Source organism: Jonquetella sp. BV3C21 (genome assembly GCF_000468895.1).
In the GTDB taxonomy this organism is placed as follows: Bacteria; Synergistota; Synergistia; order Synergistales; family Dethiosulfovibrionaceae; genus Jonquetella; species Jonquetella anthropi.
The window spans coordinates 112,430-227,772 of record NZ_AWWC01000008.1 but is presented as its reverse complement, the minus strand read 5'-3'; the positions used below and the strand labels follow the sequence as shown (position 1 = coordinate 227,772).

General features: G+C 59.9%; 98 protein-coding genes, 1 tRNA gene, 1 other RNA gene, 1 pseudogene and 1 riboswitch (2 of these 102 running past the window's edge). Of the genes and pseudogenes, 35 read left to right on the top strand and 66 right to left on the bottom strand.

Annotated elements, in window-relative coordinates:
• The 10 genes from rpsL to HMPREF1249_RS02850 all read right to left on the bottom strand — a co-directional run.
• Nucleotides 1-365, bottom strand: the 5' portion of a protein-coding gene (gene rpsL, locus HMPREF1249_RS02895; RefSeq protein ID WP_008523090.1) for a 30S ribosomal protein S12. It extends 10 nt beyond the left edge of the window; only the first 365 of its 375 coding nucleotides appear in the window; the start codon lies at nucleotides 363-365; the stop codon falls past the left edge of the window.
• Between the two features lie 404 nt (nucleotides 366-769).
• Nucleotides 770-5,824, bottom strand: a complete 5,055-nt coding sequence (gene rpoC, locus HMPREF1249_RS02890) for a DNA-directed RNA polymerase subunit beta' (protein ID WP_008523092.1) — start codon at nucleotides 5,822-5,824, stop codon at nucleotides 770-772.
• On the bottom strand, nucleotides 5,824-9,519 hold the full coding sequence (gene rpoB, locus HMPREF1249_RS02885; protein ID WP_008521547.1) for a DNA-directed RNA polymerase subunit beta: 3,696 nt from the start codon (nucleotides 9,517-9,519) through the stop codon (nucleotides 5,824-5,826). The genes rpoC and rpoB overlap by 1 nt, the downstream gene beginning before the upstream one ends.
• Before the next feature lie 124 nt (nucleotides 9,520-9,643).
• Nucleotides 9,644-9,730, bottom strand: a tRNA-Leu gene (locus HMPREF1249_RS02880).
• Between the two features lie 172 nt (nucleotides 9,731-9,902).
• Nucleotides 9,903-11,120 carry an iron-containing alcohol dehydrogenase gene (locus tag HMPREF1249_RS02875; protein WP_008521549.1) on the bottom strand — a complete coding sequence of 406 codons (1,218 nt, stop codon included), beginning with the start codon at nucleotides 11,118-11,120 and terminating at the stop codon, nucleotides 9,903-9,905.
• A 274-nt stretch (nucleotides 11,121-11,394) separates the two neighbouring features.
• Nucleotides 11,395-11,844: a redox-active protein gene (locus HMPREF1249_RS02870; RefSeq protein ID WP_008523096.1), complete on the bottom strand. Its 450-nt coding sequence runs from the start codon at nucleotides 11,842-11,844 to the stop codon at nucleotides 11,395-11,397.
• Nucleotides 11,841-12,755, bottom strand: coding sequence for an NAD(P)/FAD-dependent oxidoreductase (locus HMPREF1249_RS02865; RefSeq protein ID WP_008523098.1), 915 nt, complete (start codon nucleotides 12,753-12,755; stop codon nucleotides 11,841-11,843). The genes HMPREF1249_RS02870 and HMPREF1249_RS02865 overlap by 4 nt, the downstream gene beginning before the upstream one ends.
• A 29-nt stretch (nucleotides 12,756-12,784) precedes the next feature.
• Nucleotides 12,785-13,420: an SIMPL domain-containing protein gene (locus HMPREF1249_RS02860; RefSeq protein ID WP_021775767.1), complete on the bottom strand. Its 636-nt coding sequence runs from the start codon at nucleotides 13,418-13,420 to the stop codon at nucleotides 12,785-12,787.
• A gap of 63 nt (nucleotides 13,421-13,483) precedes the next feature.
• On the bottom strand, nucleotides 13,484-14,101 hold the full coding sequence (locus HMPREF1249_RS02855) for an ECF transporter S component (RefSeq protein WP_008521554.1): 618 nt from the start codon (nucleotides 14,099-14,101) through the stop codon (nucleotides 13,484-13,486).
• On the bottom strand, nucleotides 14,102-15,007 hold the full coding sequence (locus HMPREF1249_RS02850) for an NAD(P)-dependent oxidoreductase (protein ID WP_008523101.1): 906 nt from the start codon (nucleotides 15,005-15,007) through the stop codon (nucleotides 14,102-14,104). It abuts the gene before it with no gap.
• 146 nt (nucleotides 15,008-15,153) lie between these two features.
• On the opposite strand from HMPREF1249_RS02850, the gene HMPREF1249_RS02845 reads away from it, so the two are divergent.
• Both HMPREF1249_RS02845 and HMPREF1249_RS02840 read left to right on the top strand, forming a co-directional pair.
• Nucleotides 15,154-16,326, top strand: coding sequence for an aminotransferase-like domain-containing protein (locus HMPREF1249_RS02845; protein WP_231366871.1), 1,173 nt, complete (start codon nucleotides 15,154-15,156; stop codon nucleotides 16,324-16,326).
• A 94-nt stretch (nucleotides 16,327-16,420) separates the two neighbouring features.
• A complete protein-coding gene (locus HMPREF1249_RS02840) occupies nucleotides 16,421-17,026 on the top strand; it encodes a hypothetical protein (RefSeq protein WP_008521558.1) in 606 nt (201 codons plus the stop codon).
• A 78-nt stretch (nucleotides 17,027-17,104) separates the two neighbouring features.
• Here the strand turns inward: HMPREF1249_RS02840 and HMPREF1249_RS02835 are convergent, their stop codons facing one another.
• A complete protein-coding gene (locus HMPREF1249_RS02835; protein WP_021775806.1) occupies nucleotides 17,105-18,226 on the bottom strand; it encodes a DUF362 domain-containing protein in 1,122 nt (373 codons plus the stop codon).
• Between the two features lie 92 nt (nucleotides 18,227-18,318).
• On the opposite strand from HMPREF1249_RS02835, the gene HMPREF1249_RS02830 reads away from it, so the two are divergent.
• The 3 genes from HMPREF1249_RS02830 (at nucleotide 18,319) to HMPREF1249_RS02820 (ending at nucleotide 22,669) form a co-directional block, all read left to right on the top strand.
• Nucleotides 18,319-20,565 (top strand): mechanosensitive ion channel domain-containing protein, encoded by a 2,247-nt coding sequence (locus HMPREF1249_RS02830; RefSeq protein ID WP_008521560.1) that lies wholly within the window; start codon nucleotides 18,319-18,321, stop codon nucleotides 20,563-20,565.
• Nucleotides 20,566-20,814: 249 nt separating this feature from the next.
• The gene (locus HMPREF1249_RS02825) at nucleotides 20,815-21,975 is read left to right on the top strand and encodes a DegT/DnrJ/EryC1/StrS family aminotransferase (protein WP_008521561.1); all 1,161 of its coding nucleotides are present in this window, start codon (nucleotides 20,815-20,817) and stop codon (nucleotides 21,973-21,975) included.
• A 100-nt stretch (nucleotides 21,976-22,075) separates the two neighbouring features.
• A complete protein-coding gene (locus tag HMPREF1249_RS02820; protein ID WP_008523110.1) occupies nucleotides 22,076-22,669 on the top strand; it encodes a sugar transferase in 594 nt (197 codons plus the stop codon).
• Between the two features lie 71 nt (nucleotides 22,670-22,740).
• Here HMPREF1249_RS02820 and HMPREF1249_RS02815 read toward each other — a convergent pair whose 3' ends face one another.
• From HMPREF1249_RS02815 to HMPREF1249_RS02715, 22 genes are all read right to left on the bottom strand, one after another.
• On the bottom strand, nucleotides 22,741-23,931 hold the full coding sequence (locus HMPREF1249_RS02815; protein ID WP_008521563.1) for a phosphoglycerate kinase: 1,191 nt from the start codon (nucleotides 23,929-23,931) through the stop codon (nucleotides 22,741-22,743).
• On the bottom strand, nucleotides 23,932-24,954 hold the full coding sequence (gap, locus tag HMPREF1249_RS02810; protein ID WP_008521564.1) for a type I glyceraldehyde-3-phosphate dehydrogenase: 1,023 nt from the start codon (nucleotides 24,952-24,954) through the stop codon (nucleotides 23,932-23,934). It lies immediately after the preceding gene.
• Nucleotides 24,955-25,004: 50 nt separating this feature from the next.
• Entirely contained in the window at nucleotides 25,005-25,883 is an 879-nt protein-coding gene (whiA, locus tag HMPREF1249_RS02805; protein ID WP_008521565.1) for a DNA-binding protein WhiA, read from the bottom strand.
• Nucleotides 25,880-27,001 (bottom strand): gluconeogenesis factor YvcK family protein, encoded by a 1,122-nt coding sequence (locus HMPREF1249_RS02800; protein ID WP_008521566.1) that lies wholly within the window; start codon nucleotides 26,999-27,001, stop codon nucleotides 25,880-25,882. Before HMPREF1249_RS02800 ends, whiA begins: the two co-directional genes overlap by 4 nt.
• The gene (rapZ, locus tag HMPREF1249_RS02795; protein WP_008521567.1) at nucleotides 26,998-27,885 is read right to left on the bottom strand and encodes an RNase adapter RapZ; all 888 of its coding nucleotides are present in this window, start codon (nucleotides 27,883-27,885) and stop codon (nucleotides 26,998-27,000) included. The genes HMPREF1249_RS02800 and rapZ overlap by 4 nt, the downstream gene beginning before the upstream one ends.
• Nucleotides 27,886-27,891: 6 nt before the next feature.
• Nucleotides 27,892-28,590: an SPOR domain-containing protein gene (locus HMPREF1249_RS02790; protein WP_008523111.1), complete on the bottom strand. Its 699-nt coding sequence runs from the start codon at nucleotides 28,588-28,590 to the stop codon at nucleotides 27,892-27,894.
• Between the two features lie 64 nt (nucleotides 28,591-28,654).
• Nucleotides 28,655-29,827, bottom strand: coding sequence for a cell division protein FtsZ (ftsZ, locus tag HMPREF1249_RS02785; protein WP_021775773.1), 1,173 nt, complete (start codon nucleotides 29,825-29,827; stop codon nucleotides 28,655-28,657).
• Nucleotides 29,828-29,839: 12 nt separating this feature from the next.
• Nucleotides 29,840-31,135 (bottom strand): cell division protein FtsA, encoded by a 1,296-nt coding sequence (gene ftsA, locus HMPREF1249_RS02780; RefSeq protein ID WP_008521572.1) that lies wholly within the window; start codon nucleotides 31,133-31,135, stop codon nucleotides 29,840-29,842.
• A 25-nt stretch (nucleotides 31,136-31,160) separates the two neighbouring features.
• The gene (locus tag HMPREF1249_RS02775) at nucleotides 31,161-31,937 is read right to left on the bottom strand and encodes a hypothetical protein (protein ID WP_008521573.1); all 777 of its coding nucleotides are present in this window, start codon (nucleotides 31,935-31,937) and stop codon (nucleotides 31,161-31,163) included.
• A gap of 19 nt (nucleotides 31,938-31,956) precedes the next feature.
• Nucleotides 31,957-33,390: a UDP-N-acetylmuramate--L-alanine ligase gene (gene murC / locus HMPREF1249_RS02770; protein ID WP_008523113.1), complete on the bottom strand. Its 1,434-nt coding sequence runs from the start codon at nucleotides 33,388-33,390 to the stop codon at nucleotides 31,957-31,959.
• 4 nt (nucleotides 33,391-33,394) lie between these two features.
• Complete coding sequence (locus HMPREF1249_RS02765; RefSeq protein WP_021775753.1) at nucleotides 33,395-34,411, bottom strand: UDP-N-acetylglucosamine--N-acetylmuramyl-(pentapeptide) pyrophosphoryl-undecaprenol N-acetylglucosamine transferase; 1,017 nt, start codon at nucleotides 34,409-34,411, stop codon at nucleotides 33,395-33,397.
• An 8-nt stretch (nucleotides 34,412-34,419) separates the two neighbouring features.
• The gene (locus HMPREF1249_RS02760) at nucleotides 34,420-35,487 is read right to left on the bottom strand and encodes an FtsW/RodA/SpoVE family cell cycle protein (protein ID WP_008523115.1); all 1,068 of its coding nucleotides are present in this window, start codon (nucleotides 35,485-35,487) and stop codon (nucleotides 34,420-34,422) included.
• A gap of 1 nt (nucleotide 35,488) precedes the next feature.
• A complete protein-coding gene (gene murD, locus HMPREF1249_RS02755; protein ID WP_008521577.1) occupies nucleotides 35,489-36,805 on the bottom strand; it encodes a UDP-N-acetylmuramoyl-L-alanine--D-glutamate ligase in 1,317 nt (438 codons plus the stop codon).
• A 14-nt stretch (nucleotides 36,806-36,819) separates the two neighbouring features.
• Nucleotides 36,820-37,773, bottom strand: a complete 954-nt coding sequence (locus tag HMPREF1249_RS02750) for a phospho-N-acetylmuramoyl-pentapeptide-transferase (RefSeq protein WP_008523116.1) — start codon at nucleotides 37,771-37,773, stop codon at nucleotides 36,820-36,822.
• Nucleotides 37,770-39,149, bottom strand: a complete 1,380-nt coding sequence (locus tag HMPREF1249_RS02745) for a UDP-N-acetylmuramoyl-tripeptide--D-alanyl-D-alanine ligase (protein WP_008523118.1) — start codon at nucleotides 39,147-39,149, stop codon at nucleotides 37,770-37,772. Before HMPREF1249_RS02745 ends, HMPREF1249_RS02750 begins: the two co-directional genes overlap by 4 nt.
• On the bottom strand, nucleotides 39,143-40,636 hold the full coding sequence (locus HMPREF1249_RS02740; RefSeq protein ID WP_021775788.1) for a UDP-N-acetylmuramoyl-L-alanyl-D-glutamate--2,6-diaminopimelate ligase: 1,494 nt from the start codon (nucleotides 40,634-40,636) through the stop codon (nucleotides 39,143-39,145). Before HMPREF1249_RS02740 ends, HMPREF1249_RS02745 begins: the two co-directional genes overlap by 7 nt.
• A 46-nt stretch (nucleotides 40,637-40,682) precedes the next feature.
• Nucleotides 40,683-42,383: a peptidoglycan D,D-transpeptidase FtsI family protein gene (locus HMPREF1249_RS02735; protein WP_008523121.1), complete on the bottom strand. Its 1,701-nt coding sequence runs from the start codon at nucleotides 42,381-42,383 to the stop codon at nucleotides 40,683-40,685.
• Nucleotides 42,384-42,386: 3 nt separating this feature from the next.
• Entirely contained in the window at nucleotides 42,387-42,740 is a 354-nt protein-coding gene (locus HMPREF1249_RS02730) for a cell division protein FtsL (protein ID WP_008521582.1), read from the bottom strand.
• On the bottom strand, nucleotides 42,728-43,663 hold the full coding sequence (gene rsmH / locus HMPREF1249_RS02725) for a 16S rRNA (cytosine(1402)-N(4))-methyltransferase RsmH (RefSeq protein ID WP_008523123.1): 936 nt from the start codon (nucleotides 43,661-43,663) through the stop codon (nucleotides 42,728-42,730). Before rsmH ends, HMPREF1249_RS02730 begins: the two co-directional genes overlap by 13 nt.
• Nucleotides 43,653-44,084: a division/cell wall cluster transcriptional repressor MraZ gene (mraZ, locus tag HMPREF1249_RS02720; RefSeq protein ID WP_008521584.1), complete on the bottom strand. Its 432-nt coding sequence runs from the start codon at nucleotides 44,082-44,084 to the stop codon at nucleotides 43,653-43,655. Before mraZ ends, rsmH begins: the two co-directional genes overlap by 11 nt.
• Nucleotides 44,085-44,415: 331 nt before the next feature.
• Nucleotides 44,416-44,773: RNase P RNA component class A (rnpB, locus tag HMPREF1249_RS07785), an RNA gene on the bottom strand.
• Nucleotides 44,774-44,882: 109 nt separating this feature from the next.
• Complete coding sequence (locus tag HMPREF1249_RS02715) at nucleotides 44,883-46,142, bottom strand: serine hydroxymethyltransferase (protein ID WP_021775807.1); 1,260 nt, start codon at nucleotides 46,140-46,142, stop codon at nucleotides 44,883-44,885.
• A 352-nt stretch (nucleotides 46,143-46,494) separates the two neighbouring features.
• Here HMPREF1249_RS02715 and HMPREF1249_RS02710 point away from each other — a divergent pair, with 352 nt between their 5' ends.
• From HMPREF1249_RS02710 to HMPREF1249_RS02690, 5 genes are all read left to right on the top strand, one after another.
• Nucleotides 46,495-47,424: an ABC transporter permease gene (locus tag HMPREF1249_RS02710; protein WP_008521587.1), complete on the top strand. Its 930-nt coding sequence runs from the start codon at nucleotides 46,495-46,497 to the stop codon at nucleotides 47,422-47,424.
• A 13-nt stretch (nucleotides 47,425-47,437) separates the two neighbouring features.
• Nucleotides 47,438-48,403, top strand: a complete 966-nt coding sequence (locus HMPREF1249_RS02705; protein ID WP_231286750.1) for an ABC transporter permease — start codon at nucleotides 47,438-47,440, stop codon at nucleotides 48,401-48,403.
• Between the two features lie 13 nt (nucleotides 48,404-48,416).
• Nucleotides 48,417-49,448: an ABC transporter ATP-binding protein gene (locus HMPREF1249_RS02700; RefSeq protein WP_021775775.1), complete on the top strand. Its 1,032-nt coding sequence runs from the start codon at nucleotides 48,417-48,419 to the stop codon at nucleotides 49,446-49,448.
• Nucleotides 49,448-50,410 carry an ABC transporter ATP-binding protein gene (locus tag HMPREF1249_RS02695; RefSeq protein WP_008521590.1) on the top strand — a complete coding sequence of 321 codons (963 nt, stop codon included), beginning with the start codon at nucleotides 49,448-49,450 and terminating at the stop codon, nucleotides 50,408-50,410. The genes HMPREF1249_RS02700 and HMPREF1249_RS02695 overlap by 1 nt, the downstream gene beginning before the upstream one ends.
• 93 nt (nucleotides 50,411-50,503) lie before the next feature.
• Nucleotides 50,504-52,096 carry a peptide ABC transporter substrate-binding protein gene (locus HMPREF1249_RS02690; protein WP_008521591.1) on the top strand — a complete coding sequence of 531 codons (1,593 nt, stop codon included), beginning with the start codon at nucleotides 50,504-50,506 and terminating at the stop codon, nucleotides 52,094-52,096.
• 89 nt (nucleotides 52,097-52,185) lie between these two features.
• On the opposite strand, the gene HMPREF1249_RS02685 is transcribed toward HMPREF1249_RS02690, so the two are convergent.
• On the bottom strand, nucleotides 52,186-52,986 hold the full coding sequence (locus tag HMPREF1249_RS02685; protein ID WP_008521592.1) for a creatininase family protein: 801 nt from the start codon (nucleotides 52,984-52,986) through the stop codon (nucleotides 52,186-52,188).
• Nucleotides 52,987-53,093: 107 nt separating this feature from the next.
• Here HMPREF1249_RS02685 and HMPREF1249_RS02680 point away from each other — a divergent pair, with 107 nt between their 5' ends.
• Complete coding sequence (locus HMPREF1249_RS02680; RefSeq protein WP_021775778.1) at nucleotides 53,094-54,692, top strand: peptide ABC transporter substrate-binding protein; 1,599 nt, start codon at nucleotides 53,094-53,096, stop codon at nucleotides 54,690-54,692.
• A 98-nt stretch (nucleotides 54,693-54,790) separates the two neighbouring features.
• Here the strand turns inward: HMPREF1249_RS02680 and HMPREF1249_RS02675 are convergent, their stop codons facing one another.
• Both HMPREF1249_RS02675 and HMPREF1249_RS02670 read right to left on the bottom strand, forming a co-directional pair.
• Nucleotides 54,791-56,491, bottom strand: a complete 1,701-nt coding sequence (locus HMPREF1249_RS02675) for a DUF255 domain-containing protein (protein WP_008521594.1) — start codon at nucleotides 56,489-56,491, stop codon at nucleotides 54,791-54,793.
• Nucleotides 56,488-57,120, bottom strand: a complete 633-nt coding sequence (locus HMPREF1249_RS02670; RefSeq protein WP_008521595.1) for an HAD family hydrolase — start codon at nucleotides 57,118-57,120, stop codon at nucleotides 56,488-56,490. Before HMPREF1249_RS02670 ends, HMPREF1249_RS02675 begins: the two co-directional genes overlap by 4 nt.
• Nucleotides 57,121-57,239: 119 nt before the next feature.
• Nucleotides 57,240-57,400, top strand: a riboswitch (cobalamin riboswitch).
• A gap of 130 nt (nucleotides 57,401-57,530) precedes the next feature.
• On the opposite strand from HMPREF1249_RS02670, the gene HMPREF1249_RS02665 reads away from it, so the two are divergent.
• The gene (locus HMPREF1249_RS02665; RefSeq protein WP_008523126.1) at nucleotides 57,531-57,854 is read left to right on the top strand and encodes a hypothetical protein; all 324 of its coding nucleotides are present in this window, start codon (nucleotides 57,531-57,533) and stop codon (nucleotides 57,852-57,854) included.
• Between the two features lie 216 nt (nucleotides 57,855-58,070).
• Here the strand turns inward: HMPREF1249_RS02665 and HMPREF1249_RS02660 are convergent, their stop codons facing one another.
• The 3 genes from HMPREF1249_RS02660 to HMPREF1249_RS02650 all read right to left on the bottom strand — a co-directional run bounded on the left by HMPREF1249_RS02660 (nucleotide 58,071) and on the right by HMPREF1249_RS02650 (nucleotide 62,352).
• Nucleotides 58,071-59,708 carry a dipeptidase gene (locus HMPREF1249_RS02660; RefSeq protein WP_008521597.1) on the bottom strand — a complete coding sequence of 546 codons (1,638 nt, stop codon included), beginning with the start codon at nucleotides 59,706-59,708 and terminating at the stop codon, nucleotides 58,071-58,073.
• Nucleotides 59,709-59,851: 143 nt separating this feature from the next.
• Complete coding sequence (locus tag HMPREF1249_RS02655) at nucleotides 59,852-61,510, bottom strand: dipeptidase (RefSeq protein WP_008521598.1); 1,659 nt, start codon at nucleotides 61,508-61,510, stop codon at nucleotides 59,852-59,854.
• Between the two features lie 281 nt (nucleotides 61,511-61,791).
• The gene (locus HMPREF1249_RS02650; RefSeq protein ID WP_008523127.1) at nucleotides 61,792-62,352 is read right to left on the bottom strand and encodes a hypothetical protein; all 561 of its coding nucleotides are present in this window, start codon (nucleotides 62,350-62,352) and stop codon (nucleotides 61,792-61,794) included.
• Between the two features lie 84 nt (nucleotides 62,353-62,436).
• Here HMPREF1249_RS02650 and HMPREF1249_RS02645 point away from each other — a divergent pair, with 84 nt between their 5' ends.
• From HMPREF1249_RS02645 to HMPREF1249_RS02615, 6 genes are all read left to right on the top strand, one after another.
• Complete coding sequence (locus HMPREF1249_RS02645) at nucleotides 62,437-63,417, top strand: NAD(P)-dependent oxidoreductase (RefSeq protein WP_021775774.1); 981 nt, start codon at nucleotides 62,437-62,439, stop codon at nucleotides 63,415-63,417.
• A gap of 1 nt (nucleotide 63,418) precedes the next feature.
• The gene (gene xth / locus HMPREF1249_RS02640) at nucleotides 63,419-64,198 is read left to right on the top strand and encodes an exodeoxyribonuclease III (protein ID WP_008521601.1); all 780 of its coding nucleotides are present in this window, start codon (nucleotides 63,419-63,421) and stop codon (nucleotides 64,196-64,198) included.
• Nucleotide 64,199: 1 nt separating this feature from the next.
• On the top strand, nucleotides 64,200-65,693 hold the full coding sequence (locus HMPREF1249_RS02635; protein ID WP_021775765.1) for a YbaK/EbsC family protein: 1,494 nt from the start codon (nucleotides 64,200-64,202) through the stop codon (nucleotides 65,691-65,693).
• 119 nt (nucleotides 65,694-65,812) lie between these two features.
• Nucleotides 65,813-66,289, top strand: a complete 477-nt coding sequence (gene grdA, locus HMPREF1249_RS02625; RefSeq protein ID WP_021775812.1) for a glycine/sarcosine/betaine reductase complex selenoprotein A — start codon at nucleotides 65,813-65,815, stop codon at nucleotides 66,287-66,289.
• Nucleotides 66,290-66,408: 119 nt separating this feature from the next.
• On the top strand, nucleotides 66,409-67,254 hold the full coding sequence (locus HMPREF1249_RS02620) for a bifunctional 5,10-methylenetetrahydrofolate dehydrogenase/5,10-methenyltetrahydrofolate cyclohydrolase (protein ID WP_008521604.1): 846 nt from the start codon (nucleotides 66,409-66,411) through the stop codon (nucleotides 67,252-67,254).
• 3 nt (nucleotides 67,255-67,257) lie between these two features.
• Nucleotides 67,258-67,719, top strand: coding sequence for a hypothetical protein (locus HMPREF1249_RS02615; protein WP_008521605.1), 462 nt, complete (start codon nucleotides 67,258-67,260; stop codon nucleotides 67,717-67,719).
• 79 nt (nucleotides 67,720-67,798) lie between these two features.
• Here the strand turns inward: HMPREF1249_RS02615 and HMPREF1249_RS02610 are convergent, their stop codons facing one another.
• Entirely contained in the window at nucleotides 67,799-69,268 is a 1,470-nt protein-coding gene (locus HMPREF1249_RS02610; RefSeq protein WP_008523132.1) for an AMP-binding protein, read from the bottom strand.
• 151 nt (nucleotides 69,269-69,419) lie between these two features.
• Nucleotides 69,420-69,614 carry a FeoB-associated Cys-rich membrane protein gene (locus tag HMPREF1249_RS02605; protein ID WP_008523133.1) on the bottom strand — a complete coding sequence of 65 codons (195 nt, stop codon included), beginning with the start codon at nucleotides 69,612-69,614 and terminating at the stop codon, nucleotides 69,420-69,422.
• Between the two features lie 155 nt (nucleotides 69,615-69,769).
• On the opposite strand from HMPREF1249_RS02605, the gene HMPREF1249_RS02600 reads away from it, so the two are divergent.
• On the top strand, nucleotides 69,770-70,336 hold the full coding sequence (locus HMPREF1249_RS02600; RefSeq protein WP_021775766.1) for a hypothetical protein: 567 nt from the start codon (nucleotides 69,770-69,772) through the stop codon (nucleotides 70,334-70,336).
• A 2-nt stretch (nucleotides 70,337-70,338) separates the two neighbouring features.
• The gene (locus HMPREF1249_RS02595; RefSeq protein ID WP_021775813.1) at nucleotides 70,339-70,746 is read left to right on the top strand and encodes a GNAT family N-acetyltransferase; all 408 of its coding nucleotides are present in this window, start codon (nucleotides 70,339-70,341) and stop codon (nucleotides 70,744-70,746) included.
• 14 nt (nucleotides 70,747-70,760) lie between these two features.
• On the opposite strand, the gene HMPREF1249_RS02590 is transcribed toward HMPREF1249_RS02595, so the two are convergent.
• Complete coding sequence (locus HMPREF1249_RS02590) at nucleotides 70,761-71,384, bottom strand: hypothetical protein (RefSeq protein WP_021775770.1); 624 nt, start codon at nucleotides 71,382-71,384, stop codon at nucleotides 70,761-70,763.
• A gap of 301 nt (nucleotides 71,385-71,685) precedes the next feature.
• On the opposite strand from HMPREF1249_RS02590, the gene HMPREF1249_RS02585 reads away from it, so the two are divergent.
• The 9 genes and pseudogenes from HMPREF1249_RS02585 (at nucleotide 71,686) to HMPREF1249_RS02545 (ending at nucleotide 82,465) form a co-directional block, all read left to right on the top strand.
• The gene (locus HMPREF1249_RS02585) at nucleotides 71,686-72,702 is read left to right on the top strand and encodes an aspartate/ornithine carbamoyltransferase family protein (protein WP_039873126.1); all 1,017 of its coding nucleotides are present in this window, start codon (nucleotides 71,686-71,688) and stop codon (nucleotides 72,700-72,702) included.
• Nucleotides 72,703-72,706: 4 nt separating this feature from the next.
• The gene (locus HMPREF1249_RS02580) at nucleotides 72,707-73,675 is read left to right on the top strand and encodes an asparaginase (RefSeq protein WP_021775798.1); all 969 of its coding nucleotides are present in this window, start codon (nucleotides 72,707-72,709) and stop codon (nucleotides 73,673-73,675) included.
• 122 nt (nucleotides 73,676-73,797) lie between these two features.
• Nucleotides 73,798-74,724 carry an ABC transporter permease gene (locus tag HMPREF1249_RS02575; RefSeq protein ID WP_008523138.1) on the top strand — a complete coding sequence of 309 codons (927 nt, stop codon included), beginning with the start codon at nucleotides 73,798-73,800 and terminating at the stop codon, nucleotides 74,722-74,724.
• The gene (locus HMPREF1249_RS02570) at nucleotides 74,717-75,610 is read left to right on the top strand and encodes an ABC transporter permease (RefSeq protein WP_008521615.1); all 894 of its coding nucleotides are present in this window, start codon (nucleotides 74,717-74,719) and stop codon (nucleotides 75,608-75,610) included. The genes HMPREF1249_RS02575 and HMPREF1249_RS02570 overlap by 8 nt, the downstream gene beginning before the upstream one ends.
• An 11-nt stretch (nucleotides 75,611-75,621) precedes the next feature.
• On the top strand, nucleotides 75,622-76,614 hold the full coding sequence (locus HMPREF1249_RS02565; RefSeq protein ID WP_021775754.1) for an ABC transporter ATP-binding protein: 993 nt from the start codon (nucleotides 75,622-75,624) through the stop codon (nucleotides 76,612-76,614).
• Entirely contained in the window at nucleotides 76,611-77,588 is a 978-nt protein-coding gene (locus tag HMPREF1249_RS02560; RefSeq protein WP_008521617.1) for an ABC transporter ATP-binding protein, read from the top strand. The genes HMPREF1249_RS02565 and HMPREF1249_RS02560 overlap by 4 nt, the downstream gene beginning before the upstream one ends.
• Nucleotides 77,589-77,649: 61 nt before the next feature.
• Complete coding sequence (locus tag HMPREF1249_RS02555) at nucleotides 77,650-79,263, top strand: ABC transporter substrate-binding protein (protein ID WP_008521618.1); 1,614 nt, start codon at nucleotides 77,650-77,652, stop codon at nucleotides 79,261-79,263.
• Nucleotides 79,264-79,472: 209 nt separating this feature from the next.
• Nucleotides 79,473-80,458 (top strand): annotated as a pseudogene (locus HMPREF1249_RS02550) (TAXI family TRAP transporter solute-binding subunit).
• Between the two features lie 108 nt (nucleotides 80,459-80,566).
• Nucleotides 80,567-82,465 carry a TRAP transporter permease gene (locus HMPREF1249_RS02545; protein WP_021775762.1) on the top strand — a complete coding sequence of 633 codons (1,899 nt, stop codon included), beginning with the start codon at nucleotides 80,567-80,569 and terminating at the stop codon, nucleotides 82,463-82,465.
• Nucleotides 82,466-82,522: 57 nt separating this feature from the next.
• Here HMPREF1249_RS02545 and HMPREF1249_RS02540 read toward each other — a convergent pair whose 3' ends face one another.
• Together HMPREF1249_RS02540 and gpt are read right to left on the bottom strand one after the other, a co-directional pair.
• On the bottom strand, nucleotides 82,523-82,888 hold the full coding sequence (locus tag HMPREF1249_RS02540; RefSeq protein WP_021775794.1) for a cupin domain-containing protein: 366 nt from the start codon (nucleotides 82,886-82,888) through the stop codon (nucleotides 82,523-82,525).
• Nucleotides 82,885-83,373, bottom strand: a complete 489-nt coding sequence (gpt, locus tag HMPREF1249_RS02535) for a xanthine phosphoribosyltransferase (protein WP_021775802.1) — start codon at nucleotides 83,371-83,373, stop codon at nucleotides 82,885-82,887. The genes HMPREF1249_RS02540 and gpt overlap by 4 nt, the downstream gene beginning before the upstream one ends.
• 133 nt (nucleotides 83,374-83,506) lie before the next feature.
• On the opposite strand from gpt, the gene HMPREF1249_RS02530 reads away from it, so the two are divergent.
• The 4 genes from HMPREF1249_RS02530 (at nucleotide 83,507) to HMPREF1249_RS02515 (ending at nucleotide 88,231) form a co-directional block, all read left to right on the top strand.
• Nucleotides 83,507-84,592 (top strand): BMP family ABC transporter substrate-binding protein, encoded by a 1,086-nt coding sequence (locus tag HMPREF1249_RS02530; RefSeq protein WP_008521623.1) that lies wholly within the window; start codon nucleotides 83,507-83,509, stop codon nucleotides 84,590-84,592.
• A 115-nt stretch (nucleotides 84,593-84,707) separates the two neighbouring features.
• Nucleotides 84,708-86,255: an ABC transporter ATP-binding protein gene (locus tag HMPREF1249_RS02525; RefSeq protein WP_021775803.1), complete on the top strand. Its 1,548-nt coding sequence runs from the start codon at nucleotides 84,708-84,710 to the stop codon at nucleotides 86,253-86,255.
• Nucleotides 86,245-87,297 (top strand): ABC transporter permease, encoded by a 1,053-nt coding sequence (locus HMPREF1249_RS02520; RefSeq protein ID WP_021775772.1) that lies wholly within the window; start codon nucleotides 86,245-86,247, stop codon nucleotides 87,295-87,297. Before HMPREF1249_RS02525 ends, HMPREF1249_RS02520 begins: the two co-directional genes overlap by 11 nt.
• Nucleotides 87,298-87,301: 4 nt before the next feature.
• Entirely contained in the window at nucleotides 87,302-88,231 is a 930-nt protein-coding gene (locus HMPREF1249_RS02515; protein ID WP_008521626.1) for an ABC transporter permease, read from the top strand.
• A gap of 61 nt (nucleotides 88,232-88,292) precedes the next feature.
• Here the strand turns inward: HMPREF1249_RS02515 and aspS are convergent, their stop codons facing one another.
• From aspS to gyrB, 14 genes are all read right to left on the bottom strand, one after another.
• Nucleotides 88,293-90,092, bottom strand: coding sequence for an aspartate--tRNA ligase (gene aspS, locus HMPREF1249_RS02510; protein ID WP_039873136.1), 1,800 nt, complete (start codon nucleotides 90,090-90,092; stop codon nucleotides 88,293-88,295).
• Nucleotides 90,093-90,184: 92 nt separating this feature from the next.
• Nucleotides 90,185-91,456: a histidine--tRNA ligase gene (gene hisS / locus HMPREF1249_RS02505; RefSeq protein WP_021775790.1), complete on the bottom strand. Its 1,272-nt coding sequence runs from the start codon at nucleotides 91,454-91,456 to the stop codon at nucleotides 90,185-90,187.
• A gap of 198 nt (nucleotides 91,457-91,654) precedes the next feature.
• A complete protein-coding gene (locus tag HMPREF1249_RS02500) occupies nucleotides 91,655-92,386 on the bottom strand; it encodes a glycerophosphodiester phosphodiesterase family protein (RefSeq protein ID WP_008521629.1) in 732 nt (243 codons plus the stop codon).
• A 71-nt stretch (nucleotides 92,387-92,457) separates the two neighbouring features.
• Nucleotides 92,458-93,762, bottom strand: a complete 1,305-nt coding sequence (locus tag HMPREF1249_RS02495) for an ABC transporter substrate-binding protein (protein ID WP_008521630.1) — start codon at nucleotides 93,760-93,762, stop codon at nucleotides 92,458-92,460.
• Nucleotides 93,763-93,852: 90 nt separating this feature from the next.
• On the bottom strand, nucleotides 93,853-94,731 hold the full coding sequence (locus HMPREF1249_RS02490) for a carbohydrate ABC transporter permease (RefSeq protein ID WP_008521631.1): 879 nt from the start codon (nucleotides 94,729-94,731) through the stop codon (nucleotides 93,853-93,855).
• On the bottom strand, nucleotides 94,728-95,597 hold the full coding sequence (locus tag HMPREF1249_RS02485) for a carbohydrate ABC transporter permease (protein WP_008521632.1): 870 nt from the start codon (nucleotides 95,595-95,597) through the stop codon (nucleotides 94,728-94,730). Before HMPREF1249_RS02485 ends, HMPREF1249_RS02490 begins: the two co-directional genes overlap by 4 nt.
• Nucleotides 95,598-95,599: 2 nt before the next feature.
• Nucleotides 95,600-96,721 carry an ABC transporter ATP-binding protein gene (locus HMPREF1249_RS02480; RefSeq protein ID WP_008521633.1) on the bottom strand — a complete coding sequence of 374 codons (1,122 nt, stop codon included), beginning with the start codon at nucleotides 96,719-96,721 and terminating at the stop codon, nucleotides 95,600-95,602.
• Between the two features lie 218 nt (nucleotides 96,722-96,939).
• A complete protein-coding gene (locus tag HMPREF1249_RS02475) occupies nucleotides 96,940-97,692 on the bottom strand; it encodes a transporter substrate-binding domain-containing protein (RefSeq protein ID WP_008521635.1) in 753 nt (250 codons plus the stop codon).
• Nucleotides 97,693-97,852: 160 nt separating this feature from the next.
• Nucleotides 97,853-98,557 (bottom strand): ABC transporter ATP-binding protein, encoded by a 705-nt coding sequence (locus HMPREF1249_RS02470; protein ID WP_021775791.1) that lies wholly within the window; start codon nucleotides 98,555-98,557, stop codon nucleotides 97,853-97,855.
• Nucleotides 98,550-99,329 carry an ABC transporter ATP-binding protein gene (locus HMPREF1249_RS02465; RefSeq protein WP_008521637.1) on the bottom strand — a complete coding sequence of 260 codons (780 nt, stop codon included), beginning with the start codon at nucleotides 99,327-99,329 and terminating at the stop codon, nucleotides 98,550-98,552. The genes HMPREF1249_RS02470 and HMPREF1249_RS02465 overlap by 8 nt, the downstream gene beginning before the upstream one ends.
• Complete coding sequence (locus HMPREF1249_RS02460; protein WP_021775793.1) at nucleotides 99,326-100,381, bottom strand: branched-chain amino acid ABC transporter permease; 1,056 nt, start codon at nucleotides 100,379-100,381, stop codon at nucleotides 99,326-99,328. Before HMPREF1249_RS02460 ends, HMPREF1249_RS02465 begins: the two co-directional genes overlap by 4 nt.
• The gene (locus HMPREF1249_RS02455; RefSeq protein WP_021775810.1) at nucleotides 100,378-101,271 is read right to left on the bottom strand and encodes a branched-chain amino acid ABC transporter permease; all 894 of its coding nucleotides are present in this window, start codon (nucleotides 101,269-101,271) and stop codon (nucleotides 100,378-100,380) included. Before HMPREF1249_RS02455 ends, HMPREF1249_RS02460 begins: the two co-directional genes overlap by 4 nt.
• An 82-nt stretch (nucleotides 101,272-101,353) precedes the next feature.
• Nucleotides 101,354-102,484, bottom strand: coding sequence for an ABC transporter substrate-binding protein (locus HMPREF1249_RS02450; protein ID WP_008523159.1), 1,131 nt, complete (start codon nucleotides 102,482-102,484; stop codon nucleotides 101,354-101,356).
• Nucleotides 102,485-102,719: 235 nt separating this feature from the next.
• On the bottom strand, nucleotides 102,720-104,642 hold the full coding sequence (gyrB, locus tag HMPREF1249_RS02445; protein WP_008523161.1) for a DNA topoisomerase (ATP-hydrolyzing) subunit B: 1,923 nt from the start codon (nucleotides 104,640-104,642) through the stop codon (nucleotides 102,720-102,722).
• 154 nt (nucleotides 104,643-104,796) lie between these two features.
• On the opposite strand from gyrB, the gene HMPREF1249_RS02440 reads away from it, so the two are divergent.
• Nucleotides 104,797-105,777 carry a DUF2157 domain-containing protein gene (locus HMPREF1249_RS02440; RefSeq protein ID WP_008521642.1) on the top strand — a complete coding sequence of 327 codons (981 nt, stop codon included), beginning with the start codon at nucleotides 104,797-104,799 and terminating at the stop codon, nucleotides 105,775-105,777.
• A gap of 90 nt (nucleotides 105,778-105,867) precedes the next feature.
• Here HMPREF1249_RS02440 and HMPREF1249_RS02435 read toward each other — a convergent pair whose 3' ends face one another.
• The 8 genes from HMPREF1249_RS02435 to HMPREF1249_RS02400 form a co-directional block, all read right to left on the bottom strand.
• The gene (locus tag HMPREF1249_RS02435) at nucleotides 105,868-106,731 is read right to left on the bottom strand and encodes a hypothetical protein (protein ID WP_008521644.1); all 864 of its coding nucleotides are present in this window, start codon (nucleotides 106,729-106,731) and stop codon (nucleotides 105,868-105,870) included.
• The gene (locus tag HMPREF1249_RS02430; protein WP_021775786.1) at nucleotides 106,718-107,602 is read right to left on the bottom strand and encodes a lysophospholipid acyltransferase family protein; all 885 of its coding nucleotides are present in this window, start codon (nucleotides 107,600-107,602) and stop codon (nucleotides 106,718-106,720) included. Before HMPREF1249_RS02430 ends, HMPREF1249_RS02435 begins: the two co-directional genes overlap by 14 nt.
• A 33-nt stretch (nucleotides 107,603-107,635) precedes the next feature.
• A complete protein-coding gene (gene tyrS / locus HMPREF1249_RS02425) occupies nucleotides 107,636-108,919 on the bottom strand; it encodes a tyrosine--tRNA ligase (RefSeq protein WP_021775755.1) in 1,284 nt (427 codons plus the stop codon).
• 17 nt (nucleotides 108,920-108,936) lie between these two features.
• Nucleotides 108,937-110,799, bottom strand: coding sequence for an MBL fold metallo-hydrolase (locus HMPREF1249_RS02420; RefSeq protein WP_008523165.1), 1,863 nt, complete (start codon nucleotides 110,797-110,799; stop codon nucleotides 108,937-108,939).
• Nucleotides 110,800-110,816: 17 nt separating this feature from the next.
• Nucleotides 110,817-112,295: a sensor histidine kinase gene (locus HMPREF1249_RS02415; RefSeq protein ID WP_021775797.1), complete on the bottom strand. Its 1,479-nt coding sequence runs from the start codon at nucleotides 112,293-112,295 to the stop codon at nucleotides 110,817-110,819.
• Nucleotides 112,292-112,930: a response regulator transcription factor gene (locus HMPREF1249_RS02410; RefSeq protein ID WP_008521650.1), complete on the bottom strand. Its 639-nt coding sequence runs from the start codon at nucleotides 112,928-112,930 to the stop codon at nucleotides 112,292-112,294. Before HMPREF1249_RS02410 ends, HMPREF1249_RS02415 begins: the two co-directional genes overlap by 4 nt.
• Before the next feature lie 75 nt (nucleotides 112,931-113,005).
• Entirely contained in the window at nucleotides 113,006-113,587 is a 582-nt protein-coding gene (locus HMPREF1249_RS02405) for a hydrolase (protein ID WP_008521651.1), read from the bottom strand.
• Entirely contained in the window at nucleotides 113,571-114,113 is a 543-nt protein-coding gene (locus tag HMPREF1249_RS02400; RefSeq protein ID WP_008521653.1) for a deoxycytidylate deaminase, read from the bottom strand. Before HMPREF1249_RS02400 ends, HMPREF1249_RS02405 begins: the two co-directional genes overlap by 17 nt.
• Nucleotides 114,114-114,309: 196 nt before the next feature.
• Here HMPREF1249_RS02400 and HMPREF1249_RS02395 point away from each other — a divergent pair, with 196 nt between their 5' ends.
• On the top strand, nucleotides 114,310-115,343 hold the 5' portion of the coding sequence (locus tag HMPREF1249_RS02395) for an MFS transporter (RefSeq protein WP_008521654.1). 208 nt of this gene lie beyond the right edge of the window; the window shows 1,034 of its 1,242 coding nt (coding positions 1-1,034); the start codon lies at nucleotides 114,310-114,312; its stop codon lies off the right edge, out of view.

The window sequence follows — 115,343 nt, the reverse complement described above, 5'->3', positions numbered from 1 at the left end:
GGACGGCGAGCGCCGTACTTGGAGCGGCTTCTCTTGCGATCGGCCACGCCGCCGCAGTCTAGCGTGCCGCGAATGATATGATACCGAACGCCCGGAAGGTCCTTGATCTTCCCGCCGCGCACCAGCACGACTGAGTGCTCCTGAAGGTTGTGACCGACGCCGGGAATATAGGACGTCACTTCAATGCCGTTCGTCAGACGAACACGGGCGACCTTACGAAGAGCCGAGTTCGGCTTTTTCGGAGTGACGGTGTAAACACGAGTACAAACCCCGCGGCGCGCGGGGCACTTGTGAAGCGCCGGGGAGGCTGACTTCACGATCTTTTCGCTGCGTCCTTTGCGGACCAGCTGGTTAATTGTTGGCACACTGGTTCCTCCTTCCAGAATGTGGCAGCTCTGCCCGTCTTCCGAACGGGCAACTTTCAGCTTCGCGCAGGCCAGAACGACTCCACGGGCGCCGCTTTCACACGCCAAGAAGGAGCCTTACTCTGCCAGAGCCGTGATCTCCGCCGTAAACCCAGGACAGGACCATGTTCCGTACGGCTGCTCACGCTTCCCGGTCCCGTTTCGGTTCGCTCCCGATCCCCGGGCAACAGGCATGAGTTCTCTCCAGCACGAAAGACACTCAGGTATGATATCAACTGCTTTCGTTGAAGTCAAGACCGCGCAGATCAGCTGCAAAGGACTTTCTGCTCTCCCCGCCCGGTCAGCCGGCACGCCGGCAGGACAGAGAGAGCAGAAAGACGAAAGATACGCTTATTTACTGATTTTTAAACGTCAGTCGTCTCGCCGCACGAATCCTCGGCAGCGCAGGCCGTCTCCTCAACGGCAACCGGCTCGTCTGAGCCCTTCCGACGCTCGACGCTGACGGACTGGAACCGTTCAATGCCCGTGCCGGCCGGGATCAGGTGCCCGATGATGACGTTTTCCTTGAGACCCATCAGGTGGTCAACCTGATTGCGAACTGCGGCGCCGGCGAGAATCTGGGCTGTCTGCTGGAACGACGCGGCGCTCAGGAAGCTGTCCGTCGCCAAAGCGGCCTTGGTGACGCCGTGGATGAACGGCCGCCACTGGGGCCCAAGACGGAGCCGCCGGACAAATGAGACCCTCGAGATCAGCTGAACCGTTTCGGTCTGGTCAAGAACTGGGCGAACTGTGAGGATCGTCGGATCCGCCGCGACAATTTTGGCCAGCTGCTTCTTTCCGATTTCCTGTCCGGCCTGAAGGGCTACTGTGCCGTCGCTGTTTTTAACGTCTTCGAGCAGGACCTTCCCAGAGACGACGGAGCTCAGCGCTTCTGTCAGCTCGGTCTCGCGGGAGGTGTTCGAGTCGTCGGCAAAGACGAGCCCTTGAATCTGCCCTTCGACAATTCCCTTGACGACGCTTCCGTCGACCATGTGAACGCTACCGCTCAGAGCCTGCCCGTCAGCCCCGATTGCCAGCTTGAGCTGCCGGCCCCAGATCCGGTTGATGAGCCGCTCCTGCAACAGATCACGAACGGATATCGTATCGACGGTCTTCCAGATCTTGACCGACGGAGCGGAGCTGCGCCGGATTTGCTCGATCAGGTCTTCGGTGAGAAGCTGGTCCGCTTTCGCAAGGACGCCCGATTCGGCGATGACCGCCTCAGCAACGTACCCTTCGTCCTGCTGCTTGCGCAGCTTTTCGACGGACCGGAACATGTGAGGAACGGGCGCGCCCTGGGTGATGACGGACAGCTGAGCGACTGTGAGCGGCTCGTCGGCCGGGACCACTTTGTCGCCTTTGGTCACAGCTTCGACCAGCTCCATGCCCCGCATTTCCTTGCGGAACGCCGCCTCGCCGACCACGACCCGAAGCGGGCCTTCCTCATCGGTGAAGTACAGCTCGGTGACCGCGCCGCCGGGCGCGAGAACTTTGCGCAGGACGTCTTCCGTCACAGGCTTGTCAAACGCGCCGTCCGGCAGCAGCCCCTTGAGCGCTCCACCGCGGTCGGAAAGCTTTTTGCCCTTCAGGCTCTCTACGGCTTCGGTCAAGTTCTTTTCGTTGCTGGCCTTGATCTCTTCAATTTCTTTTTCCACGTCAGAGGTCCAGGCAAACTCGCCGGCCACAAACGAGGTGTCCCCTTCGTCGGTGATCTTGACCCGGTTAATCGGGGCGACCTTGCGGAGGATGACCTCGATGTGCTTGTTGTTGATGGAAACGCCCTGAGATTCGTAGACTTCCTGAATGCTGTCCACCAGGTACTTCTGAACCGCCTCAAGGCCCATCACTTCAAGCAGCTGCTGCGGGTCGATGTACCCGTCGGTCAGTTCGGTCTGAGCGGTCACGGTCTGCCCTTCGGTAACGCGCAGCGCTTGAGCGCCGGGGACCGTGTAGGTTTCGCGCCGGACCACGTCGCTGCCCGGCGCAGTCCCTTCGATGATGACTTTCCGCTTGCCGCCCAACTCGCGAATTTCGAGGACGACGCCGTTCAGTCCGGCTAAAACAGCGACTTTCTTGGGCCGACGCGCTTCAAACAGCTGTTCGATTCTCGGAAGACCCTGGGTGATGTCCTCACCGGTGCGCACGCCGCCGGTGTGGAACGTCCGCATCGTCAGCTGGGTGCCAGGTTCTCCGATCGACTGGGCCGCCACGATGCCGACCGCTTCGCCGATGCCAACCGTGCGCCGGGCCGACAGGTCGACGCCGTAGCACTTGCGGCAGATGCCGTTGGGCGACTCGCAGGTCATGGGGCTGCGGACCCACAGATGGTCTCTGCCCATGTCATCGAGCCGTTTGGCCTGAGCGCGGGTGATCAGCTCGTTCTTCGTCACAACCCGGCCGTTTTCGTCGTCCACATCCTCCAATGAGGTGCGGCCGGTCACTCGGTCGCTCAGCGGGATAACGATCTTGCCGTCTTTGATCAGCGGTTCGATCTTGACGCCCTTGTTCGTGTGGCAGTCCTCTTCCAGAACGATGATGTCCTGCGCGACGTCCACCAGCCGCCGGGTCAGGTACCCGGACTTGGCGGTGCGCAGTGCCGTGTCGGCCAGCCCCTTCCGCGCGCCGTGAGTCGAAATGAAGTACTCCAACATGTTCATGCCTTCGCGGAAGTTCGTGGTGATCGGGTAGTCGATGATCCGACCGGTCGGGTCGGCCATGACTCCGCGGATGCCCGCCATCTGCGCCAGCTGAGCGCGGCTTCCTCGGGCTCCCGAGTCGATCATCATTCGGATTGGGTTGTTGCGGTCCATCTGCTCCAGAATGGCGTCGCCGATTTTCTTGGCCGCGCCGCTCCAAAGTTTCTCCTTCTGGTCCAGATACTCGTCCTCGGTCAGGATGCCCATGTCGTACTCTTCGCGAATTTCCGAGTCAACTTTCTGGGACTCGTCGACGACTTTGGCCTTTTCCTTCGGAATGACGATGGCCTGCATCTGGAAGCTGATGCCGCTGACGCCGGCCCAGTGATAACCGAGGTTCTTAATAGAGTCCAGCATGTTGACCAAGTCGTTGTGGCCCACCAAGTCAAAGGCGATATCAAGCAGCCGACTCAGGTCCTTTTTGCCCATCTGAATGTTGACAAACCGAAGGGCCTTAGGAAGAAGCTGGTTGAACAGGATTCGGCCGGGCGTCGTGATGAGCCATTTACGGCCGTCGTCAAGGAACTTGTCGCCGCCGCTCAGAAGCAAGTGCCATGACTCATCCCACCGCAAGTAAATGCGGCTGTTGACGTGGACGATCTCGTGGTCCAGCGCCGCCATGACGCTGTCCATGTCGCGGAAGTAATGATCCTGTCCGGGCTTGCCTTCGATCATGTTGGTGATGTGGTACAGCCCCAGCAGGATATCCTGCGTGGGAGACACGATCGGCTTTCCGCTGGCCGGCGACAGGAGGTTGTTGCTGGAAAGCATAAGCATCCGGGCTTCGGTCTGAGCTTCGATGGACAGAGGCACGTGAACGGCCATCTGGTCGCCGTCGAAGTCGGCGTTGAAGGCGGCGCAGGCCATGGGGTGAAGCCGAATGGCCTGTCCTTCCATCAGGATCGGCTCGAACGCCTGAATCCCCAGTCGGTGAAGCGTCGGGGCCCGGTTGAGCAGGACCGGGTGGTCCTTGATGATCTCTTCCAGAATGTCCCAAATGGCGTCGTTTTTCGCCCGCTCGATGAGCTTTTTGCCGTTCTTGACGTTGGTGGCAATGCCTCGCTCCACCAGCTTCTGGACGACAAAGGGTTTGAACAGCTCAAGGGCCATACGCTTGGGCAGCCCGCACTGGTGCAGTTTGAGGAACGGCCCGATGGCGATAACGGACCGGCCGGAGTAGTCAACCCGCTTGCCCAGAAGGTTCTGGCGGAACCGGCCTTTTTTGCCCCGAAGCAGGTCGGTCAGGCTCTTGAGCGGCCGGTTGCCCGCGCCAAGGACGACTTTCCCGTTCTTGCTCTGCCGGTTGTTGTCGATCAGTGAGTCAACAGCCTCCTGCAGCATGCGTTTTTCGTTGTGCTGCATAAGCTGGGGGGCTCTCGTGTCCTTGAGCCGCAACAGCCGGTTGTTCCGGTTGATGACCCGTCTGTACAGGTCGTTCAGGTCGCTCGTAGCGAACCGACCGCCGTCCAGCTGAACCATAGGACGAAGGTCCGGCGGAATGACCGGAAGCACGTCCAACACCATGGACTCAGGGCGGCAGCCGCCCCGACGGAATTCCTCCACCACCTGCAGGCGTTTGACGATCTTGCGGCGCTTCTGTCCCTTCGCTTCGGAGAGCTCTTCTCTCAGCTCCTGAGCCAAGTGGTCAGTGTCAATGCCCTTCAAGATCTCCCGAACGCCCTCGGCGCCGTAGTTGGCCTTGAACTTTTTGTCGTATCGGCTGCAGATTCTCTGCTCGCACCCGACAATCACTTCGCCCTCGGCAAACGGCGAATCGCCGGAGGAAATAACCAAATAACAGGCGTCCTCCACCACGACACTTTCCTTCTGGGATGTGAATCTTCCGGGGTACTTGCCGCAGAACAGGTCGTGTTCGGTAGCGCTCACCACGTCGTTCTTCTTGAACGGCAGGTGATTGACCGACATGACGACAAACTGCTCGTTGTTGCCGGCTTTCGCCCGCTCGACTTCCAGCTTCACGCCGGCGCCTCTCAGCTCGGCGAGTCGGCTTTCCGACAGGATCTCGCCAACGGCAAGCCCGCTGTCGCCGGCGTCAGACACGACCCAGGCCGGCTCAACCGTGAAGGAGTCTTCGCCATACTCGCCCGCAAGCCGAGTAATCTGCGGCGTGGAGATGATGTTTCCCTCTTCAAGGTCGATGTCGTCAACGGTCAGCAGGCGGTAAGCCACTTCGGCGCGGAACTTCCGGTCGTAGTGGCTGAGGCAGCGACGCTCGCTCTCGGAGATGACCCGCCCCTTGGGCGCCACTTCGGGATATTTCCCTTCGATGACGACCAAGTACGCCTCTTCACGCCGCCGATTGGCCGCGAAGTAAATGACCTTTTCCAGATCCTTAGTTGGGGTTCCCAGTAGCAGGCTGAGCCGGCTCGGAGTGCCCCTCAGGTACCACAGGTGAACGACCGGCGCGGCCAGCTCGATGTGACCCATCCGCTCGCGGCGAACTGACTTGTCCGTCACCTCGACGCCGCAGTGGTCGCAGACGACCCCCTGAAACTTGGGGCCGCTTTTCTTGTATTTGCCGCAGGCGCACTCGTAGCTCTTCGTGGGGCCGAAAATGCGCTCGCAGAACAGTCCGTCCCTTTCTGGTTTCAGGGTCCGATAGTTAATGGTCTCCGGCTTTTTCACCTCTCCATAGGAGAGCTTGCGAATCTCGTCTGCGTCTCCCAGCTTCACGCGGACGCCGACGATTTCCCGCTTCGCCATTATTCATCTTCCCCCTTTGCGTGAACGTCTTCAGTTTCTTCTTCTAAAACTTCTTCAGGTGCCTCGTCCTCTGGAGCCTCAGCGTCGAACCCTTCGGGCAGCTCTTCCGACGAGTCGTCAGGTTCGTCGGAATATTGGGAAACCGACGAGGCCGGTCTCGCGTGAATCATGTCCCGAGCCGTGATTGCGTCGATCTGAGCCAGCCGGTGGAAGTCGTGGTCCTCGTCGTCCACCAGCGGGCCAGACGTACCGTCCGAGTAGTCAATCTGAACGGTCAGCCCCAGCCCTTCCAGCTCTTTGACCAGGACTTTGAAGCTCTCCGGCACGCCGGGCTGAGTGAGGTTCTCGCCCTTGACGATTTTCTCGTACGTCTTGAGACGACCTTTAATGTCGTCCGACTTGACGGTGAGCATTTCCTGAAGGACGTGAGCAGCCCCGTAGCCCTGAAGGGCCCAGACTTCCATTTCTCCCAACCGCTGGCCGCCGAACTGGGCCTTGCCGCCCAACGGCTGCTGAGTGATCATGCTGTAGGGGCCGACGCTGCGGGCGTGCAGCTTGTCGTCCACCAAGTGGTGCAGCTTGAGCATGTACATGACACCCACGGTGCTGGGGTACTCCATCAGGTCGCCGGTTCGTCCATCGCGGAGCCGGATGGTGGCGCCGTCGCTCATCGTGGCGTAGTCCGGGTTCGTCGACGTGATCTTGTGAACCTGCTCGTAAATTTCGTGCTCTTCCGCGCCTTCAAAAACCGGCGTGGCCACGAACCAGTCGTTCTGCACGGCCACAAAGCCGAGAATGACTTCGAGCACCTGCCCTAAGTTCATTCGGCTGGGCACGCCCAGCGGGTTCAGGCACACGTCAACAGGCGTACCGTCAGGCAGATACGGCATGTCCTCCACCGGCAGAATCCGGGAGACGACGCCCTTGTTGCCGTGGCGCCCTGACATCTTGTCGCCCACGGTGATCTTGCGCAGCTGAGCGACGTAGACCTTGATCACCTCGTCGACGCCGGGCGACAGCGACTCGGGGTTGTTTTCCCTGTTTAGCCTCTTGATGCCGACGACTTTTCCGCGCGTCCCGTGCGGAAGCCGCAGCGACGTATCGCGGACTTCTCCGGCCTTCTCGCCGAAGATGGCCCGAAGCAGTTTTTCTTGGGGCGTGTTATCCGCCTCGCCTTTGGGCGAAACCTTGCCGACCAAGATATCTCCGGCTTCGACGTCGGCGCCGATTCTCACCACGCCGTCGTCGTCGATGTTCTTCAGGGCGTCGTCGCCCACGTTGGGAATATCCCGGGTGATCTCTTCCGGCCCCAGCTTGGTGTCCCGGCTTTCGATGCTGTACTCTTCGATATGGACGGACGAGAAGTAGTCTTCCTTCACGAGCCGTTCGGACAGCAGGATAGCGTCTTCGTAGTTGTAGCCTTCCCAAGGCACGAACGCCACAAGGACGTTACGGCCGAGCGCCAGCTCGCCCTGATCGACAGCCTGCCCGTCGGCCAGCACATCGCCGGCTTTAACCGCCTCGCCTTGGCTCACCAACGGCCGCTGGTGAATGATGGTGCCTTGGTTCGACCGGCGGAACTTGAGCATCTTATAGCTCTTGATCTGGCCAGAAGCCCCGCGGACTTCGATCCGATCGGCGTCCACGTAGCTGATCACCCCGTCAATCTCCGAAAGAATACACCGGCCCGAGTCCCGGGCAATGCGACCTTCGATGCCGCTGCCGACGCGGGGAGCTTCCGGCAGCAGAAGCGGCACGGCCTGACGCTGCATGTTGCTACCCATCAGGGCCCGGTTGGCGTCGTCGTGCTCCAAGAACGGGATAAGAGCCGTCGAAGCGGAAACGACCTGCTTGGACGACACGTCCAAGTAGTTGATCTGCTCGCGCGGCACTTCGACGATCTGGCCCTGATACCGGGCGTACACCGTCGACTCCAGCAATTTGCCGGTTTTCGGATCGTGCGGCGTGTTGGCCCGGCCGACGTAGCAATTGTCCTCTTCGTCGGCGGCCAGATAGACGACCTTATCGGCGCCCAGCTCAACGTAGCCGTTTTTCACCGGCCGGCGGGGCGTCATCAGGAAGCCGTATTCGTTGACCTTGGCATAGGTCCCCAAGGACGTCACCAGACCGATGTTCGGGCCTTCCGGCGTCTCAATGGGACAAATTCGGCCGTAGTGGGTGGCGTGCACGTCTCTGGCTTCAAATCCGGCTCTGTCTCGGGTCAGCCCGCCGGGGCCCAGCGCGGAAAGGCGCCGCCGGTGCGTCAGCCCGGCCAACGGGTTGTTCTGGTCCATGTACTGGGACAGCTGTCCTGAGCCGAAGAACTCTCGGATTTCCGACGTGACAGGACGAACGTTAATCAGGTCGCGGGCCGTAGCTTTGTACAGATCCGGAACGGTGGTCATCCGTTCCTTCACGTTCCGCTCCATGCGCAGCATGCCCTTGCGGAGTTCGCTCTGAAGCAACTCCCCGACCGACCGGACGCGCCGGTTGCCGAGGTGGTCAATGTCGTCGGTGTGAGCGTCGGTTATCTCCGGGAACCACGGGTCATCCCGCTGCTCTTCTTTGTCCCGCAGGGCCACGATTCCCTTGACGATGAGAATGAGGTCTTCCAGCGTGAGCAACCGGTTTGTCTCAGGAATTTTGAGCCCCAGACGACGGTTCACCTTGTAGCGGCCGACCCGCCCCAAGGTGTAGCGGTTCGGATCGGCAAACGTCTTGTTAAAGTAGTCTCTGGCGCTTTCGATTCGAGCCGGCTCGGACGGCCGCATGAGCCGAAAGATCTCCAGCATAGCTCCTTCGATGTTGTCCGCCTGTCCCTTCTCGCGTTCCGTCGCGATGGACGCGGCGATGACCGGGCAGACGTGCCACACTTTGAGCGCCGTGCGGCCTTGATCGAACAGACGCTGGATTTTTTCCTGCGTCAGAGTTTCGCCGGACGAGATCAGCTCATTGCCTTCCGAGTCGGTGACCGTCTCGGCGGAGAGGCGTCCGGACAGCCCGTCGCCGGTCAGGGAGACCATCTCTTCCGAGCCGCCGAAGGCCTTGATCAGCGTCTCGTTGTCGCCCAGACCAAACGCCTTGAGCAGCAGCGTCGCCGGCAGCTTCTTGCGGCTGTCCACGTTGACCATCAGCTTGTCACCGGTCATGACAAACTCCAGCCAAGCCCCCCGTTCCGGGATGATTTTGGCTGAATAGTTGTCGTTGCCCGACACGCTGGACTCGATCTTGTAGTAGCAGCCGGCACTGCGGGCGAGCTGGTTGACGACCACCCGTTCGGTGCCGTTGATAATAAAGGTTCCACGAGGCGTCATGACCGGGAAGTCGCCAAGGAATACCTGCTCCACAGCGATTTCCTGCGTCTTGCGGTTCACCAGACGGACGGTCAGACGAACCGGGCGGCTCCAGTTGCTGTCGCGCCGCTCCGCTTCCTCCTCGGTCATAGACGGCTCGTCGATGTCGTATTTGACGAATTCCAGTGCGAAGGTGCCGTCGTGGTTCTCAATAGGGAAGATCTCCGTCAGAAGCTCCTGAAGCCCTGTTTTTTCCCGCTGTTCCGGGTCAACGTCCTCCTGAAAAAACGACCGGTAGGAAACTCGCTGCACATCCACCATATCGGGGATTGGAATGAGATCATGCGCCCGGCCAAATGTCAGGCGCTGCCGGTTCTTTCCGACAGGGACGAACTCCGCCATGCGTACCACACCTTTCTTGTCGCTTAATTGCCCACACTGGAGACAGTAAAAAGGGCTGCATCCTGTCGTCTGACATGATGCAGCCCTCGCGTTCGGTGACGAATTCTTCCTGATACTGGAAGAATGGTGCCCAGGAGGAGACTTGAACTCCTACAGGCTAATGCCCACTAGAACCTGAATCTAGCGCGTCTACCAATTCCGCCACCCGGGCACTTCTTAACCGCGGGGTTCATTATAATCGTCCGAGAAAAATTTTGCAACTGGGAAAAAGATATTTCTCAGCGAAAAACTTTCGTCCTGCCTCATACCTTTTCCCCATCCCACGGACAATTCGGGGATAAATAAAGCGGCCTTCGGAAACCGAAGGCCGCTTCGTGCAGCTCTTATCCGCGGCGGCGCAGCGACGTGCGGTAGATGCGCCCCACCAGCTCAGGGGTCGCCTCGACGGGCGAGAGGTCAAGCAGGCCGCCCAGCGACGGCGTCTCTCTGGTCAGGCGAACGAGCGTGTCAATGTCAGCCTCGGTGTACCCTTCGTCGATCAGCTTGTGCGTGGCGCCCATCTTGAACAGCCAAGCTTCCACGTGATCGGCCGCCTCTTTGGCCTTGGTCGGGCACGCGGGGAAGTCCGCCGGAAGCATCGGGGCCAGAACACGGCGAAGCGTCTCGGCCCGGGCAGGCCAAATTTCCTCAATGACCGACGGAAGCAGCATAGCCAGCCCCAAACCGTGGGTCAGATCGGGCTTCACTGCCGACAGCGGGTGCTCCAGCGCGTGGGTCAGGTGAAGCATGCCGTTGTCGAACGCAATGCCGGCGATCATGGACGCGTAAAGCAGGAAGTAGCGAGCCTGCAGGTCCTTCGGGTCCTTCAAGGCAACCGGCAGCCAGCGGTCTACCAGCTCGATCGTCTCGGCAGCCATCATAATGCTGTACGGGCTGCTAAAAATCTTCGTCGTCGCGGCTTCGATGACGTGGTTGCACGCGTCGATGGACACGTAGCGGGTCTGGAAGGCCGACAGGCCGGTCATCAGAGCCGGATCGTCGATGGCGAAGACAGGATAGATGCAGTCATAAGCAATGGCCGGTTTGTACTTCTTGGAAACGATCGAGGCGACGGCAAACCGATCGACTTCGGTGCCTGTGCCGTGGGTCAGGTTAATCGCCACAAGCGGCGCCGCTTTTGTCGGCGTAAAGATCAGCTCGTACAGCTCGGTCGCGTTCTTGTCCGGGTACGACAACAGGATGGCCGCGCTCTTGCCGGCGTCAATCGGGCTGCCGCCGCCGATAGCCACAACCGCCGACGCTCCCTTGGCTCGTCCCATCGCGACAGCCTCGTCGATGTCCTCAACCTTCGGGTTCGGCGTGATCTTGTCATACAGAACGTAGTCCATACCGTGAGCAGCAAACGCCTTCGTCACGTGATCCCACGCGCCAGTCGTCTTATAGGCGCCGTGACCGGTCACGCAAAGGACGTGGCGCACGCCCCGCGAAGCAAGGTCAGCGCAGATCGCGTCGATCTTCTCGATGGCGCCAACTCCCAGGTATGCCACGTTGCGAGTGCGGATCTCCTGAACGTTACGAATGTCGATTTCCTTTTCCCACATGCAAATCGTCCCCCTCTCTAATAATAACCGGCATCAGTCGGTCTCGTGCCTCATTTAGCTGAACCCGCCGCTTCCCCGCGGCGGAAGGACAGAACCCCAATTCTGCCCGCTTCAGATTGTGAAAGCGTTCTTTTTCTTTACGAATATTGTACAACCGATGGCAGGACAATTCAACGGCCTTTTCAGTCGTTTTCTCTTTTCAGTCGTTTTCTCTTCTCAGTCTTTTTCGCCGACAAAAAACGCCGGAGCTCCCGCTCCGGCGCAAAACGACTAGCTATTCCCGGCCGTCCGGCCGGCATGACAGGTCAATTCCTCCCTCTTGAAGAAGCGTCCACAGCCTTTCGACGGCCCAGAGGGAAAACGTGGGACAGACCTCCCGGCGGCGCGCGTGTTCTGCCGGGGCTAAGTCTCGGCAGTTGAGCGAGCCGAAATGGTCTTCAAATTCTTCGTACAGCGCAGCCGACAGGGCCTTGAGCCGATCGTCCCGGCTTTCGAGTTCGCCCCCTTTGCCGAGCCAGCACCCCAACGCGGCGAGACAGCCAGAAAGGACGCCGCAGGTGGCTCCGGTTCCCATGCCTCCGCAGAAGGCGTTCAGCGCCCGCAAAGTTTGAGGAACCGGACGTCCGAGCGGCGACACGGCCATTCCAAACGTCGCCGGCGCACAGCAATACCCTTGCGTCCACCACGTTCGGTTGAGTTTTGCCAGTTCCTCCGGGGAGATCACTTTAATCCCCCGTGAGCGCGAGCCCACCCGGCGGCGGCGATGCCGGCTACAGCACCGTCGCGAACCGCCCCGGCAACTTGACGCAGAGCGCCGTCTCTCATGTCTCCGGCGACGAATACGCCGGGCAGTGACGTGGCCATGTCTGGGGCGCACTTCGCCCAGCCTTCGCTCGTCTTTTCGGGAGCCAAGTCGGCCTGAGGAAGCCGGCCGGCGCAGACGAACAGCGGAATTTCGTCGTCACAGCGCAGGACGGTCTGAGCGCCGTCGTCGGACGCGATGACGACCCGCTGAACCTTTTCTCCGCCGGAGATGGAAGTCACCCGACTGGCCGGGTAGGTCCGCACGTTCGGCAGCTTCTCGATGGCGAGGCGGAACTCGCTGACGGCAGCCAGCTCTCGTTCGATGAAAACGAGGTGAACTTCTTTTGTCCGGCCGGCGAGGTGAATCGCCTCTTTCGCCGCGCCGTCGCTGCCGCCGACGACGACGATTTCCTTTGCAGACAGGTCGTCCAGCCGGTCAAGCCCCAAGCCGCAGACGCCCAGTTCATCTTCCCCCGACAGGCCAAGCCGCCGCGGTTTTGTTCCAGTGGCGAGAACTGCCGCCGACGCCTCCCACTGGCCTTTCCGTCCGGACAGGTGAATCTGACCGTTCTGAACTTCAAGGCGAAGCACTTCGTCGACTGCCGCTTCAACCCCAGCCCGCTCAAGCTGGCCGGCCATCAGTTTGGCAAACTGTGGGCCGCTCAGCCCTTCTGAGACTCCGAGAAAGTGACTGACCAGCGACACCCGGCTGATTAAGCCGCCGATGCCGTTTTTGTCCAGGACCACAATCTTCGCTCCCCGCGCCCGAGCGTACAGGGCCGCGCTGACGCCGGCCGGACCGCCGCCGACAATCGCAACGTCGTATTTCATCCACTTCACCGCCTTTGGTATAGGTCGAATCACTTCATCTGAATGGAACCGGTCACTGAAAGCTGAACTCTTGCCGTTCCGGGCTCAACGGTCTCAGGAGCGGCCAACTCCGCTGACTTCATGTTGCTGAAGTTCCGGCAGTTGGTCACCGGGGTTTCCCCGTTCATATCCACAACTGAGATCGTACCAATTGAATATGAAGAGAACCCCAGATGTTTGGCGATCATATCGGCTTTTGCTTTGAACCGATCGAGCGCGCTCTTGACCAGCTGATCTTCAATTTCCGCCAGCCGAGAGCGGGAGACCCGACACTGAATTGACTCGACGGCGGCAATTTGGGAGACGTCGGCTGTCAGCTTGGAAAGCGCGTCAAAGTCCTTGCTGGAGACGGTGAAGCGAGCCGTGTCATACCACGCCTGCTTGCCTGAAATCGAGAACGACACGCCCGGAAGAGCCTGCCAGAAGCCTTCCCGGGTCGACGTCTGAAGCTGGACTTCTTTGACCTCGCGGATCGCCTGAGCGAGCTTGTTCGCTTTTTCGGTCACTTCAGCCGCGGCTTTTTGACGGTCGGGGTCGTGAGCTGACACGACAAAATCGACTTCCATTAAGTCTCTAGCTACCAGCTGGTCGGCCGTGGCCGACAGGTTCACCACGTTTTGATCCAATTCCGCTTGGCCGCGCTGGCAAATGACGCCGCCAAAACGAAGGCCGCCAACAGTCCTTTGAGTTTACCGCTCACTCTTCTCATAGCTTTCTCTCCTTTCACAGGGACAAGTCCTGAACCGAGCGCTCAACCCGCCAATGACGAGGAATGCCAGCGCCGAATTGGACAGCGACTTTATCAGATTAAACGGTATGATTGCCGGCACGAGCATGGAGACGACCACCTGCCGGGGCACGCCGAGAAACCACACGGTCATGACGAGGTTCAGCGGAATCATCAGCAGCGTCATGACCAATGAGCCGAGAAGAAGCCCTTTAGCAAGGCTCCCGGAGCTGCACCGCCGCCGGTACAAGAACGACGGAATGGCTACGAGAGCGCTGGTCGCCACGATGTGCATGACAAGGCCGATTGGGCCTGACCCCGAGCTGACCGTCAAAGTCTGAATCAGCGAAGCAGCAACCGTGACGGCGAGGCCGGCGCCGGGACCGTACAACAGCCCGGCGAGGATCATCGGCACGTCGCCGGGCTCGTATTCAAGAAACGGCGCCTGCGGCAGGATAGGGAAACGAATCGCTAGGATGAGTATGACGCTCAGGCAGGTCAAAAAAGCGAGCCGAGTCAGCTTGTGGACGCGAAACGACGCGCCGTTTTCCTCTCTGCCCTCGGGAAGAAACGTCTTCATTCAGCTTTTCAGCCGCCGGGCGACAAGGTACCGATCGTACAGCTTGAACAGCGCCTGAGTCCCGTCGTTTTCTCCCCCGTCCTCGGCCAGCTGGCGGTACAACTTGTCGGCCAGCTCAAGCCCGGGCAGCTGGAGGTTCATCTCCCGGGCGGACTGGAGGGCGATCCCCATGTCCTTGATGAAGTGCTTGACGTAAAAGCCCGGCTTGTAGTTGCCCGAAAGCATCTGAGGCCACCGGTTGTCCAGCGTCCAACTGGCGGCAGCGCCCTTCGACACACTGGCCATGACCGACTCGGGATCAAGCCCCGCGGCCTTGGCATAACAAAGCGCTTCCGAGACGGCGACCATGCCGGAGGCGATCAGAATCTGGTTGACCATCTTCGTGTGCTGACCCATTCCCGCACCGCCTTGGCGGTGAACCTCCGTCCCCATGGCGCTCAAAAGCCCGCGCGCCTTTTCAAACGCCTCCTCCGTCCCACCGACCATAATCGACAGCGTTCCTTTGGCGGCGCCGGTGTCGCCGCCGGAGACCGGCGCGTCCAAGCAGAACAGTCCGCGCTGGGCTCCATCGTGGGCGATCTGAGCGGCCAGCGTTGGGCTGGACGTGGTCATATCCACCAAAAGCGTTCCTGGCGCGGCCGCCTCAATGAGTCCGCTGGGACCAAGGTAAATTTCCTTTACGTCGGCCGGGAAGCCGACCATCGTGATGACGGCGTCGCTGCCCTGAGCCGTTTGGGCCGGGCTGTCACACCAGACGGCGCCGCTTTCCAAGGGTTTTTTAGCGGTCTCTTTCCTGCGGGTGAAGACCCGAAGGCTGTACCCCGCTTTCAGCAAATTCGACGCCATTCCCCGTCCCATGACGCCAATACCGATGAAGCCTACTGTGCGAATTGAACTCTGTGTCAATGGAATGCCTCCCCGTCGCTGTGTATATGTTTATTATACCGAGGAACGAAAAAACCATATCGGTTCGTTGACGGCTTTAAGCTCCCCGTACCCCTAAGGTACAATATCACCGTTATGCCGAACTTTCCTGAAAGGTCGAGATGATCATGAACCGTTTTTTGAGCGCTCAAGCCAACCGACTGAGACCGACGACGATTGCCCGCTACACCGGGGGGCTATCGGCCGAGACGGGAAACTTTACGTCCGGGCAGCCGTCGCCAGAGGCCCTGCCGCTTGACGACCTCAAGCCGATTTTCGACAGTCTGCTTGAAACGGAGCCTGCCCTGTTCGGGTACGGGGTGCCACGGGGGGACTCGGAACTTCTTGCGTACTTGTCAAGTTTGGGGCCATCAATTGGCCTTTCCGGCCCGATCCCCGAACGTCAGATCATGATCACTCAGGGCGCGATGGGCGCGGCTCATATCGCCGCCGCCGGCCTGATCGACCCGGGCGACGTGGTGTTGGCCGAGGATCCGTCGTACCCGGAGACGCTCGACGCGTTCGCCAAAAGCGGCGCCCGCATCGTCGGCATCTCTTCCGACGCTGACGGCGTCAACCCAAAAGAGCTCGAACGGCTGTGCCGTCTGCTGTCGCCGAAGGTCCTCTACGTGATCCCTCATTTTCAAAACCCCCGGGGAACCTGCACGTCCCTCGAGCGTCGGCGGCTGATCGCCGAGACGGCCCGACGGTACGATCTGCTGGTCTTCGAGGACGACCCGTACCGGGATCTGTACTTCGACGAGAAGCCTCTGCCGTCGATTTTTTCGATGGCTCCCGAGCGGACGCTGTTTGCCGGCAGTTTTTCCAAGACGGTGGCGCCCGGGTTCCGCTGCGGGTGGCTCGCCGGACCGGATGAGCTGATCGAACGGTTCGTCAATATTCAGGCTCAGACGGTAGTCGCGCTGCCGACTTTTATCCATCGGGCCATTGCCCGGTTTGCCGGATCTCCCCAGTTCGCCGTCCATATGGACGCGTTTCGGTCTGACCTAGCGCGGCGCTGCAGGATCCTCTGCGACGCTCTGACCGAATGGAGCGGCCGACGGGTCATTTTCAGCGAGCCGAAGGGCGGGATGTTCTTGTGGTGCCGGCTGCCCGGTCAGGACGGCGTTCAGGTCCAAAAGCGGCTTCTTGAGCAGTTCAACCTGGCGGTCATTCCTGGGACCGCGTTCAGCTGCCAAGGCGAATGCCTCGACTGCATCCGGCTCACCTACAGCCGCCAGCCGATCGAACGGTTAAAAGCCGACGCCAAAAAACTTGCCCAAGCGCTCGGGGCATTCTGAGCGAGCGTTGCATGTGGCAGGACAGAATATTTATGATAGACTTACATTCAGGATTATCCTATTTATGACCCCACCCTGAAGGAGCTGAACTGTAATGGACGAACAGAACCTGCACGCTCACGATCACGAGAATGAAGAGCACCCCCTGGAAAGCTGCTGCTGCGAGGGCGATCAGCACGATCACGACGAAGGTTGCTGCTGCTGCGGCGACGAACACGATGATGATGGGTGCTGCTGCGACTGCGATATGCCCGCTGACGATTCTTCCTGCCGAGTCAAAAAAATCGTCGCGATTGCCGTCGGAGCGATTGTCCTCTTGGCCTTGTTCGCCGGCATTCTTATGCGCAGCGACGCCGTCCTCACCGAAGTCCGCGGACTGAGAGACGAGATCGTCAATTCCCAGAGGGACACTCAGGCCGTCGTCTCTGAAGTCGCCGCGCTTCTCGGCAAGGCGCAGGCTTCCTTGGCCGCCATCGAGAACAAGGTGAACAGCGACTCCGCTTCCAGCGAGGACGTTTCCGCCGCTTTGAACGAGATCCGCGAGATGTACAAACAGACGAACGTTTCCCTGAACCAAGCGCTGGAGTCAAAGGACAGCATGATCCGCCAGCTGATCGGCGATTTCGGGGCCAAACGTCCGAGCACGCAGCCGGTTCCTCCGGCCGCTGCGCCCGAATCAGCTCCTCAGAAAACCGAGTAATTATTCAGCTCCAACAAGACAAGAAACGGCGGCTCCCGATCGGGAGCCGCCGTTTTTGTCTTTTCAACCCGTGGAGACCTAAATCACTTCAACTTGAGCGGACAGCTTTCCCAGCCCGATGGCCTGTCCGTGGTTCAGTTGGGATTCCGGCTCCGTTTTGGGGTGAATGTGGGAGAACTTTTCGCACCCGCTTGGCAGGGCAGAGCCGACTGCCTCTGTGACCTTATCGAGACAGAACTTGTCCAGCGCGACCGGGTCAATTGACGCGGCAATCCCGATCGGCGGGACGATCGCGTTGTCGCTCCAGCCGCAGCAGTCGCACAGCGGCGTGATGTCGGTCATGACGTTGACGTAAACGACCCGGCGTTTGTCTCTCACAGCCCCAAGCGCGTACTCGGCCATGCGCTCGCCAAAGGCGCTCCGGTCCTCTTCTGATCCCCAGTCGATGGAGATAGCGCTGACCGGGCAGTGGGTCATGCACTCGCTGCAGCCGATGCACTTCGACTGGTCGATGAACGCTTTATTCGCCCCGGCGGGGTTTTTCATCGAGATGGCGCGAACAGGACAGTTGCGGGCGCACCGGCCGCAGGCGATGCACTCTTCAGGGGCCACAGACAGGTTGGCGGCGTGCTGGTCTTTTTTCCCCAACGCGCAGGCACAGCCCATGGCCAAGTTCTTCACCGCCCCGCCGAATCCGGCCCTCACGTGCCCCTTGAAGTGGCTCAGCACGACCATCGAATCGGCGTCTGCGATGCTCCCGGCAATCTTGACCTCTGAAAAGTGTTTTCCGGCAACCGCCACGGGCCGCCAGTCGTTGCTCTTCAGCCCGTCAGCGATGACGACCGGCGCGCCGGTGACCTCAGGGCCGAACCCGTGGCGAACGGCCAAGTTGAGGTGGTCAACGGCGTTGCGCCGGCAGCCCGTATAAAGGGTCGTCGAGTCGCAGAGAAACGGCTTGCCGCCGGCCTCTTTGACCGCGTCGACGATCAGACGGGCGTACTCGGGCCTCAGGTACGTGTCGTTTCCTTCCTCGCCGAAGTGGAGCTTCACCGCCACCAAGTCCCCCTCGGACACGGTCCGCTTCATCTCCACTCGGTTGAGCACGTCCCTCATTCGGTCGAACTTGCTCGTGCCGTTCGCAAACGGCGCGAACCAGATGACCGCATCTTCAACGTTTTCCCTCTTTTTACACACAGACACCTGACATTCCCCCTCCTTGAAAAATCCCCTGCGTTCATTCATTATAATAGTCGTTAACGAAGAAATTCTCTAAAAACCTTCGAGGTGATCCTATGAACTTTCGGAAGCTCGCTTTTCTTCTTGTAGCCATCGGCCTGTCCGCCGCCCCGGCGGGAGCGATCGACCTGACAAGCGTTCTGCCGGGCCTGTCGTCGGACAGTCAGCCGTCGTCGGCCGGTGACGCGGAAATTTTCAAGCCCTCTGACTCCGATCAGGCAATCAACGCCGAACGGTTGGCGTCGATTACCAAACGGTTGAACGGCTTGGCCGGTACTCCCCTAGACGAAGTCGCTGCCAGCAACGGCGTCACGGCTGACGACGTCAAGGACAGAATTTCACTGCTCAATAACTTGAAGCTGAGTTACGAGCGAATCGCGGCGACTGCGAAAAATATCCCCGGCGCCGAAGCGCAACTTCAGGCGCTCAAGAGCGTGCCGGAAGAAAACGCGCTGCCAAAGGAGAAACCGCCCTTTGACATCGCCACGTACGAGCGGGCGCTGGACGAATCAGATGACTTGGCCGTTTCCCAAGAGCTCAAGGAGGCCGACCTGCGCAACGCCAAGCTGGCGCTGAGCTACGCCCAGTCGAGCCAGCAGGCGGCAGAAAGCAGCTACCGCAGCGCCAAAAGCACGCCGGCAGCCGCGTCAAACGCGTGGAAGATGGAAAACTTAGCTCTGACTGCCGAAGCCGCCAGAGCGGACGTGCTACTCCGTCAGCTGCTCATCAAGCAATTGACCGCTGAATCCCAGTCGCTGGCAATTCAGATCAACTCGGCGAATAAAAAAACATCTTGGATTGAGTCGAACCTCAAGTTCACCGAAGAGGACTATCGGGACATCTTGAAGTCCCTCGATGCCAACGCGGCTTCGCTGCAAAACAAACTGCAGGAAGCCGAGCGCGAGGCCCCCACGGCAGCTGCCCCTCAATCCGACAGCCAGGATCCAACGATCAAAGAACTGGCCGACTCTCTGTCGTCCCAGAAGAAGAGCTTTACGATGAACCGCATTGAACGGCTTCACGCCGCACTGGCCCGCCTTGCCGCCTGCCGGCAGATGTGGGACCAGCGTTACAAGCTGTTTAACGGCGGCGTGCAGCAGGAAAACATGCCGGCTATCATTGACTCTTTGGCAAAGAATCGGAACTCGATCGAAACAGCACAGGCCTCTCAGCAAAAGCTCATGCTGGCCGTTCAAAAAAGGCTCTCCAGCCTGAACGACCAGACAGCAGGGAACCAAGGCGGAGAAGCCCAAGAACTCAAAAAACAGATGATCGCCCTGACGAACGCCGAACTGGCTGACTTGGACGCCGACGCGGCCAGCATCGCGTCATTGCTCCGCTTAACCAGCCGCACCCTGCAGGAGTACAAAGCCCGGTACAACGTCGTCCCGGTCACCGAAAAAGTGGCCGGCATGTGGAAAGTGAAGACCGCCGAAATCCTCAACACCGAACTGTGGACCAGCGGCGACTACACGGTTCACCTCAAATCCCTGCTGGGCGCTCTGGTGATCCTTCTGCTGGGCGTGTTCGGCAGCCATCGGGCGACGCGTTTCGTCATGAAGTGGGTCCGCCGCCGGGCTAAAATTGACGAGACGACCGCCGCGACCATCAGCCGGTTCGTCCTCTACCTGTTGTTCTTCATCTGCTTCCTCATCGCCCTCAAACTGGTCAGCATCCCACTCACCGCGTTCGCGTTCCTCGGCGGTGCCTTCGCCATCGCCATTGGGTTCGGCGCTCAGACGCTGTTCACCAACGTCATCTCCGGGATCATGTTGGCGGTCAACCGGCCGTTCCGACTGGGCGACACGCTAGAAATTGACGACGTCCTCGGCGAGGTGAAAGAGATCGGCACCCGAAGCACTCGGCTCAAGACGCCGGACGGACGGGACGTCGTCGTCCCCAACAGCAAGCTGCTGGACAGCCGGCTAATCAACTGGAACCTGACCGACTATTTGAACCGCCGAACGATCACCATCGGTCTGAGCTACGACAGTGACCCCAACAAGGCGATTGAGGTGATGAACCAGGTCGTCAGGACAAATCCTCAGGTGCTTCCCTACCCTGAGCCGGCCATCTACTTCAGTGCGTTCGGCGACAGCTCGCTGAACTTCACCATTTACTACTGGGTCAACCTGAGAGTCGCCTCAGGCCTGAAAGTCGACAGCGACGTCCGGCTGGCCCTGTTCAAGGCTCTTTCCGAATCCGGCTTGGCGATCCCGTTCCCGCGGGTGGACGTCAGCCTGTTGGGGGGCGCTCTTCCTCAACAGACGTCGCCTGTCGAAAACGGCCGGCCGAACAGCTAAACAACAGAAGAATCGCCCCGCCCGGGAAATCCTGGCGGGGCGATTCATTCTTTTTCCGGCGAATAGCTTAGCGAAGTAGCTCGACTTACTGCACCAAAAACGATATTGGCCAGCTATAATGTAAAAACCTTCAAATTGGGGGCGTCATCAGGGCGTGCCGGCGTGTGCATGTCAGGCGTTCGTCCTGAGCGCAGCAAGTGATGCTGCAGCAGCTTATGGACCAACTTATTACTTCAAGAGGTGACCGTTATGACTCAACGAGCGTTTCTCCCCTTTGCCCTGCCGGACATCGGACAGAGCGAGATCGACGAAGTTCTCGACTCTTTAAAATCTGGATGGCTGACAACCGGCCCAAAAACTCAGCGGTTTGAAAAGGACTTTGCCCAATACCTCGGCGGCGGCGTTCACGCGATGGCTGTCAACTCAGCGACTGCCGGGCTGCACTTGGCGCTTGAAGCCTGCGGCGTCGGCCCGGGTGATGAGGTCATCACCACGTCGTACACCTTTACGTCGTCGGCAGAAGTCGCCCGATATTTGGGCGCCGAACCGGTTCTGGTAGACGTCCTGCCGGACTCACTGGAAATTGACCTGGCGGCAATTGAGCGGGCGATCTCTCCCAAAACGAAAGTCATTATCCCGGTCCATCTGGCTGGGTTGGCCTGTGACATGAAGCCTCTCCTTGAGCTCGCCCACCGCCACGGCATCAAAGTGGTTGAAGACGCGGCTCACTGCTTCCCGGTTAAGTATCGCGGAGACTTCATCGGCACGCTCGATTCTGACTGCACGGTGTTCAGCTTCTACGCCACGAAGACCATGACGACCGGCGAAGGCGGCATGATCGTCACAAAAGATGCGGAGATTGCCAAGCGCTGCCGGTGCATGAGACTTCACGGCATCGACCGGGACGCGTTCGACCGGTACACATCCGAACGTCCTGCGTGGTACTACGAAATTGTCGCGCCGGGTTTCAAGTACAACATGACCGACATCGCCGCGTCCATCGGTATTCACCAGCTGGAGCGGGCCAAAGGGTTCATGAGCCGCCGAAGCGCCATCGCCCAAAAGTACCTCCAGGCGTTCGCCGACCTTCCCGTCCAGCTGCCGATGGGCCCTACTCCCGAAAGAGAGCACTCTTGGCACCTGTTCATGCTGCGGCTGTCCGACGACGCCCCCATCTGCCGGGACAATTTCATTCAGGAAATGTCGAACGCCAAGATAGGGTGCAGCGTTCACTACATTCCCCTTCACGCCCAGCCGTACTGGAAGCAGCGTTACAACTTGCAGCCCCAAGACTTCCCTGTGGCGGAAGACGCGTGGAAACGGGAAGTGAGTCTGCCGATTTTCACGGCCATGAAAGACAGCGACGTGGACTACGTCATCGAACAGGTGCGCCGGCTCTTGAGCCGCTGAGGCGCCTGCAACCGACAAAATTCACAGGAACATACGTCCTGTTTGGCCTGCCTCTAAAAGCTTGGCAGGTCAGCCACTCATACAAGAGAGGAATCTTCTCATGACCTCCAAGCGATTTATGGACCTGCTCTTTACAATTCCCGGCATTATCCTGCTGAGTCCCATCATGCTGGTTATCGCCGTCTGGATTAAATGCGATTCCAAAGGGCCGATCATTTACAAGCAGAAACGGGTCGGGTTGGGCGAGCGTTTGTTCAACGTGTACAAGTTCCGGTCGATGGTTACTGACGCCGACAAGGCTTCCCTGCTGACAGTCCGGGCCGACGACCGGGTAACGAGAGCCGGCCGCTTTCTTCGAAAAACCAAACTTGACGAGCTGCCCCAGCTTTTTAACGTGTTGATCGGAAACATGAGCCTTGTGGGGCCACGCCCTGAAGTCGCCAAATATGTGGCGTTTTACCCGCCCGAGGCGAAAAAGCTGATCTTTTCGGTAAAGCCCGGGATCACAGAACGGGCGTCAGTTGAGTACAAAGACGAAAACGACCTGCTGGACTGCGCCGACGATCCAGAAAAAACGTACATCGAAAAAATTTTGCCGGTGAAAATCCGCTACTCCGTCGCCTACGCTAAATCGCACACCGTTTTAGATGATCTAAAAATCATCATGGCGACAATCAAAGCGATTGTTTCGTAAGTCAAGTTCATAGTCCCCAGAACATAATGGAAGCCCCGACACCTCGCGGTGTCGGGGCTTTCGTTTGTCTTTTATCGTTTGAGAAGAGGCACGACTGCCGGCAGGTCTTTGCCCTCGCAGAACTCTAAACTGGCCCCGCCGCCCGTGGACAGGTGGCTGACCAAAGAGCCGACGCCGAACTTCTTCGCCGCGGACGCCGAATCCCCGCCGCCCACCACTGTGAACGTGCCGGTTCGGGTCGCCTCAGCCAAAGCGTTCGCCACAGCCTTCGTGCCGCTGGCAAACGCCTCGCTTTCAAACACGCCCATCGGTCCATTCCACAGAACCGTCCGAGCTCCCTTGATCGCCTCGGCAAAAAGCTTTTCCGTCCGAGGCCCAATGTCAAGCCCCATGCAATCGGAAGATATCTCCTCCGCCGGGACGACCCGCGCCGTCTCGGGCTCCTCAATCGCATGGGCCTCGACGACGTCAACCGGCAGCAGGACGCGGACGCCCCGTTCCTTTGCCCGAGCGAGCATTGACCGGGCAAAGTCAGCGTGTTCTGCGTCGTACAGCGAACGGCCGACGTTCAAGCCTTTCTCGGCCAAGAACGTGAATGCCATGCCGCCGCCGATCAGAAGGGAGTCGGCCTTCTCGATCATCCGTTCGATGACGGCGATCTTGTCGGCGACTTTTGCCCCGCCCAATACGACGACGTACGGCGGGACCGGCTCGTCGCGCACGACAGACAGCGCGTCGATTTCCTTTTGAAGAAGGAACCCCGCCGCGCTCGGCAGCGAGTCTCCGACGCCGACCGTCGAGCTGTTGGCCCGGTGCGCCGCGCTGAAGGCGTCCATCACGAACGCGTCGAACGGCTTCGCCATCAGAGCGCTAAACGCGGGATCGTTCTTTTCCTCCTCCGGGTGAAAACGGGAGTTCTCCAGCAAAAGGACTTCTCCCGCCTTTTGAGAGGAAACGGCTTTGGCGACTTCAGGGCCGACGCAGTCAGCGACGAAGCGAACAGGCACGCCGTAGATTTTTTCCACGTCCGCTCGAATTTGGCCGAGGGACAGTTCAGGCACGACCTTCCCCTTCGGCCGGCCAAAATGGGACACCAAAGTCACCAACGCGCCCTGAGCCAACAAGGCGTCGATCGTTTCTTTGTGAGCAGCGATACGGGTCGTGTCTGTGACCTTTCCGCCTTTAAACGGCACGTTGAAGTCCACCCGGACAAGGACTTTTTTGCCGGACAGATCGAGCGAATCAATGCCCCGAAGTTTCATTTAAAATCCCTTCTCGATCATGTAGTTGGCCAGATCGATGCAGCGGCACGAATAGCCCCACTCGTTGTCGTACCAAGCGAGAACTTTTGCCAAGTTGCCGATAACCATCGTCTGGGACGGCGCAAACACGGCCGAGCGGGGATCGTGAGTGAAGTCCACCGACACGCAGTCGTCGGTCTCATAGCCCAAGTAGCCTTTGAGCGTCGATTCGGAGGCTTCCTTCATGGCCTGGTTAATCGACTCGACGGTCACGGGCTTGGCCGCAACGAACGTCAGGTCGACCAGCGACACGTCCGGCGTGGGGACGCGGATTGAAAGGCCGCTCAGCTTGCCGTTCAGCTCAGGAATGACCTTGCCGACAGCCTTGGCGGCGCCAGTGGTCGTCGGAACCATGGACAGCGCGGCGGCCCGGGCGCGGAAATTGTTCTTGTGGGACTTGTCGTGAAGTCTCTGGTCGCTGGTGTAGCTGTGCTCGGTCGTCATCAAGCCTGAAACGATGCCGAACTGCTCGTGAAGGACCTTGGCCACAGGAGCGAGGCAGTTGGTCGTGCAGGAGGCGTTCGAGACGATGTGATGCGACGCCGGGTCGTACGTTTTCTCATTGACACCCATGACAAAGGTCGCGATGTCGTCGCTCTTTCCCGGAGAGGTGAGAAGGACCTTTTTTGCGCCGGCCTGAAGGTGCCAAGACGCTTTATCGCTCTTCGTGTAAGCGCCGCTCGCCTCAATGATCAAGTCGACGCCCAGTTTCTTCCACGGCAGTTCTTCGGCCGTGTCGGCGCGAAGGACTTCCATCGAGTGGCCGTCCACAATCAAGTGAGAATCGTCGTAGGAGATCTGAGCGTCGAATCTCCGATGAACCGAATCGTACTTGAGCAAATAGGCCATCTGGTCCACCGCCGCATTATGGCGCTGAAGCGCGACAACTTCCATGAGCCCTTTGGTGTCGTACTCTTTGAGTCCCCGAAGTACAAGTCTTCCGATCCGACCAAAACCGTTAATTGCCACACGAACCTTCGACATTGCCTACCTCCTCGCGTCAGACGCGCACCGTCATGAGCTGAAAGCTCCCTTTAAGCTTCCTCAAGCGGGGAAAAGCCCCGCTCTTCCGCCAGTTGCTGAAGTCTGTGCCAACGATATTTTATCGTAGACTTGCTCATCTGTGGATCCAAAAGCGTCCCTAATTCGCCCAAGCTGGCCGCCGGATAGGAGAGGCGAAGCCGGAGTACCTGAGAAAGGGCTTCGGGCAGGTCAATCTCCTGATCGAGAAAAAAACGAGCCAGCTCAACCTGCCGTCTTGCCGCCGCAACCGACCGGCGAATATTCGCCTCATCGCAGTTAGCCTGCCTGTTGGCCTGATCCCTTAAAAACCTGACAAGTCCTCTGTTCTGCAGGACCTGAACGGTCTGAGGCAGTTTGAGGTTGTGGCACAGCTGGATGATCCCGTCCAAGTCCCGCAGGATCAGCTCCGTCCGACCGCCTTTGACTCGGCTGGATGCCTTGATTCCCGCCGCCGCCAGCGAGTCCATCACCCGCCCGGCTAAAACTGGCTGTGCCAGCCGCATCAGACAATAGTACCCGCTTTTCGGAGCGTACAGGCCGCCGCAGACGCCGAACACGCCTCTCATCCACGCCCAGCGCAAAAACTCCGGGCGATCCTGCACCGCAAGAATTGCCCGATACCCCTCTGTGGGCAGCGCTAAGGCCACTTGGCCCCGCCCAAGGCAGAGCTGCTCCCCCAGAGGAAGCCCCTCACAGATCGGACACTTGGGCCAAAGGCGTCGAACCCGGCGAAATGTCCAGAACCGCCCGCAGGACAGGAGAACTTTTTCGTCCGCGGCCGCGCGAACGCCCATCGAGGAAACAAGGCCTGCAAGTTCCGACTCGGCGGAAACAGGGTCGGGTATCTCCCCGGTGAGCCACTCGTCCCAGAGTCGGTTGGATATCTTCATGACAGGGGCCGAAAATGGCGAAGCGCCCGCATAAGGACTTCTGCCAACCGCGCGCTGTGATGCCTGATGACGGTTCCGTCTTTGACTTGAAGAAGCAGTTCTCTGTAAACGTTACAGCCCAGCGAGACCAGCTCTTCTTCTTCCGCCTCAGACAGGGTCAAAGGGACTGAGCCTCTTTCCTCATACCGATCACGAAGAGCGGGAACAATCGGAGCTTGGTTGACCACGACGCCGTCAGGGAAGCGCCCCAGCGTTTTAGCAATCCACCGGACGTGATCCATCAAACTCAAAGCGCTGGTTTCACCCGGCTGGGTCATCAAGTTCGCCACGTAAATGACCGGCGCCGCTCCGTCCCTGACCGCGTCAGCAAAGCCAGGAACTAAAAGGTTGGGGATAACGCTTGTGAACAGGCTTCCAGGACCTAAAACGATCATATCCGCGCCCTCAACGGCCTGAATGGTCTCGCGTTCCGGCTCGGCGTCCTTCGGTTCAAGCCAAATTTCTTCGATTTTGTCGCCGTGTTGGGAGACTTCCAACTCTCCTCGGACAATGCCGCCGTCTTCCAGTTTGGCCGCCAAAGTGACAACCTCCGTCGTGATCGGCAGCACCCTACCTCGGACCGACAACAGGCGGTTCATCAGCTGGACACCGTTTTTAAAATCGCCGGTCTGCTCGATCGCGGCGAGAAGCATCAGATTCCCTAAGCTGTGTCCCTTCAGGTCTCCTCGGTCAAAACGGAAGTCGAGAAATGAGCTCAAGTGGCTGTCGTTTTCGCTCAGGGCAACCAAACAGTTCCGAATGTCGCCGGGCGGAAGGACGCCCCAATCCCGAATCAGCCGACCGGAACTTCCGCCTTCGTCCGTCACGGTCACAACAGCTGAAAGATTCTTCGTGTAGGCCTTCAGTCCCAGCAAAAGAGACGAAAGCCCCGTGCCGCCGCCGACAGCGACAATTGACGGCCCCATCGCCAGACGAATTTGAACCGCCGCCTGCGTCCGGGCCTCTTGACTCTTGCCCGGGAACTGGCCCCGGCCTTTCAGGCCCCGCCGTCTTCTGAAAAGAACCGCGCCAGCGCCGGACAGGACCCCAACTGCGAAGGCAGCAATCAGCCAGATCATCCTGAAATCAGCTCCGATCCGGAACCGCGCTTTAGATCCCGGTGATTGACGTTCACCGTTACGCCCGGCAGCTGAGAAAGGCGCTCGGCCAGCCACTCCGCGGCAAAGACCGAACGATGTCGGCCGCCGGTGCAGCCCAGCGCCACGTGAATATAGTTTTTCCCGCTGTTGTGACAGACGTGAAGGATCGACGCCAGCAGGTCATAGCACGAACACAAGAACTCGTTTGCCGGGCTGCGCTCGAAAATATACTGCCGAACAGGCTCGTCAAGCCCCGACTTGTCTTTGAGCTCTGGCTCGTAGTAGGGATTAGCAAGAAAACGAACGTCAAACAGAAAATCAGCGTCAGCCGGGTTGCCGTACTTGAACCCAAACGACGTGACCAACACGTCGACGCTTTCCTTCCCCTTATCGATCAGGGACAGGACGTGTCGTTTCAGCTCAGCGGCGTCAAATCTGGTGGTGTCGATGACCAAGTCCGCCAGCTGACGAACCGCATGAAGCATCTGCCGCTCGGCTCGAATACCGTCCAGCAAGGACTCTTTAAACCCAAAAGGATGCCGTCGCCTTGTAAACCGATACCGACGGATGAGCGTCTCTTCGGAAGCCTCCATAAAAAGCACCGTCAGCCGTACGCCCTGATCCCGCAAAGCCCTGATAGCGCTCGGCAGCTCGGTTAGAAGAGCTTCGCTTCTGGCGTCCACGACGGCTGCCACGTCCCGTTCCTCGCTGCTGCGCCCGCCCACAAGAGACGCAAGAGCCGGCAGCATCGGTGCAGGCAGGTTATCGACGGTAAAAAAGCCCTGATCTTCTAGGGCATCCAAGACACAGCTTTTTCCGCTCCCGGACTGGCCAGTAACGACAAAGACCCTTCCTACAGGCATGTCAGATCACTGGTTTTTCACGACTAAAACAGGGTAGCCGGCGCTTTGCAGCTTATCAGCCACAGCCTGAGCCGACTCGGCGCTCGAACCGCCGGCGACAAACACCCTGAAGAACGTCCGTCCTTTGACCTCCGCCCGCCGGACGACGGTCGCATATCCTTTCGACTTCAGCTCGGCCGATACTGTCGACGCTCCCTTGTCGTCGGTAAACGAGCCGCTCTGCACCAGGTAATTGCTCTTTTCAATCGTCGCCCCACGGTCCGGCGCTGAGACCGCCGGACGCGCGACAGGTGCGGGCGCCGCAGAAACAGCCGGGCGCACAGCAGGAGCCGGTTTAGCGGCAGGCTTTTTGGCCGGAGGGGCCGTTTTGACAGGAGCGACAGCAACCGCAGTCTGACCATTTTTGTCAGTCGCAGGTTCGGCAACTAAAGGCCTGGCATCAGCGGGAACCACGTCTGCCTGAACTGGGACAGGCTCGACAACGGCTGACCGCTGGGGAAGCTCCGAGTGAACAGGAGCCGGCTGAACCGTCCGTGCCGGGCTGTTGACGACAATCGGAGTCTTTGAGGCTTGGGCGGGAAAGAACAGCACCTTGATCCCGATGATCAAAATTGCTAAAAATACGATTCCCAGAACAGGAAGCATTAAGTCACCAAAATTCAGCGCTGGTTTCTGTTTGAATCGGTTCGTCGATCGACTGGGCATGAAAACACCTCATTTCTTGCTGCAATTTAAAAGAAAAGGGGACAGATACCTGTCCCCACATCGGTCACTTTTTTCTGGCACGGCGGCTGATAGCCGGCGTGTCATAACTGTCGTCGCCCCCAACGTTCAGGAAATCGTCCTCATCATCGGAGACCAAGTCGGCAGGGTTCAGGTTCAAGCCGCTCCGTCGCTGGCCAGCCCCCCGCGGGCTGTCAAAGTGAGTTGAGCTGACCTGACGGTTCTGCCGACGAATCGCGCCGGTTCCGTTAAAGCCAGTCGCAATAATCGTGAAACGAACCCGATCCTCCATCGCCGGATCCGGAGCCCATCCCCAAATGATGTTGGCGTTCTCCTGAGCAGCCTGAGCGATGACTTGGTTGGCCTCGTTGATCTCATGCAGTCCGACTTCCGGGCTGACCTCGATAAAATACAGCAGGCCAGTGGCACCGCTCATCGGGGCCGTCATCATCGGTCCGCTCATAGCGGCCCGGGCAGCGGCAACCGTGCGCCCCTCGCCCTTCGCTTCGCCGATACCCATGATGGCCGTTCCGGCACCTCTCATGATGGTGCAGACGTCGGCGAAGTCCACGTGAACCAGAGCTGCCTTGCGGATCATTCCGGTAACGCCGGCCACAGCCTGACGCAGCACGTCATCGGCAACTTGGAAGGCCTCAAAGAACGACGTGCCCTTGTCGCAGACTTCCAGCAGCTTATCGTTCTCGATGATGATCAGAGCGTCAACCTTGTCTCGGAGCTCGTTAACACCCCGCTGGGCGTTTTGAGCCCGCATGGGGCCTTCCCAAGAGAACGGCATGGTGACGACTGCGACCGTCAGGGCTCCCAGCTCTTTAGCGATCTCAGCGATGATCGGAGAGGCACCAGTTCCAGTCCCGCCGCCCATGCCGGCGGTGATGAACACCATGTCCGCACCCTCAAGAACCGCTTTAAGGTCTTCTGTCGACTCCTGAGCCGCCTCTTTGCCGCGGGCGGGGTCCGCTCCAGCGCCGCGTCCGCCGGTCAGCTTTGTCCCTAAGGCTATCTTCGTCGGGGCCTTGGAGAGCTCGAGGGCCACCACGTCAGTGTTGACGGCGATAAAATCTACGTCCACAACTTCGCTGGCAATGATGTTGTTCAGCGCGTTGCCGCCGCCGCCGCCAACTCCTACAACCTTGATGACCTCTCGCGGAGGCATCGCCTGCGTCGTGCTGGGCTTAAAAACTTCGTTATTCATTGTCATCCCCGTTGCCTCCTAAAAAAGCTCTTTCAGCGATTTCAGCATTTTCTTAAAAAGCCCTTCGCCTAAGCGTCGGGACGATTGAGGCGCCTGTTCCACGTCGACAGAGAAGAAGCCCGACATGATCGAATCAACAGTGGAATCAAGATACTTGTATCTGTTCCGACGTTTTTCCAGCAAGTAGAAGATAATGCCCATCAGCAGGCAGTACTGGCTCGTGTCACAGCCAGGACGAAGTTTCTGAATCGGAGCTGCCGGCGCCCGACGAACAGGCAGGTTCAAAATGGACGAGGCAAACGTCTCAATCCCGTCTGTTTGAGCGACACCGCCGGTCAGAACGACCCCGGACGGGAACTGATGCTTCGAGTTCTCCGCGATAAACGGCGCGACCTTCTCCTCCAAAAGCTCTTCAATTCGACAGGCAACTGTCTGCCGTATCAGGTCGCCGTCCAGTTTTCGGGTCTGTCCTTGAATAGAGGCCGTTACTTCTTTAGCCGGTTCAGCGCCTGAATCAAGTGAAACGGCCTTCTTAACCTCTTCGGCGGCCCCCATGGGTATCTTCAGCATCTGGGAGACGTCGCTGGTGACGTAATCCCCGCCTATCGGGAACACCGTAAACGCCACCGGCCGATCTTCGTTGAAGATCGCCACGCTGGTTGTGCCTCCGCCGAGGGAAAGAGAGACCGCGCCGACGCTTTTCTCCTCTTGGTTGAGCGACCCGAGCGCCGCCGCCAGCGGTTTGTAAACCAACCCGCGAACTTGAACCCCAGCGTGCTGAACGCAGTTAACGACGTTCTGCACAATCGAACGGGGCATGATGACTGCCTGCAGTTCGACCTCAAGGCGGATGCCGGTCATGCCGAGCGGATCGTCTATGCCGCTATTGCCGTCAATGGAGTACTTGATAGGAAGCAGGTGGACGACGCAGTGATCTGACGGAACGGACAGGCCGCTCAACGCCGACTCAATAACCCGCATCACGTCGTCGTCAGCAACTTGACGAGGCGTTCGACTAAGGGAAATCATTCCCCAGACTGATTTAGTGTACGCATCGACCCCGCTGAAAGCAACCGTCACAGCACGGATATCAAACCCCACCATGGACTCCGCGTCGGCAATAGCAGCTGCAACCGAGTCCGTGGCTCGGTCAAGGTTCACAATCAGACCCTTGCGGACTCCTCGGGAAGGAGCCTGGCCGATGCCGATGATCTGTACTTCGTCACCGGAGAACATGTCCCATTCAGCGACAACCGCTGAAATTTTCGATGTTCCGAGATAAAGACCAACGAGAATCTCGGCATCCTTTCCCATTGAAAACACTCCTTTGCTCACTACATCACTCAAACGAGCTGTCCAACTGCCTCAAGATGACTTTATCCTTGTATGTCGCGTCAAACAGGCTGTATCCCTTGGTCGCGCCGTCGAGCAAAAGCCTGTGGGCGACCGGAAGCGTCTTGTCAAGATACGGCAGACTTCCTAAAAACGAAATGGACGTTCCTTTCGTTCTGCTCGTCAAAAAGCACTGCACCACGTCTTCGCCGCCACGCCTCCGAAGCACGATGTTGCTCGCTGTCATATCTGGCATTCCGGACAGGTGGGCCAACAAATCACGCACCCACTGAGCTGACAGGTCGCTTTTTCCCATATGTTCCAAGGTCCCGTCAGTCGAAAGAACCGACACGGGGAAGCTGTCATCAATGTGGAGCGCCGGCAGTCCCTGAGGCGATCCGAGCATGTACTGGTCGGACAGCTTTTTCGTCCAGATGTGGCCGTCCTCGGCAAGGAAAAGATTCTCGCCGTGCCAAATCAGCTCAATGGCCGGACTCAAGCTTTCAACGAAGACTTCAATGCTCTGCCCCATGTGGGACGAAGAAACTGTCAGATGAACGGGCAGACCGTCTTCCCATTCCCTCATTTGGTCCCAATGGAAACACCACATCGGGCCGAAGAATGAAAAGCTCTCGCTCCACGCGTGAATCTGAGCCTCCGTGGCCGGCGTGCCATTTCTGACTATCAGACTTCTTAGACGAAACGGTTCGTACAGCTCACCGACTTTCATCAGCGCCCCTGAGCCAAGGGCCAGCAGGAGCGCCGCAACGCCCCGCCAATTCATTGTCCGCAGAAGAAGACCATTACGCGGTTGCGGAGCAGGGCGCTTTCAGGTTCTGAAGGATCAGGTCGCCGATGACGCAGACGTCCCCAGCTCCGGCCGTCAACAGCAGGTCTCCCGGCTGAAGCACCGACATGACACACGCCTCGGCGTCCACTTTATCGCGAACGAGATGACAGAGCCCCGGATGCCGCTCGTGGATCTTATCCTGAATGAGAGAACTGGACACGCCGGGAATCTGCTGTTCGTCAGCGGCGTAGATGGGTAGCAAAATCACCTGATCAGCCTGAGAAAGGACTTGGGCGAACTGCTCATACAGAGCCGCCGTGCGGGTGTATCGGTGCGGCTGAAAGACCACCACAAGCCGCCGTTTGGGGAACATCTGCCCCAAAGCGGTGAGAGTGGCCTTCAACTCGTTCGGGTGGTGGCCGTAGTCGTCATAGACAAGGATATCATCTCCGGCGTTGCCCTTCTGCTGAAGACGCCGCTTGACGCCGTGGAACTCGTTCAGCGCGGAAACCATCAGGTCAAACGAGATGCCCAAGCGGGAACCGGCCGCCAGAGCTGCCAGAGAGTTGAGCAGATTATGTGTTCCTGAAACCGTCAGCCTGACCCGGCCAACCTGACGGCCAAATCGGTTGAGGGTGTAGCTCATGCCGCCGCCGGGATACTGCTCAAGGTTTGTCGGATAGAAGTCGTTCCCCTTTTCCAGCCCGTAGGTGACCCGATTCTGACAGTTTTGGCCTTCCAGACGTCCCAACAGAGCTCTGACGCCCGGATCGTCGCCGCAGAGAACCTCGAATCCATCGCTTGGAACGTTGGCAAGGAACGAAACGAACGCGTCAACAACCGACTGCCGGGATGGGTAATAGTTCACGTGATCCCAGTCAACGTTCGTCACAACGGCTACTGAAGGCTGGAAAAACTGGAACGAGCCGTCGCTTTCGTCCAATTCAGCCACCATGACGTTGCCGTTGCCTAATTTAGCATTGCAACCGATATCGCACAGTTCGCCGCCGATGGCAACCGTAGGCTCCAGGCCGGCCCGCTCAGCTATCAAACTGATCATGGATGTGGTGGTCGTTTTCCCGTGCGTTCCAGCCACGCCGACGCCACACCGACTGTTAAAAAGAAGGCTCAAGAGTTCAGCCCGCTGTACCACAGGAATGCCGCGCTCTCTTGCCGTTACAAGCTCCGGATTGTCTGAGGGAATAGCACTGCTGTAAGCCAAGATATCCGCTTTGTGGTCGTCTAAGTGATGCGGGTCGTGCCCTAAGTACACTGGAACCCCCGCTTCTCTGACCTTGGTCGTGTAGCAGCTGTTTCCCATATCGCATCCCGTCACTTGAAAGCCGAGAGCTTTGTACAGCAGAGCCAAGCCGCTCATGCCGGCGCCGCCAACTCCCATCAGATGAATGCTTCTGACCCGTGACAGATCAAGGCTTGTCGATGCCACTGCTCTATCTCCCTTCAGCGTTAACGCTCTGCAGAGCATCCCACAGAGCCTCGGACCCGCCGGAACGACCTTCCGGCCAACGAAGTTCCCGACCGGCCGCCCGTGAAAAAGCGTCGGAGAGGCCCTCGTCTCCAGTCCAGTATGGAGTTCCCGTCTCTTTGTTGAAAAGCTGAGCGTTGGCCAACTGGTGGCCGCCGGCCGACCCTTCCCACGGGACAACCAAAGCCCGCAGCCTGAGCGCCTCAATCTCCGCCAGAGTCGCCCCTCCTGCCCGGCTGATGACCAGATCAGCCGCGGAGTAGGCCAAGGTCATGTTCCACTGAGGCTCAACGGTCAGGGCGTTATCAAATGAAACCGACCCAGATGCCGCCCCGACGAACAGGAAAAACCACGCCTTTGATTCTACCATATTCGACAGTCGTTCGAGGTCTTCTCCGATGCCTCGGCTGCCAAGAGACCCGCCGACGACAACAGCTAGTTTTTTCCCTTTTTCGAGAGGCTTTTTCAATAGAAGGCGCTGAGCTTCGGCACGGTCAGTCAGCGACATCGCACGCACCGGGATGCCAGTATATTGGAATCTGCTGATGCCCCGACATTCAGACCAGCCTGAGGCGACAGGGCAGCCGAGGCGCGCCAGCATTCTGTTCCCTCGGCCGGCGATTACGTTCTGCTCGTGGGTCATCGTCCTGATCCCAGCCTGACGAGCCGCCCAAAAGACCGGCAGCGACAAATACCCTCCGAACAGCAGACACGCCGTCGAAGCTTCTTCTCGAATAAGCTTCTTCGCGGCTCGATAAGTTCTCACCAGATCAAGAGTCCTGCCGGGCGCTTTCTTCAACCCGCCGCCCAACGGGGACCCCACGATGGGCAGATAGTGGGCATGAACCCCGTGAGCCTCGCAGATCTGCCGTTCCAGAGGCCGGGATCCTGTCGCCAAGCTCCAGCTGACGTGATGACTTGACAGCCATTGTCCGAACGCTATCGCCGGGATCAGATGACCGCCTGTTCCCCCGGCAACCAACAGGATTTTCAGGACTCGTCACCTCCCTGCGCCGACTTGCGGGCAACTCTCGCGAGAATGCCGACTCTCATCCACATAAAAAGCAGAGATGTTCCGCCGTAGCTCACAAACGGAAGAGGCATGCCGCTGAGCGGGATAAGTTTTGTCACGCCGCCGATATTGATAAACAGCGGAAGAATCACCGAAACGCAACACCCCCAAGCGAACTGCTTTGAAATCCCAACAGAGCGCCGGTACACCTGAAGGGCCACAAACGACCAAATGATGAAACACCCTAAAAGGACCATCGTCCCAATGAGGCCAAACTGCTCGCCCATGGCAGGAAAGATGAAGTCGTTGTGAACCTCGGGGAGGAAGTCTTGAGACCGGTTGACCCCGATGCCCGACAGTCCGCCGTTGGCAAACGCGATCAGCCCTTGGATTACTTGGTAGCCAGAGCCCATTGGATCGCTCCACGGATCAAGCCAAACCGCAATTCGCTCCTGCCGGTACCCTTGGTGCATGACCACCAGATACATGAGCGGCGTCAGTACTGCCAGAGCTCCAGCCGGAAGCAAAAAACCGTACCGATCGACGAGCAGAGCGCCGGACAGCGCGACGATCAGCAGGACGCTGCCGAAGTCCGGCTGCCGAAGAAGAAACACAGCGCACAGGAACACGATTCCACCGGTCACAGCCAGCGCCTTAAGCTGACGGGCGTTGCGCTGATACAGCCGAACGAGCAGCAGGAGCAGGGCAAAGCTCAGGGCTTCGGCGGGCTGAAAGCTGAACGAGCCGAAATGAATCCACCGGGACGCGCCTTTGATGGTTACCCCGATTCCCGGCGCCAAGGTGAGGCCGAGAAACAGAAACGAGGCGGCGAAAGCACCCCACGCGACGCGAGTCCAAACGGTCAGCGGAATCGACATGACGGCTAAAAAGCAGATGAACGATACAGAAAGCCACAACAGCTGCTTAAACGCCGGCGAGTGTCCGGACCAGCCGGTCATGGCAGCAATGACAACGAGCCCGCAAAATGAAAGAAGCATTGGAATTAACCAGATCAGAAGCGAGCTCAGATCTCCCTTTCGCTCCATCTCAGTCCGGCAGAGCCATGACGAGGCGCTTGAAGTGATCTCCCCGCTGTTCGTAACTCTGGTACATATCCCAGCTGGTGCATGCCGGCGAGAGAAGAACCGTGTCTCCCGGGCGGGCCAATCCGTCGGCCGTCGAAACTACTTCTTCCATGCAGCTTGTCCTGTGAATTGACTGGACTCCAGCTTCCCGAAGGGCAGCCTCAATTTTGTCCGACTCCGCGCCGATGAGAATGACGTTCCTAGCTCGAGCTTTGACGGTCTGCGCCAGCGTCTCGTACTTCTCGCCTTTGCCCTTGCCGCCGAGGATGATGATTTTCGGCCCATCGATGCCCTCAAGAGCAGTGCGGGTCGACGCTACGTTCGTACCTTTTGAGTCGTCCACCCACGTAACGCCTCGACGAACTCTCACCAGCTGACACCGATGCGGCGGCGGAAGGAAATCGGAAAGCCCCTGAAGCGGCGCGAACGATTTGTCGATCAGTGCCAGAGCCGCACCGGCCATCGCCGCGTTTTCCAAGTTGTGCTGTCCCACCAGCGACAGCTGAGACCGATCGAACAGCTTTTCCCGGCCCGAATCCCGTTCAAGCCACACGGCCTGATCGTCCCAGTAAATTCGCGTTCCTTCGGTGCCGCCCAAGGTACAGACCGATCCGCCCGACGGGACAAGGGCAGCATCCCGAGCCTGAACGATCTCCCAGTTGCCCTTTCCCGGCCGGCCGAACACTTTCAGTTTGTCGGCCACGTAGTTCTCATAGCTTCCGTGCCAGTCGATGTGATCCGGAGCCAGGTTGGTCAACAGGGCGACTTGAGGCGTAAACGACTTGTTCCAGTGCAGCTGAAAGCTGCTCAGCTCCATCACTGTGTAGTCAACCGCCGTTCCCGCCGCGTTTGCTAGAGGCTCACCAATATTGCCGACCACCGCGACGCTTTGACCGCGGCAACGGAGCAAATGCCCCAACAGCGCAGTCGTGGTCGTCTTGCCGTTCGTTCCAGTGACGGCAATCGTTTTGCCGGGAAGCCATGGGGCGAGAAATTCCAGCTCTCCGACGACGGGTATCCCCCGCCCTTCTGCCTGTTTGACAGCTTCGGAGGCAGGAGAGACGCCACTGCTGACCACCATCTGGTCACATTCACAGCAGCGCGGGGAATGGCCGCCCGTTTCCCATTCAATTCCGGCGTTTCGGAAGCCGAGGCAGATCTCCGGCGCCAGTTCCTTTTTCATATCGGTCACAAAGACGCTGGCTCCGAGTTTTTTAGCCCATAAGGCTATTGCCTGACCGCTCACGCCAGCACCGACAACTGTTATTCTCCCCGCCATGCATCTCTCCCCTTTTAGAAAAGCAGATCTCCAATGAACAGGCACCCGGCAAGTCCGATGAGGTGAACGACCATAAACCGCCACGTAATCAGATTTTCCGGCCACCCTTTCAGCTGAAAATGGTGATGGATCGGCGCCATGAGGAACACTTTTTTCCCCCTGCCGTGAATTGAAACCAGCTGAATCACCACAGAAATCATCTCAACGCCGAACAGGAACCCGACGGGAACCAATGTCAGAATCGGCATACCGGACACGAGGACGATGGACACCAGGAGCCCAGCCAGAAAATGGCTTCCTCCGTCTCCCATGAACACTTGAGCCGGATGGGCGTTATGCCACAGAAACCCCGCGCAGAGCGCCGCGCCGGCGCAGGACGCCAAAAACGGCTCAGTTCCAGGGGCTAAAAAACACAGAGCGCTGAACGAGATTAAGGACGCTCCCGCCGCCAGCCCGTCCAATCCATCGGTAACGTTCAAGGCGTTCTGAGCGCCGACCGCGAGGAAGAAGGCCAGAAGCCACCACAGCACGCCAGCCCAAATACTTGAGGACGGGGAACCGGACAGACCGTAGGCCTGCAGCTGGGCAAACCAGACGATCGTCACAGCCATCTGCACAAGAAACTTTCCCTTACTGGAAAATCCTTCGCTGGAACCGCGCCGGAACTTCAGGACGTCATCGGTCAGTCCAATCGCCCCGCAAAGTACCGGATAGACCCACAGCGCGACGGCAGTCAAATTGCGCGTCACAAGCCCGCTGATTAAAAAACCAGAGCCGATCAGCATAAACACGACGCCGCCCATTGATGGAACCTTGGCTTTGACGGCCTCGTCAACTTTGGGCCCGTAGGCTTTCTGGACCTGAGACACGCCTTTTGTCCGCATGACGCTGATCCAGCTTTGCTGCGCCAAAATCTCACCGATTGCTACCACGATAAAGGTGACCAGTCCGAGAGCGAGGAAACTCATCGCCCGCCTGCCTCCTGACCTTTCAGCTCTTTGACCAACCGCTCCAGCCCGCAGGCGTGAGACCCTTTCACCAACAGCACGTCGCCGGAGCGAAGATTCAATCCGGCGACGGCTCGCCGGACCTCTTCCCAGTCCGTCAGCAGGTTGTCAGTCGCTTTCGCGCCGCTCTGCCAGTCCGAGCCGTAGGCGCCCCACCAATCGAAGCCCTGTCCTCGGGCCACTTCCATCACCTGCTGGTGCGCGGCGCTTGCCCCGGCTCCCAATTCGCCCATAGAACCCAGCAGGGCGAACTTCCTGCCCCGGATCTGAACTTCGCCGAGGCTCTGAATTGCCGCCGTCATGGACTTGGGCGACGCGTTGTAGCTTTCGTCAATCAAAAACGCCCCGTTTTGAAGCCTGACGACTTCGCCCCGCCCCGGCAGAGACTCGAAAGAAACTGCTTCCCTGACTGCCTGCCGGAAAGGAACTCCCATCCGCACCGCTAGGGCGAGGGCACAGCACAGCGGGTACAAGCCATGTTTTCCGGACAGCCGGACGCTGACGGGAACTCGATCACCGCTGTAACAAAGCCTTGCCGACACCTTGAAGCCTTCGTCCCACTCGAGCCGATCGTCCTCAAAGGACAGGCTGCCGTCTCGGCCGAACGTGGTGACCGGCGTATTGATTTGCGACGCCAACTCAGCCAACAGCGGATTATCAGCGTTTAAGACCGCGTCCTTGAGACGGCCGCCGCCAAAAATTCCAGCCTTTTCCCTGAGGACGCCCTGAACCGAGCCGAACCCCTCCAAGTGCGCCGGAGCCACCTCCGTGATAGCCGCCGCCGTCGGCGGGAAGAAGCTTACCATCTGGGCGATTTCTCCCGGGTGGTTCGCCCCCATTTCCAGCACGAGGCACTGGACGTCAAACGGCGCCGACAGCACGGCAACCGAGCAGCCGATCAGCGTATTGTAATTGCCCGACGCGGCATGGGTCCTTTGGGACGCCGACATGATGCGGGCGAGAAAGCTCCGCGTCGTCGTCTTTCCTACGCTCCCTGTGACGGCAGCCACGTGCTTCAAGTCGGGCAAACGGACCAAGTACGCCCGCGCGAGTTCAGCCAAAGCCGTCTCGCTTCGATGGCCGAAAATGAACGTGACCTGAGGCCACTGAGCAGGAAGTTTCTCAGAGACCCGCCCCCGCTCCGCTAAGACGACGGATGCGCCGCGGGCCAAAGCCGACTCGATGTACAGGTGTCCGTCGGTTGACTCCCCCTGAAACGCCGCAAATCCGTCGCCCGGCTCAACCGCACGGCTGTCCACCCGAAAGGTCAGAGGTAGCGGCCGATCCGGCCCTGTCACGTCCAGACCGTTGGGAAGAAGATCTTTTAAGCTCAGCACTGCCCCACGCCCCTTGAAGCGCTCCACTCGCCCACGACGTCCCTGTCGCTGTACGGGTATTTGACGCCTTTAATTTCTAAATACGGCTCGGCCCCTTTGCCCGAAATAACCACCACGTCGCCGCGCTCCGCCTCGTCAAGCGCGGCAAAGACGGCGTCACGGCGGGAGAGAACCGTCGAAAACGACGCTTTTCCGCCCTCCAGCCCGGCGACTATCGCCCGGGCAATTTCGGCTGGGTCCTCGTTCCTCGGATTGTCCATCGTGACAATAACCCGATCGGCGGTCTGTCCGGCAATTTTTCCAAGCTCCGGCCGGGCGCCCGCAAACCGCTCGCCGCCATGCCCGAACACGCTGATCAGGCGCTTTGCCAGAGGGCGAAGCGTCGCCAGCAAGTTAGTCAAGGCAATTTCCGTGTGGGCGAAGTCGACGATGACCGTCACGCCGTTGGACAGGTTGATTCGCTCCATTCGGCCGGGGACCTGCGGCATCGTTTCCAACCCCTTCACAACCGCCTCGGGACTGCACCCCAAGCCGATGCAAAGAGACGCCGCACCCAGCGCGTTTTCAACGTTGAACCGCCCTGTCATGGGCAAAGCGACCCGACCGAGAAACTGGCCGTCAACCTGCAGGTCAAAGTCCGAGCCGCCGGCTTTCATCGTCAGACGGTCTGCTTTCACACGGACGTCGGCACCGTCCCCAAGCCCCCACGTCAGGCTTAACGGGAAACGGGCCGCGAGCTTTTGCCCCCACGGGTCACAGCCGTTGACCGAAATGACGGCGTTCGGCTTCAGGTGTTCGGTAAACAGCAGGGACTTGGCGGCAAAGTACTCTTCCATCGTGCCGTGGTAGTCCAAGTGCTCGGGCGAAAGGTTGGTAAACAGGGCCCCGTCGTAAGTCGAGCCGGAAATTCTGCCTTGTACCAGCCCATGCGATGAGCACTCCATCACGCAGGCACCGCACCCGTTGGCAATCATCGACTCGTACAGCCTTTGAAGGGCTGTGCTTTCAGGCGTCGTCCGATCGGCCACAGTTTCTTTGTCGCCGTCGTGGTAGACGACCGTGCCAATCAGGCCGGTTTTTATCCCGCAGGCACTCAGGACGCTTCGAATCATGTAGCTGGACGTGCTCTTGCCGTTCGTTCCGGTCACGGCGACCATCTTCAGCCGATCGCACGGAGAGCCGGCCAGTCGGGCGGCTAAAAACCCCATGGCGGCCCGCACGTCAGTGACCTGAATCCAGTTGTCCAAGCCGTCCGTCGGCCGCTCAATCATGAACCCAGCGACGCCAAGCCGCAGGCCTTCCATGATAAAACTGTGGCCGTCAAAATGACGGCCACAGACGCACGCAAAAACATCTCCCGGCTTCACTAACCGGGAATCACTGCAGAGCCGGCTCGTCTCTTTCAGGCCGTTCCAGTCTCCGCCCCAGCCCAGAAGGAAACCAGCACGTTTAAGGTCATCCAAAGCCTGAACTATCCGTCCGTCCATTCTTCTCCCGCCCTTTATTTCCGTCCGGCCCAAGGGATCTTGCGCGTCAAATTTGTCCCTTCAGCCGCATAATTTCTTCGACGATGTTTTTGAACACCGGGGCAACTATCTGTCCCCCGTAGTACCTCTGTCCCGTCACGTCGCCTAGGACGATCAGCATGGTGTACTCCGGCCGGTCAGACGGCCAGAAACCGATCATCGACGCGTTGTATCGGCCTTTGACGTATACGCCTTTGTCAGCCACCTGAGCGGTTCCCGTCTTGGCCGCGATCGGCACAAGAGAAGAGTTCGCTCCCTTTCCGGTCCCCTGGGTTACCACCTGCCGAAGGACCGTTCGGAGCCATCGGGCTGTCCGCGACGAAAGAACGCGGGTAATTTCTTGTGGTTTCTGGAGAACTACTTCGTTTCCCTGAGCGTCTACGGCCCGCTGGACGATGAAGGGCCTCATCAGAACGCCGCCATTAACGATGGCGTTGAACGCCGTAACTAACTGCAAAGGCGTCAGAGCAAATCCTTGGCCGATCGCCACGTTGGCCGGGATAACCCCGTACCACTGTTCGGGAGACCGAAGCAGCCCGGACTCCTCGCCGCTCAGCATGATGCCGGTTTGACGCTCAATCCCCCAGTTTTTCATGTCGCTGTGGGTCTTGTAGGGGTCGCACCTCATGCCGATCTGCGCCATGCCGACGTTCGATGACTTCTCAAGGATCTGATCAACCGACAGCGTGCCGTTGTCCTTCGGCGTGGCATCGCTCATCACAGCGTCGGCGATCTGTATCCGAGCCGGACAGCGAAACGCGCTGTTAGTCTTGATGGCCCCATTCTCAAGGGCAATGCCCACCATGATGGGCTTAAAGGTCGATCCCGGCTCATACACTCGGCTAATAACGTTGTTCCTGAGCGCTTCTGGGTGAAGGAACGTCGAACGAACGTTCGGGTCGAACGACGGCCAGCTGGCCATGCCGAGGACCTCACCAGTTGAGCTGTGAAGGCAGACTGCCGCCGCCCACTTGACCTTGTTCTGAACCGCCGCTTGGCCGAGGAACTCCTCAAGGGCGTACTGCACCTGTGAGTCAACGGTCAGGTACAGTCCCTGCTCTTGGGTCGGATCCTCTTCGGTGGGTTCCGACAGAGGCCGGGCACCCCGGTAGTTAACCAACGAACGTTCAGGGATATAGAGCACGTTGTTCCACGTCAGCTCAATGCCCGAAAGGCCCCAACTGTCGTTGTCGCAGAACCCCAACAGGTGGGAAAAGATCTTCCCTTTCGGATAAACCCGCTTGCGTTCCGAGCGAACGAACACGCCCTTGCCGCCGGCTTGACGGATCTCTTCCGCCTGTTCTTCCGTCAGGTAGCGTTTCAGCCAGTAGAACCGTTTCGTCAGGGGTTTGGAGAGCTGAGACAGCATCTTTTTGTCCAGAAACGGGGCCAGCTGCTTCAGCCTCGAGCCGTCCCATCCCTCGACGCCCGGATCCAGAAAAACGCTCCAAGCGGGAACCGACATGGCCAAGGGAGCACCTGACCGGTCGTACACCGCCGCCCGATCGAGGGAGCGCCGCACCGTCTGCCGGTACTGCCCTGTCAGCTGAGAGAGCGTTCGGGGATCAGGATAGAGCTGGACGTTCACGACCCGAAACACCAACAGCCCCAAAATGCCGAACAGACAGAGCCACTCAAGCCGCTGTGAAAACGTCAGCCGTTTCCCGCGCTCCGGCTCGCTGGGCAAGCCGAGACGACGAAGCTCCATTCTTTACTGGAAAACTTGAAGCGGCATTCCCGGCAGAGCGGCGGTCTGAACAGAAGACCCCGCCTCTCCGACGCGAATCGTGCCGGCCAGCGAAACCTTCTGCATCCCAAGTCCCCCAATGGCCCGAGCGTAAACTGCCGCCGGCGCGGTCAGCCCTGCGCTTTCCCGCTCTAAGCTCTGAATGGACTGTCTGGACTGGACGATTTGCCGGTCCACCTGCATTGCCTGCCGCTCCAATGCGCTCGTCTCCGCCCGCATGTTGGAGATTTTCGCAAAGCAGAATACCGAAAGGGCAGCCATTACTAAGACAAGAGGTGCAACCTTCATCGCTCCCCTGCATGCTCTCACCGCCGCCATGGTCCTAGCCTCCCCTGTTCGATCTGATAGTTGTCCCGTCGTTCAAACGCCCTAAGCCTTGCGCTTCGAGACTTAGGATTCGATAAAACCTCGTCCTCGCTGGGCGTCAGGCCTCGGCGGGAAACCGGAATCCCCAGCCACTGACCTTCCCATTCCCTCATCGCCCACTTGACCAGCCGGTCTTCCAGCGAGTGATAGGTCACCGCCACGAAAACTCCGCCGTCGGCCAACAGGCCGCAGACCTGAGACAGCAGATCCTCCAGAGCTCCAAGCTCGTCGTTCACCGCAATCCGCAGGGCCTGAAAGACCCGTCTAGCCGGGTGTCCGTTCGCTTTTCGCTGCGCCGCGGCGGGCATTCCCTCCCGAATCACTTCGACAAGCTGCCCGGTCGTCTCAATCGACGACTGGCCCCGCCGGCGGGCGATGGCCCGGGCAATTGACCGGGCAAACCGCTCTTCGCCGTAGCGGAAGAAAATCCCCGCCAGCTCGTCTTCGGTCATCTGATTGACCAGTTGGCTCGCCGTCAACCCTTCCGAAGCGTTCATCCGCATGTCAAGCGGACCGTCCTCGCGAAAAGAGAACCCTCTCTCGCCTTCGGTGATCTGCAGGTTCGACACTCCCAGATCAACCACGACGCCTGCGGCTTCCTTTTCGCCGTGACTCGCCATCAGGTCGTTGAGTCGGCGGAAGTTCCCCGGCCATACGGCAAACCGATCAGCCCATCGAGCCAGCCGCTCCTGTGCGATGGCACGAGCCTGCCCGTCCTGGTCGATTCCCGCCACCCGGCACTCGGGCCAGCGGCTTAGGAAAGCCTCGCTGTAACCGCCAAGCCCCAGCGTCGCGTCGACCACCAAACCAACCGGCGGCCGAGGGAACGAGTCCATGACCTCCTGAAGCATGACGGGGCGGTGTTCAAACGCCAAAGTCCCCGACCCCTTCAGCCAAGCTTTCGAAGTCTTTCAGGATATCGTCCCGGCCGGCGTTCCAGCGCTCGCTGTTCCACAGCTCCACGTGATCGCTGACACCGACGATCGTGACCTGCTCTCCTAATCCGGCGTAGTCCTTGAGGAAAGCTCCCACCAAAATGCGTCCCGCGCCGTCTACCGGCAGTTCGTCTGCCGAGCCGAGCACGACCCGCATAAAGCGCCGAGCGCTTTCCTTGGCAAACGGCAGCGTCTGCAGTTTTGCCAAGTACTTCTCCCACCCGTCGGTGGAATACACGGCGACGCACCGATCCAGTCCTACAGTGCATACCACTGTAGAACCCAGTTCAGATCTGAATTTGGCCGGAAGGACGAGCCGTCCCTTGCTGTCCAGTCGGTGCTCACACGTGCCCATCAACATGGTAAATTCACCCACTTAATGACACTTTATCCCACGTAGCGTTAACATTAACCTTTTTCTGCCTTCCGGTCAAGGGGGAGAAAAAAATATCTTCCTGAGCTTGAATCATCAGCTCTTCGCCGTTTATGAAACGAATCCGAAAACGCGGGAAGATACTTCACATTTAGAATTCTTGTTGACAGATTTGTCCATCTATATGAAGCTGTTTGTTATCAAAAAATCCAATCCCGCTTCAAAAACAAAAAAACGACAGCCCCACCGCGGGCTGTCGTATCTAATATTCATAATAGAGAAAAAACTATTTACTTTTTTGAAACCGATTAAAAAAGGGGAATCCAGTGGTCCATAAGCCGGGTTCTGTCGTGGGAAGTCATTTCTCTAGGAGCCGATTTGCACCGGCCCTCAAGCGACCATACCCGGAGGTCAGCGGGCAGCCTCAACCCTCCCTATTTGATCTTGCTCCAGACGGGGTTTGCCTAGCACGTTCGTCGCCGAACGCCCGGTGGGCTCTTACCCCACCCTTTCACCCTTACCGCTGCGGGGACCGCAGGCGGCGGTCTGCTCTCTGTGGCACTATCCTGTGGATCGCTCCAACTGGACGTTATCCAGCGTCTTGCCCTGTGGAGCCCGGACTTTCCTCTCCCCTGCCCGGCAAAGCCCGGCAGGGCGGCGACTTCCTGTACCGCTGAATTCCCGTCCGTCAGTATATCACACCTTGTTTTTCAACAACCTATAGCCACAAAGAAGGCCCCGGGAAGAATTGTCTTCCCGGGGCCGGATGTCTTTATTTCCTCAGACTTAGTACAGTCCAGGGTACAGCGGCTTAGCATTGCAGAGCTCGTTGATTTCGCCCCGAACCTGCTGATGAACTTTCGCGTCGTCGATGTGGCCCACGACCCGGTCAATCCAGTCGGCGATCTGGTCCATCTCGCTGAAGCCGAAGCCGCGGGTGGTCACGGCGGGGGTTCCGATACGAAGTCCGCTGGTGATCATCGGGCTGAGAGTCTCAAACGGGACGGTGTTCTTGTTGGCGGTGATGCCGGCTTCGTCCAGAGCGAGCTGAGCCTGTTTGCCGGTGACGCCCTTATTGGTCAGGTTGATCAGCATCAGGTGGTTGTCCGTTCCGCCGGAAACGAGGTGGAAGCCTCTTTCCATCAGTTTTTCGGCCAGCCGCGCGGCGTTGGCCACGATCCGCTTCTGGTAGTCGGCAAACTCAGGCTTCAGCGCCTCGCCAAAGGCGACCGCCTTGGCCGCGATGATGTGCATCAGCGGGCCGCCCTGCATGCCAGGGAAGATAGCGCTGTCAATTTTCTTCGCCCACTCTTCCTTGCACATGATCATGCCGCCGCGAGGGCCGCGCAGCGTCTTGTGGGTCGTGGTGGTGACGAAATCGCACCACGGCACAGGATCCTTGTGGAGGTGAGCCGCCACGAGCCCGGCGATGTGGGCGATGTCGAACATCAAAACCGCGCCGACTTTGTCCGCGATGGCCCGGAACTTCTCCGCGTCGATGACGCGCGGGTACGCGGACGCGCCGCAGATGATCATCTTGGGTTTGTGCTGGAGCGCCAGCCGCTCTAATTCGTCAAAGTCAATCTGCTCCGTCTTCTTGTTAACGCCGTAGGGAACGATGTTGTACAGTTTCCCGGAGAAGTTGACCGGTGAACCGTGGGTCAAGTGCCCGCCGTCGGTCAGGTTCATGGCAAGCACGGTGTCGCCGGGCTTGACGGCGGCAAAATAGCACGCCATATTCGCTTGGCTGCCGGCGTGGGGCTGAACGTTGACGTAATCGCAGCCAAACAGTTTCCTGGCCCGCTCGCGAGCCAGCTCTTCGGCCTTGTCGACCACTTCACAGCCGCCGTAGTACCGCTTTCCCGGGTACCCTTCGGCGTATTTGTTCGTCAGCACCGACCCCATGGCGGCCATCACAGCCCGAGAAGTGAAATTCTCCGACGCGATCAGTTCAATCTGATCGTTCTGACGGCGGTACTCCTCGACGATAATATCGGCGATCTCTGGATCAACTGAACGCAACAGCGAGTCTGCACAATTGCTCACGACAACTCCACCTTTCCGAGGACCGATTTTTTGTCTTTTTTATTATAGCAAAAGTTGTCCCTTTTGCGGATAAAATGCGTTCTTTTTTGCAAACCCTTTCGCTTGACAGCTTACGAAACAAAAGTCATACTAAACACAGTTCATACGTATTTTTGATTAGCCTGATCCGAAGGCTTGCGCCGCCTTTGGCACAGGGACCCTACAAACGAATGGAGCTGATGAGAGCAGCTGAAAGAACGCTTTTGACGTCCCGAGGTCGGGACTGATGAGGCGTTCTTCTTGTGGGGACGTTTCACCCAGCGTCCGGCTTGGGCCGGCGGAGCGAGGGCTTCGGCTCTTTGGAGGGGGAAGAATGGGAAAATACATCTTTCAGCGCATATGGACCAGTCTCGTCACACTTCTGGTCGTCATCACCCTGACGTTTTTCATGATGCGGGCAATTCCCGGCGGACCGTTCACCGACGAAAAGGGGATTCCGCCTCAGATTCTCGCCAAGATGATGGATCGGTATCGGCTCAACGATCCTCTGATCTCCCAGTACAGCCGTTATCTGTTCGACGTGCTGAAGTGTGACCTCGGTCCTTCGTACCGATACGAAGGCATGACAGTAAACCAGCTGATCGCTGACAGTTTCCCCGTGTCGCTGGCGGTTGGGTCTCTGGCCTTGGCGCTATCGCTGGCCATTGGGATTCCAACCGGCATCTTAAGCGCCCTGCGGCGCGGCAAGTGGCAGGACCGAGTCGCAATGGTCATCGCTACTCTGGGGATTACGATACCAAACTACGTTATCGCGACGATATTCGTTTACGTCTTCGCCTACCGTCTGGGCTGGGTAACTGTCGGCTTCTGGCAGGGGTTTTCCACGTCCATTCTGCCGGCGATCACGCTAGCTGGCTACCCGATGGCGTTTATCTCCCGGCTGACCAGAAGCAGCATGCTTGAAGTCATCCAGCAGGATTACATTCGGACCGCCTACTCAAAGGGACTGAAGGAACGGACTGTGGTCTACATCCACGGGCTTCGCAACGCGGTCATTCCCGTGCTGACCTATTTGGGACCTTTGGCGGCGGGCATTCTCACCGGCAGTTTCGTCGTCGAGCAGATTTACAGTCTTCCGGGACTGGGAACGTTCTTTGTGACCAGCATTCAGAATCGGGACTACACCACCGTTATGGGCGTGACGATTTTCTACAGCGCCCTGCTCATCTTCCTCAACTTGGCCGTGGACGTGTGCTTGGGATTCGTCGATCCGCGGATCAAGCTGGACAACAAAACCCATTGAGGAGGCAGGCATGATGAAGCAGACTTTTCCATCGACACTGTCCCCTCTGTTTCCCCAGTCCATTCCTTGGGATGACCCGGACCTGTACCGGACTGTAGACAAAGAGGAGCGTTCCCAGTCCGAGTTCGTTCGCCCGTCCATCAGCTACTGGAAGGACGCTTGGCAGCGCTTGTACCACGATAAACTGGCTATCGCCGGGCTGATCGTTGTCTTGGCGGTCTCCCTTTTGGCGATCTTCGGCCCCATGTGCTCCGAGTGGACCTACGACGCGCAGGACTTTCTGGCGGCCAACGAGCCGCCGTCGTGGGAGCACCTATTCGGCACCGATATGTTCGGCCGGGATATTTACATCCGCGTCCTGTACGGTGCCCGCATTTCCTTGGCGGTCGGTTTTGTCGCCAGTTTCATTAACCTGACGATCGGCGTCATCTACGGCGGCATCGCCGGGTTCGTCGGCGGCCAAATGGACAACCTGATGATGAGAATCGTGGACATCATTTACAGTATCCCGATGATCATTTACGTTATCCTGCTGATGGTCGTCATCGGTCCGGGGCTAAAGAGCATTTTCATCACGCTGGGCATCGCTTATTGGGCGTCAATGGCCCGTATCGTCCGAAGCGAGATCATGCGCCTCCGCAACGAAGAGTTCGTGCTGGCCGCCCGCGTGGTCGGAGCCTCTCCGCGGCGAATGTTGCTTCGGCACCTGATCCCCAACGCGATGGGGCCGATTCTCGTCACGTTGACGCTGTCGATCCCGTCGGCTATTTTCACCGAGGCGTTCTTGAGCTTCGTCGGCTTGGGCGTCAGCGCGCCGATGGCCAGCTGGGGCGTGATGAGCAACGACGCGTTAGGCACTTTGGCAATTTATCCTTGGCAGCTGTTCTTCCCTGCGGCGGCCATTTCGATCACCATCCTGGGATTCAACTTCCTCGGCGACGGGCTTCGGGACGCTCTCGACCCGCGGCTGCGCAAGTAAGGGGGCGCGGACGATGAGCGAACTTTCTCGGAAAGAGCGTCTTGCGCTCGCCGAAGACCTTCTGGTCGTCGACGACCTGCACACATCGTTTTTTACGCCAGTCGGCGAGGTCAAGGCGGTCGGCGGCGTGTCGTTCAACCTCAAGCGCGGCGAAGTCTTAGGCATTGTTGGTGAGTCGGGCAGCGGCAAGAGCGTCACGATGCTGTCGGTGCTCCGCCTGTTGGGGACGTCGGGCAAAGTCGTCTCCGGCTCGCTGAAGTTCCAAGGGCAGGAACTGACCGAGCTGACCACGTCGCAGCTGACGGATATTCGGGGCAACAAGATCTCGATGATATTCCAAGACCCGATGACCAGCCTGAACCCGGTTCTGACCGTCGGGTATCAGCTCTGCGAGCCGCTCAAACGGCACAGACACCTGTCAGACGAAGAAGCAACCCGTCAGGCCGTGTCCATGCTGCGGCGGGTCGGCATCGAGCCGGCGGAGCAGCGGATCAAGCAGTACCCTCACGAGTTCTCCGGCGGTCAGCGTCAGCGCATCATGATCGCCATGTCGCTGGTGTGCCATCCTGAGCTTCTCATCGCCGACGAGCCGACGACGGCCCTCGACGTGACGGTTCAGGCTCAGATCTTGGAGCTGATGAAGGACCTGCAAGATCAGTTCGGCACCTCAATCATCTTGATCACCCACGACTTGGGCGTCATTGCCGGCATGGCCGACCGGGTAGTCGTCATGTACGGCGGCCGCATCATGGAAGAGGGATCCCGACAGGATATTTTCTACCGGCCGGCTCACCCGTACACGAAAGGGCTGCTTCAGTCGGTGCCGAACCCGGAGTCGCTGGTAAAAACGCGGCTGATTCCTATCGAAGGCCAACCGCCTGACCTGCTGAACCCGCCGGCCGGCTGCCGGTACGCGCCCCGTTGCCCTCTGGCGAAGGGGATATGCCTGAACTATCCGCCTCGGGAAACTGTGGTCGGCGAGGGACACCGCACTTCCTGCTGGCTGGTTGACGAAGAATTTGCGGCGAAAGGGGGGAACCGCTGATGGCCGTTTCCTATGACGCTGCACCCCTTGTCCGTATCGAGCACCTGAAGAAGTACTTCCACGTGTCCCGCGGCACGGTCAAGTCGGTTGACGACGTTTCGTTCGACATTTGGCCCGGGGAGACGCTTGGGCTTGTCGGCGAGTCGGGCTGCGGCAAGACGACCACCGGCCGGACCATCGTCCGGCTCTACGAGCCCACCGAGGGGAAGATCCTGTTCGAGGGCCAAGACCTGGCTTCCATGAACCAAAGAAGCCTGCTGCCGTGGCGCAAGAAGATCCAGATGATCTTCCAAGACCCGTACGCGTCCCTGAACCCGCGCATGACCGTCGGCGACATCGTGAAGGAGCCGATGATCATTCATGGTTTTCCCAAGGACGAGTGGAGCGACCGGGTCCGCCACCTGCTGAGAACGGTGGGGCTGAACAGCGAGCACGCCAACAGGTACCCTCACGAGTTCTCAGGCGGCCAGCGCCAGAGAATCGGCATTGCCAGAAGTCTGGCAGTCGAGCCTGAGTTCATCATCTGCGATGAGCCGATTTCCGCTCTGGACGTGTCGATTCAGGCACAGATCGTCAACACCCTTGAGGACCTGCAGAAGGAACTGCAGCTCACCTACCTGTTCATCGCCCACGACCTGTCGATGGTCAAGCACATTTCCGACCGAATCGCCGTCATGTACTTGGGCGCCATCGTCGAGCTGGCAGAAAGCAACGAGTTGTACACCAACCCGCTTCACCCCTACACCCGGTCTCTGCTGTCGGCGATTCCAGTGCCGGATCCTGACAAGTCGGACGCCCGCAAGAGGATTATCCTGCAGGGCGAAATTCCCAGTCCTCTGAACCCTCCGTCCGGCTGCAAGTTCCACACCCGCTGCCCGCATGCCACCGAGCGGTGTTCTGTTGAAACCCCGGCGTTCGTCGATCGGGGCGGCGGACACTTCAGCGCGTGCCACAACATGTAGGCTTCACCGGCCGTCCGACCGGCGGCCGTGCGTCCCATAGGTAGAACCTAGGCGCTTCACGAATCGGGAATTCTCAAAAGGAGGAACAGATTCATGTCGAGTCGTAAGCTATTGGCAGCACTTGCAGCGTTGACGCTGTGCGCTTCCGGAGCCTTGGCGGGCGAGAAGATTCTCACCTACAACCTGGGCGTTGAACCCCGCACCATTGACCCGGTCCTCAACAACGCGGTTGACGGATCCACCGTTGACTACAACGTTTTCGAGGGCCTTGTCCGTCCCGACGAGAACGGCGTCATCGCCCCCGGCTGCGCTGAGAAGTGGGACGTGTCCGAAGACGGCCTGACTTGGACGTTCCATCTTCGCGACGGTCTGAAATGGTCCGACGGTTCTCCTCTGACAGCCGCCGACTTCAAGTTCGGGTTCCTGCGCATTCTAATTCCTGAGAACGCCGCCCCGTACGGCTATCTGGCCTACATGATCAAGAACGGCAAGGAGTTCTTCGAAGGCAAGTGCAAGGCTGAGGACGTGGGCATTGAGGCGCCGGACGACAAGACGCTGGTTCTGCATATGGCTGAGAAGTCCCCGCTGGTCCTTCAGTACCTGTCGTTCAACCCCTTCGTGCCGGCCAAGCGCGAGCTGGTTGAGGCCAACCCCCGCGGCTGGACCATCGCGTCCATGCCGATGCTCTCCAACGGCCCGTTCTACGTGGCGGAGTGGAAGCACAACAGCGAAATGCTGCTGAAGAAAAACCCCAACTATTGGGACGCAGCCAACGTGAAGCTTGACGGCGTCCGCCTTCTGATGATCGTCGACAGCAACACCGCTCTGGCCGCTTTCAAGGCGAAGAACGTCGACGTGAACGACCACCTGCCCCCGCTGATGGTGGCTCAGCTCATCAAGAGCGGCGAAGCCAAGGTCCTGCCCACGCTGGGCACGGCGTTCACCGTGTTCAACGTCACCAAGAAGCCCTTCGACGACCCGCGGGTCCGCAAGGCGTTCTCTCTGGCAATTGACCGCAAGGCCATCGTCGAAAAGGTCACCCAGGGCGGCCAGCACCCGGCCAACGGCTTTATCCCCGAAAAGATCCCCGGCGCCGTCGTCGGCGGACCCGACTTCCGTTCTGAGGATTCCAACGTGTACCTGACGCCCAACGCGGACGTTGAGACCGCCAAGAAACTGCTGGCCGAAGCCGGTTATCCGGACGGCAAGGGCTTCCCGTCGGTCAGCTACACCTACAACGGCAACCCGGGCAACAAGGCCATCGCCGAAGTCCTTCAGGCCATGTGGAAGAAGAACCTGGGCGTCGACGTCGAGCTGGTTCAGCAGGAGTGGAAGGTCTTCATCGACACCCGCAACCAGAAGAACTACCAGATCGCCCGTCACGCTTGGATCGCTGACTTCAACGACGCGCAGGGCATGCTCGCCCTGTGGACCAGCGACAACTTCGAGAACTGCACCGGCTGGAAGAACGCCGAGTACGACAAGCTGATCAACGCCGCTGTGACGATGACCGACATGGCCAAGCGCGCTGAGGATATGCACAAAGCCGAAAAGATCCTGATGGACGAAATGCCCGTCATGCCGATCTACTACTACGCCACCCCGTACCTGATGCAGCCCAACGTCAAGGGCGTCTATCAGTCGCCGTTCCTCTGGTTGCTGTTCAGAGACGCGGACATCGAGTAGTTCATCCCCAAGCAGATTCAAGAACGCAACAAAGCCGCCCAATCGGGCGGCTTTGTTATTTTGCGTTTGATTCTGCGTCCGTTAAACGGCTACTTCATAATGCACGATTGGTGCGCTTTTTCCAGCGACACGCGGAGGAACTCGTCCACGAAGTCAATGCAGTAGGCCGTCACGCCCTCAAAAATCTCTTTGCCCCACTGGGGATCGGCCTTCGCGCAGCTGTCATCGCCGCCGCCGAACGTGCCGGTCGCCGTGTAGGCGTCGGCCTTGCGGACGATCCGAACCGTCGCGCCCTTGAACGTCGTCGCCTCGCCGTAGGTGCTCTTGAGGGCGTCAGACAGGTGGACGATTTTTTCAGGGACAAAGTTCTTTTTCTTGTTCACCCAGTCGGGCCGAACTGCCATGCTGACCGCCGCTTCTTGGCCGCCGCCGTGGCCGCCGCCCCATTCGGGCTTCAGTTCCCGGGCAACCTTCCACCAGTCCAACATCGCGCCCAGTCCGCCAAGGTCCCATGCCTTTGCGCAGGCCCGCTCCATCGGCAGGGTGTTGCCGCCGTGTCCGTTCAGGAAGATAAACCGTTTAACGCCGTGCCGTGACAGGTCGCGGACGACGCTTGTCAGAATCGTCGCCAGCGCCTCGTCCCCGATGTCGATCGAGCCGGCGAACGACTCAAAGCTGGGGCAGACGCCGTAGGGAATCGTCGGCAGAAGGACGACTTTGTCTGGAAATTGAGCTTCTACTCTTCTGGCCATTTCGTGAGGGATGATGAAGTCGGTCCCTAATGGGCCTATCGAACCGTGCTGTTCCGTGCTCCCGAGAGGCTGGAGGGCGACAAGGTCGTCCTTCGCCGCTTCCTGAAACTCGTGCCAAGTCATGGCAGGCAAATACATGCGAACCCCTCCTCTATCCCGGGTTATCTCACCCGCTGTGTTCTGTGCTATTATATCATTACTTCATTGTCTCACATCACCACAAATTACATGGAGGGGAGATACTCATGAGAAGAACGAGACTATGGGGAGTTCTGTTTGCGGCGATCCTCTGCGCTCTGCCGTCGGTTGCACTGGCTGAAATGAAGGTGACGTACAACCTAGGCGTCGAGCCGCGCACAGTTGACCCGGCGAGGGCAAACGCCAATGACCAGCAGATCGTCATCTTCAACACCTACGAAGGCCTTGTCCGCCCGGACCAAGGCGGCGAGATGCAGCCCGGCGCAGCCGAGAAGTGGGAAGTTTCCGATGACCAGCTGACTTGGACTTTCCACTTGAGAGAAGGACTCAAGTGGTCCGACGGCAAGCCCCTGACTGCCGGCGACTTCCGCTACGGATTCATCCGCGCCATGTCCGCTGACACAGCCTGTCCGTACGCCACAACAACGTTCTTCATCAAAAACGCAGAAAAACTCTTCAAGGGCAAATGCTCTCCCGATGAGGTGGGCATCGAGGCGCCTGATGACCGGACCCTTGTGCTTCACCTGGAGTACCCGTCGCCGTTGATTCTCAACTACCTGTCGTTCATCACCTTCATGCCGTCCCGTCAGGACATCGTCGAGAAGGACCCGACCGGCTGGACGAGCGCCATGCCGATCGTCTCGAACGGACCGTTCTACGTCAGCGAGTGGCGCCACAACAGCCAGATGACGCTGAAGAAGAACCCCAACTACTGGGACGCGGCGGACGTGAAGCTGGATGAGCTGCGCTTCCTGATGATCGTCGACACCAACACGGCCCTGACGGCTTTCAAGGCCGGCGACGTGGACCTGCTTTCCACCCTGCCGGCGATGATGACTCCGTCGCTGCTGGCTTCCGGCGAGGCCAAGACCCTGCCGTCGCTGGGAACGTACTTCGTCATCTTCAACACAAAACAGGAGCCGTTCAATAACCCGAAGGTCCGTCGCGCGTTCGCTCTGGCCCTCGACCGCAAGACGTTGGTCGAGAAGGTCACCCAAGGCGGTCAGCGGCCAGCTGTAGCCTTTATTTCCGACGGCATTCCCGGCGCAGACCCAAAGGGCGCCGATTTCCGCGGAGAGGATCCGACCAAGTACCTGCCCGTCTCGGCTGACGCCGACCAGGCCAAGAAGCTCCTCGCCGAGGCAGGGTACCCGGACGGAAAGGGCTTCCCGCATGTCACGTTCATGTACAACACCAACCCGCTCAACAAGAGCTTGGCCGAGGCTTTCCAAGCCATGTGGAAGAAGAACCTGGGCATCGACGTGGAGCTGCAGAACCAAGAGTGGAAAGTCTACTTGGAGACGACCCACTCTCACCACTTCCAGATGGGACGCATGGCGTGGACGCCTGACTTCAACGACCCGACTGACATGATGGAACTCTGGACGACCCAGAACTACGAGAACACCCCGGCATGGAGCAACGCCGAGTACGACAAGGCGATGAGCGCCGCCCGGGGCGAGATGAACCGGGCAAAGCGCTTCAGTCTGCTCCACGAGGCGGAAAAGGTCCTGATGGACGAGCTGCCGATTTCGCCGGTGTACTTCTACTCGATCAACTACATGCTGAAAGACTACGTCAAGGGCGTGTACCTGTCCCCGCTGGCTTGGATCCTGTTCCGGGACGCGTACGTGGTCGAACATTAACCCCCAAAGGTACTTGCACAAAAAGCAGGTGGGCTCTCGTCACGAGAACCCGCCTGCTTTTACGTTTGATGCCGTCCTTTTATCGGACCGAATGCCAGTTACTCCCCTTTCCTGCCCTCGGCACGAGACAGCCCCTCGCCGATCAGAAACGCCCAGTTTCCCGGCGCGGCGCTCGCTTCCCCGCTGTAGCGGCGCAGGACCGCGTCGCCGACATCACCCCACTCGTCCCCACGCCCGCCGTCGGCCATTTTAAAGCAGCCACGGACGAACAGCCCCTGCGGGGACGGGCTGGACGAGTCGCCGACCTGCCAAATGCCCGGGAGCCTGTCGTCGAGCGCGGCGGCAACCATACCGGTCTCGTCGAAAAACAGCTCTTTTGCCTGGACCATCAGCTCAGCGGCCCAATCGCCCCACTCGGCCAGCCCCGCTGACGCTAAATCAAAGGCAGCCAGGGCGCAGGAACAGTAATCAGCGGCCGTTCCGCTTCCAACTGGCAGACCGTCGCAGAGCCCGTGGGACAGCTCACCGTCCCAGACGGCCGACTTGAGGGCGCTCATCAGTTCCCGAGCTGAAACAACGCTCTCGGCGCCGCTGCGGCACAGGGCAGCAGCGAAAAGCGCCGACGGTGACGTCAAAGTCCAACGGCTGACCGGCGGTTCCTCGGCGGGCTTCAGCCTGTTCAGACCGTCGGCGATGGCGCGGGCCAGTTCTTCGGCTGTGAGCCCGTGGCGTTCCGCCACCTCGCCCGGGTCGGTCAGGGTAGGCACGGACCCGCCGGTCCTGCGGCCGGTCACCGGGTCGCTGTACCAGCCTTCCGCTGAGACCGACAGACCATCGCACACCGCTTCCCCTCTGTCGGCCAGAAGACTGCAGACTTGAGCTCTCTCCAGCAGGTACTTGCTCCAGCCGCCGCGGCTGTCAAAGAGCACTCGGCCGGCTCGAGGGAGCGAGCCGCGGATCAGGTTTTGTCCGCCCAGTACGGCGTTTTTCGCGACGCTGGCCCCGAGCGAGCTTTCTTGTTCCACCGCCAGAGTCAACGACGCCTGAAGGTCAAGCGGCGCGCCGAGACGAGGCGTCAGGAACTGGCGATCTAAGCTGTAGGCGTGAAAGCCGCCCCAGAACCGATCGTTGAGCCCGCCGGTCAGCAGGGCCAGCAGCGTCCTGTCGGCCAGCTTCCGAAACGCCGGATCCCGCAGGGCCAAGCGCAGCCGCCAAGGCCACGGGAACTTATGCTCCGTTCCCCAACCGCCGAACTCCTCGTCAGCGTCCTCACTCACGGCTCGGCTGACCAACTCATTCCAGTCGGCTGGCTCGGAAGAAGCCGGCAGCGGCGCTAAGGCCCGCTTCCAGTTCGCCCAGTTTGCCAGCCCGGCCGACTCGACTTCGGCCCGCTTCATCAACCAAAGCCACTTGATTCGGGGCAGGTAGTCGGCCAACTTGGCGCCCTTGCGAGGCGGCAGCCACGAGGTGGCGAAAATCGGCCGCAGTTCGGGCGTCAAAATGAGAATCAGCGGCCACCCGGGCGCGTCAAAGAGCCGGCAGAGGGCTTGACCTGCCAGAGCAAGGGCGGGATAGGCGTTCGCGTCGGCAAAGACGGGAATGAAATCTTTTGCCAGCATACCGGCAACCTCGGAGCCGGCTAGGACGTCGGCTTCGGCCCAGCTCCACGGGCTGGTCTCGTCGTGAACGAGGACGAACAGCGGGACGTTTTTAGCCCGCGCCTCGTCCAGAGCTTGGTCGTCGAAGGCCCGCCACGAGACGGCGCGGCCGAACTCTTCCGGAACTGAGCAGCCGGTCATTCCAGCCCCGCCAACAGATCCGGCAGTTCGACGACGGAAGAAAGCACGTGCCGAGCCCCGGCCTTCTGCAAATCGGCGGCCGAGTGGTTGCCAGTCGTGACGCCGATGGGCATGCACCCGGCGTTCGCCGCCGCGATCATGTCGATGTCTGTGTCGCCCACGTAGGCCGAGCTCTGGGGATCGACGCCCAAAAGCCGAAAGGCCTCCGAGATGATGGCCCCTGACGGCTTGGACGGCAGCGTCCTGATTCCCACGATCACCGAGCAGACGGCACCCACGCCGGAAGCGTTGACGACGTCGTCGGGCGACAGGCGGTTTGTGGCCACCGCCACGCCGATTCCGCGGCTCTTTAGGGTTTTGAGCGTCTCAATGACGCCCGGCAGAGGAACGACGCCTTGGTAGTGCTGGGCGGCAAAGATCTCCCGATACCGTTCGACCCAACCGTCGCCCAAACGCCCCCAGAACCCGGCCATGGCGTCTTTGAGAGAATAGCCGATCGTCGCCTTCACCTCGTCGAGCGACGGCTTTCTCAGCCCCAGTTCGTCCGCCAAGGCGCAGATGGTCGCCCAAATGCCTTGACTGCTGTCCACCAGCGTCAAATCAAAATCAAAGGCCACAGCCTCAATCACGCCAACACACCCTTTCCCAATCAAAGAAGCGGCTTCGCTTTTGGAATTATACCCCACATCTCACGTACTTTTTGTCCTCAGCATTGACAAGTTGAGGGAATCAGAGTACCTTAACACAGTAATGTTAAACGTCTTGAGGAGCGGGGAATCCGGTTTGAATCCGGAGCGGAGCCGCCACTGTGAACCTGACGACGGGATAAAAGCCACGGCAGTCACCTGCCCGGAAGGCGTCCCGCCGGTTGAAGGAAGCCAGGATACCCACCACAAGATGAGACACACGACCGCCCGCGGGATTTCGGGAGTCCGGTGACAAGCCGCTGTAAAGCGGTCAGTTACTCGTGTTCCGCGGGAAGAGCTGAGGCTCTTCCCGCTTTTTTTGGGACACGACAAATTCAAAGGGGGTTTCCTAAATGTCGTTGGTGAACGTGTTGGAGACGGTTATGTTGATCTGTTTTGGCTGCGCCTGGCCCCTGTCCATTTACAAGAGCTGGACGTCCCGAACGGTCGGCGGCAAGAGCCTGATGTTCCTCATCGTCATCCTTGTGGGTTACGCGGCTGGCATTTCCAAGTGTCTGATGGATCCGGCCGGATACAGCGTCGCCGTCTTGACCATGTACGCGGTGAACATCATCATGGTGACCATTGACCTCGTCCTGTTCTTCCGCAACCGCCGGTTCGACCAGAAACGGCTCGCCGTCGCCGAAGAGCTTTTCGACGAAACTGACAACCTTTGAGAACTTCGGAGCGTCCGCGCTCCGGTTCAACCTTTGAATTCTTCCGCTCCGGTTCCCCCCTAAGAAATCGACGCGTTCACGCATTGCGGAAGATTCATGCTCCAGCGCAGGCCGTTCCCTTCAGCAAGGAACGGCCTGCGCTTTTTCTCACGAAAAATCAGCGGCCTGCCTTGAATAGGCAGGCCGCTGATTCGTTTTTGTGGATCGTGCGTCCCGTTACTTGCCGGGCCTCCACGTCGAGCCGAACCCGACTTCCCGCAGGTAGTCGATCGGGTAGCCCAAGTTCTCTTGGCTCACGCCTTCGGTGACTTTCATGCCGCTGTGATACTGGCCGACCAGCTGCCAGCAGAGAGCCCACCACCGGCGCGACAGGTCGCTCAGACAGGTCGAGCTGTAGCCGGTAAGGAACGTCCGCGCCGACTCAACGCTCGTCTCCGCAATTTCGGCCGCCAGACGCTCTAGGCCGGGCTGAGCGTCAAAGTACGACTGCTCGAGCTTCTGCCGAGCCTCAGTGATCTCCTTAAACATCGCATCCCACCGCAGGCACGCCCAGTTGCGGGCGAACTCAAACGCCCACCACGCGCTGTTCGGGTCAAACCGGTCTCTTGCGCCCCGGGACCACTCCTCCGGCAGGGATGTGGCGCCGCAGTAAATCGGCGCGTAGACGGTCGTGTCCGTCGCCCCAAGGCCCAGCCACAGGAGGGCCTTCAGCGGCTCGGGCAGCCAAGCCCGGCACTGAGCCACGAAACTGTACGAACAGCGGAAAATCGAAATCGGTCGCTCCCAATCGAGGCCTTTCAGGTCGTCGGGCAGGGCCTTCTGCTCCACCGTCCAACGGCTCGGGTTGCCAAACGGCCCGGCGGCCGGACCTTTGGTTAGGTCGTAGGGCGTCCCTTCCATGTGGTCCCCGTAGAGCTTCATCAGGTCCTGAACCGTCAGCTTAGCATCCGGCTTGACGAAAATAGGATAGGCAACCGCGTCGTTTTGTACCGGCCAGTTGCCCGACGGGCTGAGAATGCTCATCGCTCTCCACTCCCGCCGAGCCGAGTAGGCCTTCGGGCTGTCGGCCGGCCGGGGATCAAATGTCTTCGCAAAGCTGAACGGCTCTCTGCCGTCCCACCAGCCCTTTTCTTTCGCGTAGTCGGTCAGTCCGGAAGACGTCATGACGTTGGAGCTGTCGGAGAAGTCCACCGCGCCGATCCGCGCCCGGTTCGCGCCGACGAAGTACGCGTCGTCGGGCATCCGAACGGCCACCCAGTGAGCGCCGCTTCTGCCGCTTTCCGGCGTCCAGTCTGCGCCAGGCCCGGCGATCTCAAAAATCCAGACTTCCTGTCCGTCGCCGACGATCAGCCCTTCGCCGATGTCCCGGTACCCCCACCGCTCGGCCAGCTCGCCCATGACCTTGACGGCTTCCCGGGCCGTGCTGGCCCGCTGAAGGCCCAGCGCCTGCAGGTTGGCGATGTGCATCATTCCGGCCTTGCAGACCGCGTTCTCCCGGCCCACCCACGTGTGCTCGCCGATGACGACGCCCTTTTCGTTCATGAACGGGTACCCGACGTGAAAATATCCCCACGTCCGCTTGGCCTGAGGAATTTCTCCGAACTTCTCGTACGGCACCCCGGGCCGGGTTTGAATGCACGGGTCTCCCCAAATTTCCGTCGTCTGACCGGCCTCGAACCGACCGCCGGGGACGAACTTAACCCTGTGGTCGTACCACCCGTCAACCGAATGGCTGACGAGAACCGAACCGTCAGCCGTCGCCGCCCTTCCTACTCCGAACGACGTGCACGCCTCAGCCCTCCGGGCAAACAGAAGGGCAAGTCCCGCGACAACCGCCAACGCACAGAAAACCATGGGCCCATCACACCTTTCTCCGCTCACTTCTCTCTGAACGGACGTCTCAGCGTACCACCGACCAACGCTCGGCACAACAGAAATTTTCTAAGACACCGCAAAAAAGGCGGACGCCCTTGGGCGCCCGCCTGTGGAGACAGTTTTTACTTTTTCTTGGCGTTTTCCAGATCCCGACGGGACATGGCGCCAAATCCGACCTTGCGAAGGTACTCGGCCGGGTAACCGGGGCGGAACTTGGCTCCGTCCGGCTTAATCTGCAGGCCGTCCTGGTACCGGCCGATAAGGTACCACGCGAAGTCCCACCAGCCCTTGAACACTTCGTCCATGACCGAGTCGGTGTACTTGGTCAAGTAAGCGACTGCCTTGGCAGGACTCTGCTTGTAGAGCTTTTGGGCCTCGGCTTCAATCTTGGGCTGATCGGCGAAGAATCGATCCTCGTACTCGACCTTCTTCGCTCGAATTTCCTTGTACATGGCGTCCCAGCGAAGGTTGGCCCAGTTGTTGACTAGGTTGAACGCCCAGTAAGCGCAGGTCGGGTCATAGACGTGCCGCTTGCCGGTGCTCCACGCTTCGGGAACCTTCGTCACGCCGCAGTACACCGGGACGTACACGGTGGTGTCCGGGGCGTCTTCGCCGAACCACAGCACGCCGCCGATCGGGTCGGGCAGCCAGCTACGGCTCTGGGACACAAAGCTGTAGGAGCAGCGGTACAGGGCGATAGGACGCTCCCAGTCCTGCCCCTTCAGGTCGTCAGGCAGGTCGGCCTGTTCCTGCTGCCAGCGGTTCGGGCAGCCAAACGCGCCGGACGCTGGGTCCTTGGTCATGTCATAGTCGGTGCCTTCAAGATGGTCGCTGTAAATCAGCATGATATCGCGGGGCGTCAGCTTCTTGTCCGGCTTGATGCTGAACGGGTACGCCTCGTACCGGTCCTTCACCGGGAACTTCTCGCTGGGCTTCAGCAGCGAGAACGCCCGCCACTCGCGCCGAGACTGATAGTGCGGATAGCCGTAGGGCTCGGGGTCGAAAATTTTCGAGTAGTTGAACGGCTCGCCCTTCTTCCACCAGCCCATTTTCTCCGGCAGGTCGGTCAGGTTCGTCGACCACATGAAGTTCTCTTTGTCGTTGAAGTCGACCTCGCAGATGCGCGAACGGTTGGCACCGACGAAGATCTCGTCGTCGGGAATGCGCCGAGCTACCCAGTGAGCGCCCGGCAGACCGCTGGTCGGGGTCCAAATAGCTCCGCCGCCGCAGATCTCAAATACCCACGCCTCGTGCTTGTCGCCGACGATGAGCGTCTCGCCCCAGTCTCCGTAACCGTACTTCTCGGCCAGCTCACCCATCACCTTGATGGCTTCCCTTGCAGTCGAAGCCCGCTGAAGGCCAAAGATTTCCAAGTTGGCAATGTAAAGCATGCCGGCGGCGTTGTACACTTCGTCCCGACCGAGCCAAGTGAACTCGCCGATCATCACCTGCTTGTCGTTCATGAACGGATAGCCCACGTGGAAGTAGGTGTTCGTCTCGGGAACCTGCGGAATCGAGCCGGACTTGTAAATTTTGAGCTCCGGCCGCGTGTCGGTGCACACGTCCACGTAGACGTCCACCATCTCGCCCGGCTTGTGCTTGCCGCCCGGGACGATCTTGATCCGCTGGTCATACCAATCGTCTACCGTGTGACTGACAAGAACCGAACCGTCCGCCGTCGCCTTGCAGCCGGCTCCCATGCTGGTGCATGCAGCCGCCGAAGCAGCCATACAGGCCAGTGCACCTGCCGCAAGAAGGGTTTTGTGCAGCGCTTTCTGCATTCTCCATTGCCTCCCTTGGAATAATGTTAGAATTACTTAATTCATTCTACTCTGCAGGGCGGAGAAGTCAATTTATTCTATAAAAGTTTGGATAATTCGTCTCAAAATCTCCCTATTTTGCGCCGCTTCAAGTCGTGTGCCTCACCAGCCTATAATCCGACAGGCTCTTACGCGGGCAAAGGGCCATCGCCGCGCTGAAAACTTCTTCGGAAGAAAAAACGAGAGGGCGGCCGCCGACTTAACGTCAGCGGCCGCCCTCTCGTCGAAAGCAGCGCAGCAAATTAAACGAGCCGGCGAAGGCCGCCCAACAGACCGAACAGGCTGTCAAAGCAATCCAACGCGCGCAGAACCGCCAATGCCGAAGTGATTCCGGCGCGCGACGGGTCATCCCCAATTCGGTCCATCACCTGACAGCGAAGCCCGGCCAGGTCCTTAGCCTCGAACTTTGGGACCTTACGTTTCGGCCCCAACAGGACAGCGCCGTTCATGTCCTCTAGGAACGAGCTCAGCAGCTCGGCGAACCACAGGCGGCTCCCGTCAAACGCGCTGAGCTCACAGGCTCCCCATCGGCCTAGGTCTTCTAACGGGCTCTGGAACGCCTTTGTCAGGTCTGCCGCCGTCAGGATCTCAAGGCGGGCAGCGGCGTCCAGAGACGGCACGCCGCACACAGCTTCGCGCCGCGCCCCGTCAGCCAGCTCTCCCAAAACAGCGGCACGCCGTCCGGCCTGAAGAATTGCCCCGCGGTCGCCGCTTCGGAGGGCCGCCATCATGCCCTCGACAAGGGAACGAATCATTTCAGACAGCTGGCCGGCTATCCGCCGCATCGTCGTCTCTTTACTCATCCGCACCACCTCTGTCATAATGCTGTGTGAAAGCACAGCCCGTCTTTTTATAATCATAACATTCCCCGCAGAGGAGGACTCACTTTGGCAAAAATCTGTCTGGCCGTGAAAAGAAAACCCGAGTACGAGGCCGTCGTGAACGCGAAACTGCCCGGTCACCGGCTGACTTGGCTTGAAGATCTGTCCGAACAGGAGCGCCGTCAGGAGATTCTCGGCTGTGATGCCTTAGTGGTCACCATGCTGACCAAAGAGCTGACCTTCGACGAGAAGGGACTGCTGAACCGCGTCCCGTTCGTTCAGACCATCGCGGCCGGCGCGGACCAGTTCGACTTTTCCGCTGTGCCCCACGACGCTTTGATCTGTTCCAACATCGGCGGCTGGGCTCCCACGATGGCGGAACACGCGCTCGCGATGGCCTTTTCCTGCCTCCGCAAGCTGGGCGACCAAAAAGAAGCCATGAAGGACGGAACGTATCACCGTTTAGGCTGGGGGCTGCGGCGAATCCGGGGGAAACGAGTCCTAATCGTCGGCTACGGGGGCATCGGCAGAGCCTGCCGAGAGGTCTTCGCGGCCCAAGGTTGCTTGGTCGCGGCGGTCTCCCGCCACAAGCCGACCGATCCCCTTCTGGACGGCGGCGCTTGGGACATGAGCGGCTTTCTCCCCGCCCTGTCTCAGGCCGATATCATCATCGCCTGCCTGCCCTCCACGACCGCAACGGCCGAGCTGTTCGGCCAACCGCCCTTTCAGGCCATGAAGGAGAACGCCACGTTCATCAACTTGGCGCGCGCCGCGCTGGTCGACCGGCAAGCGCTCCTGAAAAAACTGCTCGACTGCCCGGAGTTTCACGCCGCGATCGATCCGTGGTGGGAGGAAGAACACGTCTGGGACGGCTCGGATCCGCTGATACGCCTGCCCAACGTGGTGGCGTCCTGCCACACGTCCTTTGACTCGGAAACGTCGTGGCCCGAGGCCATAGGCATGGCGCTGGACAACCTGATCAAGTACCTGAACGGCGAGCCGTATGTCGGTCGGGTCAATTTCAGCGAGTACGTCAAGGAGGCGTAAGATGACCTTTAGAGTTGGAACGTTCAACGTCAACTCGCTCCGAAGCCGCCTGCCGGTTCTGGAACGGTGGCTGCCGACAGCGGGGGTGGACGTGCTGTGCGTTCAAGAGACCAAGGTGACCGACGACCAGTTCCCAGTCGCAGAAGTCGAGGCGATGGGATATCACGCCGTCTTCGCCGGGCAGAAGTCATACAACGGCGTGGCCGTCCTCTCCCGCCGCGCGCCCGACGAGAGCGTTTCAGGGTTCAACGACTCGCAGGAGCCGAACGCCGATTCTCGGCTGCTGGCCGTCCGCTTCGGCGATCTGTGGATTTTTAACTCCTACGTCCCTCAAGGCAAGGCGATCGATCACCCAGACTACCAGTACAAAAAAGAGTTCCTTTCCCGCCTGTCGGGGCTGGTTGCCGCCCGGCTGCCCGGAAACGTCCTGTGGGTCGGCGATTTGAACGTTGCCCCCACGCCGCTGGACGTGACCAACCCGACCAACAAAAAAGATCACGTGTGTTTCATCCAAGAGCTCCGGGACCTGTACGCGCTGAAAACGTCCGCCCTCGTCGACCTGCTCCGCCGGTTCCACGACGGCGAAGAGCTGTACTCATTCTTCGATTACCGGGTCAAAAACGCGCTGGAGCGCAACATCGGCTGGAGAATCGACCACATGCTCGCCTCGCCGGCTCTCGCCGGGCTCTGCCGGAACTGCTGGATCGACAAGGAACCCAGAGGCTGGGAAAAACCGTCGGACCACACACCGATGCTAGCCGACTTCGACTTGGAGCTTTGATGTGGAATACGTCCGCTTTCTCAGCCGAGAGCTGTTCCCCCTGACCGGCAAACGCCCGGCAAAACTGCACGACCCAGACCTAGCCACGTTAGCGGCAGCGGGATTTGGCCTGTGGAACCCCAACGCGGGCGCCCTCATGCTCCTGCCCCTTGGACTTGGCGCGGCAGATGATGTTTGCCGGTCCTTTCTCCAAGGTCTTGAGCGGACCGGGCTCCAGCCCTTCCCGGTCCAGTCTTTGTCCGAACGCGGGCCGCTGGAATTTGCCGTCCGGCTGCTCAAGCGTCCGGGGGATCTTCCCCGGCTTTTTGCCGAACGGACGAACGACCGGTTGACCCTCCAAGGGTTTGCCGAGGACGCGGGAAGCGCCGCAGACATGGCGTCCTGCGCCCTGCGGGCCCTAGGTCAGACGCTTGCCGCGTGGGGAATCAACGTCCGGCGGGTTGAGCGGCTGACCGACGACGGCTTCGCCGTCGATTTAGGCGTCCCAGCCGACGCGGGCGAAGAGGACGGCTTGATCTCGCCGACCGGGAGCCTCTACGCCCCCGACAGCCCGCTGGCCGCCGAGCCGTGGCAGGAAGCGTCGGAAGAGGCCCAAGACCTCGCCACGCCGAACTGCTCGACTATCGACGAACTCGCCGCGTTCTTGTCCATCAGTCCGAAAAGGACCGTCAAGTCCATGTGCTACACCGTCGGCGGCAAGCTCGCCGTCGTCATCTGCCGGGGCGACCGGCAGATCGACGCGTCAAAGCTCAAAGCCGCCTTCGGCGGCGCGCCGTTTGCCCCGGCGTCAGACGTCGAACTGCGCGCCGCGCTGGGAGAGACGGCCGGCTACATCGGCCCAGCCGGCCTGCCGGATGCCGTTCGCCTTTTGGCCGACTTCAGCGCCTGCGAGTGCCGAAACGTCGTCATCGGCGCGAACCGAAAGGGGTATCACCGAACGGGAGCCGAGTGGGGCCGGGACTTTAAAACCGACTGGACAGCCGACGTCACATCCGTCCAAATCGGCGACGAAACACCGGACGGGCCGCTGTCGGCCTGCCGGTGGCGGCGCCTCGTCAGGGTCCGGCCGATTGACCCGGCCGCGGCGGGCGAACCGTCGCTCGTAACCAGCTCCGCTCAGGGCAAGCGGCGAATCTTTCCTTGGCGCGCCGACGTTCGTCTGATGTCAGTTTTGGCGTCGGCGGCCGCCTGCGGGAAGTTGGCCCGGTTCGTGCCGTTTGATCTAGTTCTCGTCTCGGATGACGACGTTGCCCGGACTCAATTCGTCAGCGTTCTGACCGAACAGAACGTCCGAATCCTGGAAGATGACAGGCCGTCCCCGCTGACGGCGCGAGCCGCCAGCTGCAGTCCATTAGGACTTCCGATTCTCACCGTCTCAGGCGGCGAAGCCGAACTGACCTTCCCCGACGGAACTCGCCGACCGATTGGACTGACGGAAATCAGTGATTTAGCCGACCTTCTGGCCAACTCTCGGAATCAGTTTTCGTCCCTTTAAAGGAATCTTCAACTGGCTGAGAATATTTTTTCATCCATTTGGCCTCTTTTCATAACAAAGAAAAATGTTATAATACTTCCATAGGTTCATCATTAATTGTTCAAGAGGAGGTGCAACGCATGGGGAAACTGGCTGGAAAGAAGTTAGTCTTCCTCGGCGAGCGGGACGGCGTCCCGGCCCCGGCGATGGAAGCCTGCTTCAAAAACAGCGGAGCCGAAGTGGTATTTGAAGCCACCGAGTGCTTTGTCTGAACGGCAGCTGGAGCCATGGACCTGCAGAACCAGCAGCGTGTCAAAGACGTTGCTGAGAAGTACGGTGCGGAAAACGTCGTCGTGATTTTCGGTTCTTCCGACGCAGAGGGCGCGGAGATTTACGCCGAAACCGTGACGAACGGGGATCCCACCTATGCAGGACCGCTGGCCGGCGTCCCGTTGGGACTTGCCGTTTACGATATTTTCGAAGAGGAAATTCGGGCCGAAGCTGACCCCGCAGCTTGGGAAGAGAACATTTCCATGATGGAAATGGTTCTTGATCCTGAGGCGCTTGCGGCGGCCGTCAAGGGCATTCGCGAACAGTACTCAAAGTTCACACTGTAAGCTTATAAGAGGCGTTGCCATATGGCAGCGTCTCTTTTATTTCCGAGCATTTCAGCCAGAATGTGCTACCATAAAAGAAACCGCCTCACAGGAGGCCAATTCTTTTCAGGAGGTCTTTCATGAACGCGAAAATTGTTGACGGCAAGGCGCTGGCGGCAAAACTTAAAAGTTCCTACAGCGCACAGATTGAAGACCTGAAAGCTCGCGGCGTCGAGCCGAAACTGGCAGTACTGATGGTTGGCGACGATCCCGCCTCCGAAGTCTATGCGGGACAGAAGAAGAAGAACTGCGAGAAGCTGGGCATCGCGTTTGAAATGGACCGGCTGTCCGCCTCATCGACAGAAGAACAGGTTCTTGCCGCCCTTCAAACGCTGAACGACGACCCAACGGTCACGGCCATCATGGTGGAGATGCCCCTGCCGAAAGGGCTGGACAACAACAAGGTCCAAGCGGCCATCTGCCCTGAAAAGGACATTGACGGCGCGAACCCGGTAAACCTTGGCCTGCTGGCTTCCGGCCTGCCTTGCATGAGGGCCTGCACCCCGTCCGCCGCTATCGCGCTGGCCGAAGAGGCCGGCGTGGACTTTAAGGGCAAGAAGGTGGTCGTGCTGGGCCGAAGCGTCACGGTCGGCAAGCCCGCGGCGCTGATCGCGCTGGAAAAACACGCCACCGTCACGGTCTGCCACAGCCGAACCGTCGACTTGGCAGGGGAAACCCGACAGGCCGACGTGCTCATCGCGGCCATCGGGAAGCCCAAGTTCGTCACCGCCGACATGGTCAAGCCGGGAGCCGTCGTCATCGACGTGGGCATTAACAGCACGCCTGACGGTCTTGTGGGCGACTGCGACACCGAGGCCCTGATGTCAGTGGCCAGCGCCATCACTCCCGTTCCCGGCGGCGTCGGACCAGTTACCAACGCGAAGCTGATCGGAAACATCGTCGAAGCCGCGTCCCGCAGAGGATAGACGATGTCGGAACCTCTCAGCCCGACAGATAAAGTTCGGCTCGCGAAGGAAATCAGCGACGGCGTCAAGCGGTATATCGCCATTCAAAACGGCCTGCTCAAGTTCTCGTTTGCCAAAGCCCTAGGCTTCCGCTCGTCGGACCCGACCGCCGCGGCAAACGCCGCGTCCGATCTTCGCGGCGAGCTGTCACCGCTGCTTGACCAGCTGAGAGCCCACGAGCTTTCCGACCAGTTCTCCATCACCCTTCGCGGGTACCTTCGCCAGCTGCTTCAAGCGATGGACGTTTTCTTGGCTCTGTGCGGCCGGTTGGCCGAGGCTCGGGCGGCAAAGGACAAAGCCTACTTGAGAAAGGGCGGCTTCAAGGCCGACTTGGAGAAGCTCCAAGAGGCAGAACGCGCCTATTTGGTCCTTGGCGCCAAGCTGAACGAACTCGCCGCCGCCGAAGGGCTTCGGAAGAAAAACTGACCCTGCCCGTTTGAGGCGCTGAACCAGCAAGACAAAAAAAGCCGGCCTCCGCTAACGCGGAGGCCGGCTTTTTATTTGGCTATTCCATTTCCCTGAGCTTGCGGCGCAGCACCTTGCCGGCCGGGGAAAGCGGCAGGGACTCGACGAAATCCACCTTGCGGGGAATTTTGTAGTTTGCCAGACGCCCTTTGCAGAAGCTGATCAGTTCCCGTTCGGTCAGAGAAGTTCCCTCTTTGAGGACAACGAACGCCCGAGGAATTTCCCCGTTCACCAAGTGCTTCATCGAAACGACCGCACAGCTGGCAACCGCCGGGTGCTCTGCAAGGACCCGCTCGACTTCCTGCGGGTACACGTTGTACCCGCCGACGATGATGATGTCAAGCGCCCGGTCAAGGACGGTGATGAACCCGTCCTCGTCGTACTTGACCACGTCGCCGGTATCGTACCAGCCGTCGGGCAGCAGCCTCTCAGCGGTGATCTCCGGCGACTTGTAGTACCCTTCAAAGACCGACGGACCGCGGACCCAGAGGCGCCCGGGCACTCCTGCCGGCTGGGGCTTCCTTTCTTCGTCCCGAACCTCCCAGTCGAACCCGGGCAGGATCGGCCCGATGGTCCCGAGCTTACGCCGGTCGTAGGACGGGTTGACGGCGACCACAGGGGAGCACTCGGTCGTCCCGTAGCCCTCCAGAACCGGCACGCCGAACACCGACTGGCTGGCCTGGTCCAGCATCAAGTTCAGCCGGTCGCCGCCGGTGATGACCAGTCGAACGTCCTTGGGCTTCACGTCGTTGTGAGCCGCCGACCGCTTGAAAAACTCCATCATGGCCGGCACAAGGAAAAGGACCGAACAGCGCGCCGCTTCGATGGCGCGGAGCGTCTCCAGCGGCGGCATGAAGTTCTGCACCACCGCTGTTTTAGCCCCCATGAAGTTGGGCAAAAGCATCGACAAGGTCATGCCGAACGAGTGAAAGTTCGGCAGGGCCCACAGGTACGTGTCCTTTTGATAGAACGGGACCTGCTGGGTGCAGGACCGAACGTTGCTGATCAGGTTTTCGTGGGTCAATGGAACCGATTTGGGCATGCCGGTCGTCCCGGACGTGGTGAAAAAGACCGCCCAGCTGCTCTTGCCCGGCTCTCCTGCCCGGCCGGTGAACGGCGAAAGAGAGCCTTGAAGGTCCAGCGCCACAATCGGACGGCCCTCGACGCCGAGGGCTGCCTTCTCGTCGCCCGAGGCGATGACGACGGCGAACGGGTCGATAAACTGAACCGTAGGAGCGAGAATCGACGACCCGCTCCGCTGGTTCAGCGGGACAAGCGTGCCTTTCAGCTTCCAGACCGCCAAAGCGAGGGCGAAAAGGGCCGGCGTGTTGGGCAACAGGGTGACAAGCCGCTGTCCTTCGCTGAAGCCAGCTGACTGAAGGACCCGAACGTTCTCTTCGTACCATTCCCAAACGGTCCCGCCGGTGATCCAGTGACCGGCAAACCAAAATGCCGGTTCATCCCGGCGGGCCTGTAGCCGAGGCAACAGGATGTCTTCAAGCCGCTCCATACAAAACGAACCTCCCCAAAACTAAATCGGCCAACCCTGATCGGCCGCAAATTCCGCATTTGTCTTTTATTGTACCCGGTCAGGGTTCATGCCGCAAGACAAGAGGGACCATGCAGCCTTTGGAGCCGCACGGTCCCTCTCTTCTTTTAAGTTACTTCTCTTCGTTCGTTTCCCCGCTGGCCGAGCCTTCATGCTTGTGCTTTTCGCAGCCGCAGCCGCAGCCACACCCGCAGCCGCAACCGCCGCCTTTAACCGTTTTTCTGACCTTGCGGGCCACATACCAGACGGCCAGAAGTCCGATCAGGACCACAATCACAATTTGAATCACGCTGCTGTTCTGTTCCACGTTCATACCTCCCCGGCGCCTCGAATGATGATTTAAACAGTGTAAACCTGTATTCGGCTGTTCTGTATCGCATTTTTACGGGGCGTGCCAGAGGCCGGGCAGGGTATAATGAAGCCACGAACCCCTTCCAACAGATCTCCCAAGGAGGGATATCCATGAGCGTATTTTCATTTTTTGGAGACCACCCGCTCGTTCTCGGCCTGACCATCGGGCTGTGCGGCGTCGTCTTTGTGACGATCAACGGCTGGCTGCGGCTGCATCGGCTCAAACAGTACCTGCAGACCCACCTGACGATGACGAACAAGGCGCACAGCGAGCTTCTCAAAGAAAACGAAGAGCTGAAAACCAAGTGCGCGAACCTCGAAAAATCGCTGGCCATGCTCTCGCAGAAGGCGTCGGCCGCGGAAAAGAAAACTCTTTTGGCCTACGATCAGACGCTTCACCAGCTGTTTCTTAAAATGCCTGGCTTTGCCACCGCGTGGGAAGAAGCCCTGCGGGAAACTCAGGCGGAGATGGACAAAAGCGACGCGGGGCTTAAGCCCCTGCTGACGCGAATTTTCCACCCGTCGCTGTTTGCCGCGTCCGCCGACTCCCGGCGTTCGGCAGGAGAAAGCCCAACCGACGGAACGGACCAGACGGCCGACGCCGAGGTGACAACCGAGGAGAAAAAAGAACCGGCAGACCCAGCGGGCCAGCCGGAAAGCAGTCAGGAGGAACGATAACCGTGCCAAACTTTGAACTCAAAATCGTGTCGGACGCCCCGGTTGAAGACGTGATTGAACTCTACAAGGACGCCGGCTGGTGGGAAGAAGGCTGGAGCCGGGACGCGGCAAAGGCGATGATATCCGGCTCATTCCGTTTTGCCGGACTGTTCCGAGACGGGCAGCTGGTCGGCATGGGCCGTGCCCTATCCGACGGCGTCAGCGACGCGTACATTCAGGACGTGGTCATCCGCAGCGACCTGCGGGAACAGGGATGGGGCCTTCATCTCGTCCAGCTGCTGATCACCGAACTCAAATCAGCCGGCATCGACTGGATTGGACTCATCGGCGTTCCCGGCTCGGAGAACTTCTACCGCAAGCTGGGCTTCTCGGTCATGAAAGGATTCGTCCCGATGAAGCTTCAGTGCTGAGAGGGCTGAGCGGCTTATTTCCCTTTCAACCCTTCCCTCTCCCGACCGGCCCGCTCGACCTCTTCAAGACAAATGCCCAAGGCCAGCTCGTACGTTTTCTTATCAGGACAGTACAGCCGCTGGATCGCCACCCAGCCTGAAGAAAGCGTAATGGTCCGGCACCACCGGTGAGGGACGACCGCACGCACCCGGTGCCACTCGATCCACTTTCCCTTTCCCCAGCCCGACACTGAACCTTCAGGCACCGGCCACGGCGCGGCGGAAAAGAAATGCGCCCACGTTGTGAAGCTGATCTTCGGCGACGCGCCCTTGGCGGTCTCGCAATCCGACCCGGAACCGTTCAGCACGTACCGAGCAAAAAAGCGGTTCCGCAGGAAAAAGACCCCGGCGACGAAAAAGAACCCCAAGAAGATCAGCACTATCGCCGCGATGAGTTTGAAAACCGAAAAGACGACCGCCGGGTCTGCCGGCGGCTCCAGCCAGCTGACGATGACCGAGACGAGCGTGGAAGGAAGAAACCACGCCAGCCCGGAAAAGACCAGCAGGTCGTACAGAATAAACGGATTCGTCATCAGCGGCACGCCGGCCTCCCATGTCAGGTAGTTCTCTCCGGCGTACTTGTCCGAATGATCTTTCATACTTACGGCCCCTTTCAGCAGGCGGCCTCACGTCGCCGCCGTCACAGTCATGATATCACGCGGTGGCGGGTTCTGGCTCGTCCTTTCAGAAGCTCTTCCTCGACAGCTCAGCATCTTTTCTCCGAACGAATTGAACGTCCCGGCCTTCAGGCCGGGACGTTTTTTTGCGCCGCCCTTTCGCCCGCCCTTCAAACGATTTCAAGGACTTTTATTTTTTGTAGTGCAATCGGTTGCATTTCATGTTACAATGCGTCGGTCAAAACGATTTTCGCCAAAAATCACCGGAAAGGACTTGATCGACGTGTCTGTTTCTTCTTCCTTCGCTCCTCTGTCCATTTATGATGAGCTGGCGGCTACCCAACTGAAGGGCCGCAACCTTGAGTTCCTCACCGACTTGATGAAAGACCAGTTCGAGCACCTGTTTACCGCTGCGGCCATGCTTGAACCGTTCTCCCGCGGCGGCGTCCGGCTGATGGAAGGCAAAGTCCTCTGCGCCCTGTTCTTCCAGCCGTCCACCAGGACCCGGTTCAGCACCGAGCTCGCCATGCTCCGGCTGGGAGGAACGGTCATCTCGGAGTCCAACCCCGCTGTCGCTTCGTCGGCCGCCAAGGGTGAATCCCTAGCCGACCACTTAGCCACCGCGTCGTGCTACGCCAATATCATCGGGCTGCGCCACCCTGACTACGCGACCGTCCGCGCGGCGCTGCCGTCGGCGAACGTGCCGGTCATCAGCTGCGGTTGGGGCAACGAGACTCACCCCACCCAAGGGCTGCTCGACATGTACACCGCGTGGCGGGCGTTCGGCAACCGAATGGACGGACTGAAGGTCTGTCTGGCCTCTCCTGACATGTCCCGCGGCCGGGCGGCCCACTCGTTTGCCATGGGCCTTGCCGCCATGGGAGCGCACATCACCTACGCGGCCCTTTCCGAGCACCCGATCCCGGATCTTGTGATGGATAAGCTCCGCGCGGCAGGCGCCGACCTCACCGTCGAATACGACCTGACCAACGACGAGTTCTTGAGCCTGCTGGCCGAACACGACCTGTGCTACCTGCCGGGCTGCTGCGTCCCCAAGGACAACCCGGACGCCCGCAACGACTTTATGGAAAAAATCTCCCGGTTCTATATCCGGCGGAGCGACTTGGAGAAGATCAAGTCGATAACCGGCAAAACGGTCGGCCTCATGCACGCCCTGCCGCGCAACGAGTGCGAGTTCGACCAGTCAATCGACAGCTCGGAGTTCGAGCTCTATTTCAAACAGATGCGCTTCAGCGTGCCGCTTCGCATGGCCTTAGTGGCCAGCATGGTCGGAGCTTAGCTTCATGAAACTCGTGGCGTTTGCCACCGGCGGGACGATCGCCTCAACGCGGGGAGATCACGGGCTGGCCGCCGCGCTGCCGGGAAGCGGACTGACCGCCGGCTGCGGTTTCGACGAGGTGCGCGAGGCGTTTTGCCTTCCAAGCCCGGAACTCTCGCCCGCCGACTGGCTCAGCTTGGCTCGGGAAATGGAAGGCTGTCCGGACGCCGACGGTTTCGTGGTCACCCACGGAACCGACACCATGACGTCGGCCGCAGCGACGCTCGCCTTTCTCGGCGCGGGAGGTGCCCGTCCGGTCGTGCTCACCGGCGCCATGAAAGCGCCTAGCGAACCGGGAGCCGACGGCCCAACGAACCTAAAAGACGCGGAACTGTTCGCGAGAGAGTTGGCCCGGCGAAAAATACGCGGCGTCTTTCTGGCGTTCGGCGGCTCGCTCCTCTGGGGCGCCGGACTGGTCAAGCGCCACTGGACGCGGCCCGACGGTTTTCTCACGCCCGCCTGCCCAGCGCTCGGCCGAATTGAAGGCGGCTCTGCCCGGCTCAACACGGAAGAACTCGCGTCCCACTCGCCTCGGCTCGACGTTCCACTGCCCCACGCCCTGCCGTCTGTCTTTGGGATAAAAATACACCCCGGCCTAGCGTCTGACGCGCTGCTCGCTTGGCTGCCGCTGGCCAGCGGGTTTGTCATCGAAAGCTACGGCTGCGGCTCCGGACCGATCGACGGGCCCTGCTCGATTATGCCGTTTCTGCTTCAAGCGGCCCGCGCCGGCAAGCCGGTCGTCAACGTGACCGACGCGGAGGACGGCGTCGACCTGACGCGATACCGAAACGGCCAGATAGCCGCCGAGGCCGGCATGCTGTCGGGGCGTCGGATGACCTTTCAGGCCGCCTGCGCCCGACTGTCGTGCCTGTTGGCCCGCCAAGCTGACGGGCCGTTTGCCTCCCTCTGGGAAGAAAGCATCTGCGGGGAGTAAACTTGAAAAAATAAGCAGGCGTTCGCCGACTCGGCGGACGCCTGCTCTTTTGTGCCAGAAAACGGCATTTCGGTTATGCTATAATATTTTAACATAGTAAATTATTTTAGCGGGTGATACGCATGTTTAATTACGTCGTGAGGAAGATCCTCTACACGATTCCTGTCGTCTGGGGCGTGGTGACGGCCGTGTTCATCCTCATCAACATCGTTCCGGGAGACCCGGCGATGATCATGATGGGACAACGAGGGGATCCGCAGACTTTGGAGCAGATTCGGGCCGACCTGGGGCTCAACCTGCCTCTGAAGGATCAGTACGTTCGGTTTCTGTCCCAAATCGTGAAAGGCGATTTCGGCACGTCGTATCGGACCAACGAGAAAGTCCTGACGGCTCTCGTGACCCGGTTCGGCGCGACGGCCAAGCTGGCGTTTGGCGCGCTGGCAATCGGCACGGTCATCGGGATCGCCGCCGGGATTTTATCGGCGGTGAAGCAGTACTCGGTCTTTGACTACTCGGCTATGGTGGTCTCAATTGTGGGCGTCAGCGCCCCGGTATTCTGGGTGGGACTGCTGCTTTTGATGGTCTTCGCCTACGGGCTGGGATGGGTGCCCGGAGCCGGGTTCGGCGACGGCTCGTTTAAGTACCTTGTGCTGCCGATGACAGCGCTGGGCATCAGGCCGGCAGCCCTCACGGCCCGGCTGACTCGGTCCTGTATGTTGGAAGTGCTGAGTCAGGACTACGTGCGAACGGCCCGAGCCAAGGGGCTGGGCGAGAAAGTCGTCGTGATCAAGCACACGCTGAAAAACGCCATGATTCCGGTCATCACGGTGATCGGGACTCAGATTGCTTCTCTGCTTTCCGGGGCCGTGCTGACCGAGACGATCTTCGCGTGGCCGGGCATCGGCCGGCTGTCGGTAGACGCGCTGGTCGCCCGGGATTTCCCGATGATTCGGGGGACGGTCATTTTTATGGCGCTGGTCTTCTTGGCCGCCAACCTGATCGTCGATATCTCCTACGGCCTGTTCGATCCGAGGGTCCGCTATGACTAGCCCCAAAGCTCCCGCGGAGTCGAGCAAAACTCTCTGGTCGCAGGCGTGGCTGAGGTTTAGGCGAAACAAGCTGGCGATGCTGGGGCTCTGCATGGTCGCCGTCCTTGTTTTTGCGTCCGTCTTCGCCGGCGTCCTGTCGCCGTTTGACCCGAACAAGCAGCTCATCTGGGCCGAAGGGGCCAAAGCGAAACTCGCCGGACCGTCGGCGGTTCACTGGCTCGGAACTGACCTGTACGGCCGGGACATTTTGAGCCGAGTGCTGTACGGTTCGAGAATTTCCCTGCAGATCGGCGTGTTCGCCACCGTCGTGTCGCTGCTGGTCGGCGTGCCGCTCGGGGCTCTCGCCGGGTTTTACGGCGGAATGGTGGACGACCTGATCTCTTGGCTGATCAACGTGGTGTTCGCTTTCCCGTTTTTCCTTTTCGTCCTTGCCATCGTTGCGGTTTTTAAGAATCCGGGCATGATCGTCATTTTCACGTCCATCGGCCTGGTCTCGTGGGTGTCCATCGCGCGGGTGACCCGAGCCCAGTTCATTGCGCTTCGGGAGCGGGAATACGTCGAGGCGGTCCGCGCTCTGGGGCTACCAACGCGGCGGATCATCTTCCGACATATTCTGCCCAACGCTTTGGCGCCGATCATCGTCCAAGCCACGCTCGGCATGGGCGGCGTGATCACCGTCGAAGCCGGGCTGGCGTTTTTAGGCTTCGGAGCCCAACCGCCGACGCCCAGTTGGGGGCTGATGATCTCGGAAGGCCAGCGGTATTTGGCGACCGGCCAATGGTGGTGGGCCGTGTTTCCAGGCATCGCCATCATGTTCACCGTTTTGGCCTTTAACTTCGTCGGCGACGGTTTGAGAGACGCGCTGGACGTCCGGCTGAAACGCTAGGAGGGCCGCCCATGCCGTTACTTGAGGTCAAAGACCTAAAAACCTATTTCGACACCGACGCCGGACTGATGAAAGCCGTCGACGGGGTCAGCTTCACGGCCCAGCGCGGACAGACGATCGGCCTGGTCGGCGAGTCGGGGTGCGGCAAGTCCATCACTTCGCTGTCGATCATGCGCCTTTTGCCCCGGCCGGCCGGCCGAATCGCCGGCGGCTCGGTGACGTTCGACGGACAAGATCTGCTGAAGCTGTCGGAAAAAGAAATGCAGTCCATTCGAGGCAACCGAATTTCGATGATCTTTCAAGAGCCGATGACGAGTTTGAACCCGGTTCTCACGATTGGCGACCAGATCAGCGAGCCGCTCAGGCTTCACCGAAAGATGAGCCGCGCCGACGCCCGCGACCGGGCGGCCGAGCTGTTGGAGATGGTGAGCATTCCGATGCCGCTCCAGCGGTTGAAAGAGTATCCGCACCAGCTCTCCGGCGGCATGAGGCAGCGGGCGATGATCGCCATGGCTCTGGCCTGCAACCCGTCGCTGCTGATTGCCGACGAGCCGACGACAGCGCTGGACGTGACGGTTCAGGCTCAAATTCTCGACCTGATGATCAAGCTCCAGCAAGAGATGAACTCGGCGATTCTGTTCATCACCCACGATCTGGGCGTCATCGCCCAGATGGCCCAGTCGGTCGTGGTGATGTACGCCGGCCGGGTCGTGGAACAGGCGCCGGTGACCGACCTGTTCCAAAACCCGCTGCACCCGTACACCCAAGGGCTGATGACGTCTATTCCGTCGCTTAACTCCAAGGCGCACCGGCTGTCGGTCATCCCCGGAACAGTGCCGACGCCGCTGAACGCGCCGCCGGGGTGCAAGTTCCACACCCGCTGCAGCCGTTGCTTTGACGAGTGCCGGACTCACGAGCCTCCGCTGTATCAGCTGGGGAAACGTCAGGTTCGCTGCTGGCTCATGAAAGACGGCAGCCGGCCGGCAAAGGAGGAAGGCCAATGAACGGCGGGACGCCTCTCATCGAAGCCCGGAACCTGAAAAAGTACTTCCCTATTCGCCGGGGCGTGTTCAAGAAGACCGTCGGCTACGTGAAGGCCCTAGACGGCGTATCTCTGTCAATCCGGCAGGGCGAAACTCTCGGGCTGGTCGGTGAGTCGGGGTGCGGCAAGTCGACCTTCGGCCGGACCCTCATGCACCTGCTGGAGCCGACCGGCGGCGACGTGCTTTTCAAGGGCGCAAGCCTGTCCAAGCAGCTGGCGGAAGACCCGGCAAAAGTCCGGCGGGCGATTCAGATCATCTTTCAGGATCCGTATGGGAGCCTGAACCCTCGGATGACCGTCTCTGAAATTGTCGGCGAGGCCGTCAAGTATCACCGACTGGTCACGGGCAAAGCCGAACTGGACAGCTATGTGACCCAAGTCATCGTCAAAGCCGGTCTGCTGCCCGAGCACAGGTTCCGTTACCCTCACGAGTTCTCCGGAGGCCAGAGACAGCGGATCGGCATCGCCCGAGCTCTGGCCATGAAGCCTGAGTTCATCGTCTGCGACGAGCCGGTCAGCGCTCTGGACGTGTCCATTCAGAGCCAAGTTCTCAACCAGTTTTTGGACCTGCAGGAGGAATTCGGGCTCACGTACCTGTTCATCACTCACGATTTGTCGGTCGTCAGGTTCTTGTCGGACCGAATCGCCATCATGTATTTGGGCGGTTTGGTCGAAGTGGCCGATGCTGAAGATGTGTTTTCCAACCCGCTTCACCCGTACACGCAGGCCCTTCTTTCGGCTATTCCGATGCCGGACCCGACGCAGCGGGGACAGCGGATTCTCCTGTCGGGCGACCTGCCGTCGCCGGCCAATCCGCCTGCAGGCTGCCGCTTCCACACCCGGTGCCGGTACGCCTTAAAGCGCTGTCATGAGGAAACGCCGGCCATGAAGGACGCCGGCGGCGGGCACTTGATCGCCTGTTTCCTGCACGATTAGTTTTGTGTTCCCCCCCTGTGAGGGGTTTGAAACGACATACACACAAAGGAGGCAAAAATCAATGAAATCGTTCTTTCGTCGTTCGTTAGGGATCGCCCTGCTTGCCCTCTGGGGAGCCAGCGCCGCGGCTCAGCCAGAAACCGGCGGAGTTCTCCGCTGGCGGCTCATCAACGACCCGCCGTCTCTTGACCCGGTGAACTCAAACATCACCGTGGCCACGCGCGGATCCAACCTCTACTTGGAAACTTTGGCCGAAAGCTCCGCCGACGGGAAACAGATTCTTCCCTGCCTCGCGGAGAGCTGGAAGGCCGAAAAGGACTCCACCGTCTGGACGTTCACCCTGCGCAAGGGCGTTCACTTCCAGAAGACCGTCTTAGGCGAGCCGACCGAGAACGGAGGCCGGGAAGTCAAGGCCAGCGACGTGAAGTACAGCTTTGAACGGCTCGTGAAGATGCACGCCGCCCGAGTGATGTTCGCCAACACCATCACCGGATATAAAGAGCTGAACGACGGCAAAGCGCAGGAGTGGTCGGGCATCAAGGTACTGGACGACTACACGGTTCAGTTCACCTTAGACCAGCCGTACGCGCCGTTCTTGGCCGTGATGACCTACCCGAACTTCGGCATCGTCCCGAAAGAAGACGCTGAAAAATGGGGAAAGGACTTCACGTTCCACCCAGTGGGCACCGGTCCGTTCGTCTTGGCCAAGTGGGATCACGACAACCTCGTCCGCTTTGACCGCAACCCGGACTACTGGCGCAAAGACGATGCCGGCAAACAGCTGCCCTACTTGGACGGCGTCGAGCTGGTCGTCATCCCGGACAACAGCGTGGCGTACCTAGAATTTAAGAAAGGCAATTTGGACGTTCTGCCGGACATTCCCGACGAGTACTACCAAGAAATTACGGCTCAGTACGGCGACGCGCTGCAGGAAATTGCCGGGCTGGACGTCCAGTACTACGGCATGAACGAGAAGGTCCCGCCGTTTGACGACATTCGGGTTCGGAAGGCGCTGAACTACGCGGTCAACCGGGAGGCCATCAACGATCTGGTTCTTAACGGCCGGTACGTGCTCGCCCGCGGCGTTCTTCCTCCCGGCATGCCGGCATACGATCCGGACATGCGGAGCTACTCGTACGACCCGGAGAAGGCAAAAGCCCTGCTCAAGGAAGCCGGTCTGGAGAACTTGGAGTTCACCCTTCACTACAACAATAACCCGCGCCACAAGGCCATCGGCGAGGCGATCCAGGCTCAGCTGAGCGAGCTAGGAATCACTCTGAAACTCTCGTCCTCTGAGGTCGGAGCCCACTACGACGCGGTTCGCCGCGGCGACTACGGGCTGTTCCGCGGCGGCTGGGCCGGCGACTACGTTGACCCGGACAACTTCCTTTACACCCTGTTCCACTCGAAAAACATTGGCCCGCAGGGCAACTACTCCCGCTACTCCGTCCCTGAGGTTGACAAAGAGCTCGACGCCGCCCGCCGGGAGACCGACCAAGCGAAGCGCATGGAGATGTACAAGAAGATTAACCAGAAGATCGTCGACGACGCGGTGTGGCTTTTCCTGTTCTACAGCACCAACAGTCTGGTCTCGAACCCGAACGTGCACGACATTCATCTGGCGTTTTTGGGCGACTACATGACGTCGTTAACCAGCGTGTGGCTGTCTAAGTAACCGCTCGGCGTATCCCAGCGAGTGCAGCAAGTCGTTTCTTTGCCGAGCGCGGCTCGCTCCTGTCTCAGCGTATCCCGCGCGAGTGCGGCAAGTCGGCAAAGTTTCTTTCCCGCCGCTCCGAAAAACGCTTGACGTTCCAACTGAGAATTTTTATACTTTTTTCAGGCATTGCAAAAGCAGTGTCAAATGCTCACAAGGGGGAACTTACTGTGAAAAAGTTTTTGGCTTTCTGCGCGTTAGCTTCCGTCCTCGCTGGGGGAACGGCCTTCGCCGATAAGCCGGCACAGCTTCGTTTTATGGCTGGACCTCCCGGCGGTAACTGGTTTGCCTTGGGCGGCGCTTTGGCCGACCTGTGGACGGCCAACGATCAGCCCACAACCAGCATTTCGGGCGGCGGCGTGTCGAACATCATCAACGCGGACCGGAACAAGGGGGATCTGGGCTTTTCCAACACGTCCATGGTGGCCGTGGCCCAAAAGGGCGGCTGTGCGCCGTTCAACGAGCCGGTCAAGAACGCGTCCATTCTCGCCAACCTGTACACCCAGTACACCTATTTCATCGCCCGCAAAGATTTCGCCGAGAAGAACGGCATCAAGACGGTGAACGATATCGTCGCAAAGAAGATCCCGATCCGCTTCGGTACCCTCAAGACCGGTTCCGGCTCGGAGTTTGTCGTCAACGCGGTGTTCCGCGACGGTTTCGGGATCGACTACCGCAAGGCTATCCCCGAGTGGGGCGGCTCGGTTGAGTACGCTTCCTACTCCGGCGGCGCGGACCTTCTGGCGGACAACCACCTGGACGTGTTCGCGTTCTCGGTCGGCAAGGTCGCTTCCATCGTCATGCAGATCGAGAGCCAGACCGACGTGGTCATTCTCGGCATGGAGCAGGAAACCCTTGACAAGATCGGCGCCGCGATCGGCACGACGACGTTCACCGTCGACCCGGGCATCTACAAGAGCGTCACGAAAGACCCGGTCAAGGTCGTCGGCGACTACACCTGCATTGTCGTCCGCAGCGATCTGGATGACGACGTGGTTTACAACCTGTGCAAGACCATGTACGAGGGACAGGACGTTCTGGCCAAGGCCGTTGTCGATATGAAAGAGCTGAACCCCAAGACTGCCGTTCCCCCGCCCCAATCATCACTCACCCGGGCGCGGTCAAGTACTGGCAGGAAGTTTCCGCTTCCAAATAACCGGCAGCTGAACCGTCTCTTCGACAGGAAGACAGGCCAAGATCCTGTCTTCCTGTCTATTTTTCAGGCCGTCCTTTTCGGACGTCCGAACGAAATGGGGTTTGATTGATGAGAAAATTACAGGGCCCCGTCGCGAAGGCGCTGTACTTGTACGTCTTGGCAATGGGACTTTTTCACCTGTACACCGCCGTCTTCGGCTCGTTTGAGGCATACCTCCAGCGGGCAATTCACCTGACATGGGTGCTTCCCATGGTGTTCGTGCTCTACCCGTTCGCGAAGAACAAGTCCGGCGAGCCTGAGACGTCCGTGCCGTGGTATGACTGGGTTTTGGCGGCCGCGGCTGCCGCGCCCGGCCTGTACAGCATGTTCACCTACAGCCAGATCATCATGCGAATGCAGGGCGTGGACGAGCTGACGACCGTTCAGATCGTCTTGGGCACTGTGCTGATCGTCCTGCTCTTGGAAGGCACCCGGCGCATCGTCGGCCTTCCGATCGTTCTGGTCGCTCTGGCCTTCACGGTTTACACGCTGGTCTGCGACTCTCACTGGCTGCCCTCAGTCCTGCAGGGCGTTCCTACCGAGTACAGCCGAATGGTTGAGGGCATGTACCTGACCGACGAGGGAATTTTCTCGTCGTCTCTGGGCGTTTCCGCCACGTTCGTCATGATCTTCCTGATCTTCGGCGGCTTCCTCGAAAAGAGCGGCGTGGGCGAGTACTTCATGGAGTTCGCTCAGGCGTTCACCGGCACTCAGGCCGGCGGCCCGGCGAAGATCGCCGTGCTCAGCTCCGCGCTGTTCGGCTCCATTTCCGGCTCGGCCGTGGCGAACGTGTACGGCACCGGCTCGTTCACCATTCCCTTGATGAAGCGAATCGGCTACGAACCCCACTTCGCCGGGGCCGTCGAGGCGGTTTCCAGCGCCGGAGGCCAGATCATGCCGCCGGTCATGGGCGCCGGGGCGTTCGTCATGGCCGCCCTGCTGGGCGTCCAGTTCAACAAAATCATCATCGCTGCCGTGCTGCCAGCGCTTCTCTACTACGGCGCCGTCCTGCTGATGGTCCACCTGACGGCGGTGAAAAACGGTCTGAAAGGGCTCAAAGCCTCCGAACTGCCCTCCAAGACGTCGGTCGCCAAACGACTGTACATGATGGCCCCGATCGTCCTGCTGGTCTACATGCTTCTGGCCGGCTACACGCCCATGTACGGAGCCGTCGCGGGCATCGTCACCGCGTGGGCCGTTTCTCTGCCCAACAAGGAACGGCGCATGGGGCCGGTTCGGATCCTTCAGGCCATTCATGACGGCTCGGTCGGCATTCCGATTATCTGCGTGGCCTGCGCGTCTGCCGGCCTCGTGGTGGGCAGCGTCGCCCTGTCGGGCATCGGGTTCAAGTTCGTCAGCGCCGTTCTCTCCATCGCTCAAGGGAGCCGGTTCTTCGCTCTGCTGCTGATCGCGTTAGTGTCGCTGATCCTCGGCATGGGACTTCCCACCACCAGCGCGTACATTCTTGGCGCGGCGCTGGGCGTCCCGGCGTTAGTCAAGCTCCACTTCATGCCGATTGCCGCCCACATGTTCGTGTTCTACTACGCCATCATCTCCAACATCACCCCGCCGGTCGCTCTGGCGGCCTACGCGGCGTCGTCCATCGCCGGGTCTTCGCCCAATAAGACCGGGTGGACGGCCTGCCGGCTGGGATTTTTGGCGTTCGTCATCCCGTTCGCGTTCTGTTACGATCCCGGACTGCTGTTCCAGTTGGGCTGGGGCGAGAACATCCTGTCGATCGTCAGCGGCGTGGTGACGCTGTTGGCCGTGGCGCTGGGCTTTACCGGCTACGCCCGCGGGCCGATCAACATCGTCTGGCGTGCCCTGCTTTTTGCCGGCGCGGCGGTGGCGCTTCACCCGTCCACGCTGTTGTCCTTGGCCGGCACGGCGGTCGTGATCGCGCTGATTTTCCTTTCCAATCTCCCGATGGCTAAGCCTCAGACGGCTGCCGCAACGGGAAATTCGTAAGGCAGCAAGGCAAAAAGCGAGCCGCTTCCGTTTGGAAGCGGCTCGCTTTTTGAACGGTTATCGAGCGGATTCGCCGAGGCGGGCGTGAAGAGCCAGCCAAACGGCCTGAGGCGAGACGCTCGTACGGGTCACCCAGTGGGGAACTTTTGAGGGGATCACGAGCCAGTCGCCGGGAGAAAGAGAAATCGTTTGGAACTGGCCGCTGCCCGAGTCGATTTTGAGCTGAGCGCTCCCCGCGAGGAGACAGACCCATTCGTCTTCGTCCTGAACGTACGGGCAGTCTTGAGGCGTGGTCTGCCCTGCGGAAATGATTCGCTCCAGCGTCAGGCCGGTGAAGTCTTTCAGCAGGACTTCCAGCTTCTCGCCGTTGGCCTGCGGCGCGGCGGGATCGCTGAACAGGCTGCCCCGAATGAGCGGCTTCACCGAGCGACGGCGGCGCCGATGGGATCAACGTACCCCCAGCCGGCGTCCCACGGGAAAAGGATCCAAGTGTCCTGGCTGACCGAGTCGACGCAGTCGTCCACGTAGGGATGGCCGGCCGGTTTGGCGTACACCGAGACGAAGTGGGCGCCAGGCATCATGTTTCGGACGAACGCGGCAGTCCGGCCCGTGTCAACCAAGTCGTCCACGATGAGCGTCCTGTCCGGGTCGCCCGACAGGTCGATGTTCTTCAGGACCTGCAGCTCTCCCTGCTCTCTCAAGCTGTAGCTTGAAATGCACACCGTGTCGACGAGCCGAACGTCCAGCTCCCTAGCTATGATGGCCGCCGGAACGAGCCCACCCCGAGCTATCCCGATGATCCGATCCCACGGCCGGGTGACTAAGCGGCGGGCTAAGCTGCGACAGTCCCTCTGGAGCTGCTCCCAAGAAATTTGAAACGTCTTGTGATACCGATCGGACAAAGACATCGCGTTCCCCTTCCCCTTTGCTCTTGATTTTTTTACCTTACTCTTATAAGATATTTACGTTAAATGTTAACACATTTTCAGCGGGGTCGAGCAGTAGCTATCATTTTACAACAAACGGGGAGGATGGGTTCACGTGAAAAAATCACTTTTGGCGTTTGCGGCGCTTCTGGCTCTGTCACAAGCCGCGTTGGCGTTTGACCCAGTACCGGTCAAGGACATCAAGGCCGGATTCATCTACATTGGCCCCACCAACGACGGCGGCTACACCTACATGCACGAGAAGGGCCGTCAGGAAATGCATCAGGCGTTTCCTGACATGCCGGAGAGCTCTTACGTCGAATCGGTGCCCGAGGGCCCGGACGCGGCGCGGACGATGGAACAGCTGATCCGCCGCGGCAAGTGCAACCTGATTTTCGCCAACTCGTTCGGCTATATGGACTACGTGGTTGAAGAGGCTCAGAAACACCCGGAGGTCATCTTCATGCACTGCTCCGGCTACAAGACGGCGCCCAACATGGGCACGTACTTCGGCAGAATGTACCAGACCCGCTACCTGTCCGGCATGGTGGCCGGCGCGATGGCGAAGAACGACAAGATCGGATTTGTGGCCGCGTTCCCGATTCCGGAAGTCATCCGGGCCATCAACGCGTTCACGCTTGGCGCTCAGGCGATCAATCCCAAGGTCGAAGTGAACGTGGTGTGGATCTACTCGTGGCTTGACCCGGGCAAGGAGAAGGAAGCCGCCAAGGCCCTGATCGACTCGGGCTGCTCGGTGATCGGCATGCACGCCGACAGCGGCGCGACCGCTCAGGCCTGCGAGGAAGCGGGCGTCTACGTGGTCGGCTACGACAACGACATGAGCCAGTTCGCGCCCACCAAGCAGCTGACCGCCGCCATGTGGAACTGGGGCGCCGTCTACACGGCAGTCGTGAAGGCCGTGAGCGAGGGCAAATGGACCAACGAGCCTATTTGGTGGGGCCTGAAGGACGGGGCTGTGAAGCTAGCGCCGATGTCCAAGGACGTTCCTGACGACGTGAAGGCCAAGGTCGAAGCCGCCAAGGCGAAGATCATTTCCGGCGAGTGGGACGTGTTCACCGGGCCGCTGTACGACCAGAAGGGCGAGCTGAAGCTGGCCGAAGGCGAGCGGATGAGCGACGCCGACATGCTGGCGCTTCAGTGGTTCGTCAAAGGCGTTAACGGCACGATCTCCCAGCAGTAGCCCAACGCATTGGGTGCGGCGCACCGGAAGGTGCGCCGCTTTTTTGGGGCCGGTTATTTCTGAACCGGTTCCGGTGTATGATATTTTTAGAAAAGTGCCCGGAAGGAGGCTTCTCATGAACGACACAACTTCACCTTGGCGGGTAGAACTTCTGGACATCACCAAGACCTTCGGCGGCAAAAAGGCCGTGGACAGCGTGACGCTTCGGCTGGCCAAGGGCGAGGTGCTTGCCCTGCTGGGCGAAAACGGCGCCGGCAAGTCCACTCTGATGAACGTTTTGAGCGGCATCTACTGCCCTGACGGGGGAAAGATCCTTCTGGACGGAGTTGTACAGCGCTTCCGCTCGCCCCACGACGCGATTGCCGCGGGCATTGGAATGGTTCACCAGCACTTCATGCTGGTCGAGTCCCAGACGGTTTGGGAAAACGTCGTGCTGGGAACGGCTCTGCCGACGGTGCTGCCCAAGGCGGAAATTATCCGAAAGGTGCAGCGCATTTCTGAGACATACCAGCTGGCTGTCGACCCGACGGCCCAAATCTGGCAGCTTTCCGTGGGCGAACAGCAGAGAGTCGCCATTTTGAAAGCCCTGTACCAAAACGCCAAGGTGCTGATCTTGGACGAGCCGACGGCCGTTCTGACGCCTCAGGAGGCGAACGCCCTGTTCACCACCGTGTCGCACATGACCGCCGAGGGCCGGTCGGTCATCTTCATCTCCCACAAGCTGGACGAGGTGATGGCCGTTTCCAATCGGGTAGCCGTGCTGCGCCGCGGCCAGCTGGCCGGCGTGGAGGACACAGCCGGAACGACGAAGGCCCGGATCGCCGAGCTGATGATGGGCCGCGTGGTTGACCTCGAGCTGACACGGACGAACCGCGAGCCCGGAGAAGCCCTGCTGGAGCTTCAAAACGCTTCGGCGTCGGATGACCGGGGACTCCCGGCTTTTTCAAACATCTCCCTGACCTTGCGGGAAGGGGAAATTCTCGGGCTGGCCGGCGTGTCGGGCAACGGACAGACGGCGCTGTGCCAAGCGATGGCCGGGCTGTACCCCCTTTCGGGCGGCCGCGTGCTTGTCGACGGCGCTGACTTCACCGGCGCGGACCCCCGGTCGTTCATCGACAAGGGGATTCGGTACATCCCGGCGGACCGGCGGGGCGTGGGCATGGTTGGTAACATGAACGCGATTGAGAACTCGGCCCTTCGGCGATACCGGCAGCCCACCGCGGGCAAGGGCTTCATGGGCCTGCGGATGGACTGGCACCAGATGTGGAAGCATACTCTGTCGATTATCAGAAACTTCCAAGTGGACACGCCGTCGGAACACGCGCCGGTGCGCAACCTGTCGGGCGGCAACCTGCAAAAACTCATGATGGGCCGGGAGCTGAGCGACTCCCACCGGGTTCTTCTGGCGATGAATCCCACGTGGGGCTTGGACGTGGCGGCCAGCCGGTTCGTTCGGGAACAGCTGCTGGCCGAGCGGGAGAACGGCCGGGCCATTTTCCTCGTGTCCGAGGACTTGGAGGAACTCCTCGCCCTGTGCGATCACCTGCTGGTCATCTACCGCGGACAGATTACCGGCTCGATTGAGGAGCCAACCGACGCGGACGTGGAGCGAATCGGCCTGATGATGGCTGGCGAAAGCGAGGAAGCTCATCATGCGCTTTGAACGACGGTTTGACACGCCGCTTTGGTGTTCTGTTCTCGTGCCAATTGCATCGCTGGCCGCGGCGCTGGTCGTGTCGGGCGCCTTCTTAACCGCCTTAGGCGTCAGCCCGATCGACGCGCTGAGCGAAATGTGGCTGTCCGCGTTCGGGGACGAGTACGGCCTCAGCGAAAGCCTGACGAAGGCAATTCCCCTGATGATCTCCGCCGTCGGGCTGTGTGTGTGCTACAAGATGTTGGTGTGGAACATCGGCGCTCAGGGGCAGATTATGGCCGGCGCCTTAGCCACCGTCGCGGCGGTCCGCTACCTTCCTCTGGCCTCGTCGCCCCTCCAGTTAGCCCTCATGGCTCTAGCGGCCGCCTTGGCCGGCGGGCTGTGGGCGTCGGTCGCCGGCTTCCTGCGGGCTAAATGGAACGTGAACGAGATCATCAGCACCCTGATGCTCAACTACATCGCAGTGAACCTGAAAGACTTCCTCGTGTACGGCCAGTGGCGGGATCCGTCGAGCCTCGGCTTTCCTATGACGCCGGCGTTCCCGGCCAGCGCTCAGCTCCCGCTGTTAGGGTTCGGCCGGGCCCATTCGGGACTGTGGCTTGCGGTCATCGTCGCTTTGGTGCTCTGGTGGCTTCTGACCTACTCCCGCTGGGGATACGAGATCCGCGTCATCGGCGAAAACCCTCGGGCCGCCCGATTCGCCGGCATTGACGACACTCGCATGATGGTTCGGTCCATGTTCATCGCCGGCGCCCTGTGCGGCTTGGCCGGCATGGTCCATATGGCCGGGCTGGCGCACCGGCTTCAAGGCGCGTTCAGCGCCGACTTCGGCTATACGGCCATCATCGTGGCATGGCTGGCCAACCTGAACCCGCTGGCCGCTCTGCTGGTAGCGTTTCTGATGGGCGGTCTGCTGGTGGGCGGAGAGTCCATGCAGGTGACCATGAACCTGCCCGTGGCGGGAACTCAGGTCATTCAGGGGCTGATTCTGTTCTTCGTCGTGGCGGGCGAGTTCTTTAAGAACTACCGGCTCGTCCGGTTCAGGAGGTGACGCCGTGGATATCCTCGTCGCAATTCTCGCCGCGGCCGTGCGCAGCGGCACGCCGATTCTCTACGCCACGCTGGGCGAAATCCTCACCGAGCGAAGCGGCGTGATGAACTTGGGGCTTGAGGGCCTCATGCTGGGCGGAGCTCTGGCCGGCTTTGCGGTCACAGAGACAACCGGCAGCCCGTGGCTCGGCGTCGCTACCGCGTTCGTCGTCGGGTGTCTGCTCGCTCTGCCCCACGCTTTTCTTTCGGTCACGCTGGGCGGCAATCAGGTCGTCAGCGGCCTGTCGCTCACCATGGTCGGCACGGGGCTGAGCGCCCTGCTGGGCGTGCGCTTCGTGGGCCACACGATCAAGGGCTTTTCGCCCCTGCCAATCCCGGGACTGGCAAACCTGCCGGTGGTCGGCCCGCTGCTGTTCAACCACGACCCGCTGGTCTACGTCTCCTATGTCCTGGCAGCGGCCATGTGCTTCTTCCTCTGGCGAACCCGACAGGGCATGGAACTCCGTGCGGCCGGCGACTCGCCCCGAGCCGCTGACAGCGTGGGGCTTTCGGTCGCCCGAATCCGCTACCTGTACACCTTGCTCGGCGGCGGCATCGTGGCCGTCGGCGGCGCGTACCTGTCGATCTCGTACAACCACATGTGGAGCGAGGGAATGACCGCCGGACGCGGCTGGATCGCCGTAGCGCTGGTGATTTTTGCCATCTGGCACCCGGCCAGAGCCATGCTCGGCGCGTACCTGTTCGGCGGCGTGGAGGCCTGTCAGCTGCGCATTCAGGCGGTGGGGACGAATATCCCCGCGCCGCTGCTGCTCATGCTCCCCTACGCACTGACCATCATCGTCTTAACCGCCATCACCATCAGGAAGGGCAAGGGCATTTCCCTCTCAGCCCCTGCGGCTCTGGGCCAGCCCTTCGCCCGGGAGGAACGGGACTGAATCGGACAAACAGAAGCCGCCGGCGAAACGAACGTTTCGCCGGCGGCTTCTTTATTTTTCGTTATTTTGTCTTCTGGCGGACGAACAGTCCCAGCTCGTCCAACTGGCTGTCTGCGACCGTGTCGGGCGCGTGGCTCATCAAGTCTTGAGCGCGGGCCGTCTTGGGGAAGGCGATGACGTCTCTGACCGACTTGCCGCCGGACAGGAGCATGCACACCCGGTCAAACCCGAGGGCCAACCCGCCGTGAGGCGGCGTGCCGAACTGCAGGGCCTGAAGCAGGAAGCCAAACCGATCGGACGCGGCCTCTTCGGTGAGGCCGATGGCCTTGAAGACCCTCGACTGGACGGAGCTCTCGTGGATTCGGATCGAGCCGCCACCGAGCTCCACGCCGTTCAGGACGATGTCGTACGCCCGAGCGCATACCTCGCCGGGGGCCGTCTCCAGCTTGTCCAAGTCGGATTCGCGGGGCATGGTGAACGGGTGATGCATGGCGCACCACCGGTTGTCCTCTTTGCTCCACTCGAACATCGGGAAGTCGGTGACCCAGAGGAACTTCCAGCCCTCTTCGACCAGCCCGTGAGCGCGGGCCAAGTCGAGACGGAGCTGGCCCAATACGGTGCAGACCAGCTGCCAGTCCCGGTGAGCCATCAGGAAAATCGCGTCGCCCTTGGCGGCTTTCGTCGCCTCAAGCAGCTTGGCTTGGCGCGCTTCGTCCAAGAACTTGCACAACGGGCCCTTGAGGCCGGCGTCCTTGTACTGGAACGCGGCCAGATCGGGAGCGCCCAGCGCCTTGGCGGCGGCGATGACGTCGTCGGTCCCCTTGCGGGAAAGGGACGCGCCGCCGGGAAGGGCGATCGCCTTGATCGTCCCGCCGTCGTCGATAATGGACTGGAACAGCGCAAACCCGGCGCCGTCGAAGACCTCTTTCAAGTCCTGAAGCTCGAAGGGAATCCGCATATCCGGCTTGTCGCTGCCAAACCGATTCATCGCCTCGTGCCAGGTGATCCGTTTGAGTGGAATTGGCACGTCCACGCCAAGGATCTCCTTCCACAGCCCGTTCACGTAGCCTTCCAGCAGGCTGTAAATGTCCTCCTCGGTGAGGAAGCTCATCTCAAGGTCCACCTGGGTGAACTCGGGCTGGCGGTCAGCTCTCAGATCCTCGTCCCGGTAGCACCGAGCGAGCTGGTAGTACCGATCGACGCCCGACACCATCAGAAGCTGCTTGAAAATCTGCGGCGACTGAGGAAGCGCGTAGAAATTGCCGGGCACAAGCCGGGACGGCACCAGATAGTCTCTCGCCCCTTCGGGCGTCGACTTGACCAGCGTTGGCGTTTCAACTTCCAAGAAGCCGTGGGACTCCAAATAATTGCGGGTAAAGTGCGCCGCCGCCGCGCGGGTCCGCAAGAAATGCTGCATTTTATCGCGACGCAGATCCAAGTACCGGCTGGCCAGACGAATGTTCTCGTCCACGTCGTCGGTCTCGTCGCCGATCTCAAACGGAAGCCCCTTTGACGGCGCGAGAACCAGCAGATTGTCCGCCATGACTTCCCATTTGCCCGTCGGCAGCGATTCGTTTTCAGTCCCTTGGGGCCGTACCCGCACCGTTCCGGTCACGGCGACGCAGTACTCGCTGCGCAGGTCGCCGGCCGCCTTATGAACCGATTCGGGACACTGCTCCGGGTTGAACACGGTCTGAACCAGTCCGGTGTGGTCCCACAGGTCGATGAACACCACGCCGCCCAAGTCGCGGCGCTTTCTCACCCACCCGTTGAGCACAACCCGGCTGCCCACCTGACCTTCGGTCACCCGGCCGCAGTACACGGTCCTCTGCCACTTGTTGCTGAAACGCTCCAAAGCCATCATACTCATCCTCCTAAAGGTCGGCGCGCACAAACAGTCGCACCGCCGGTTGAGAAGCCCGCCCCTTTCGGGCGGGCAGGAACGCAGTTGTGCTACTTACCCTCGTCCAGCAGGGCTGCCAAGGCGTTTTCCAGCTCGGACGACTGAACGTCCTTCTGCTCGGCGCTCCTCAGGTCCTTGAGCGCCACCACGCCCCGGGAAATCTCGTCGGCCCCTAAAATGACCGCCGCGGCCGCGCGGCCCGCCAAAGCCTGCTTGAGCTGGGACTTCATCGAACGCTTCTGGTAGTCCATATCGGCGTTGAATCCGGCCCGGCGCAGTCGGTAGAGGATCTCCAGCGCGTCCAGCTTGACAGACTCGTCCAGACAGATCACCTGAGCGTCCACCGACGGCTCAGGGCCAAACGAACAGCCCTGTTCGCCCATCACCAGCAGCATTCGGTCCAGTCCGGCGGCAAACCCGACGCCGGGGACGTGCGGCCCGCCGATGGCCTCCGACAGGTTGTCGTACCGGCCGCCGCCGCACACCGCCGACTGGGCTCCCAAGTCGCCGGACTTCACCTCAAACGCCGTCTTCGTGTAATAGTCGAGCCCGCGGACCAGTGTCTTGTCGGTGCTGTACGGCACTCCAAGCCGGGCCAGCCCTTCCTTCACGGCGGCGAAGTGGTCGGCGCACTCGCTGCACAGCGAGTCGAAAATCGCCGGAGCGCCCGCCACGACCTCGTGATCGGTCTTGCAGTCCAACACCCGAAGCGGGTTTCTCTCCATGCGGGAAAGGCAGGTCTCGCACAGCTCGCTTCGGCGGCTCTCCAAGTAGTCCAGCAGAACTTTTCTGTAGACCGGACGGCAGGCCGGACAGCCGACCGAGTTCACGACCACCTCAAGGTTTTTCATTCCCAAATCGGCGAACAGGTCCACCGCCGTCATGATCACTTCCACGTCGGTCAGAGGGCTGTCGCTCCCCAGCTGCTCAAAGTCAATCTGCCAGAACTGGCGGTAACGGCCTTTCTGCGGCCGCTCGTAGCGAAACATCGGACCGTATCCCCACAGCTTCACCGGCGACGAGCTGCTACCTAGCCCGTTCTCCACGTAGCTGCGCACCATGCCGGCGGTCAGCTCGGGTCGAAGGGTGATGCTCCGTCCGCCCTTGTCGGTGAAAGTGTACATTTCCTTTTCGACGATGTCGGTGGTATCCCCCACCCCGCGCGCAAAAAGCTCGGTATGCTCGAAGACGGGAAGATGCACCTCGCTGTAATGGAACGCTTCAGCCGTCTGCCGGGTCCGACCCAGCACGTAGGCCCATTTCCATGACTCGTCGGGAAGGATGTCCCGAACGCCGCGCGGCGCCTTGACGTTTTCTGCCATCTTCGTTCCTCCTCTTTTCTTTCCGCTTTTTGCCGAATCACAGCGGTCATGAGTGCATTATACCCCACAGGCGGCCCTTGCGGCCGCCCAGTGCGGTGAACGCGAGACAAATAATTGCATTTTATTATAGCCCTAGCAAAAGTCAGCCCCCGGCTGAGTTTTATAGCGACAGAGCCGGAGCGGAAACGTCGGCGCGCCCTATTTGCAGGGAGACGAGAGTACCCGAAGGGCCTCCGGCGCGTCGTCCACGATCAAGCAATCGACAGCTCCGTGCAGCCGCTGCCAGTCGGCAGCGGCATCAGCGCCCCAAACCCGCAGCAGCAGACCGCTTTTCCGGTACTGCTCAAAAAGGCCGGCCATTTTTGTCTGACAACAGGGAATATGCAGAGCTTCGGCGTTCAGGTTTCGGGCTTCGGCCGGCAGATCAAGCGACACGTCGGAGACGAGAAGCGCCAGACGGGCCGCGGCTGACATCCGCCGAACCGCCAACAGGCTCTGGTGGTTAAACGACGAAAAAATCACCCGATCCAGCAGGCCGAACTGCTCCGACAGCTCCAGGACGGCCCGTTCAATCCCTTCGTAGGCCACTCGAGACGTCTTGAGCTCCACGTTAATTTCCAAATTCGTAGAAGCCAGAGCCTGGTACACGTCCGCCAATTCCGGCGCGAAGTCCTGCAAAGGGACTTTGCCAGCCGCTTCTCCACTGCGGCGCAGCTCTTCAAGGGTCATCTGAGTCACCCAGCCGGGCCGGCCTGTCAGCCGAGTTAATTCCTCGTCGTGAATGACCGCCAGCCGTCCGTCACGCGTCAGCTGAACGTCCAATTCCACGCCCGAAGCGCCGCAGGACGCCGCCGCGCAAAAGCCGGATAGGCCGTTTTCACAATGCAGCGCTGGAAGGCCTCGATGCCCCCAAACGACAGTTTTTTTCATGTCACTTCCTCCCTTATGACATCATGAAAAAAGGCGGCAGGCGCTCGGCCCGCCGCCCGTAGGACGTACGGTTACTGGTTCACCAGATTATACTCTGAAATCGCCTTGTTGATGCCGGCGGCCATATCGGTCACAGCCTGTTCGGGCGTCTTTTTGCCGTTCATCGTGTTCTCCAGCTCCTTCTCCTCAATCTGACGAGCTTCGGGGAAAACGCTGAGCAGCGCTCCGGCGTACTGAGGTGCCGACGCGTGCAGCTGGTCAATGGCGGTCATAAACTGGGGGTACTTGGCCACGTTGTCCTTAAAGACCGCCTCATCGTGCGCGGCAACGGTGATCGGGAAATACCCGGTGTGAGCGTTCCAGTACGCCTGGGAAGCCGGGGAGATGAGGAACTTGATGAAGTCCCAGACCAGCGCCTGACGGCCCGCGTCGTCGCCGTCCTTTTTAATGACCCACAGGGACGCCCCCCCGATGGACACGCCGCCCTCGTCATTCGAAGCGACTTTGGGGAAAAAGGCCGTTCCCACGCGGAACTTGTCGCCGACTTCTTTAAGAATCTGTGCCAGAGAGGCAGTCGAACCGAGCGTCATCGCCGATTTTCCGGCGGAGAAGTCCGCCAAACCGGAGTCACTGCCGCTGCCGACGTTAGGCGCCCAACCCGCGTCGTGCAGTTCCTTCCACGCTTCAAGGATTTTCAGACCGGCACCGTTACCGTCGAAGGCCACAGCCGTGGCGGCGGACTGACGGCCGTTGCCGTTATTGGCGTAATCCAGTCCCTGTTTGCCAATCATCTGCTCGAAGAACCAACCGTACATTCCAAGAGAAATTGCCTCGCCGGCTCCGCCCTTCTCCACCAAGTCGCGGCCAGCTTCGCCGATGCCCTCAAGGCTGTCAGGCACCTTCGTCATGCCCGCTTTCTCGAAGATGTCCTTGTTGTAGTACATGATCGGCGTGGACGAGTTAAAGGGCATGGAATACAGCTTGCCGCCGATGGTGTAGTACGCCGCGATATTTGGCTCAACAGCTGAGACGTCATACTTGTCGGCGTCGATAAGATCCTGCATCGGGACGGCCCAGCCTGAGTCGATCATCAGCCGCGTGCCAATATCGTACACCTGAACGATGTCCGGCCCAGCGCCGCCGATCATGGCGCTCTTCAATTTGTTAATCGAGTCGTCGTAATTGCCCTGATACTGAGCCTTGACCGTGACGCCTTTGTCGTTTTTGGCGTTGTATTCTTCCACAAGGTAATTCAGCGCGTCGCCGTTGACGCCGCCCATGGAGTGCCAAAACGTAATTTCCGTCGCCGCCGCGAACCCGCTCATTCCAAAAGCGGCAGCTGCCGCCAGCGCCAAAGCGCCAAACCGAATTTTCATCTGTCGTCCTCCTTCTGATTTTCGTCTCCGATAACCCGCCATTCCCGCACCTTCGGCTCAACTTCGCCGAGCTTTTATAATTTCCAGCAGTTAGCCTTTCACAGCTCCTGCGAACATTCCCCGCACCAGCTGCTTCTCTCCCAGCGCAAATACCAGAATCGACGGCAGAATAACAATGACGACTCCGGCCATCATGAGCGTAATCGACTGGGCGTCCGGGTTGTCCAACATGCCCACGCCGATCTGAACCGTCCTCATCGCCGTATTTCCCGTCACGAGCAGTGGCCACAGGTACATGTTCCACGCGTTTAGGAACGTATAAACTGCCATGGCCCCCACGGCCGGCTTGCTCAACGGCAGCAGCAGCGAAAAGAGGAAACGCCAGTTTGAGCAGCCGCACAGCCGAGCCGACTCGTACAGCGCCATCGGGAACTGGTCGAAAAACTGCCGAAAAAGGAAAATCCCCATAGCCGACGTCAGATACGGCACGATGAGCACTTGGTACGTGTCAATCCACTGCCAGCCGCTGACCATTAAGTAATTGGAAACGATAGTTGCCTCGCCGGGGATCATCATGGTCGACATCACCAGCATGAACGCCCATTCCCGCCCGCGAAACCGAAGAAATGAAAAGGAAAACGCCGCCAAAGCACACGAGACGACCTGTCCCAGCGTAATCAGGCTGGCCACAACAAATGAATTGAACACGAACCGTCCAAGAGGAACGCTCTCCAGCGCGCTAGAGTAATTCGTCCAAGTCGGGTGGGTTGGAAACAGGTTCAGCTTCGTGGTAAACAAATCGCCCGCCGGCATAAACGCCACGGAGACGGCGTACAGAAGCGGCAGCAGAATCAGCGGCGCCGCCAGCAGGTTCAAAATCAGGTACCCGCCTTTCAGCCGCCACGCCCGAAAACGACTCTTCAGCTTCGGGACAGGCTGAGACACGCCGTAACCTTCCATATCAGTCATGGCCTCCCGCTTCGCTTCGACTTAAACATCGCCAGCGTCAGAATCATAATGATGACGAACAGGACGACCGACTGGGCAGCTGCGCTGCCGAACCTGAAATTGAAAAACGCGTCCCGGTAGATCGAGTGAACGATCACGTTCGTCGCGTCCCCAGGGCCGCCCCGTGTCAGCACCCGGACTTGGGCGAACGATTGAAACGCCATGATCACGTTGACCACGAGCGTAAAGAAAAGTATTGGCCGCAACCCCGGCAGCGTCACATAACGAAACTGCTGCCACCGGCTGGCGCCGTCACTGGACGCCCTCTCGTAAAGCGTCTGGTCAATGTTTGCTAAGCCGGCGGAAAAATACAGGAAGTTAATGCCGCTGTTGAGCCACGACGAAATAACCGCCACACAGATAAGGGCCCAAGACGGATCTGCCAGCCAGTTAATAGAAAGGCCTGTCAGCTTGTTGACAACCCCGACCGTCGGGTGAAGCACCACCTTAAAAATCATCGCCGCCGAGCTGGACGCTATCGCCATCGGCATGGCGTACATCGTCCGAAAGAGCCCGCGTCCGGGGAAAGCCGCGTTGCAGAGCAGGGCGGTGCCCAACCCCATCGCCATGCTTCCCGCCACCATTAGGACGACGAAGACCAGCGTGACGAACAGGCTGTTGTAAAATGCGGGCGACTGGAAAAGTGAAATATAATTGCCCAGCCCGACGAAAACTTTCGGCAGCCCCAAGCGGTTTGTCAGAAACAGGCTCAGATAAATCGTCTTAAAAAACGGCCAAAAAAGAAACGTCGCGAACGCTCCCAGAGCGGGCAAAAGAAAAAGCCACGGCTCAACTTTCCGAACGCCCCGAGCAGAGGAAACGATCACGGTTACTCCTCCGCGGCAAGCCGCTCTCCCGACTCGCCGTCAAACACGTGGAGCTTGTCTAGGTCGAACAGAAGGGACATCGTATCCCCCGGCACACAGGGAGTTCCCCGGTCAGCCGTCAGAGCCAAATTCCCCCGCTCGCCCCGGCAATGGAGGACCACCGAAGCGCCCAGCATTTCTCTGGCAACGACTTCCACACGTTCTCCGGATAACCACCAGTTGGCGCCAGCCGGCGGCGTTTCCCAACTGCCGTGCACGTCTTCGGGACGCAGGCCCAAAACAGCCCGACGGATCGAGCGGCGGCGAAGACTCTCAAGGTATTTGCTCGGCGCCGGCAGGAATTTTCCCGACGAGGCAAAGCCAAAAGACAGGCCGTCGGAACTCGCCAACGCGTCGAAAAGGTTCATCGCCGGCAGCCCGATGAACCGAGCCACAAACAGGTTGGCCGGGTTGTCGTACAGCGCCATCGGCGAGTCGATCTGCTGAACAACGCCGTCGTTCATCACCACAATCCGATCGCCCAGCGTCATCGCTTCCACCTGATCGTGGGTCACGTAAACAATCGTCGCTTCCAGCTGGCGGTGCAGCCGGGCCAACTCAACGCGCATGTGGTTTCGGAGCTTGGCGTCCAAGTTTGACAGCGGCTCGTCCATCAAAAACGCCTTGGGACGCCGGACGATCGCCCCGCCAATAGCCACCCGCTGCCGCTGGCCGCCGGAAATCTCGCCGGGCTTTCGAGCCAGCAGAGCTTCCAGGTTCAGCATCTTCGCGGCTTCTTTCACCCGTCTGTCGATCTCGTCCTTCGGCACGCGGCGAATCTTCATGGAAAACGCGATGTTGTCATACACCGACATGTGAGGATACAGGGCATAGTTCTGGAAGACCATTGCCATATCTCGGTTTTGGGGCTCCACGTCGTTCATTCGCCGTCCGTCCATCAGAAAGTCTCCGTCGGAAATCTCCTCCAGCCCGGCGATCATCCGAAGAACCGTCGTCTTGCCGCAGCCTGACGGACCGACGAGCACAATAAACTCCCGGTCCTGAACCGTCAGGTTAAAGTCCTTCACGGCCAGAACGCCCCGAGCGTAGCGTTTTTTCACTCCCTTTAAAACGAGCTGCGCCATACGAATCTCTCCTCTCACTGCCCCACTCTACCTGACGAGAGTTACGACTGTGTCACAAAGACGTTTCACCCGCCCTGCATCTGCACTCAAAGTTGAAATTCCGTTTTCCTGATATCTCCTCATATTCATCAGGGCAGAGCTGATCACCGAACTCAGCGCAAAAAAAGAGAAGCGGGCGCGAGCCCGCTTCTCTTTTTCTCCATCGGAAATTCATCGTTTTATTTTTTGATCCACTTGTCGCTCAGCGCCTGCAGAAAGCCCTCCTGCTTCAACTCGGCGAGCGCTTTGTTCACCGCCGAGATGAACGTCTCGTCTCCCTTGGGCATGGCGAGGGCTTGGCCTGACTCGCCGGCGGCTTGAGTGAACGCCGAAACGATTTTGCCGGCGAAGTCCGCCTGCTTCAGAAACTCGCCAGCTACCGTCTCGTCCATCATCGCCCCGTCCGCCCGGCCAAGAACGACTTCTCTCAGGCAGTCGTCGTACTTCTGGTACGCCCGAACCGACACGCCGGGCTGTCCGCGGAGGAACGTCTCCTGAATCGTCCCAAGCTGAACCGCCATCGTCTTGCCCTGCAGATCGGCCAACGACTTAATCGGCGAGCCGGCGGCGATCACCACGACGCTGGTGGCCCGGTAATACACGTCCGAGAACCCGACCCGCTTCGCCCTCTCCGGCGAGGCGCTCATCCCCGCCGCAATCAGGTCAATTTTGCCGGTCAGCAGAGATGGAATCAGGGCGTCAAAACTCATGTCGCGCCAGACAACTTTTTTGCCCAACTTCTGCCCGATCGCCTCGGCCAAGTCCACGTCGTAGCCCTGCAGTTTTCCGTCCGGGCTCAGGAACTCAAACGGCGGGAACGTGCTCTCCGTCCCGACGACGATTTCCCCTTTGTCCATGACCGATGCGCCCCAAGCCGAGCTTCCCAGCACCGCCGCAGCCAATAGAACCAATGCAGACCCAAGTTTTTTCATTGAAGTAAACCCCCGTTTCTTTTTATTTGTTGATTGAATATAAATATACTTTCGTTCGGGAGTTCTGTCAAGAGGGAACTGAAGTTTCTCTGCAGGACAAGAAAAAAGCCGGGCTTCCCTGAGGGAAGCCCGGCTTTTTTGTTCGACGTTCTGGGACGAATCAGCCGCCCAGATAGGCGCTTTTGACGCGAGGATCGGCCAGAAGCTCTTTCCCCGGCCCGGACAGGGCCATCTCGCCCACCTCGAGAACGTAGGCGTAGTCGGCCACCTTCAGGGCCTGAAGGGCGTTCTGCTCCACCAGCAGGACCGTTTTGCCCTTTTCGTTGATCTGCCGAATGACGTCAAACACTTCTTTGACGAGGATCGGAGCCAGCCCTAACGACGGTTCGTCCATCATGATCAGCTGCGGGTTGCTCATCAGCGAACGGGCCAGCGCGAGCATCTGCTGCTCGCCGCCCGACAGAGTGCCGGCCTTTTGCCATGAGCGTTCCTTCAGCCTAGGGAACAGTTCATACCCGTGCGCCAAGTCGCGCGCCACGCCTTTAGGATCCTTTCGGGTGTAGGCGCCCAGCTTGAGGTTTTCTTCAACGGTCAGCTGGGGGAAAATCCGGCGGCCTTCCGGGCACATGGCAATTCCTGAGCCCAAGACGACTTCCGGCGTCTTGCCCAACAGTTCGGTTCCGTTCCACTGAATGGAGCCGGAACAGCCTTTGAGAAGTCCGGCGATCGCGCGGAGGGTGCTGCTTTTGCCGGCGCCGTTGGCCCCGATGAGGGTGACGATCTGGCCGTCGGGGACTTCCAAGCTGATGCCCCGAACGGCCTTAATGGCGCCGTAGTGAACATGGAGGTCGGTGATTTTAAGCATCCGCGTCATCCTCCTTGCCCAAGTAGGCCTCGATGACCCGCCGGTCCTTCTGGACGTCCGCGGGGCAGCCTTCGCAGATCAGGTTGCCGTGGTCCAGCACCCGAACCCACTCGGATATTCCCATGACGACTTTCATGTCGTGTTCGATCAACAGGATCGTCAGGGAGAACTTGTCCCTGATCGCCCGGATGAAGTCCATCAGTTCCATGCTCTCCTGAGGGTTCATCCCGGCCGCCGGCTCGTCCAGCAGAAGGATCCGAGGACGAGTGGCCAGTGCCCGGGCGATTTCCAGCCGCCGCTGGGCGCCGTACGGAAGGCCAGTTGCCTCATTATCAGCCAAATCGTCCAGCTTGACGGCCCGGAGCAGGTCCATGGACCACTGGCGGATCTCCCGCTCTTCCCTAGCATGGCTCGGAAGGAGGAACGGCGCGGCCCACCACGGCGACGACTGGCGTACCCAGCAGGCGGTCATGACGTTCTGCAGCACCGACGCGCCGGTGAACAGCCGAATGTTCTGGAAGGTCCGGGCAATTCCTTCGCGGCAGATGATGTGCGGCTTAAAACCTGTAATGTCCTTGCCTGCAAAGGTCACCGTTCCTTCGGTCGGAGGATAAAACCCGGTGATGATGTTGAACGCGGTCGTTTTTCCCGCCCCGTTGGGGCCGATCAAGCTGGAGATCGTGCCCTCTTCGAGGGTCATGTTCAAGTCGCCCACGGCGGTCAGTCCGCCGAACCGAATGGTCACGTTCTTCAGTTCCAGCAGGCTGGTCATCGGTCACCGCCCCCTCTCCGAAGGAGCTTTTCCCAGCTGAATTCCCAGTTGCCCATAATGCCCTGCCGGCGGTACAGGATGATCAGCAGCAGCACGACGGAGAAGATCACCATACGCATTCCGGGAATGCCCGGAATCGTCAGCGAGCCGATTGTCATCGGATTTTCAACGAACCGAAGCCATTCAAGCAGCACGGTGATAATCGCCGCGCCGACCATGCTGCCGGTAATGCTCCCCAGCCCGCCGGCCACGACGATCATCAAGATGTTGAACGTGAGCTGGAAGTTGAACATCTTGGGGTCAATAGTGGTGATCAGGCTGCCCTGCAGCGCCCCGCCGACGCCGGCGAAGAACGCGCCGATGGCAAAGGCGATGACCCGGACTCGGAAGGTGTTGATGCCCATCGCCCTAGCGGCCACCTCGTCGTCCCGAACCGCCTTGATCGTGTTGCCGAAGTTGCTTGAAAGCAGTTTGACGATCACGTAGACGGTGATGATCATCCAAACGTAGTTCCAGAACAGGTCGGCATAGGCAGGAATGCCTTTCAGCCCCAGAGCGCCGTTGGTCACCGGCGTGATGTTGGTCAGCACGACCCGGATAATCTCGGCGAAGCCCAGGGTCGCAATGCCCAAGTAGTCGCCGCCCAGCCGGAGCACCGGCAGAGCGATAACCAAGCTGACGAGAGCGGCAATGACTCCGCCGGCAAGGACGGAGACGAAAAACGGCGCCTGCATGACGTTAAACGGCCACATCATCGGCTCCAGAATGTACATCGCGGCTTTCTGGGCCGGAGAGATGATTAAGATTGCCGAGACGTACGCGCCAATGGCCATGAACCCGGCGTGTCCGAGAGAAAACATGCCGGCAAAGCCATACACGAGGTTCAGGCTGAGAGCCAAAATCGCGTTGACGGCCACCAGATTGACGACCCGGACAACATAACGGTCCATGTTGGCATTAATCCAGTACAGCACGGCGGCGAGGAGCACCAGCGACAGAACGGTCAGAGCGCGGGAGGTCTTTTCGAGCGATCGGTTGGAGGAAGTAATCATACCTTGTCCTCCAGTTTCTCACCGAGAAGTCCGGTGGGCTTCACGAACAGGATAAGGATCAGCAGGATAAAGGCGAACGCGTCCCGATATCCAGTCAACGCCGGGAAAAACGCCACGAGAAGGATCTCCAAAAAGCCGAGGGTCAGGCCGCCGATGACGGCTCCCTGAACCGAGCCGATGCCGCCGGTGACTGCGGCGATAAACGCCTTAAATCCCGGCATGACGCCCATGAACGGGTTGATCTGCGGGTAGCGCAGCGCCCACATGATGCCGGCTGCGGCAGCCAAAGCCGAACCGATGCCGAACGTCAGGGCAATGATTCGGTCGACCCGCACGCCCATCAGGCGAGTAGTCTCAATATCCTTGGAGATGGCTCTCATGGCCAGCCCCTGAGGCGTCTTGTAAAGAATCCACAGCAGCCCGACCACCAACAGGAACGTGATGACCGGCACAACGATCGCTAACGGCGAAATACGGATATTACCGAATTTCATGACCTTAACGAGCGGCGCGAACCGGGGCATCGGCTTCGGCACGCCGGTGAATACCACAAGCGCTAAGTTCTCGATAAGGAACGACACACCGATGGCGCTGATCAGGGCAGAAATGCGCGGCGCCTCTCTCAAAGGCTTATAGGCCACCCGGTCAACCAAGATCCCGGCCACGGCCGTTCCGATAATCGCCAGAGGCACGGCGACAGCCCAAGGAAGGCTGGCCGTCCCGACGGCCCAGAACACCAGATACGCCCCAACCATGAAGATGTCCCCGTGAGCGAAGTTAATCAGCCTCAGAATGCCGTACACCATCGTGTACCCGATGGCAATCAGGGCGTACAGGCTCCCTAGGGTGAGGGCGTTGAAACAGTGCTGAATGAACATGTCCATTGTCATTGCCCGCAGTCGCCTCACTTCCGAAAAAAAGGGAAGGCAGAGCCTTCCCTTGTGTCAACAAATATTTTCCCGAACAGAGAGATTAGTCGGTGGCCTGAGTTCCAACGAAGGTGCGCTTGCCGTTGATGATCTGGACGATGCCGACGGCCTTTTCGGCGTCGTGGGTCGCGTTGATGGTAGTCAGACCAGTGGCGCAGGGCAGATCCTTAATCGTGGCAAGCCCTTCGGTGATCTTCTCGGGGTCGGTGCTGCCGGTGCGCTCGATGGCGTCCTTGATCATCAGGTAGCAGTCATATCCAAGAGCGCTCAGCGCGGAAGGCTCGTCGGTGTGGTGCTCATCCCAGTACTTGGTGAACAGCTCGGCGGACTCGGTCTTGCCGGGCATCTCGCGGGCGTACGGAACGGCCGTGAAAGTGAAGCCCTCGCAGGCGTCGCCGGCGATTTTCGCCATTTCCGGGTTGTCCATGGCGTCGCCGCCCATGATCTTGAACTCGCCGCCCAGCTCACGAGCCTGACGCATGATGATGGCGCCTTCGGCGAAGTTGATGGGGATGTACAGGACATCGGGCGAGTGACTGATGATCTCGGTCAACTGAGCGGTGAAGTCCTGGTCGCCGGTCTGGAAGTTGCTGATCGCGACGATCTTGCCGCCCTTCTTCTCGAACGCGTCTTTGAAGAACTTGGCAAGGCCGACCGAGTAGTCGTTGGAGACTTCCTGAAGGATTGCGGCCGTCTTGGCGCCCATCTTCTCGATGGCCCATCCGGCTGCGCCAGCGCCCTGATACGGATCAATGAATCCGGCTCTGAACACGTACTTCTTGCCCATCGTAACCATCGGGTTGGAGCAGGACGTGCCAACCATCGGAATGTGAGCGCTCTCGGCAACTTCTCCGCCGGCCATGGACAGGGAGGAGCCGAACGAACCGATGATCGCGACGACTTTCTCTTTGTCAACGAGCCGCTGAACTGCGTTGGCAGACTCGACCTTGTCGCTCTTGTTGTCGACGACAATCAGCTCAACCGGCCGGTTCATGATTGTCGGGAACTTTTCATGAGCGAGCTGAGCGCCTTCAAGCTCCAGCTGGCCGCCAAACGCGCTGTTCCCTGTCAGGGGAAGATACACGCCAATCTTAATGGGATCCGCAGCAAATGCCGTTCCCATCACCGCGCCAGCTGCAAAAGCCGACAGAGCCAACATCTTCATCCTATTCATCGAGCAATTCCCTCCTCAAGATAGAGTCACTGCCACTCGGTGGCACCGAACGGCTCCCGCCGTTCACTTCGACGGCCTGCCTTCGGAGCCTTTGGGCGGCGAAGGAAACCGTTGGATCAATAAAACTACGCTCTTGCTGATAATGATTTTACTTAAGCGGATTGGAGCTGTCAATTTTATTTCGCTTTAAATCGAAAAACGTTTCAACTAGAAGTGAAAAATTGTACAAACTACACTAAACGTCCAGATTGCGAACCTCGTGGGCGTGAGTCTGAATGAAGTCCCGCCGGGGCTCGACCTTGTCGCCCATCAGGATGGAGAAATACTCGTCGGCCGCGATGGCGTCATCCACCTGGATTCGCTTGAGCAGCCGGGTTGCCGGGTCCATGGTGGTCTCCCAAAGCTGTTCGGGGTTCATCTCGCCCAAGCCCTTGTAGCGCTGGACGGCCGGGCTCTTGCCCTCGACTTCGTACGAGTCCATGAGGGTTCTCAGTTGCCGGTCGCTGTACAGGTAGTCTACCTTTTTGCCGGACTGAACCCGGTACAGCGGCGGAACGGCCAAGTACACGTGTCCTTCCTCGACCAGCTCTTTCATGTGCCTGAAGAAGAATGTGAGAAGCAGCGTGCTGATGTGAGCCCCGTCCACGTCAGCATCGGTCATGATGATAATCTTGTGGTACCGCAGCTTCGACAGGTCAAACTCATCGCCGATGCCGCAGCCGAGCGCCTGAATGATGACTCGAATTTCCTTGGAGCTCAGGATCTTGTCCAGCCGAGCCTTCTCGACGTTCAAAATTTTCCCCCGCAGCGGGAGAATCGCTTGGAAGCTTCTGTCTCGGCCCTGCTTGGCGCTGCCGCCGGCCGAGTCCCCCTCGACGATGTAGACCTCGCACTCCTCTGCTTTCTTGCTGGAACAGTCCGCCAATTTTCCGGGCAAGGACAGTCCGCTCATGGCCGACTTGCGCACCAGTTCGCGGGCTTTTTTCGCGGCCTCTCTGGCCTGTCGGGCCTTGACGGCCTTGTCGACGATCGGCTTCAGCGCCGATGAGTCCTCGTCAAAGTGCCCTAAAAGGCCGTCGTAGATGACCGAGTCCACCGACCCTTTGACTGTGCCGTTGCCCAGTTTTGTCTTCGTCTGTCCCTCAAACTGCGGGTTGGACAGCTTGACCGACACGACGCAGGTCAGTCCTTCGCGCAGGTCCTCGCCGGAGAGGTTTTCGTCCTTCTCGCGCAGGGCGCCGGCCCTCCGGGCCCCCTCGTTGACCGCCCTGGTGAGGGCGCTTCGCAGTCCCGCCACGTGGGTGCCGCCCTCGACGGTGTGAATCAGGTTGGCAAATGAGAACAGCCGCTCGTTGTAGTCGTCGGTGTACTGGAAGGCCATTTCAACCGATACGCCGTCCCGTTCGCCGGAGACGACAAGCGGTTCAGGGAATAAAACCACCCGGTCCCTGTTCAGATACCTCACGAACTCGGCAATGCCGCCTTCCTCGCAGAACGTCCACGTTTTGCCTTCCCGCTGGTCCTCCACTGTGATCGTCAGGCCGGGAATGAGGAACGCCATCTCACGGAAACGGCTCACCAGCGTTTCGGCACTGTACTGCACTTCGTCAAAAATCTGGCTGTCCGCAAGGAAACGAACTCTCGTTCCCCGGCGCGTCGAGGGGAGCGTCTTCGCCAGCGGCGCCACGGGGATTCCCCGCTCGTACCGCTGGAAGTACTCGTACCCGTCGCGCCAAACCGTCACTTCGAGCCACTCGGACAGGGCGTTGACCACCGAGACGCCGACGCCGTGAAGGCCGCCGGAGACTTTATAGCTTCGGTTGTCGAACTTGCCGCCGGCGTGGAGGACCGTCAGGACTGTCTCAACCGTCGATTTGCCGGTCTGATGGTGAATTTCCACCGGAATACCGCGGCCGTCGTCCGTGACGGAGACGCTCTCGTCCGTGCCGATCGTGACCGTTATGTGCCCGCAGTGCCCGGCCAGCGCTTCGTCCACGCTGTTGTCCACTATCTCGTAAACGCAGTGGTGAAGCCCCCTGACCGTCGTGTCGCCAATGTACATGCCGGGCCGACGCCGGACGGCCTCCAACCCTTCGAGGACTACGATTCCGCTTTCCCCGTAGGAACTGTCGGCCTGCGGCGTTTGAACTTCTGTCATTCGCGTTTTCCCCTTTCCCGCCAAGCGGCGCTTTCGGGCAAACGTCCCAAAAGAAGCTGCGCTCCCGTTGCGCCGCACTTGTAGATATCATATATTATAGCAAATTCACAACCCTCGACGGGCTGTTTACCCAACGGAAAGAAGGAGAGACATCATGTTTCGCTCGCTGGCTGACGGCCTTGAAGGAGCTTTACACGAGGGGACGATTACCCCCGATCAGGCAAAGCGCATTCTGGAACTCTCAGAGAAGCGGCCGGGCTGGGCCAAAGAAGCCGCTCTGCTCATCGGGCTTGTTTTGACCGGCGTTGGAGTGATGTTTTTCCTTTCAAGCCTGTACCGGCTTCTGAGCGTTTGGTCAGTTGTGGGTGTCTACATCGGGTTCAGCATCGCGTCTCTGGCAGGGGTTTACGTGACGAACAGGCGCGGCCTTCGGGCTGTCTGTTTGGCGTGCTGCGTCGCCGCCGTCATTTTTACGCCGCTGGCCCTTCACGGCCTGTGGAACTTAGCCGCCCACGGGTTTATCGTTCACCAGATGTCCGACTTAGGAACGGTCCTGTCGCTCGACGATTCGACGGCGGACTTGGGCGTCAGGCTCTGGCTGTTCGGCATGGGGCTGGCGGTCTCCGCGGCGCTAAGCGTTCACACGAAAGAACCTCTGATGGCGGAGGTGACGACCGTCGCCCTGTGGCAGACGGCCTTGACGGTCTGCCGATTGGCCCACTGGAACGTCAAGCTGTCAGCACTTTCAGCCATGATAGGCGCAGCGGCTGCCGCTGCCGCGCTCGTCGCCCGGAAACGGTCGTCAGGCGTGAAGGTCTGCCGAATCTGGGACGAGTTTTTCGCTTCCGGCGCAGCGCTTTTCGGCGGCAGCGTCAACTTTTGGCTTTCTGGGCCGTACGCGCAAGGCGTCTTCCCTTGGAAGGCCGCCTCAGCGCTCCTTTTTAACGCCGCCTTTGCGATGGCCGCCGGAAAATTCGGCCAGCGGGGGCTCGTTCTCCTCGGCGCCATTGGATTGGCCTTCCACCTGTGCTGTCTGGCAGACTTCTACCTGCCGTCACCTTACGGTTCGCTGGCGATTATCCTGATCGGAGCCGGCGTTTTGATTCTTTCCATCAGGACATCGAAAGGCCGCTGAAACGACAAAGAAAAAGGAGCCCTGCCGGTTCGCAGGACTCTTTGACCGCCGAGGATTAGCCTCCCCAGCGTTTTTGTTTTTAAACGGTTTTCAGCACAAGACGGAAGAAGTATCCGCCGGCTCAGAGCTCGGCGGGCAGTATCGGCGGCTCTGTTCCCAAGCCTCTCTTGCCTCCAAAGCGCCCCAGAGACACAGGATAGCCTCCCCGCCTGAAAGGAATTTTCGCAAGTGGCGCCATAGGTCGCCGCTCAGCAAAAACCACGCCGAAAGGGGCGTCTGTCCGAACGGCTTCACGGCGTCATATCGCACGAGAAGCGTCGTGTCAGGCCCCGCCTCGGACTCTTCCGGCTCGCCGTCGACCGGCCGTTGAGGGCCGAGACTCTGGCCGTTCAACAGCTGAGGAGGCGGCGTCTGGGAGGCTGTGAGCACCATTTGAGCGTCGATTTTCCCGTTGAGAAAGTCCCTAGCGTTCAGGGACCACAGCCTGATACGGTCAATGATGTCCTGCCGCCCGCCGGCGAGGGCGAATCGGACGCCCCAGTACAGCTGAAGCGTCCCGTTCTGAGACGTCAAGTTCGGCGACAGGGACGCCAAGGTTTCCGAGACAGGCCCCCAAAAAAGCGGCACGTCCGGACATATCTGGCGCAGCATGCCGATCGTCAGACAGTGATCCCCCGGCGGGGGATACTGGACGTACAGAGCGTCTTCAACCTGACGGCATGCCGCCGGCGGAAGAATGAACGCTTCAGGCTCTTCGGAAAGGACCAGCCCGCCGTCTGCCGAGAGGACGTCAGTCTTTTTTCTGCCATCCCAGAGGCTCCAGCAGCAAAGGTCGCCCTCAAGCCGTCCGAACAGCTGCCGTCCTGCCGGAAGGAACACGGTCACGCCCCGTTCGCGGCCCTCGTCGGGCAGAGGGATCAGCCGGCCGTCCTCAAAAAGCTCAAACGCTCTCACGGCTGAGCCCCGACTTCCACCGGCGGTGAAACCAGAACCACTGTTCGGGATAACGGCGCACCAACTGTTCAACCGAACGATTTGCCGCCTCGGTGATCGCGGCAATTTTCTCTTCATTGGAAAGCTTTTCGTCGACGGCCAGCGGCTCTTCGAGGACCACTTTGTAGCGAAACGGCCCCAACCGCAGGGCGTAGAGCGGAAGCACCGGCACGCCGGCCAGCAGGCTGATAAGAGCTGGGCCGCGAACAGCCGTACACGGCCGCCCTAAGAAGGTAACTTCCTGTCCGTTGCGCCCGCCGTCCTGGTCAGCCAGAAGCGCCAGCGAGACGCCCTGACGGGGCGTCTGAACGGCCAGCCGGAGGAACGACCGCGATCTGCTTTTCATCAGCGTTTTCACGCCTAATTCATCGCGCCAAGCCGTAATCAGGTCGGAAAACGCGCCGTCGTCCGCCTCTCTGGCGACGCAGAGCAACGGGAGGTTTTGGGCTGCCATCCACGCGCCGCCCAACTCCCAGTTGCCGAAATGGGCGCAGAGGACCACAACCCCTTTGCCGCCGCCGGCGTAGCTTTTTATTTTTGCCAAGTCGTCAGGCGAGCACTCAAAAATCTCGTTCACCAAGCCGGGACGATTCATGCAGGCCACCCACTCGACGATCATCCAGCAGAAATGGTCGTACACGCCGTCTAAAATCCGGCGGCACTCTTCCGGCGTTTTTTCGGGAAACGACAGGGTGATCGCCTTCAGCGCTTCCTTCCGGCGCACCGGCACAAGACGGCACAGCCCTTTGAGAAAAGCCGCCTGCCGGGCGCCGTGGCTCCCGTCGCCGACCCACCGTCGAAAAAGCTTTAACGCTCCTGTGGCAAGAGTCACTCGCGTCGCCTCCCAGGCGTCAGTCCGGCGCTGTTAACTCCGCTCAGGCCGTCTCAGGGTGAAGTATTTTTTCTTGCCCAGCCGGACTAAGGCGTGTTCGCCGTCCAGCAGGTCGCTCTCGGTCAGCTCCCGATCGCTGGTCTCGACCCGATCGCCGTTCAGGTAAAGTCCGCCGCCGGACGTCAGCCGCTTGACCTCACCTTTACTGGCGCAGGCGCCGCTAGCCACCAACGCCTCGGCCAGCTGGCACGGCAGGGACGCGATCGAACCGCCTTCTGTCTCCGACGCGATGATCGAAAGCATCGGCCCGGTCAGCTCGTCGTGAGCGACTTGCCCGCCGAACAGGATCTCGCTGGCCCGCTGCGCCGCTTTTGCGGCTTCTTCGCCGTGAATAATCGAGGTAATTTCCAGAGCCAGCCGCCGCTGGGCCGCCCGCCGGCCCGGATTTGCTTGATGCTCGGCGACAATCTGGTCGATCTCCTCCAACGGGAGGAACGTGAAAAGCTTCAGCAGTTTCTCGACCGCTTCGTCCTCGGAGTTCATCCAGAACTGGTAGAACTTGTACGGGCTCGTCTTTTCCGGCGAGAGCCACACCGCGCCCCCTTCCGTTTTGCCGAACTTGGTGCCGGAAGAGTTGAGCAGCAGCGGGTTCGTCGCCGCGTAGGCCGTTTCGCCATCCCACTTGCGGATCAGCTCGATGCCGCTGACCAGATTGCCCTGCTGGTCGTTGCCGCCCATCTGAAGCCGGCAGCCGAAGGTCTTGAACAGGTGCCAGAAGTCATAGGCCTGAAGCAGTGTGTAGGTGAACTCGGTATAGGACAGGGTCTTGTTGGGATCTTCAATCCGGCTCCTGACGTGTTCCTTTCGGATCATGTAGTTGACCGAAAAGAATTTGCCCACGTCCCGCAAGAAGTCGATCAGGTTGAGTTTTCCCAGCCAGTCATAGTTGTTGACCAGCAGGGCGGACGCGCTGCCGCAGTCAAAGTCAACCAACCGGGACAGCTGGACTTTTATGCCCTCGACGTTGCGCCGAACCTGCTCGTCGCTCAGCAGGTTCCGTTCTTTGCTTTTCATCGACGGGTCGCCGATCATCCCTGTGCCGCCGCCGGCCAGAAGAATTGGCCGGTGCCCCAGTTTCTGAAGCCACGCAAGTCCCATCAGCGGGATCAGATGCCCGACGTGGAGGCTGTCAGCCGTTGGGTCAAATCCTACGTACGCGGTTACCTGTCCCTTTTCAAAAAGGGCGTTCAAGCCCTCTTCGTCGCTGCACCAGTCCACATAGCCGCGTTCCCGCAGTGTTTTGAGTGCGTCGTTCATCTGTGCCCTCCTAAAAACTAGTCGTCAGTGGCGCTTTCCGCGCCGCTCGGTTCCTCGCTTTTTTCGTTCCGTCCCGCGGCGGACATTTTTTGTTCCGCCGTTTCAAGAAGAGTAGCCGCTGCGGTCACAAGAGTCAAGACGTCGTCAGGCATTCCGCCGTCAAGATGGTCGTACAGGTTTGTCAGCCGATCGCTGAGCCGCTCAAGGGCCCGCGTGCTTTGACGGGCCTGCGAACGCTGTTTTCTCGCCGAGCGGGGCGCATGTTTTTCGTCCGCCGCCTGACGGGACGCCCTTTCTTCCGCCCGACCTGACGGTTTTTCCTGCTCCGCCACGGTCGGTTCGCCCGAAGCTTTCTTTTTGTTCGGAAGAGCCGGTTCTTTTTGAGCGACGGGCTCGTCTTCCCGGGCCTCTTCCTCTTCAGGTTCGATGACCTGACGGATCACGTCTCCGGCGGCCTTCGAGTCGCGCTGCGCCTGAGAAACGGTCTTGCCGTGTTGGCGGGGCTCCAGTTCAATTTCTAAATCGACGTCCGCCACTTGGGCCGAAAAGCCCCGGCCTTCGAGGGCTTCCTGCAGGGAATTAGCCGCCTTCGGTTCGCCGTGGACGACGAAGAACTGGGGCATGGAGAGACGGAAATGCTCCGCCCAGAGGATAAGATCCGTTCGATCGGCGTGGGCCGAGAAGCCGCCGATCGTATGAATCTGCGCCTTGACTGCCACTTCTTCTCCTGCTAGGCGAATGGTCTTGGCGCCGTCAACAATTCTCCGACCTGCGGTTCCCCTGGCCTGATATCCCACAAAGACCACGTGGTTGTTCGGATTCCATATGCCGTTTTTGAGGTGGTGGACGATCCGCCCGCCGTTGACCATGCCGCTGCCGGCCATGACAACGCCGTATGACTTGGTGTTGATCTTCTGCGAGTCCTCCACCGTGGACACGAACTCGACCGTGTCCAGGAACGGGTTCTTCCCGCTCCGGCGGTACATTTGAATCTCTTGGGACATCATGTCCAAGTGATTCTGGTACACTTCGGTCGCCTTAACGCCCAGCGGCGAGTCGAAATAAACCGGCAGATCAGTGCCGATGCCCTGATCCCTCAGCAAGGCCAGCTCGTACATGATCCGCTGAGCCCGGTCGACCACGAAGGTTGGAATGTAAATCTTGGCCTTATGGGCCAGCAGGTCGGCCATCAGCTCCTGAAATTCCTTGCGTGTTTCCTCGTTCGTCTTGTGGTCCCGATCGCCGTACGTGGACTCGATGAGCACGTAATCGGCCTCGTTAATCTCCGCCGGCGCCCGTTCCATAACAGTTTTCGCCGGCCCGAGGTCGCCGCTGAACACGACCTTGACGTTCCGGTCCCCTTCTGCCAGAAAAACTTCCAGAATGGAACTGCCGATGATGTGACCGGCGTCCCGGAACCGAACCGAAAGTCCAGGCACCACGTCGTACCGGTCGTCATAGCTGATAGGGTACAAATACTTCAGGGCGTTATCGATGTCGGTCTGGTCGTACAGCGGCTCGACGGCCGGAAGCCCTTTGCGGAGGTTCTTCCTGCTCCGCCAAGCCGCGTCCTCTTTCATCAGGTTGGCTGAGTCGGCCCAGAGAAGCTCGACCAGTTCGGCGGTTGGCAGCGTGCAGTAGACTTTTCCCTTAAACCCAGAACGCACCAGCAGAGGGATACGGCCCGAGTGATCGATATGAGCGTGAGTCAGCAGCAGGGCGTCAATCGACGTGGGGTCAAACGACAGGGGGTCGTAGTTGGCCTCCTCGTTTTCACCCTGATGCATTCCAAAGTCCACCAGAACGCGGTGACCGCCCACCTCAATCAGGTAACACGAGCCGGTGACTTCCTGCGTCGCTCCGAGGAATTTCAGTCTCATCTTGCCACCTCCCAAAATCACTCTCCAAGTTGCAATGGGACTCCTGCGCCAGTTTCTCCTTCGTAGCAGGAAACGATACGCCCGGTTTCGGAAAGGATCTGAGGCCTCGTTTCGGCTCCGCCGTCCGAATCGGGAATGAAAAACGTCAGAGTGGTCGAGCGCCCCGGGACGGAGCGGATGATCATCTCGCCGTTGACGAGCCGGATTCGGTCTCTCATGTTCAGAAGTCCCCGATGGCCGGAAGCCCGCAGAGACTCCAAGTCAGCCGGAACGGCGAACCCCTTGCCGTTGTCCTCGACGATCATTCGGGTTCTCCGGTCCCCCGGCCGGTCCACTCTCACGTCAATCTGGTCAGCGCCGCCGTGCTTGACCGCGTTGCTGACCGCCTCCTGCAGAATGCGGAAGAACGTGAGGACCCCTTCGGGCTGCAGCTTTTCGTCGTGCACCACCACGCGGATAGTCACGCCCAGATACCTGGACAGCCGTTCGGCCAGCTCGTTCAGCGCGTGTTCCAGCCCCAAGTCGAGCCACGGCGGCGTCAGGTGATTGCACATTTCCCGAAGTTCCTTCACCGTGTCAAAGGCTATTTCCTCGGCCACCTTCAGGTGCTCGCTTCGATTCTGCTCGTCCATCTGGGCCAAACGGATCCGCTGGCCCAGAGCCGTGACGGCCTGAACTGGACCGTCGTGAATTTCCCGGGCGATGCTCTCCTTTTCGTCCTCCTGAACCCGCACCATGTCGCTGCTGTACCTTTTCCAGAGGGAAATCCGGTCGCAGGCCGACTGGGAAAGCCGGCACAGCACGTATCTCAGCCGGCTGATCTCGTAGACCGCCTGTTTGTCGGTCTCGCAGGCCACCTCGTCGCCCCAGTTCAGCCGCGACGCCTCGTCGGATATCTTCGACAGAGGAGCGATGACCCAGCGCCACAGAACGATACCAGCGGCAAACAGCGCCGCAGCCAAGACGAATACCATGGAGATCATCAGGCGGTTGGTGCGCAGGAGCGGACCGAGCAGGTCGTTCCACCGAACGGCTGCGACGACGTAAAAGGTGTCGAGCATTCCAGGACGGCCGGTCGGGCACACGGCCACGGTGTACAGGTGCCCCGAGGCGTCGTGGACTTCTAGCGCCTTATTCAGCAGAATGCTGCGGGTAAGCGACAAAACCGGCGGGTCTGTCTCCTGAGACGAAACGACCACGTCGCCGCCGGAATCGAGTACAACAACCCAGCCGGGCAGTTTAGACCCCCAGCTGAACAGGTTGAGCCGCTCCATCTGGAGCATGACTTTGTTGGCACGAAACGGGAGTATGCCGATGCCGTTGATCTTCGCGGCCGCGCTCTGGGCCACGTTGAGCACGTAGGACTCCATGACCCGCCCCATGGCCCGTTCGTGGGCTGACACGCTGAACAGCGTGACGCCCACGACGACGATCATCGGTATGACCAGCGATAAGACCAACACTAGGGGCAGGCTTCGCCTGACCCGAATCTTCAATCCAGCAGTTCCTCCAAGGTCATCAGGCCGTGTTTCAGCGCCAGAAGCATGGCTTCCGTCTTGTTGTGAGCTCCCAGCTTGTCATACACGGAAGCGAGGTGCGTCTGAACGGTCCGCTCGCTGATGTAAAGCTGGGCCGCCACTTCTTTGCTGGACAGGCCGCGGGCCGCGCACAGGAGCACTTCTCTCTCCCGAGGCGACAGGGCTTCGGTGAGCTCTTCCTGAGCGCCCACCACAGAGGCGACTTCGCTGTCCAGGAACAGGCTGCCGGTGGCGACGGTCTGGATGGCTTTCATCAGCGCGCCGGCTGACGTCGTCTTGAGCACAAAGCCCTTGGCTCCGGCCTTGAGCGACGCTAGAACGTACTGCTGGGAATCGTAAGAGGTGAGCATAATGGCCGCGACGGGCAGCTTGTTTTCCTTGATCCGTCGGGCAAGGGTAATGCCATCGGCGCCGGGCATGCGAATGTCCAACAGCGCCACGTCGGGCTTGAGCTCCTCAATGAGTTTCCACGCTTCGTCGCCGTCAGCCGCTTCGCCGACCAGCGCGACGTTCTCTTCACGCTCAAGGTACGCCTTCAGACCCTGCCGGGTCAGCGGATGGTCGTCAGCTAAGATCACACGAATTTTCGACATGTTCTATCTCCTCTCCAAAAAGAGTCCAATGTATATACCCGTCGTTTCAGCCGCCGTCGGCGCGAAACGGAACGGTCAGTTGGCCAGAGGCGTCAGGCCCAGTTGGCTTTGAACCGGACGAAGCGCCTCGATAACGCTCGTCATTAGCTCGTCAACCGGCTTCCCCATCCGCTCGGCGCCGGACGCGATGACGTCCCGGTTCACGCCGGCGGCAAACGCCTTGTCTTTCCACTTCTTCTTCACCGATTTAGCCGTCAGGTCGTCCAAGCTCCGGCTGGGACGGACCAACGCCGTGGCGATCACCAGCCCGGTCAGCTCGTCGATCGTGTAGAGCGTCCACTCCATGGGACTCGTCGGCTCGGTCGCCGAACAGATTCCCCACCCGTGGGACCGTATCGCGTGCCGGGTCGCCTCGTCGACGCCCTCGGCCTCAAGAATACGGTCCGACTCGGACGTGTGGCGCGCCGGGTCGCTCTGGGTCATCTCCCAGTCCAGATCGTGAAGCAGTCCGACGGTCCCCCAGAACTGGGGATCCTCGCCGGCTTGCTGAGCGAAAAACTTCATGCAAGCTTCGACCGCCAGAGCGTGGCTCAGGTGCATCGGCTCCGAGTTGTAGCGTTTGAGTAAATCCCATGCCCGTTCACGACTTATCGCCATTTTTATCCTGCCCCCTCAGGCCTTCCAGTTCATGCTCGGCAAAATACAGACAGCTCAAAATGTGGTCGTATTTCTCCTTCGGGAACTGTTCCGTCACGACGCCCGCCTGCTCGCGAAGCTGAACCCCCAGCTCGTCAGGATACCCTTGAAGGTACACGACCCGCCGGATTCCCGCGTTGATCAGCGCTTTGGAGCAGAACACGCAGGGCGAGTGAGTACAGTACAGCTCGCCGTCGTCGGTAACGACTCCCTGACTGGCCGCGAGGGCTATGGCGTTCATCTCCGCGTGAGACCCTCGACACAGCTCGTGCTTCTGCCCTGACGGTATGCCCAGCTGAGCGCGCAGACATCCGGTCTCGCTGCAGTGCGGCGTGCCCCTCGGCGCGCCGTTGTATCCGGTGCTGATGACCTGTCCGTGGCGGACGATGACCGCTCCCACGCGCCGGCGAAGGCACGTGCTGCGGGTCGCAGCGACCAGCGCCAGCATCATGAAATAGCTGTCCCAATCAGGGCGGTTCCAGTCCATAGTATTCCCCTCTCATAGTTGCTCATCATATCATTTTATCGCATGCCGGCGGTCGGATATTTTGCAGTAGCCGCCGTTCGGGCAAATTCACCAAAGTTCAGCCTCCCGACCTGTCTGGATAGGCTTTGTACCATGATACAATAAATTTGCAAAAAGGGCCGGCGCCGCCCGTCGGAACGCCGCGAAAGGAGCCTGCATGAAAAAAATTTCCGCCGCCGCTTGGTGTCTGTACGACGCCGGAGCGACGGCCTTCGCAACGGTCGTGATGGCCGTCGTCCTGCCAATTTATTATCAGTCAGTCGTCGCCGGGGGAAAATCGGCGGCGTGGGCTTTGTCGTCCTGGGGATACGCGTCGTCACTGGCTCTGTTCCTCGGCGCCGTCCTCACGCCGGTGCTCGGCTCGTGGTCCGACCGACGGCCGGTGAAAAAGGCGACGCTGTTCGTCTTCGCGGCCGTTGGCTCGGCCGCTTCAGCCGCCCTCGCCCTCGTCGGTCCGGGCGACTGGCTCGCCGCTCTGGCTCTGCTCGTGACAGGGTCCGTCGCGCTGTCGGCCGCGTCGGTCTGCTACGACTCGCTTCTGCCGTCGGTTGCCGCCCCGGGCGAGCTGGACAAGCTCTCGGCGATTGGCTACGGGCTGAGCTACTTGGGCGGAGGCGTCCTGCTGGCCGTCGACCTGTGGATGATCAGCCGATGGGGGCTGACCGGCGTGCGGATGGGGTTTCTCTCCGTTGGTCTCTGGTGGTTCGCCCTCACCCTGCCTTTTATGCGCTTCGTGGACGAACCGCCGGTCGCCTCGGCCGACGGGGGCCTGTCGGCCGCCCTGCGGGAGCTTCGGCAGACGTGGAACGAACTCAAGCAGTACCCGGAAGCCTTTCGCTTTCTCTTGGCCTTCTGGCTCTACAACGACGGCATCGGCACGATCGTCCGAATGGCCGCGCTGTTCGGAGCCGGGGTCGGCCTGTCGTCCGACTCGCTCGCGCTGGCGATGCTTCTCACCCAGTTCGTCGGCGTGCCGGCGGCTCTGGCGTTCGCCTTCTCCGCCGGCCGGTTCGGCGCCAAACGGCTTTTAACCGGCTCGCTCCTCTGGTACTTGGCCATCTGCTTGGCCGCGCCGTTCATCACCAAGAACTGGCACTTCTGGATGATGGCCGTAGCGGTCGGCTTAGTACAGGGAGGCTCCCAGAGCATCAGCCGGTCGCTTTTCGCCTCGATGATTCCGCCCGAACGGTC

Bases quoted from the DNA above. Each gene is read 5' to 3' on its own strand.
- HMPREF1249_RS02840 (WP_008521558.1), top strand. From the start codon at position 16,421: ATGGACGAACAGAACCTGCACGCTCACGATCACGAGAATGAAGAGCAC.
- HMPREF1249_RS02730 (WP_008521582.1), bottom strand. From the start codon at position 42,740: ATGGCGGCGGTGAGAGCATGCAGGGGAGCGATGAAGGTTGCACCTCTT.
- HMPREF1249_RS02470 (WP_021775791.1), bottom strand. From the start codon at position 98,557: ATGCTTAAAATCACCGACCTCCATGTTCACTACGGCGCCATTAAGGCC.
- HMPREF1249_RS02420 (WP_008523165.1), bottom strand. From the start codon at position 110,799: ATGAGACTGAAATTCCTCGGAGCGACGCAGGAAGTCACCGGCTCGTGT.
- HMPREF1249_RS02490 (WP_008521631.1), bottom strand. From the start codon at position 94,731: ATGACTGATATGGAAGGTTACGGCGTGTCTCAGCCTGTCCCGAAGCTG.
- HMPREF1249_RS02475 (WP_008521635.1), bottom strand. From the start codon at position 97,692: ATGAAAAAACTTGGGTCTGCATTGGTTCTATTGGCTGCGGCGGTGCTG.
- HMPREF1249_RS02520 (WP_021775772.1), top strand. From the start codon at position 86,245: ATGCGCTTTGAACGACGGTTTGACACGCCGCTTTGGTGTTCTGTTCTC.
- gpt (WP_021775802.1), bottom strand. From the start codon at position 83,373: ATGTCTTTGTCCGATCGGTATCACAAGACGTTTCAAATTTCTTGGGAG.
- HMPREF1249_RS02665 (WP_008523126.1), top strand. From the start codon at position 57,531: ATGTCGTTGGTGAACGTGTTGGAGACGGTTATGTTGATCTGTTTTGGC.
- HMPREF1249_RS02830 (WP_008521560.1), top strand. From the start codon at position 18,319: ATGAACTTTCGGAAGCTCGCTTTTCTTCTTGTAGCCATCGGCCTGTCC.
- hisS (WP_021775790.1), bottom strand. From the start codon at position 91,456: ATGGCAGAAAACGTCAAGGCGCCGCGCGGCGTTCGGGACATCCTTCCC.
- HMPREF1249_RS02820 (WP_008523110.1), top strand. From the start codon at position 22,076: ATGACCTCCAAGCGATTTATGGACCTGCTCTTTACAATTCCCGGCATT.
- HMPREF1249_RS02760 (WP_008523115.1), bottom strand. From the start codon at position 35,487: ATGGAGCGAAAGGGAGATCTGAGCTCGCTTCTGATCTGGTTAATTCCA.
- HMPREF1249_RS02545 (WP_021775762.1), top strand. From the start codon at position 80,567: ATGAGAAAATTACAGGGCCCCGTCGCGAAGGCGCTGTACTTGTACGTC.
- rpoC (WP_008523092.1), bottom strand. From the start codon at position 5,824: ATGGCGAAGCGGGAAATCGTCGGCGTCCGCGTGAAGCTGGGAGACGCA.
- HMPREF1249_RS02615 (WP_008521605.1), top strand. From the start codon at position 67,258: ATGTCGGAACCTCTCAGCCCGACAGATAAAGTTCGGCTCGCGAAGGAA.
- rapZ (WP_008521567.1), bottom strand. From the start codon at position 27,885: ATGCCTGTAGGAAGGGTCTTTGTCGTTACTGGCCAGTCCGGGAGCGGA.
- ftsA (WP_008521572.1), bottom strand. From the start codon at position 31,135: ATGGGAAAGGATGCCGAGATTCTCGTTGGTCTTTATCTCGGAACATCG.
- ftsZ (WP_021775773.1), bottom strand. From the start codon at position 29,827: ATGACAATGAATAACGAAGTTTTTAAGCCCAGCACGACGCAGGCGATG.
- HMPREF1249_RS02865 (WP_008523098.1), bottom strand. From the start codon at position 12,755: ATGAAATACGACGTTGCGATTGTCGGCGGCGGTCCGGCCGGCGTCAGC.
- whiA (WP_008521565.1), bottom strand. From the start codon at position 25,883: ATGAAGATATCCAACCGACTCTGGGACGAGTGGCTCACCGGGGAGATA.
- HMPREF1249_RS02440 (WP_008521642.1), top strand. From the start codon at position 104,797: ATGTTTCGCTCGCTGGCTGACGGCCTTGAAGGAGCTTTACACGAGGGG.
- aspS (WP_039873136.1), bottom strand. From the start codon at position 90,092: ATGGCTTTGGAGCGTTTCAGCAACAAGTGGCAGAGGACCGTGTACTGC.
- HMPREF1249_RS02450 (WP_008523159.1), bottom strand. From the start codon at position 102,484: ATGAATAGGATGAAGATGTTGGCTCTGTCGGCTTTTGCAGCTGGCGCG.
- HMPREF1249_RS02710 (WP_008521587.1), top strand. From the start codon at position 46,495: ATGGGAAAATACATCTTTCAGCGCATATGGACCAGTCTCGTCACACTT.
- HMPREF1249_RS02580 (WP_021775798.1), top strand. From the start codon at position 72,707: ATGAAACTCGTGGCGTTTGCCACCGGCGGGACGATCGCCTCAACGCGG.
- HMPREF1249_RS02680 (WP_021775778.1), top strand. From the start codon at position 53,094: ATGAGAAGAACGAGACTATGGGGAGTTCTGTTTGCGGCGATCCTCTGC.
- gyrB (WP_008523161.1), bottom strand. From the start codon at position 104,642: ATGACAGAAGTTCAAACGCCGCAGGCCGACAGTTCCTACGGGGAAAGC.
- HMPREF1249_RS02525 (WP_021775803.1), top strand. From the start codon at position 84,708: ATGAACGACACAACTTCACCTTGGCGGGTAGAACTTCTGGACATCACC.
- HMPREF1249_RS02495 (WP_008521630.1), bottom strand. From the start codon at position 93,762: ATGAAAATTCGGTTTGGCGCTTTGGCGCTGGCGGCAGCTGCCGCTTTT.
- HMPREF1249_RS02565 (WP_021775754.1), top strand. From the start codon at position 75,622: ATGCCGTTACTTGAGGTCAAAGACCTAAAAACCTATTTCGACACCGAC.
- murD (WP_008521577.1), bottom strand. From the start codon at position 36,805: ATGGCGGGGAGAATAACAGTTGTCGGTGCTGGCGTGAGCGGTCAGGCA.
- rpoB (WP_008521547.1), bottom strand. From the start codon at position 9,519: ATGGCGGAGTTCGTCCCTGTCGGAAAGAACCGGCAGCGCCTGACATTT.
- HMPREF1249_RS02775 (WP_008521573.1), bottom strand. From the start codon at position 31,937: ATGAATTGGCGGGGCGTTGCGGCGCTCCTGCTGGCCCTTGGCTCAGGG.
- HMPREF1249_RS02695 (WP_008521590.1), top strand. From the start codon at position 49,448: ATGGCCGTTTCCTATGACGCTGCACCCCTTGTCCGTATCGAGCACCTG.
- HMPREF1249_RS02655 (WP_008521598.1), bottom strand. From the start codon at position 61,510: ATGCAGAAAGCGCTGCACAAAACCCTTCTTGCGGCAGGTGCACTGGCC.
- HMPREF1249_RS02660 (WP_008521597.1), bottom strand. From the start codon at position 59,708: ATGGTTTTCTGTGCGTTGGCGGTTGTCGCGGGACTTGCCCTTCTGTTT.
- HMPREF1249_RS02600 (WP_021775766.1), top strand. From the start codon at position 69,770: ATGAGCGTATTTTCATTTTTTGGAGACCACCCGCTCGTTCTCGGCCTG.
- HMPREF1249_RS02455 (WP_021775810.1), bottom strand. From the start codon at position 101,271: ATGACAATGGACATGTTCATTCAGCACTGTTTCAACGCCCTCACCCTA.
- HMPREF1249_RS02855 (WP_008521554.1), bottom strand. From the start codon at position 14,101: ATGAAGACGTTTCTTCCCGAGGGCAGAGAGGAAAACGGCGCGTCGTTT.
- mraZ (WP_008521584.1), bottom strand. From the start codon at position 44,084: ATGTTGATGGGCACGTGTGAGCACCGACTGGACAGCAAGGGACGGCTC.
- HMPREF1249_RS02465 (WP_008521637.1), bottom strand. From the start codon at position 99,329: ATGACCAGCCTGCTGGAACTGAAGAACGTGACCATTCGGTTCGGCGGA.
- HMPREF1249_RS02800 (WP_008521566.1), bottom strand. From the start codon at position 27,001: ATGATCTGGCTGATTGCTGCCTTCGCAGTTGGGGTCCTGTCCGGCGCT.
- HMPREF1249_RS02750 (WP_008523116.1), bottom strand. From the start codon at position 37,773: ATGAGTTTCCTCGCTCTCGGACTGGTCACCTTTATCGTGGTAGCAATC.
- HMPREF1249_RS02740 (WP_021775788.1), bottom strand. From the start codon at position 40,636: ATGGACGGACGGATAGTTCAGGCTTTGGATGACCTTAAACGTGCTGGT.
- xth (WP_008521601.1), top strand. From the start codon at position 63,419: ATGACCTTTAGAGTTGGAACGTTCAACGTCAACTCGCTCCGAAGCCGC.
- HMPREF1249_RS02690 (WP_008521591.1), top strand. From the start codon at position 50,504: ATGTCGAGTCGTAAGCTATTGGCAGCACTTGCAGCGTTGACGCTGTGC.
- HMPREF1249_RS02875 (WP_008521549.1), bottom strand. From the start codon at position 11,120: ATGTGGGAAAAGGAAATCGACATTCGTAACGTTCAGGAGATCCGCACT.
- HMPREF1249_RS02575 (WP_008523138.1), top strand. From the start codon at position 73,798: ATGTTTAATTACGTCGTGAGGAAGATCCTCTACACGATTCCTGTCGTC.
- HMPREF1249_RS02560 (WP_008521617.1), top strand. From the start codon at position 76,611: ATGAACGGCGGGACGCCTCTCATCGAAGCCCGGAACCTGAAAAAGTAC.
- tyrS (WP_021775755.1), bottom strand. From the start codon at position 108,919: ATGAACGACGCACTCAAAACACTGCGGGAACGCGGCTATGTGGACTGG.
- HMPREF1249_RS02790 (WP_008523111.1), bottom strand. From the start codon at position 28,590: ATGCCCAGTCGATCGACGAACCGATTCAAACAGAAACCAGCGCTGAAT.
- HMPREF1249_RS02400 (WP_008521653.1), bottom strand. From the start codon at position 114,113: ATGGACTGGAACCGCCCTGATTGGGACAGCTATTTCATGATGCTGGCG.
- HMPREF1249_RS02500 (WP_008521629.1), bottom strand. From the start codon at position 92,386: ATGAAAAAAACTGTCGTTTGGGGGCATCGAGGCCTTCCAGCGCTGCAT.
- HMPREF1249_RS02555 (WP_008521618.1), top strand. From the start codon at position 77,650: ATGAAATCGTTCTTTCGTCGTTCGTTAGGGATCGCCCTGCTTGCCCTC.
- HMPREF1249_RS02705 (WP_231286750.1), top strand. From the start codon at position 47,438: ATGAAGCAGACTTTTCCATCGACACTGTCCCCTCTGTTTCCCCAGTCC.
- HMPREF1249_RS02650 (WP_008523127.1), bottom strand. From the start codon at position 62,352: ATGAGTAAAGAGACGACGATGCGGCGGATAGCCGGCCAGCTGTCTGAA.
- HMPREF1249_RS02620 (WP_008521604.1), top strand. From the start codon at position 66,409: ATGAACGCGAAAATTGTTGACGGCAAGGCGCTGGCGGCAAAACTTAAA.
- HMPREF1249_RS02410 (WP_008521650.1), bottom strand. From the start codon at position 112,930: ATGTCGAAAATTCGTGTGATCTTAGCTGACGACCATCCGCTGACCCGG.
- HMPREF1249_RS02405 (WP_008521651.1), bottom strand. From the start codon at position 113,587: ATGGCGATAAGTCGTGAACGGGCATGGGATTTACTCAAACGCTACAAC.
- HMPREF1249_RS02685 (WP_008521592.1), bottom strand. From the start codon at position 52,986: ATGTATTTGCCTGCCATGACTTGGCACGAGTTTCAGGAAGCGGCGAAG.
- HMPREF1249_RS02570 (WP_008521615.1), top strand. From the start codon at position 74,717: ATGACTAGCCCCAAAGCTCCCGCGGAGTCGAGCAAAACTCTCTGGTCG.
- HMPREF1249_RS02480 (WP_008521633.1), bottom strand. From the start codon at position 96,721: ATGGCGCAGCTCGTTTTAAAGGGAGTGAAAAAACGCTACGCTCGGGGC.
- HMPREF1249_RS02610 (WP_008523132.1), bottom strand. From the start codon at position 69,268: ATGGAGCGGCTTGAAGACATCCTGTTGCCTCGGCTACAGGCCCGCCGG.
- HMPREF1249_RS02825 (WP_008521561.1), top strand. From the start codon at position 20,815: ATGACTCAACGAGCGTTTCTCCCCTTTGCCCTGCCGGACATCGGACAG.
- gap (WP_008521564.1), bottom strand. From the start codon at position 24,954: ATGTCGAAGGTTCGTGTGGCAATTAACGGTTTTGGTCGGATCGGAAGA.
- HMPREF1249_RS02590 (WP_021775770.1), bottom strand. From the start codon at position 71,384: ATGAAAGATCATTCGGACAAGTACGCCGGAGAGAACTACCTGACATGG.
- HMPREF1249_RS02675 (WP_008521594.1), bottom strand. From the start codon at position 56,491: ATGACCGGCTGCTCAGTTCCGGAAGAGTTCGGCCGCGCCGTCTCGTGG.
- HMPREF1249_RS02815 (WP_008521563.1), bottom strand. From the start codon at position 23,931: ATGAAACTTCGGGGCATTGATTCGCTCGATCTGTCCGGCAAAAAAGTC.
- HMPREF1249_RS02700 (WP_021775775.1), top strand. From the start codon at position 48,417: ATGAGCGAACTTTCTCGGAAAGAGCGTCTTGCGCTCGCCGAAGACCTT.
- HMPREF1249_RS02460 (WP_021775793.1), bottom strand. From the start codon at position 100,381: ATGATTACTTCCTCCAACCGATCGCTCGAAAAGACCTCCCGCGCTCTG.
- HMPREF1249_RS02845 (WP_231366871.1), top strand. From the start codon at position 15,154: ATGAACCGTTTTTTGAGCGCTCAAGCCAACCGACTGAGACCGACGACG.
- HMPREF1249_RS02735 (WP_008523121.1), bottom strand. From the start codon at position 42,383: ATGGAGCTTCGTCGTCTCGGCTTGCCCAGCGAGCCGGAGCGCGGGAAA.